General features: G+C 72.2%; 98 protein-coding genes, 5 tRNA genes and 1 pseudogene (1 of these 104 only partly in view). 75 read left to right on the plus strand and 29 right to left on the minus strand.

Features of this window, described 5'->3' with window-relative positions; translation table 11 throughout:
* From ACIQ9G_RS30695 to ACIQ9G_RS30715, 5 genes are all read left to right on the plus strand, one after another.
* Positions 1–410, plus strand: partial view of a TIGR00730 family Rossman fold protein gene (locus ACIQ9G_RS30695; RefSeq protein WP_403616049.1) — the 3' portion only. Its footprint begins 148 nt before the window's first position; only the last 410 of its 558 coding nucleotides appear in the window; the start codon falls outside the window, past its left edge; the stop codon is at positions 408–410.
* A gap of 15 nt (positions 411–425) precedes the next feature.
* On the plus strand, positions 426–1,124 hold the full coding sequence (locus ACIQ9G_RS30700) for an SDR family oxidoreductase (RefSeq protein ID WP_403616052.1): 699 nt from the start codon (positions 426–428) through the stop codon (positions 1,122–1,124).
* Between the two features lie 48 nt (positions 1,125–1,172).
* Positions 1,173–2,180, plus strand: a complete 1,008-nt coding sequence (locus tag ACIQ9G_RS30705; protein WP_403616056.1) for a methionine synthase — start codon at positions 1,173–1,175, stop codon at positions 2,178–2,180.
* Positions 2,181–2,195: 15 nt separating this feature from the next.
* On the plus strand, positions 2,196–4,388 hold the full coding sequence (gene ligA / locus ACIQ9G_RS30710; protein ID WP_403616058.1) for an NAD-dependent DNA ligase LigA: 2,193 nt from the start codon (positions 2,196–2,198) through the stop codon (positions 4,386–4,388).
* A 261-nt stretch (positions 4,389–4,649) separates the two neighbouring features.
* Positions 4,650–6,887: a putative bifunctional diguanylate cyclase/phosphodiesterase gene (locus tag ACIQ9G_RS30715; RefSeq protein ID WP_403616061.1), complete on the plus strand. Its 2,238-nt coding sequence runs from the start codon at positions 4,650–4,652 to the stop codon at positions 6,885–6,887.
* A 97-nt stretch (positions 6,888–6,984) separates the two neighbouring features.
* Here the strand turns inward: ACIQ9G_RS30715 and ACIQ9G_RS30720 are convergent, their stop codons facing one another.
* Positions 6,985–7,572, minus strand: coding sequence for a TetR/AcrR family transcriptional regulator (locus ACIQ9G_RS30720; protein ID WP_403616062.1), 588 nt, complete (start codon positions 7,570–7,572; stop codon positions 6,985–6,987).
* Positions 7,573–7,671: 99 nt separating this feature from the next.
* Between ACIQ9G_RS30720 and ACIQ9G_RS30725 the strand changes: the two genes are divergently transcribed.
* The 13 genes from ACIQ9G_RS30725 (at position 7,672) to ACIQ9G_RS30785 (ending at position 20,520) form a co-directional block, all read left to right on the plus strand.
* On the plus strand, positions 7,672–8,043 hold the full coding sequence (locus ACIQ9G_RS30725) for a DUF4267 domain-containing protein (RefSeq protein ID WP_403616065.1): 372 nt from the start codon (positions 7,672–7,674) through the stop codon (positions 8,041–8,043).
* Positions 8,044–8,094: 51 nt separating this feature from the next.
* Positions 8,095–8,589: a cupin domain-containing protein gene (locus ACIQ9G_RS30730; RefSeq protein ID WP_403616068.1), complete on the plus strand. Its 495-nt coding sequence runs from the start codon at positions 8,095–8,097 to the stop codon at positions 8,587–8,589.
* A 143-nt stretch (positions 8,590–8,732) separates the two neighbouring features.
* Positions 8,733–9,029 carry an Asp-tRNA(Asn)/Glu-tRNA(Gln) amidotransferase subunit GatC gene (gene gatC / locus ACIQ9G_RS30735; RefSeq protein ID WP_392194447.1) on the plus strand — a complete coding sequence of 99 codons (297 nt, stop codon included), beginning with the start codon at positions 8,733–8,735 and terminating at the stop codon, positions 9,027–9,029.
* Positions 9,030–9,035: 6 nt separating this feature from the next.
* On the plus strand, positions 9,036–10,535 hold the full coding sequence (gatA, locus tag ACIQ9G_RS30740; RefSeq protein WP_403616071.1) for an Asp-tRNA(Asn)/Glu-tRNA(Gln) amidotransferase subunit GatA: 1,500 nt from the start codon (positions 9,036–9,038) through the stop codon (positions 10,533–10,535).
* Positions 10,532–10,774, plus strand: coding sequence for a hypothetical protein (locus ACIQ9G_RS30745; RefSeq protein WP_356187873.1), 243 nt, complete (start codon positions 10,532–10,534; stop codon positions 10,772–10,774). The genes gatA and ACIQ9G_RS30745 overlap by 4 nt, the downstream gene beginning before the upstream one ends.
* A 16-nt stretch (positions 10,775–10,790) precedes the next feature.
* Entirely contained in the window at positions 10,791–12,302 is a 1,512-nt protein-coding gene (gene gatB, locus ACIQ9G_RS30750; RefSeq protein ID WP_403616074.1) for an Asp-tRNA(Asn)/Glu-tRNA(Gln) amidotransferase subunit GatB, read from the plus strand.
* A 128-nt stretch (positions 12,303–12,430) separates the two neighbouring features.
* Positions 12,431–12,811: a hypothetical protein gene (locus ACIQ9G_RS30755; RefSeq protein WP_403616076.1), complete on the plus strand. Its 381-nt coding sequence runs from the start codon at positions 12,431–12,433 to the stop codon at positions 12,809–12,811.
* Positions 12,812–13,051: 240 nt separating this feature from the next.
* Positions 13,052–15,280 (plus strand): MMPL family transporter, encoded by a 2,229-nt coding sequence (locus tag ACIQ9G_RS30760; protein ID WP_403616078.1) that lies wholly within the window; start codon positions 13,052–13,054, stop codon positions 15,278–15,280.
* A complete protein-coding gene (locus tag ACIQ9G_RS30765; protein ID WP_403616081.1) occupies positions 15,258–15,821 on the plus strand; it encodes a GNAT family N-acetyltransferase in 564 nt (187 codons plus the stop codon). Before ACIQ9G_RS30760 ends, ACIQ9G_RS30765 begins: the two co-directional genes overlap by 23 nt.
* Positions 15,822–15,914: 93 nt before the next feature.
* Complete coding sequence (locus tag ACIQ9G_RS30770; RefSeq protein ID WP_403616083.1) at positions 15,915–16,574, plus strand: hypothetical protein; 660 nt, start codon at positions 15,915–15,917, stop codon at positions 16,572–16,574.
* Positions 16,575–16,809: 235 nt separating this feature from the next.
* Positions 16,810–16,995, plus strand: a complete 186-nt coding sequence (locus ACIQ9G_RS30775; protein ID WP_403616085.1) for a hypothetical protein — start codon at positions 16,810–16,812, stop codon at positions 16,993–16,995.
* A 176-nt stretch (positions 16,996–17,171) separates the two neighbouring features.
* Complete coding sequence (locus ACIQ9G_RS30780) at positions 17,172–20,255, plus strand: AAA family ATPase (protein WP_403616087.1); 3,084 nt, start codon at positions 17,172–17,174, stop codon at positions 20,253–20,255.
* Between the two features lie 37 nt (positions 20,256–20,292).
* Entirely contained in the window at positions 20,293–20,520 is a 228-nt protein-coding gene (locus tag ACIQ9G_RS30785) for a DUF6191 domain-containing protein (RefSeq protein WP_403616089.1), read from the plus strand.
* Here the strand turns inward: ACIQ9G_RS30785 and ACIQ9G_RS30790 are convergent.
* Both ACIQ9G_RS30790 and ACIQ9G_RS30795 read right to left on the minus strand, forming a co-directional pair.
* A complete protein-coding gene (locus ACIQ9G_RS30790) occupies positions 20,517–21,686 on the minus strand; it encodes a PQQ-dependent sugar dehydrogenase (protein ID WP_403616091.1) in 1,170 nt (389 codons plus the stop codon). The two genes, ACIQ9G_RS30785 and ACIQ9G_RS30790, sit on opposite strands and share 4 nt — an antisense overlap.
* Positions 21,687–21,893: 207 nt before the next feature.
* Positions 21,894–22,892: an aldo/keto reductase gene (locus tag ACIQ9G_RS30795; protein WP_403616093.1), complete on the minus strand. Its 999-nt coding sequence runs from the start codon at positions 22,890–22,892 to the stop codon at positions 21,894–21,896.
* 78 nt (positions 22,893–22,970) lie between these two features.
* Between ACIQ9G_RS30795 and ACIQ9G_RS30800 the strand changes: the two genes are divergently transcribed.
* From ACIQ9G_RS30800 to serA, 6 genes are all read left to right on the plus strand, one after another.
* Positions 22,971–23,921 carry a 2-hydroxyacid dehydrogenase gene (locus tag ACIQ9G_RS30800; protein WP_403616095.1) on the plus strand — a complete coding sequence of 317 codons (951 nt, stop codon included), beginning with the start codon at positions 22,971–22,973 and terminating at the stop codon, positions 23,919–23,921.
* Positions 23,922–24,293: 372 nt separating this feature from the next.
* Positions 24,294–27,659, plus strand: a complete 3,366-nt coding sequence (locus ACIQ9G_RS30805) for an EAL domain-containing protein (RefSeq protein ID WP_403616097.1) — start codon at positions 24,294–24,296, stop codon at positions 27,657–27,659.
* Positions 27,660–27,903: 244 nt separating this feature from the next.
* Entirely contained in the window at positions 27,904–29,754 is a 1,851-nt protein-coding gene (locus ACIQ9G_RS30810; protein ID WP_403616100.1) for an acetolactate synthase large subunit, read from the plus strand.
* 33 nt (positions 29,755–29,787) lie between these two features.
* Positions 29,788–30,312, plus strand: coding sequence for an acetolactate synthase small subunit (gene ilvN, locus ACIQ9G_RS30815; RefSeq protein WP_114255472.1), 525 nt, complete (start codon positions 29,788–29,790; stop codon positions 30,310–30,312).
* Positions 30,313–30,429: 117 nt separating this feature from the next.
* Positions 30,430–31,428, plus strand: a complete 999-nt coding sequence (gene ilvC, locus ACIQ9G_RS30820) for a ketol-acid reductoisomerase (protein ID WP_403616103.1) — start codon at positions 30,430–30,432, stop codon at positions 31,426–31,428.
* 281 nt (positions 31,429–31,709) lie between these two features.
* Positions 31,710–33,299 (plus strand): phosphoglycerate dehydrogenase, encoded by a 1,590-nt coding sequence (gene serA / locus ACIQ9G_RS30825; protein WP_403616105.1) that lies wholly within the window; start codon positions 31,710–31,712, stop codon positions 33,297–33,299.
* Positions 33,300–33,387: 88 nt separating this feature from the next.
* Here the strand turns inward: serA and ACIQ9G_RS30830 are convergent, their stop codons facing one another.
* The gene (locus ACIQ9G_RS30830; RefSeq protein WP_403616108.1) at positions 33,388–34,953 is read right to left on the minus strand and encodes an MFS transporter; all 1,566 of its coding nucleotides are present in this window, start codon (positions 34,951–34,953) and stop codon (positions 33,388–33,390) included.
* A gap of 96 nt (positions 34,954–35,049) precedes the next feature.
* Here ACIQ9G_RS30830 and ACIQ9G_RS30835 point away from each other — a divergent pair, with 96 nt between their 5' ends.
* Both ACIQ9G_RS30835 and ACIQ9G_RS30840 read left to right on the plus strand, forming a co-directional pair.
* Positions 35,050–35,661 (plus strand): TetR/AcrR family transcriptional regulator, encoded by a 612-nt coding sequence (locus tag ACIQ9G_RS30835; protein WP_403616110.1) that lies wholly within the window; start codon positions 35,050–35,052, stop codon positions 35,659–35,661.
* Positions 35,662–35,766: 105 nt separating this feature from the next.
* Positions 35,767–36,873: a YbhN family protein gene (locus tag ACIQ9G_RS30840; protein ID WP_403616112.1), complete on the plus strand. Its 1,107-nt coding sequence runs from the start codon at positions 35,767–35,769 to the stop codon at positions 36,871–36,873.
* A 30-nt stretch (positions 36,874–36,903) separates the two neighbouring features.
* Here ACIQ9G_RS30840 and ACIQ9G_RS30845 read toward each other — a convergent pair whose 3' ends face one another.
* Entirely contained in the window at positions 36,904–38,193 is a 1,290-nt protein-coding gene (locus ACIQ9G_RS30845; RefSeq protein ID WP_403616115.1) for a PucR family transcriptional regulator, read from the minus strand.
* A gap of 160 nt (positions 38,194–38,353) precedes the next feature.
* Here ACIQ9G_RS30845 and ACIQ9G_RS30850 point away from each other — a divergent pair, with 160 nt between their 5' ends.
* The 11 genes from ACIQ9G_RS30850 (at position 38,354) to cimA (ending at position 51,495) form a co-directional block, all read left to right on the plus strand.
* A complete protein-coding gene (locus ACIQ9G_RS30850; protein WP_403616117.1) occupies positions 38,354–39,280 on the plus strand; it encodes a proline dehydrogenase family protein in 927 nt (308 codons plus the stop codon).
* A 49-nt stretch (positions 39,281–39,329) separates the two neighbouring features.
* Positions 39,330–40,961: an L-glutamate gamma-semialdehyde dehydrogenase gene (gene pruA, locus ACIQ9G_RS30855; protein WP_403616119.1), complete on the plus strand. Its 1,632-nt coding sequence runs from the start codon at positions 39,330–39,332 to the stop codon at positions 40,959–40,961.
* 328 nt (positions 40,962–41,289) lie between these two features.
* Entirely contained in the window at positions 41,290–41,421 is a 132-nt protein-coding gene (locus ACIQ9G_RS30860; RefSeq protein ID WP_356187910.1) for a hypothetical protein, read from the plus strand.
* Positions 41,422–41,570: 149 nt separating this feature from the next.
* Complete coding sequence (locus ACIQ9G_RS30865; protein ID WP_356187912.1) at positions 41,571–42,614, plus strand: 3-isopropylmalate dehydrogenase; 1,044 nt, start codon at positions 41,571–41,573, stop codon at positions 42,612–42,614.
* A gap of 284 nt (positions 42,615–42,898) precedes the next feature.
* Positions 42,899–43,987, plus strand: coding sequence for a branched-chain amino acid aminotransferase (locus ACIQ9G_RS30870; protein ID WP_403616122.1), 1,089 nt, complete (start codon positions 42,899–42,901; stop codon positions 43,985–43,987).
* Positions 43,988–44,210: 223 nt separating this feature from the next.
* Complete coding sequence (gene ureA / locus ACIQ9G_RS30875) at positions 44,211–44,891, plus strand: urease subunit gamma (RefSeq protein WP_403616124.1); 681 nt, start codon at positions 44,211–44,213, stop codon at positions 44,889–44,891.
* A complete protein-coding gene (locus ACIQ9G_RS30880; protein WP_403616126.1) occupies positions 44,888–46,570 on the plus strand; it encodes an urease subunit alpha in 1,683 nt (560 codons plus the stop codon). Before ureA ends, ACIQ9G_RS30880 begins: the two co-directional genes overlap by 4 nt.
* A 24-nt stretch (positions 46,571–46,594) precedes the next feature.
* Positions 46,595–47,635 carry an agmatine/peptidylarginine deiminase gene (locus ACIQ9G_RS30885; protein ID WP_403616129.1) on the plus strand — a complete coding sequence of 347 codons (1,041 nt, stop codon included), beginning with the start codon at positions 46,595–46,597 and terminating at the stop codon, positions 47,633–47,635.
* A gap of 9 nt (positions 47,636–47,644) precedes the next feature.
* Positions 47,645–48,250 carry a TetR family transcriptional regulator C-terminal domain-containing protein gene (locus ACIQ9G_RS30890; protein WP_403616131.1) on the plus strand — a complete coding sequence of 202 codons (606 nt, stop codon included), beginning with the start codon at positions 47,645–47,647 and terminating at the stop codon, positions 48,248–48,250.
* A 58-nt stretch (positions 48,251–48,308) separates the two neighbouring features.
* Complete coding sequence (locus ACIQ9G_RS30895) at positions 48,309–49,610, plus strand: MFS transporter (RefSeq protein WP_403616134.1); 1,302 nt, start codon at positions 48,309–48,311, stop codon at positions 49,608–49,610.
* A 280-nt stretch (positions 49,611–49,890) separates the two neighbouring features.
* On the plus strand, positions 49,891–51,495 hold the full coding sequence (cimA, locus tag ACIQ9G_RS30900) for a citramalate synthase (protein WP_403616136.1): 1,605 nt from the start codon (positions 49,891–49,893) through the stop codon (positions 51,493–51,495).
* A gap of 180 nt (positions 51,496–51,675) precedes the next feature.
* Here cimA and ACIQ9G_RS30905 read toward each other — a convergent pair whose 3' ends face one another.
* The gene (locus ACIQ9G_RS30905) at positions 51,676–52,359 is read right to left on the minus strand and encodes an SLATT domain-containing protein (protein WP_403616139.1); all 684 of its coding nucleotides are present in this window, start codon (positions 52,357–52,359) and stop codon (positions 51,676–51,678) included.
* 181 nt (positions 52,360–52,540) lie between these two features.
* Between ACIQ9G_RS30905 and ACIQ9G_RS30910 the strand changes: the two genes are divergently transcribed.
* On the plus strand, positions 52,541–53,944 hold the full coding sequence (locus tag ACIQ9G_RS30910) for a hypothetical protein (RefSeq protein WP_403616141.1): 1,404 nt from the start codon (positions 52,541–52,543) through the stop codon (positions 53,942–53,944).
* A gap of 168 nt (positions 53,945–54,112) precedes the next feature.
* On the opposite strand, the gene ACIQ9G_RS30915 is transcribed toward ACIQ9G_RS30910, so the two are convergent.
* The 3 genes from ACIQ9G_RS30915 to ACIQ9G_RS30925 all read right to left on the minus strand — a co-directional run bounded on the left by ACIQ9G_RS30915 (position 54,113) and on the right by ACIQ9G_RS30925 (position 58,281).
* Positions 54,113–55,645, minus strand: a complete 1,533-nt coding sequence (locus tag ACIQ9G_RS30915) for a DUF1254 domain-containing protein (RefSeq protein ID WP_403616143.1) — start codon at positions 55,643–55,645, stop codon at positions 54,113–54,115.
* 41 nt (positions 55,646–55,686) lie between these two features.
* Positions 55,687–57,222: a DUF1254 domain-containing protein gene (locus ACIQ9G_RS30920; RefSeq protein ID WP_403616146.1), complete on the minus strand. Its 1,536-nt coding sequence runs from the start codon at positions 57,220–57,222 to the stop codon at positions 55,687–55,689.
* Positions 57,223–57,672: 450 nt separating this feature from the next.
* Positions 57,673–58,281: a YceI family protein gene (locus ACIQ9G_RS30925; protein ID WP_403616149.1), complete on the minus strand. Its 609-nt coding sequence runs from the start codon at positions 58,279–58,281 to the stop codon at positions 57,673–57,675.
* 266 nt (positions 58,282–58,547) lie between these two features.
* On the opposite strand from ACIQ9G_RS30925, the gene ACIQ9G_RS30930 reads away from it, so the two are divergent.
* The 4 genes from ACIQ9G_RS30930 (at position 58,548) to ACIQ9G_RS30945 (ending at position 61,474) form a co-directional block, all read left to right on the plus strand.
* Positions 58,548–59,063 (plus strand): hypothetical protein, encoded by a 516-nt coding sequence (locus ACIQ9G_RS30930; protein WP_403616152.1) that lies wholly within the window; start codon positions 58,548–58,550, stop codon positions 59,061–59,063.
* 108 nt (positions 59,064–59,171) lie between these two features.
* A complete protein-coding gene (locus ACIQ9G_RS30935) occupies positions 59,172–59,387 on the plus strand; it encodes a hypothetical protein (RefSeq protein ID WP_403616460.1) in 216 nt (71 codons plus the stop codon).
* Between the two features lie 237 nt (positions 59,388–59,624).
* Positions 59,625–61,220: an acyl-CoA carboxylase subunit beta gene (locus tag ACIQ9G_RS30940; protein ID WP_403616155.1), complete on the plus strand. Its 1,596-nt coding sequence runs from the start codon at positions 59,625–59,627 to the stop codon at positions 61,218–61,220.
* A gap of 56 nt (positions 61,221–61,276) precedes the next feature.
* Complete coding sequence (locus ACIQ9G_RS30945) at positions 61,277–61,474, plus strand: acyl-CoA carboxylase epsilon subunit (protein ID WP_356194943.1); 198 nt, start codon at positions 61,277–61,279, stop codon at positions 61,472–61,474.
* A gap of 219 nt (positions 61,475–61,693) precedes the next feature.
* Here the strand turns inward: ACIQ9G_RS30945 and ACIQ9G_RS30950 are convergent, their stop codons facing one another.
* From ACIQ9G_RS30950 to ACIQ9G_RS30985, 8 genes are all read right to left on the minus strand, one after another.
* Entirely contained in the window at positions 61,694–62,275 is a 582-nt protein-coding gene (locus tag ACIQ9G_RS30950; protein WP_026248371.1) for an ATP/GTP-binding protein, read from the minus strand.
* Complete coding sequence (locus tag ACIQ9G_RS30955; protein WP_403616157.1) at positions 62,256–62,828, minus strand: DUF742 domain-containing protein; 573 nt, start codon at positions 62,826–62,828, stop codon at positions 62,256–62,258. Before ACIQ9G_RS30955 ends, ACIQ9G_RS30950 begins: the two co-directional genes overlap by 20 nt.
* Before the next feature lie 96 nt (positions 62,829–62,924).
* On the minus strand, positions 62,925–63,338 hold the full coding sequence (locus tag ACIQ9G_RS30960) for a roadblock/LC7 domain-containing protein (protein WP_030948713.1): 414 nt from the start codon (positions 63,336–63,338) through the stop codon (positions 62,925–62,927).
* A 10-nt stretch (positions 63,339–63,348) separates the two neighbouring features.
* Entirely contained in the window at positions 63,349–66,600 is a 3,252-nt protein-coding gene (locus tag ACIQ9G_RS30965) for a nitrate- and nitrite sensing domain-containing protein (protein WP_403616160.1), read from the minus strand.
* 400 nt (positions 66,601–67,000) lie between these two features.
* On the minus strand, positions 67,001–67,576 hold the full coding sequence (locus tag ACIQ9G_RS30970) for an ATP/GTP-binding protein (RefSeq protein WP_356194935.1): 576 nt from the start codon (positions 67,574–67,576) through the stop codon (positions 67,001–67,003).
* Positions 67,557–67,955 (minus strand): DUF742 domain-containing protein, encoded by a 399-nt coding sequence (locus ACIQ9G_RS30975; RefSeq protein WP_019058642.1) that lies wholly within the window; start codon positions 67,953–67,955, stop codon positions 67,557–67,559. Before ACIQ9G_RS30975 ends, ACIQ9G_RS30970 begins: the two co-directional genes overlap by 20 nt.
* 111 nt (positions 67,956–68,066) lie before the next feature.
* The gene (locus ACIQ9G_RS30980) at positions 68,067–68,480 is read right to left on the minus strand and encodes a roadblock/LC7 domain-containing protein (protein WP_003993189.1); all 414 of its coding nucleotides are present in this window, start codon (positions 68,478–68,480) and stop codon (positions 68,067–68,069) included.
* 9 nt (positions 68,481–68,489) lie between these two features.
* The gene (locus tag ACIQ9G_RS30985; RefSeq protein WP_403616163.1) at positions 68,490–72,215 is read right to left on the minus strand and encodes a nitrate- and nitrite sensing domain-containing protein; all 3,726 of its coding nucleotides are present in this window, start codon (positions 72,213–72,215) and stop codon (positions 68,490–68,492) included.
* A 599-nt stretch (positions 72,216–72,814) separates the two neighbouring features.
* Between ACIQ9G_RS30985 and ACIQ9G_RS30990 the strand changes: the two genes are divergently transcribed.
* The 9 genes from ACIQ9G_RS30990 (at position 72,815) to ACIQ9G_RS31030 (ending at position 76,923) form a co-directional block, all read left to right on the plus strand.
* Positions 72,815–73,003, plus strand: a complete 189-nt coding sequence (locus tag ACIQ9G_RS30990; RefSeq protein ID WP_392194409.1) for a hypothetical protein — start codon at positions 72,815–72,817, stop codon at positions 73,001–73,003.
* Between the two features lie 170 nt (positions 73,004–73,173).
* Positions 73,174–73,959 (plus strand): fumarylacetoacetate hydrolase family protein, encoded by a 786-nt coding sequence (locus tag ACIQ9G_RS30995; RefSeq protein WP_403616165.1) that lies wholly within the window; start codon positions 73,174–73,176, stop codon positions 73,957–73,959.
* A complete protein-coding gene (gene gltX, locus ACIQ9G_RS31000; RefSeq protein ID WP_403616167.1) occupies positions 73,952–75,475 on the plus strand; it encodes a glutamate--tRNA ligase in 1,524 nt (507 codons plus the stop codon). The genes ACIQ9G_RS30995 and gltX overlap by 8 nt, the downstream gene beginning before the upstream one ends.
* A 106-nt stretch (positions 75,476–75,581) precedes the next feature.
* Positions 75,582–76,319: an HAD family hydrolase gene (locus ACIQ9G_RS31005; protein WP_403616169.1), complete on the plus strand. Its 738-nt coding sequence runs from the start codon at positions 75,582–75,584 to the stop codon at positions 76,317–76,319.
* 91 nt (positions 76,320–76,410) lie between these two features.
* Positions 76,411–76,482: transfer RNA gene (locus ACIQ9G_RS31010), tRNA-Gln, on the plus strand.
* Between the two features lie 40 nt (positions 76,483–76,522).
* Positions 76,523–76,595: transfer RNA gene (locus tag ACIQ9G_RS31015), tRNA-Glu, on the plus strand.
* A 61-nt stretch (positions 76,596–76,656) separates the two neighbouring features.
* Positions 76,657–76,729: transfer RNA gene (locus ACIQ9G_RS31020), tRNA-Glu, on the plus strand.
* Positions 76,730–76,750: 21 nt separating this feature from the next.
* Positions 76,751–76,822: transfer RNA gene (locus ACIQ9G_RS31025), tRNA-Gln, on the plus strand.
* A gap of 28 nt (positions 76,823–76,850) precedes the next feature.
* Positions 76,851–76,923, plus strand: a tRNA-Glu gene (locus ACIQ9G_RS31030).
* A gap of 68 nt (positions 76,924–76,991) precedes the next feature.
* Here ACIQ9G_RS31030 and ACIQ9G_RS31035 read toward each other — a convergent pair.
* A complete protein-coding gene (locus tag ACIQ9G_RS31035; protein WP_403616171.1) occupies positions 76,992–77,642 on the minus strand; it encodes a MerR family transcriptional regulator in 651 nt (216 codons plus the stop codon).
* An 88-nt stretch (positions 77,643–77,730) separates the two neighbouring features.
* Here ACIQ9G_RS31035 and ACIQ9G_RS31040 point away from each other — a divergent pair.
* A pseudogene (locus ACIQ9G_RS31040) lies at positions 77,731–78,000 on the plus strand (monooxygenase family protein); the annotation flags it as partial.
* 163 nt (positions 78,001–78,163) lie between these two features.
* On the opposite strand, the gene ndgR reads toward ACIQ9G_RS31040, so the two are convergent.
* Complete coding sequence (gene ndgR / locus ACIQ9G_RS31045; RefSeq protein ID WP_189900496.1) at positions 78,164–78,880, minus strand: IclR family transcriptional regulator NdgR; 717 nt, start codon at positions 78,878–78,880, stop codon at positions 78,164–78,166.
* A 185-nt stretch (positions 78,881–79,065) separates the two neighbouring features.
* On the opposite strand from ndgR, the gene leuC reads away from it, so the two are divergent.
* From leuC to ACIQ9G_RS31065, 4 genes are all read left to right on the plus strand, one after another.
* On the plus strand, positions 79,066–80,499 hold the full coding sequence (leuC, locus tag ACIQ9G_RS31050; RefSeq protein WP_403616174.1) for a 3-isopropylmalate dehydratase large subunit: 1,434 nt from the start codon (positions 79,066–79,068) through the stop codon (positions 80,497–80,499).
* Positions 80,500–80,502: 3 nt separating this feature from the next.
* Positions 80,503–81,096 (plus strand): 3-isopropylmalate dehydratase small subunit, encoded by a 594-nt coding sequence (leuD, locus tag ACIQ9G_RS31055; RefSeq protein ID WP_403616176.1) that lies wholly within the window; start codon positions 80,503–80,505, stop codon positions 81,094–81,096.
* 307 nt (positions 81,097–81,403) lie between these two features.
* Positions 81,404–81,634: a hypothetical protein gene (locus ACIQ9G_RS31060; RefSeq protein WP_403616178.1), complete on the plus strand. Its 231-nt coding sequence runs from the start codon at positions 81,404–81,406 to the stop codon at positions 81,632–81,634.
* Between the two features lie 135 nt (positions 81,635–81,769).
* Entirely contained in the window at positions 81,770–82,423 is a 654-nt protein-coding gene (locus tag ACIQ9G_RS31065) for an HU family DNA-binding protein (protein WP_403616181.1), read from the plus strand.
* A 100-nt stretch (positions 82,424–82,523) separates the two neighbouring features.
* Here the strand turns inward: ACIQ9G_RS31065 and ACIQ9G_RS31070 are convergent, their stop codons facing one another.
* Both ACIQ9G_RS31070 and cofC read right to left on the minus strand, forming a co-directional pair.
* Positions 82,524–82,727 carry a hypothetical protein gene (locus tag ACIQ9G_RS31070; RefSeq protein WP_356191620.1) on the minus strand — a complete coding sequence of 68 codons (204 nt, stop codon included), beginning with the start codon at positions 82,725–82,727 and terminating at the stop codon, positions 82,524–82,526.
* A 9-nt stretch (positions 82,728–82,736) separates the two neighbouring features.
* The gene (gene cofC, locus ACIQ9G_RS31075) at positions 82,737–83,387 is read right to left on the minus strand and encodes a 2-phospho-L-lactate guanylyltransferase (protein ID WP_403616184.1); all 651 of its coding nucleotides are present in this window, start codon (positions 83,385–83,387) and stop codon (positions 82,737–82,739) included.
* Between the two features lie 190 nt (positions 83,388–83,577).
* Here cofC and ACIQ9G_RS31080 point away from each other — a divergent pair, with 190 nt between their 5' ends.
* The 3 genes from ACIQ9G_RS31080 to ACIQ9G_RS31090 are packed head-to-tail and all read left to right on the plus strand — an operon-like array spanning position 83,578 to position 86,608.
* Positions 83,578–84,384, plus strand: a complete 807-nt coding sequence (locus ACIQ9G_RS31080; protein WP_403616187.1) for a lysophospholipid acyltransferase family protein — start codon at positions 83,578–83,580, stop codon at positions 84,382–84,384.
* Positions 84,381–85,391 carry an NAD(P)H-dependent glycerol-3-phosphate dehydrogenase gene (locus tag ACIQ9G_RS31085; protein WP_403616190.1) on the plus strand — a complete coding sequence of 337 codons (1,011 nt, stop codon included), beginning with the start codon at positions 84,381–84,383 and terminating at the stop codon, positions 85,389–85,391. Before ACIQ9G_RS31080 ends, ACIQ9G_RS31085 begins: the two co-directional genes overlap by 4 nt.
* A 59-nt stretch (positions 85,392–85,450) precedes the next feature.
* Positions 85,451–86,608 carry a D-alanine--D-alanine ligase family protein gene (locus tag ACIQ9G_RS31090; RefSeq protein ID WP_403616193.1) on the plus strand — a complete coding sequence of 386 codons (1,158 nt, stop codon included), beginning with the start codon at positions 85,451–85,453 and terminating at the stop codon, positions 86,606–86,608.
* Positions 86,609–86,636: 28 nt separating this feature from the next.
* Here ACIQ9G_RS31090 and ACIQ9G_RS31095 read toward each other — a convergent pair whose 3' ends face one another.
* Positions 86,637–87,119 carry a DUF3515 domain-containing protein gene (locus ACIQ9G_RS31095; RefSeq protein WP_403616195.1) on the minus strand — a complete coding sequence of 161 codons (483 nt, stop codon included), beginning with the start codon at positions 87,117–87,119 and terminating at the stop codon, positions 86,637–86,639.
* A gap of 20 nt (positions 87,120–87,139) precedes the next feature.
* On the minus strand, positions 87,140–87,373 hold the full coding sequence (locus ACIQ9G_RS31100; RefSeq protein ID WP_403616197.1) for an Lrp/AsnC family transcriptional regulator: 234 nt from the start codon (positions 87,371–87,373) through the stop codon (positions 87,140–87,142).
* 206 nt (positions 87,374–87,579) lie between these two features.
* Here ACIQ9G_RS31100 and ACIQ9G_RS31105 point away from each other — a divergent pair, with 206 nt between their 5' ends.
* On the plus strand, positions 87,580–88,545 hold the full coding sequence (locus ACIQ9G_RS31105) for a thiamine-phosphate kinase (protein ID WP_356191636.1): 966 nt from the start codon (positions 87,580–87,582) through the stop codon (positions 88,543–88,545).
* Positions 88,545–89,348 (plus strand): bifunctional hydroxymethylpyrimidine kinase/phosphomethylpyrimidine kinase, encoded by an 804-nt coding sequence (gene thiD / locus ACIQ9G_RS31110; RefSeq protein ID WP_403616463.1) that lies wholly within the window; start codon positions 88,545–88,547, stop codon positions 89,346–89,348. The genes ACIQ9G_RS31105 and thiD overlap by 1 nt, the downstream gene beginning before the upstream one ends.
* A 208-nt stretch (positions 89,349–89,556) precedes the next feature.
* Here the strand turns inward: thiD and rpmB are convergent, their stop codons facing one another.
* A complete protein-coding gene (gene rpmB / locus ACIQ9G_RS31115) occupies positions 89,557–89,742 on the minus strand; it encodes a 50S ribosomal protein L28 (protein WP_003993230.1) in 186 nt (61 codons plus the stop codon).
* A gap of 266 nt (positions 89,743–90,008) precedes the next feature.
* On the opposite strand from rpmB, the gene ACIQ9G_RS31120 reads away from it, so the two are divergent.
* Complete coding sequence (locus ACIQ9G_RS31120; protein WP_403616199.1) at positions 90,009–91,880, plus strand: DAK2 domain-containing protein; 1,872 nt, start codon at positions 90,009–90,011, stop codon at positions 91,878–91,880.
* Positions 91,881–92,008: 128 nt separating this feature from the next.
* Here the strand turns inward: ACIQ9G_RS31120 and ACIQ9G_RS31125 are convergent, their stop codons facing one another.
* Together ACIQ9G_RS31125 and ACIQ9G_RS31130 are read right to left on the minus strand one after the other, a co-directional pair.
* On the minus strand, positions 92,009–95,074 hold the full coding sequence (locus tag ACIQ9G_RS31125) for a tetratricopeptide repeat protein (protein WP_403616201.1): 3,066 nt from the start codon (positions 95,072–95,074) through the stop codon (positions 92,009–92,011).
* Positions 95,071–96,915 (minus strand): HSP90 family protein, encoded by a 1,845-nt coding sequence (locus tag ACIQ9G_RS31130; RefSeq protein ID WP_403616203.1) that lies wholly within the window; start codon positions 96,913–96,915, stop codon positions 95,071–95,073. The genes ACIQ9G_RS31125 and ACIQ9G_RS31130 overlap by 4 nt, the downstream gene beginning before the upstream one ends.
* Positions 96,916–97,080: 165 nt before the next feature.
* Here ACIQ9G_RS31130 and recG point away from each other — a divergent pair, with 165 nt between their 5' ends.
* From recG to mutM, 8 genes are all read left to right on the plus strand, one after another.
* Entirely contained in the window at positions 97,081–99,297 is a 2,217-nt protein-coding gene (recG, locus tag ACIQ9G_RS31135) for an ATP-dependent DNA helicase RecG (RefSeq protein ID WP_403616205.1), read from the plus strand.
* A 132-nt stretch (positions 99,298–99,429) separates the two neighbouring features.
* Complete coding sequence (gene rsmD / locus ACIQ9G_RS31140; RefSeq protein WP_402438856.1) at positions 99,430–100,017, plus strand: 16S rRNA (guanine(966)-N(2))-methyltransferase RsmD; 588 nt, start codon at positions 99,430–99,432, stop codon at positions 100,015–100,017.
* A 26-nt stretch (positions 100,018–100,043) separates the two neighbouring features.
* A complete protein-coding gene (coaD, locus tag ACIQ9G_RS31145) occupies positions 100,044–100,523 on the plus strand; it encodes a pantetheine-phosphate adenylyltransferase (protein ID WP_392194500.1) in 480 nt (159 codons plus the stop codon).
* A gap of 109 nt (positions 100,524–100,632) precedes the next feature.
* On the plus strand, positions 100,633–101,718 hold the full coding sequence (locus ACIQ9G_RS31150) for an ATP synthase F0 subunit B (RefSeq protein WP_403616208.1): 1,086 nt from the start codon (positions 100,633–100,635) through the stop codon (positions 101,716–101,718).
* A gap of 218 nt (positions 101,719–101,936) precedes the next feature.
* Positions 101,937–102,590: a YceD family protein gene (locus ACIQ9G_RS31155; RefSeq protein ID WP_403616211.1), complete on the plus strand. Its 654-nt coding sequence runs from the start codon at positions 101,937–101,939 to the stop codon at positions 102,588–102,590.
* Between the two features lie 2 nt (positions 102,591–102,592).
* Positions 102,593–102,766, plus strand: coding sequence for a 50S ribosomal protein L32 (rpmF, locus tag ACIQ9G_RS31160; protein ID WP_003951102.1), 174 nt, complete (start codon positions 102,593–102,595; stop codon positions 102,764–102,766).
* 7 nt (positions 102,767–102,773) lie between these two features.
* The gene (gene rnc / locus ACIQ9G_RS31165; protein ID WP_403616215.1) at positions 102,774–103,613 is read left to right on the plus strand and encodes a ribonuclease III; all 840 of its coding nucleotides are present in this window, start codon (positions 102,774–102,776) and stop codon (positions 103,611–103,613) included.
* Between the two features lie 140 nt (positions 103,614–103,753).
* Positions 103,754–104,659 (plus strand): bifunctional DNA-formamidopyrimidine glycosylase/DNA-(apurinic or apyrimidinic site) lyase, encoded by a 906-nt coding sequence (mutM, locus tag ACIQ9G_RS31170; RefSeq protein WP_403616217.1) that lies wholly within the window; start codon positions 103,754–103,756, stop codon positions 104,657–104,659.
* Between the two features lie 23 nt (positions 104,660–104,682).
* On the opposite strand, the gene ACIQ9G_RS31175 is transcribed toward mutM, so the two are convergent.
* Positions 104,683–105,078 (minus strand): winged helix-turn-helix transcriptional regulator, encoded by a 396-nt coding sequence (locus ACIQ9G_RS31175; protein ID WP_403616219.1) that lies wholly within the window; start codon positions 105,076–105,078, stop codon positions 104,683–104,685.
* An 810-nt stretch (positions 105,079–105,888) separates the two neighbouring features.
* Positions 105,889–106,335: a hypothetical protein gene (locus tag ACIQ9G_RS31180; protein ID WP_403616222.1), complete on the minus strand. Its 447-nt coding sequence runs from the start codon at positions 106,333–106,335 to the stop codon at positions 105,889–105,891.
* A gap of 74 nt (positions 106,336–106,409) precedes the next feature.
* Here ACIQ9G_RS31180 and ACIQ9G_RS31185 point away from each other — a divergent pair, with 74 nt between their 5' ends.
* Positions 106,410–106,862: a tyrosine-type recombinase/integrase gene (locus tag ACIQ9G_RS31185; protein ID WP_403616225.1), complete on the plus strand. Its 453-nt coding sequence runs from the start codon at positions 106,410–106,412 to the stop codon at positions 106,860–106,862.
* A 12-nt stretch (positions 106,863–106,874) separates the two neighbouring features.
* On the opposite strand, the gene ACIQ9G_RS31190 is transcribed toward ACIQ9G_RS31185, so the two are convergent.
* Positions 106,875–108,164, minus strand: coding sequence for a CAP domain-containing protein (locus ACIQ9G_RS31190; RefSeq protein ID WP_403616227.1), 1,290 nt, complete (start codon positions 108,162–108,164; stop codon positions 106,875–106,877).
* A 169-nt stretch (positions 108,165–108,333) separates the two neighbouring features.
* Between ACIQ9G_RS31190 and ACIQ9G_RS31195 the strand changes: the two genes are divergently transcribed.
* The 4 genes from ACIQ9G_RS31195 to ACIQ9G_RS31210 all read left to right on the plus strand — a co-directional run bounded on the left by ACIQ9G_RS31195 (position 108,334) and on the right by ACIQ9G_RS31210 (position 114,665).
* Positions 108,334–108,615 (plus strand): acylphosphatase, encoded by a 282-nt coding sequence (locus tag ACIQ9G_RS31195; protein WP_402438843.1) that lies wholly within the window; start codon positions 108,334–108,336, stop codon positions 108,613–108,615.
* A 389-nt stretch (positions 108,616–109,004) separates the two neighbouring features.
* Positions 109,005–109,208: a hypothetical protein gene (locus ACIQ9G_RS31200; RefSeq protein ID WP_018567931.1), complete on the plus strand. Its 204-nt coding sequence runs from the start codon at positions 109,005–109,007 to the stop codon at positions 109,206–109,208.
* Positions 109,209–109,417: 209 nt separating this feature from the next.
* Positions 109,418–112,972, plus strand: coding sequence for a chromosome segregation protein SMC (smc, locus tag ACIQ9G_RS31205; protein ID WP_403616231.1), 3,555 nt, complete (start codon positions 109,418–109,420; stop codon positions 112,970–112,972).
* A gap of 274 nt (positions 112,973–113,246) precedes the next feature.
* A complete protein-coding gene (locus ACIQ9G_RS31210; protein WP_403616233.1) occupies positions 113,247–114,665 on the plus strand; it encodes a sugar porter family MFS transporter in 1,419 nt (472 codons plus the stop codon).
* Positions 114,666–114,678: the final 13 nt, after the last annotated feature.

A 114,678-nucleotide genomic window follows, 5' to 3' on the forward strand; every position in this document is an offset into this window, starting at 1 on the left:
GCGTGCACGAGGCGGGCGGCCGGCTGGTCGGTGTCTCGGTCGACTTCCTGTCGGCCAAGGCCCGGCCCGGGGTGGACGACATGGTGATCGCGCGGGACCTCGCCGAGCGCAAGAAGCTGCTCCTGGCGAGGGCCGACGCCGTGGTGATCATGGTGGGCGGCACCGGCACCCTCGACGAGGCCACCGAGATCCTGGAGCTGAAGAAACACGGCCGGACCGAGAAGCCGGTGGTGCTGCTGAACACCGCCGGCTTCTACGACGGCCTCCAGGAGCAGTTCCGCCGCATGGAGGAGGAGGGGTTCCTGCCCCGGCCGCTCGCCGAGCTCGTGCACTTCGCGCAGGAGCCCGCGGGCGCGATGGCCTACCTGGAGGCGTCCGCGGCCGGTGCCCCGGGGCCCGTCGGCCGCTGAGCCGGTGATGCGACCATGGCGGGCATGGCAACTCATGTGATCACCGGAGCCGGTTCCGGCATCGGCGCGGCCGTGGCCCGCCGCCTGCACGCGCGCGGGGACGAACTCGTGCTGCACGCGCGCGACGCGGGCCGGGCGAAGGAACTGGCGGCCGAGTTCCCCGGCGCCCGTACGCTGGTCGGCGACCTCGCGGACCCGGACCGGCTCAGCTGGGCCTTCTCCCATCAGAGCCTCCCGGACCGGGTGGACACCCTGCTCCACGTCGCGGGCGTCGTCGACCTCGGCCCGGTGGGCGAGCTGACCCCGAAGACCTGGCACCACCAGCTCGACGTCAACCTCGTCGCCCCGGCGGAGCTGACCCGTCACCTCCTGCCCCAGCTGCGCGCCTCCCGCGGCCACGTGGTGTTCGTCAACTCGGGCGCCGGCCTGAGCGCGCACGCGAACTGGGCCGCGTACGCCGCTTCCAAGCACGGCCTGAAGGCCCTGGCCGACTCCCTGCGCCAGGAGGAGCACGGCAACGGCGTCCGCGTCACCTCGGTCTACCCCGGCCGCACGGCGAGCCCCATGCAGGCCAAGGTCCACCAGCAGGAGGGCAAGGAGTACGACGCCGGGCAGTGGATCGACCCCGAGTCGGTCGCGACGACGATCCTGATGTCCGTGGACCTGCCGCGGGACGCCGAGGTGAACGACCTGACGGTGCGGCCGGGCCGCTGACCGCCCGGCCGGTGCCGACGGCCGCGGCGGATTCCGTAGGCTTCCCGGGTGAGCGAAAACAGCCAGTTCAGGTTCGGTGCCGCCACCGGGGTGGGGTCCCTGCCCGGTGGGGACGCCCGGGAAGCCGCCAAGACAGTGACCGGGACCTTCGAGGACTTCCCGTTCCTGCCCGAGCTGCCCGGGCGCGGACCCGGCGCCGACATGGTCGGACGCACCGCGGGGATGCTCGTCGAGCTGTACGCGCGCGTGGAGCCCAGCGGCTGGCGGATCGGGGACCGGCCGGGCCGCGACACCCAGCGGGCCCGGTCCTGGCTGCGGGAGGACCTCGACGCGCTGGAGGAGTTCACCCAGGGCCACGAGGGACCGCTGAAGGTGCAGGCCGTCGGCCCCTGGACGCTGGCCGCCGCCCTCGAACTCAGGAACGGAGAGGCCGCGCTCTCCGACCCCGGCGCCTGCCGGGACCTCGCCGCCTCGCTCGCCGAGGGACTGCGCCTGCACCTTGAGGACGTCCGGCGGCGCGTGCCCGGCGCCGGGATCGTCCTCCAGCTCGACGAGCCCTCCCTCACCGCCGTACTGCGCGGCCGGGTCAGGACCGCCAGCGGCTACCGCACCCACCGCGCCGTCGACCGGCAGGTCGTCGAGGCCACGCTCCGCGACGTCCTGGGGGTGCACACGCGGGGGCCCGTCGTGGTCCACTCGTGCGCACCGGACGTCCCGTTCGCCCTGCTGCGCCGGGCGGGCGCGGCGGGGATCTCCTTCGACTTCTCGCTCCTCACCGAGCGTGACGAAGAGGCGATCGGGGAGGCCGTGGAAGGGGGCACCCGGCTCCTCGCCGGTGTCGTCCCGGGCACGGACGGCCCGTTGTCAGACCCTGCCGGTAGCGTCATGGGTGTCAGGGCGCTGTGGCGCAGGCTGGGGCTGCGACCGGGGCTTCTCCCGGAGACGGTCACGGTCACCCCGGCGTGCGGCCTCGCGGGCGCTTCCCCCGCGTACGCGCGCCGGGCGCTCGCCCACTGCGTCCGGGCGGCGAGATCCCTCGCGGACAACCCAGAGTAACGGGAGGACCACACGGTGGCCGGCGACAAGCAAGCGGAGACGACGGTGCCCACGGAGGCACGGGAGAAGCACGCGCAGCTCGCGGAGCAGGTCGAGGAGCACCGCTTCCGGTACTACGTGAAGGACGCTCCCGTCATCAGCGACGCCGAGTTCGACCAGCTCCTGCGCTCCCTGGAAGTGCTGGAGGAGGAGTACCCGGAGCTGCGCACGCCCGACTCGCCGACCCAGAAGGTCGCGGTGGCGTACGAGACGGACCTCGCCGAGGTGGAGCACCGGCAGCGGATGCTCTCCCTGGACAACGTCTTCGACGACGCCGGGCTCGCCGCCTGGGCCGAGCGCGTCGCCAAGGACGTCGGCACCACGGACCACCACTTCCTGTGCGAGCTCAAGGTCGACGGCCTCGCGGTCAACCTGACCTACGAGGACGGCCGGCTCACCCGCGCTGCCACCCGCGGCGACGGCCGCGTCGGCGAGGACATCACCCCCAACGTCCTGACGATCGCGGAGATCCCGCACCGGCTGGACGGCGACCGCGTCCCGTCCCTGGTGGAGATCCGCGGTGAGGTCTACTTCCCGATGGAGGCCTTCCAGGACCTCAACGCCCGCCGGGTCGCGGCGGGGGAGAAGCCGTACGCCAACCCCCGCAACTCCGCCTCGGGTTCGCTGCGCCAGAAGGACCCGAAGGTCACGGCGACGCTGCCGCTGCACATGGTCGTCCACGGCATCGGAGCCCTGGAGGGCTACGAGGGCCTCACCCGCCTCTCCGAGGCCTACGATCTGCTGAAGTCCTGGGGCCTGCCCACCTCCCGGCACAACAAGGTGGTCGACGGCCTCGACGGCGTCCGCGAGTTCATCGCGTACTACGGCGAGAACCGGCACTCGGTGGAGCACGAGATCGACGGCGTGGTCGTCAAGCTCGACGAGATCCCCCTCCAGGGCCGCCTCGGCTCCACCTCCCGCGCCCCGCGCTGGGCGATCGCGTACAAGTACGCGCCGGAGGAGGTCAACACCAAGCTCGTCAACATCCGGGTGGGCGTGGGCCGGACCGGCCGGGTCACGCCGTACGCCCAGGTCGAGCCGGTCACGGTGGCCGGCTCGGAGGTCGAGTTCGCCACCCTGCACAACCAGGACGTGGTCAAGTCCAAGGGCGTGCTCATCGGTGACACGGTCGTGCTGCGCAAGGCCGGTGACGTCATCCCGGAGATCCTCGGCCCGGTCGTGGACCTGCGCGACGGCACCGAGCGCGAGTTCGTGATGCCCTCCGAGTGCCCGGAGTGCGGCACCCCGCTGCGGCCGATGAAGGAGGGCGACGTCGACCTGCGCTGCCCGAACGCCCGCACCTGCCCCGCCCAGTTGCGCGAGCGGCTGTTCTACCTCGCGGGCCGCAAGGCGCTGGACATCGAGCACTTCGGCTATGTGGCCGCGGCCGCGCTGACCAGGCCGCTGGAGCCCGAGCGGGCACCGCTGACGGACGAGGGCGACCTGTTCGACCTGACCGTCGAGCAGTTGCTGCCCATCAAGGCGTACGTCCTCGATCAGGACAGCGGTCTGCCCAAGCGCGACCCGAAGACCGGCGAGGAGAAGGTCGTCACGGTCTTCGCCAACCAGCAGGGCGAGCCGAAGAAGAACGCGCTTGCCATGCTGGAGAACATCGCGGCGGCCAAGCGGCGTCCGCTCGCCCGCATCCTCACCGGCCTGTCGATCCGTCATGTCGGGCCGGTCGCGGCCGAGGCGCTGGCCCGCGAGTTCCGGTCAATCGAGCGCATCGAACAGGCCACTGAGGAGGAGCTGGCGAACACCGAGGGCGTCGGCCCCATCATCGCCGCCTCGCTCAAGGAGTGGTTCGCCGAGGAGTGGCACCAGGACATCCTGCGCAAGTGGCGGGACGCGGGCGTGCGCAGGGAGGAGGAGAGCACCGGCGAGGACGAGGGGCCGCGCCCGCTGGAGGGGATGACCGTCGTGGTCACCGGCACGCTCGAGCACTTCACGCGCGACGGCGCCAAGGAGGCGCTGCAGAGTCGCGGGGCGAAAGTGACCGGTTCGGTGTCGAAGAAGACCTCTTTCGTTGTGGTGGGTGACAACCCGGGGTCGAAGTACGACAAGGCGATGCAGCTGAAGGTGCCGGTTCTGAACGAGGACGGTTTCGGCGTCCTTCTGGAACAGGGGCCCGACGCGGCGGCCGAAGTCGCCCTCCCGACCGGCGAGTAGGGGGTTGAAGACCACCCGTTCCGCGCATATCAGATGCATACGGGTGGTCGGGGCGCATTCGGGCAACCGTCGACGACCGCTGCCCGTGGAAGCCTTCTGCGGCCTACTGTTGAGGGGTGCGCCTGCCGTGCCCAGTTGCGGTCAGGGCATCCCCGTGCTCGCGAGGGAGTACGTGGAAGGGTTTTCCAGAGCGGTGCCGTTGAGGGTCGTCGGGCAGCGGGCCGCGTGGCGTGGGCACCGCCGGCTGTGAGAGGGACGGGAATGGAACCGACCGAGAGCGCCGCCCCGGACTCACGGCTGCGCCGTATCACCGGCGCGTGGCGGGGGTGGACGGGGCGGTCGCCGGAGCGCGCGGGCGCGGAGGGGCGTGCCGCCGGTCCGTGCGTCGTGACGGAGATCTGCCCCGTCGCGCAACCGGCCGCCGATCGCGCCTCCGCGCTCCCGGACGGCGACCCCGAACAGCCCCCGTACCGGCCCGCGCTGCCCGCCGCGGTCGTCGCCGTGGCCGCCCTCGTGCTCGGCGCCGGTTTCTACCGGTCCTTCGCCGGCCACCACGCGCTCTTCCCGTCCGGCAGGGTCGGCTGGTCGCTGGCCGTCCTCACCGGCATCATCGTCGGCCACCTCGTGATGCTCGGCCGGGCCCGCTGGTGGGGCGGCACCGGTTCGGGCGCGGCCCTCACCCTCGCCGTCCTGCTGCTCTACGGCTGGGTGTCCGCCGGCATGGTCAGCCTCACCGTCGTCGTCCTGGTCGGCATAGCCAGGCGCCACCGCTGGCGACAGGGCGTGCTGCACGGCGCGGTGGACATCCTCGGGATCGGCGCCGGCGCCCTGCTGCTGCGCGCCTTCGGCAGCGTGCCCACGGTCGAGCGGCCCTGGGACCCGGGCACCTGGACCGCGTACACCGCCCCCCAGGTGGTGCTGGCCGCCGTCGCCTACCTCGCGGTCTCCCGCGTCCTGCTGTGGTACCTGCACGCCCCGCGGGCCGGGGGCCTGCCCACCGTCGCCCGCACCGCACTGGTCCGGCAGGGCCTGGTCGCCGTCGCACTGCTCGGCATCGCCCCGCTGGTCTGCGTGGTCGCCGTCGCCAAGCCCGTACTGCTGCCGCTGTTCTCCATCCCGCTCATCGCCCTCGACTCCACGCTGTGGATCGCCCGCGCCCGCGCCGAGGAGCAGCTGCGCGACCCGCTGACCGGACTGCCCAACCGGCAGTGGCTGCTGGAGCGCACCTGGACCGCCCTCGACGACGCCGAACGCATCGGCGCCCGGGCCGCCCTGATGCTGATCGACATGGACCGCTTCCGATCGGTCAACGACACGCTCGGCCATCTCGCGGGTGACCGGCTGCTGCTCCAGATAGCCGACCGGCTGCGGCTGGCGCTGCCCCGCGGGGCGGAGGCCGCGCGGCTCGGCGGCGACGAGTTCGCCGTCTTACTGCCCGTGGCCGACTCCACGACGTCCGCGACCCGGGTCGCCCGCGGCCTGGTCGGCGCCCTCGGCTCCCCGCTCGACCTCGACGGGCTCACCCTCGTCCTGGAGGCCAGCGCGGGGGTCGCCGTCTTCCCCGACCACGCCCTGGACGCCGAGGGCCTGCTGCGCCGTGCCGACGTGGCGATGTATCAGGCCAAGCGGGACCGCACGGGCGTGGAGGTGTACGAGTCCAAGCGGGACTCCAACACCCCGGACCGGCTCGGGCTGCTCGGCGACCTGCGCCGCGCCCTCGACGCCCACGAGGTCGAGCTGCACTACCAGCCCAAGGTCCGCTTCGACGGGCAGGTCGCCGGGCTGGAGGCACTGGTGCGCTGGGTCCACCCCGAGCGCGGGAAGGTGCCGCCGGACGAGTTCATAGCGATCGCCGAGTCCTCGGGCCTGATGCCCCATCTGACGGAGTACGTGCTGGAGACCGCCCTCGGGCAGGTCGCCGCGTGGCGCGCCCAGGGGCTGTTCGTGCCGGTGGCGGTCAACGTCTCCCCGCGCGACGTGCACACCCCCGGCTTCGCGGGCTCGGTCGCGGCGCGGCTGGCCCGGCACGGCGTTCCGGCGGGAGCGCTCCAACTGGAGATCACCGAGCATGTGCTGCTGGAGGATCCGCAGCGCGCCGCGGACACGCTGGCCGGGCTGACCGGGCACGGCGTGAAGATGTCGCTGGACGACTTCGGCACCGGCTACTCCTCGCTGGTGCACCTGCGCCGGCTGCCGGTGAGCGAGCTGAAGATCGACCGTTCCTTCGTGGCCCGGCTGGCGGTGGACACGGAGGACGCCGAGATCGTGCGCTGCACCGTCGACCTCGCGCACTCCCTCGGGCTGCTCGTCGTCGCGGAGGGCGTCGAGGACGACGAGACCTGGGAGCGGCTGCGCGACCTCGGGTGCGACGCCGTGCAGGGGTGGCTGGTCGCCGCCGCGATGCCGCCCGAGGAGACCACCGCGTGGCTGCGGGCCCGGGGATCCCGGGGATGGCAGCGGCCCGCGGCGGCGCTGCCCGCGGCGGCGTCCGACGAGTGAACCGGCCACCGGTCCGCCGGTCCTGAGGGGCCCGCCTCGACGGCCGGTGGCGCGGCCACCCGTCCGCCGGTTCCGGGGCCGGGTCGGCCCCGCCCGGTCAGGCCGTGCCGGGCGGCGCGAAATGACCGATCAGCAGCGCGAGCCGGCGCTCGTGTGCCTCCTTGGGCAGCCGGCCGCTGCGCATCAGGGTCACCAGACCGTGCAGCGCGGCCCAGTAGGTCTCCGTGAGCAGTCCGGAATCGTCGCCCTCGAGCGCGACCGGTTCGACGGCCCGGAGCAGCTCGCCGAACGCCTCCTGCAGCGCGGCGGGGGCCTCGGGTGTCGCGAACGGCAGGTCCACCGGATGCGTGAACATGGCGTCGTAGAGCGCGGGCCGCCGCCGGGCGAAGGCGGTGTACGCCTCCCCGACCGCCGCCAGCGCCTCCCGTGCGCCCCCGGCCGCGGTGCGTGCCTCCCGCAACTCGGCCGCCAGCTCCGCGCACCCCTGCACCGCGACCGCCGCCATGATGGCGTCCTTGCCCTTGAAGTGGCTGTAGAGGACGGGCTGGCTGTACTCGATCTCGGCGGCCAGCCGCCGTGTGGTGACCGCGTCCCAGCCCTCGCTCTCGGCCAGCTCCCGCGCGGCCGTCACGATCAGCCGCTCGCGTTCCGCGCGCTCGCGCTCCCTGCGCTTCTGGATCGTCATGGGCAGAAATGCTAGCAGCGCTAGCACTTCTGTCGGCGCTCTGATAGCGTCGCTCTCATTCCTAGCAGTGCTAGAAAACGGGCGATGAGGAGAAGCGAGATGACCGTCACCGCGTACACCCTGGCTGTTCTGCTCGACCTGTTCTGCGTGTTCCTCGGCTACCGGTTCCTGTTCCGACCCGGCCCGGCCGCGGCCGGGTACGGCGTCCCGGCCGACCCTGGCGGCGACGCCGGCGCCTTCCTGTCGGTCAAGGGCCTCAGAGACGGCACCTTCGGACTGCTGGGCCTGGTCCTGCTGGCCTTCGCCGGTGCCCGTGCCGAGGCCTGGTTCATGGTCTGCGTGGCACTCGTCCCGCTCGTCGACACGCTGATAGTCCTGCGCCACGGCGGGACGAAAGCGGTCGCCTTCGGGATCCATTTCGCCACGGCGGTCGTTGTGCTGATCAGTGCCGGACTGCTCTTCGCGGTCTGACCGGCTTCCCCGGTCCGGCCGGCGTCCCAACCGTCACCAGGGGGTTCCGCCATGTCTCTGTTCGTGCCGAAGTTCGACGAGTCCGTGATCGTCCGTGACGCCGGGGCCGAGGTCGTCGGCCGGGCGCCCACCACGGTGAAGCTGCTGGCCGACAGCAGCGCGACCGGGGGTGCCCTGTCCACCGTCCGGGTCACCCTCACCGACGGCGCCGACGGCGCCCGCCCGCACCTGCACAACAACTCGGCCGAGATGTTCTTCGTCCTCGACGGCGCCGCCGAGCTCCTCTCCGGCGACGACGTCGTCACCGCCGGGCGCGGCGACCTCGTGGTCGTCCCGCCGGGCCGGCCGCACGCGTTCGCCGCCGTGCCCGGCTCCGACGCCGACCTCCTCGTCGTCATCACGCCGGGCGTCGAGCGCTTCGCGTACTTCCGCCACCTCCAGCGCATCCACCTCGGCGAGGTCACCCCGGAGAGCCTGCTGGAGGTGCAGGAGCTCTACGACAACCACTTCCTGCACAGCGAGCCCTGGGACGGGCGCCGCCGCTGAGCACGGGGACTGGGACAGCGCGGCCGGGGTCACGGGGCCCCGGCCGCGAAACCGTTTAACGAGCACGGCACCCCGCCCCATAGGATTGGGGTTTGTAGTCACCTAGGCCCAAACCGCACACACTCACCCCAGAGGATCGCTGCATGCCTGGCATCACGCGCGAGGAGGTCGCCCACCTCGCCCGGCTGGCGCGTCTGGAGCTGAAGCCCGAAGAGCTCGACCACTTCGCCGGCCAGCTCGACGACATCATCGGCGCGGTGGCCCGCGTCAGTGAGGTCGCCGACCGAGACGTACCGCCGACCTCCCACCCGCTGCCGCTGACGAACGTCATGCGCGCGGACGAGGTCCGTCCGTCGCTCACCCCCGAGCAGGCGCTCTCCAGCGCCCCCGCCCAGGAGCAGCAGCGTTTCAAGGTGCCGCAGATCCTGGGGGAGGAGTAACCAGCCATGACGGACAGCACCATCATCAAGCTCACGGCCGCCGAGACCGCCGAGAAGATCGCCTCCGGCGAGCTCACGGCCGTCGAGGTCACCGAGGCCCACCTCGCCCGGATCGAGGCCGTGGACGAGAAGGTCCACGCCTTCCTGCACGTCGACCGCGAGGGCGCCCTCGCGCAGGCCCGCGCCGTCGACGAGAAGCGGGCGCGCGGCGAGAAGCTCGGCCCGCTGGCCGGCGTCCCGCTCGCGCTGAAGGACATCTTCACCACCGAGGGCGTGCCGACCACCGTCGGCTCCAAGATCCTCGAGGGCTGGATCCCGCCGTTCGACGCGACGCTCACCCAGCGGCTGAAGGCCGCCGACATCGTGATCCTCGGCAAGACCAACATGGACGAGTTCGCCATGGGCTCGTCGACGGAGAACAGCGCCTACGGCCCGACCGGCAACCCGTGGGACCTCACCCGCGTCCCCGGCGGCTCGGGCGGCGGGTCGAGCGCCGCCCTCGCCTCCTTCCAGGCCCCGCTCGCCATCGGCACCGACACCGGCGGCTCCATCCGCCAGCCGGCCTCCGTCACCGGCACGGTCGGCGTGAAGCCGACCTACGGCGCGGTGTCCCGCTACGGCATGGTCGCGTTCTCCTCCTCCCTCGACCAGGGCGGCCCCTGCGCCCGTACGGTCCTGGACGCGGCGCTGCTGCACGAGGTGATCGCCGGGCACGACCCGCTGGACTCCACCTCCATCGACGCCCCGGTCCCGCCGGTCGTCGAGGCCGCCCGCAACGGCAGCGTCGCGGGGATGCGCGTCGGCGTCGTCAAGCAGTTCCGCGGTGAGGGCTACCAGGCCGGTGTCATCCAGCGGTTCGACGAGTCCGTCGCGCTGCTCAAGGAACTGGGCGCCGAGATCGTCGAGCTGGACTGCCCGTCCTTCGACCTGGCCCTCTCGGCGTACTACCTGATCGCGCCGTCCGAGTGCTCCTCCAACCTCGCCCGCTTCGACGGCCTGCGCTACGGCCTGCGGGTCGGCGACGACGGCTCGCGCTCGGCCGAGGACGTCACCTCGCTCACCCGCGAGGAGGGCTTCGGCCCGGAGGTCAAGCGCCGCATCATGCTCGGCACCTACGCGCTGAGCTCCGGCTACTACGACGCCTACTACGGCAGCGCCCAGAAGGTCCGCACGCTGATCAAGCAGGACTTCGACGCGGCGTTCGAGCAGGTCGACGTCATCGTCTCCCCGACGACCCCGACCACCGCCTTCGCGATCGGCGAGCGCGCCGACGACCCGATGGCGATGTACCTCGCCGACCTGTGCACCATCCCGACCAACCTGGCGGGCAACGCGGCCATGTCGCTGCCCTGCGGCCTCGCGCCGGAGGACAACCTCCCGGTCGGGCTCCAGATCATCGCCCCCGTGATGAAGGACGACCGGCTCTACAAGGTCGGCGCGGCCGTCGAGGCCGCCTTCGTGGAAAAGTGGGGCCACCCGCTGCTCGAGGAGGCTCCGTCGCTGTGACCAAGGCACTGTCCAAGGCCAAGGGCTTCAAGAAGTCCAAGTCCGGTACGTACCTGTCGATGGCCACCACCGCGTTCGGCGCGGTGAGTGTGGTCAAGCAGGCCAGGAAGGCCCGGAAGGAGAGCGACACGCTGCGCCTGCTCGACGCGGCCGTGTCCGCCGCGGCCATCGTGACCGGCCTCGCCATCCTCTACCGCGAGCTGAAGCGGCTGGGCGACGACGACGTCCTGCTGGGCTGAGAGGGAAGTTTTCACCGTGACCACCACGACCGATCTGGTGTCGTACGAGGACGCGCTGGCGACCTACGACCCCGTCATGGGCCTCGAGGTCCATGTCGAACTCGGCACCAAGACCAAGATGTTCTGCGGCTGTTCCACCGCGCTCGGCGCGGAACCGAACACGCAGACCTGCCCCACCTGCCTCGGCCTGCCCGGCTCGCTCCCGGTCGTCAACGCGACCGGCGTCGAGTCCGCCGTCAAGATCGGTCTCGCCCTGAACTGCGAGATCGCCGAGTGGTGCCGCTTCGCCCGGAAGAACTACTTCTATCCGGACATGCCGAAGAACTTCCAGACCTCCCAGTACGACGAGCCGATCGCCTTCGACGGCTACCTCGACGTGCAGCTGGAGGACGGTACGACCTTCCGCGTGGATATCGAGCGCGCCCACATGGAGGAGGACACCGGAAAGTCCACCCACGTGGGCGGTGCCACCGGCCGTATCCACGGCGCCGACTACTCGCTGCTGGACTACAACCGGGCCGGCATCCCGCTCATCGAGATCGTCACCAAGCCGATCGTCGGCGCCGGTGACCGCGCCCCCGAGGTCGCCAAGGCGTACGTCCGCGAGCTGCGCGAGGTCATCCGGGCGCTCGGTGTCTCCGAGGCCCGTATGGAGATGGGCCAGATGCGCTGCGACGTGAACCTGTCGCTGATGCCCAAGGGCAGCGACACGTTCGGCACGCGCTCCGAGACGAAGAACGTCAACTCGCTGCGGTCCGTGGAGCGCGCGGCCCGCTACGAGATCATGCGCCACGCCGCCGTGCTCGGCGCGGGCGGCACGATCGTCCAGGAGACGCGCCACTTCCACGAGGACACCGGCTCCACCACCTCGGGCCGGGTGAAGGAGGAGGCCGAGGACTACCGGTACTTCCCGGAGCCCGACCTCGTCCCGGTGGCCCCCACCCGCGAATGGGTCGAGGAGATCCGCGGCGCGCTGCCGGAGCTGCCGCTGGTGCGCCGCAACCGGCTCCGCGAGGAGTGGGGCGTGTCGGGGACCGACATGCAGGCGATCCTCAACGCCGGTGCCCTCGACCCGATCGTCGCCACGATCGGGGCCGGTGCCGACGCCGCCTCCGCCCGCAAGTGGTGGATGGGTGAACTGGCGCGCCAGGCCAACGAGTCGGGCAGGTCCCTGGACGAGCTGGCGATCACGCCGGAGCAGGTCGCCCGGGTGGCCGGACTCGTCGCCTCCGGCGAACTCAACGACAAGCTGGCCCGCCAGGTCATCGAGGGCGTCCTCGCCGGTGAGGGCACCCCGGACGAGGTCGTCGAGAAGCGCGGTCTGAAGGTCGTCTCCGACGAGGGCGCGCTGACCGCCGCCGTCGACGAGGCCATCGCCGGCAACCCCGCCGTCGCGGACAAGATCCGCGGCGGCAAGGTGGCCGCGGCCGGCGCCCTGGTCGGCGCGGTCATGAAGGCCACGCGCGGTCAGGCGGACGCGGCCCGCGTCAAGGAGCTGATCCTGGAGAAGCTGGGCGTCGAGGGCTGATCCCGGGCCGGTACGGTCGAGCACGCCCCTGGGGGGACGCGTCGGATGCGATGCGTCCCCCCAGGTGTGTCACCGGCCGCGACCCCCCCGCCTCGGGTTTCCGGACCGACGCGCTACGCTCGCCCGGCATGAATGGACGCGCCGATTCCGAAACGCCCCCCGGCATAGCCGGAGAGGGTCACTTCGAGGCTGCCGGCGTACCTGACGACGACGAGGGCGCCGAGACCGCCCGCGCGATCGACGACGACGGTGAGGATCCGGCGGAGGTGGCGCGCCGCGCCCGCTGGACGGCGTCCGGGTCGGGCGCCCTGCTGACGCTCGCCGGGCTCGCCGCGTCGCTGCTGCGCCTCACCGGCTCGTCCCCGGCCCTCGTTCCCGCCGCCTACGCCCTCGGCGCCGCCGTCTGCGCGCTCGCCGCCGCACTGGGGGCCCGGGGCCACACCCGGAGGGCGCTGTGGCTGCTGATCGCCGGGGTAATGGTGATGGCGCTCGGCGACCAGTTCGACTGAAGTTGCCGATTGCGAACGCTTTGACCCCTCTGGGTCGGGCGGCCACGGCCCGGCGGACCGCACCGGATCGTCCTGTGAATTGGGTCCCACTCATGTGAATCAGCCCACGATCCCCATAAAGGATCATATGGGCCTGCAAGAGTGGCATCACCTTGCTCATGCGTTCTTTGCGGGCTGTTCCGTTCATCGACGAATGTTCCCGGTCAAAGATCCACACATAGTCCCCTCGGGAGCACGTCCGTGGCAGCCCTCGCGCGCTGGTGTGTCCGGCACCGCCTCCTCGTCGTCCTGCTGTGGCTCCTCGCCTTCGCCGGAGCCACCGGGGCCGCCGCTGCCGCCGGTTCGGCGTACTCGAACGACTACGAGGTCCCCGGCACCGAGTCGGGCCGTGCGACCCAGTTGCTGCAGGAGGGCTTCCCCGGTCTCGGCGGGGACGGCGACACCGTCGTCTGGCACACCTCGCCCGGCACCGTGCGCGACCCGGACGTCGAGCAGACGATGGCCCACACCCTGGACCGGATCGCGGCCCTGCCCCCGGTCGCCTCCGTGACCGGCCCGTACACGGCACAGGGCGCGGACCGGATCAGCGCCGACGGGCACACCGCGTACGCGACCGTCACCTTCCGCCACCCGGCCCGGGAGGTCACCCGAACCGAGGCGCAGGCCGTGGTCGAGGCCGCCGGGTCCGCCCGGACCGACGGCCTCCAGGTGGAACTCGGCGGTACCGCCGTCGGCCTGACCGAGTCCTCCGGCGGGCACCTGGCCGAGGCCGTCGGCGTGGTCGTGGCCGCCGCGGTGCTCTTCCTCGCCTTCGGTTCGCTCGCCGCCTCCCTGGTGCCGATCGCCACCGCACTGGTCGGCGTCGGCACCGCCTACGCGGCCGTCGGACTCCTCGGCCACGCCATGACGGTGGCCGACTTCGCGCCCATGCTCGGCCTGCTGATCGGGCTCGGCGTAGGCATCGACTACGCGCTGTTCATCGTCACCCGGCACCGGCGCGGACTGAAACGCGGACTGAGCACCACCGAGGCGGCCACGAACGCCGTCGCCACCACGGGCCGCGCCGTCGTCTTCGCGGGCGCCACCGTGTGCATCGCCCTGCTGGGCATGCTGATCCTGCGGCTCGGCTTCCTCAACGGGGTCGCGGTCGCCGCCTCGGCGACCGTCCTGCTCACCGTCGCGGCCTCGGTGACCCTGCTGCCCGCCCTGCTGTCCTGGATCGGCCCGCGCGCCCTGAGCCGGCGGGAGCGGCGCCGGCTGGCCGAGCACGGGCCCGAGCCCGAACTGCCCACCGGGTTCGCCGCCCGCTGGTCCGCCTTCGTCGAGCGCCACCCCAAACTGCTCGGCGCGCTCGCCCTGGCCGTCATCACGGTGCTCGCCCTGCCCACCCTCTCCCTCCGCCTCGGCAGCTCGGACCAGGGCAACGACCCGGCGTCGACGACCACACGCCGGGCCTACGACCTCGTCGCCGAGGGCTTCGGCCCCGGCGTCAACGGCCCGCTCACCCTGGTCACCCGGGTGGACGGCGCCGAGGACCGGCTCGCCCTGGACAACCTCGACGCCACCCTGCGCTCGACCGAGGGCGTCGCCGCGGTGACCCCGGTGACCTACAACACCGGCGGCGGCACCGCCTACCTGACCGTCGTCCCCGACTCCGCGCCCCAGTCGCAGCGCACCAGCGACCTCGTCGGCCGGCTGCGCACCGAGGTGCTGCCGCGGGCCGAGACCGGCACCTCGCTCGACGTGCACGTCGGCGGCGTCACCGCCGGGTACGACGACTTCGCCGGGATCATCGTGGGCCGGCTGCCGCTGTTCGTCGGCGTGGTCGTCGGCCTCGGCTGCGTCCTGCTGCTGCTCGCGTTCCGGTCGCTGGGCATCCCCCTGAAGGCCGCAGTGATGAACGTCGCCGCCGTCGCCGCCGCCTTCGGTGTCGTCGTCGCGGTCTTCCAGTGGGGCTGGGGCAGCGAACTGCTCGGCCTCGGCCGGGCCGGCCCGATCGAGCCGTTCCTCCCCGTGATCATGGTCTCCGTCCTCTTCGGGCTCTCCATGGACTACCAGGTCTTCCTGGTCAGCCGGATGTACGAGGAGTGGCTGGAGACCGGCGACAACCGGCGCGCCGTCCGCGTCGGCCTCGCCGAGACCAGCCGGGTGATCAACTCGGCCGCGGTCATCATGATCTCCGTCTTCCTCGCCTTCGTGCTCAGCGGCGACCGGGTGATCGCCATGTTCGGCATCGCGCTGGCCTCCGCCGTCGCCCTCGACGCCTTCGTGCTGCGCACCCTGCTGGTGCCCGCGCTGATGCACCTGCTCGGCGGCGCCAACTGGTGGCTGCCGCGCCGGCTGGACCGCGTCCTGCCCCGGATCAGCATCGAGCCGCCCGAGTGCCGCGCCGCCCATGAGAGGCTCACGGACGTCGACGGCGAACCGGCGAAGGAGTGGCAGCGGAATGTACGCGACATTGCTGGGTGACGACGGGGCCGAGCTGAGGCCGCTGGAGCCCTGGCACGCCGAGCAGTTCCTCGCGCACCTCGACCGGGGACGGGACTTCATCACCCGGCACATCCCGTTCGGCGCGAACGCCACGGACGTGGACTCCGCCCGCGCGGTCCTCCAGGCGTACGCCGACAAGCGCGCCGCCGACAGCGGCTTCCTGCACGGGCTGTGGCTGGACGGGAAACTGGTCGGCGGCCTGCTGTTCCGCGTCTTCGACGCCGCCACCGGCAACTGCGAGATCGGCTGCTGGCTGGAGCCGGCCGGGACCGGGCGCGGGCTGGTCACCCGCGGCGCACGGGTGCTGATCGACTGGGCGTTTGACGAGCGCGGCATGCACCGTGTGGAGTGGTACGTGTCGTCGGCCAACGAACCGAGCATCGGGGTGGCGCGGCGGCTGGGGCTGACCCGCGAGGGTGTGCTCCGCGAGAGCTACCCCTACCGGGGCACACGCCAGGACACCGAGATCTGGGCGGTGCTGGCCCCGGAGTGGCGTGCCGCACGCACGCGTGCGCACTGAGGCGCCGGACGGCGCGCGCCGCTCACCACGATCGGCAAGAGACCGCGACGACCATTAAGAGACCTCTCAGACAGCGTCCGTACGGTGCGAGGCATGGGAACCAAGACTGCAGACGAGGCCGGAGCCGCCAACGGGGCCGAGGCGAAGAACGACCAGGAGACGGTGAACGTGACCAAGTCCGACCGACCCGACGCCACCACGCCGGGCCAGGCCGAGGAAACGACGGGGACCGACGAGAAGGGCACCGTCCAGGGCACCCGCGCGGGCGCCGGTGACGCCGGCGCGGCTGCCGACGCCGAGCGGTCCGGGACCGCCGCCGTCGCTGAAGCCGAGGAAGGCGCCGGAACCGAGGCGGGCGGCCCCTCCGGGGTCGGCCAGGGCGCCGGCGCCGTCGTCGCCGCCGCGCTGGGCCTCGTCTCACTGACCGGGAGCTGGCTCGGCACCGTCGCCGGGGCGCGGGCACAGCTCATCGGCCAGCTTCAGACGGCCTCCTCGGCGACCGTGGCCAAGCAGATCAAGGCGGTGTACGGCGACTCCTGGCAGGCCACCGCGCTGTGGGGCGGGCTGTTCGCGCTCCTCGCGCTGATCGTCGGCGTCGTGGTCCTGGCCCGGCCCGCGTTCGGCGCCCCGGGCAGGCCGCAGGCGGTCTGGATCAAGTCGGTCGCCTGGGCCGGCGTCGCGCTGGGCGTCCTCGGGCTGCTGCTGGCCGTCCTGAAGTACACCGGCGTCCTGCTCGGCCTGCCGACGACCTGACCCACCGCCCGGGCAGCGCGCCCCGGGCGGGCGGGGGGCCTTAGGGCTGCCGTGGACACCTCACGGCCGTCCTGAGGCCCCCCGCGCACGTCTTACGTACGCCACTGGCCCGTCTAAGGACCCGAGCGCCGCGCAAGATGCGGAACTCTCCCGATGTGGCCGGCCCCCCTGGGAGACGAAGGTGGAGGAGTCGCGGAAAGCGGCACCGGAAACCACCTCTCACCAGGGAGACCTCATGTTCGACTACGAGCTTCACCAGCTGCGTTCCGCCGACCTGCGCCGCCGGGCCGAGCACGAGCGCCTGGTCCGGGCGGCGCTCCGTGACGGCCGCGCCGCGCGCCGCCCGGCCGGCCCGGAGACCCCGGAGGCGGAATCCCATACCGGACGCTCCCGTCGCCACCGCTTCACCCGCGCCGCATGACCGCCCCGCCGGAAAGCCCCGCCCCTCCGGGCCGGGGCTTTTCGCCCGGGAGCGTCCGGGACCGCGGGGCCGCCGGTCCCGGGCAGGCCGGGGCCGGTCCCGGCCAGGGTGCCGGTGTGGGTGCGGCGGAGGGCGGGCGGTCGAAAAACGGTGCCGCGCTGTCGGACCCGCGTGCGATGCTCGGGGCTGTGGAGACCAGGTCCGTCAGTCCGGTGTTCGTCGGTCGCGGCGACGAGTTGGAGACGCTGCACGACGCGCTCGCCCGCGCCGACGCGGGGGAGCCGCAGGCCCTGCTGGTCGGCGGCGAGGCAGGCGTGGGCAAGACGCGCCTGACCGAGGAGTTCGCCACCGCCGCCTGCCGCCGCGGTGCCGTCGTCGCGCTCGGCGGCTGTGTGGAGATCGGCGCCGACGGACTGCCGTTCGCCCCCTTCTCCACCGCCCTGCGCGCCCTGCGCCGCGAACTGCCCGGCGAACTGGCCGCGGCCGCCGCCGGCCAGGAGGAGGAACTGGCCCGGCTGCTGCCCGAGCTGGCCGAGACCACCACCGCCCGCGGAGCGGGCAGGCACGACGAGGAGGGCATGGCCCGCCTCTTCGAGCTCACCGCACGGCTGCTGGAGCGCGTGGCCGGCGACCGCACGGTCGTCGTCGTCCTGGAGGACCTGCACTGGGCCGACGCCTCCACCCGGCACCTACTGTCCTACCTCTTCCGCACCCTGCGCACCGGCCGCCTGGTCGTCCTGGCCACCTACCGCTCCGACGACATCCACCGCCGCCATCCGCTGCGCCCGCTGCTCGCGGAGCTGGACCGGCTGCGCACCGTCCGCCGCCTCGAACTCGCCCGCTTCAACCGCCAGGAGGTGGGCCGCCAGATCGCCGGCATCATCGCCACCGAGCCGGACCCCGTCCAGGTCGACGAGATCTTCGACCGCTCCGACGGCAACGCATTCTTCGTCGAGGAACTCGCCGTCGCCGCCCACGAGGGCCGCGCCTGCCTCAGCGAGTCCCTGCGCGACCTGCTCCTGGTCCGGGTGGAGGCGCTGCCCGAGCCCGCCCAGCGGGTCGCCCGGATCGCCGCCGAGGGCGGCTCCACCGTCGAGTACCGGCTGCTCGCCGCCGTGGCCCGGCTCGCCGAGGACGACCTGATCGAGGCGCTGCGGGCCGCCGTGAACGCCAACATCCTCCTCGCCGCCCCCACCGGTGACGGCTACCGGTTCCGGCACTCCCTGGTGCGCGAGGCGGTCAGCGACGACCTGCTGCCCGGCGAGCGCTCCCGCCTCAACCGCCGCTACGCCGAGGCACTGGAGAACGACCCGGCCCTCGTCCCCGCCGGCGAACGGGTCATGCGGCTGGCCAGCTACTGGTACCACGCCCACGACCCGGCCAAGGCCCTGCCCGCCGTCCTCGACGCCTCCGTCGCGGCCCGCGCCCGGCACGCCTACAGCGAGCAACTGCGGCTCCTGGAGCGGGCGATGGAGCTGTGGGACGCCGCCCCCGAGGACGTACGGGCACGGCTGCGCCCGGCGGACTACGCCGAGGCCTACCGGCCCTCACCGCCCGAGGGGCGTGCGGACACCCCCGGCGGCCCCGACCCGGCCACCGCCCCCCTGCGCTACCTCGACCTGATGGCGGAGGCCGTCGTCGCGGGCCGCCTCAGTGGCGAGCGCGACCTCGCCATGAAGATCACCAAGCGGGCGCTGCGCCTCCTGGAGGACGAGCGCGACCCCCTGCGCGCCGCCTGGTTCTGGATCCAGCGCTCCCGGCTGGTGCAGTCCAAGGCCCACGGCGACGGCTGGCAGGAACTGGCCACCGCACAGGAACTGGTGCGCGGCCTGCCGCCGTCGGAGGTGCACGCCGAGGTGCTGGCCCACGTCGCCAACTGGTCCATGGTCCACGCGCCGGGCCCCGAGGCCTTCACCTCCGCCGAACGGGCCGTGGAGTACGCGCGCATGGTCGGCGCCCGCGAGATCGAGATGAACGCCCGCCTCACCCTGAACAACCTCAGGGTCGACGCCGGGGACGTCGAGGCCGGACTCGCCGAGATGTACGAGGTCAAACGGCGCACGGTCGAGGACGGGATCCCCGGTGTGGCGGGCCGCTGCTACGTGAACCTGCCGTCCGAGCTGGAGTCCGTCGGACGCTCCCGCGAGGCCGTGCCCCTCATGGAGGAGGGGATCGCGTTCGCCCGGCGCTTCCGGCAACTGGACACCGAGGCCTGGGTGTGGGGCAACCTCGCCGAGTCCCTGTTCACCCTGGGCCGCTGGGACGAGGCCGCCGAGGCCGCGACCCGCTCGGGGCGCGTCGGGCAGAGCGCCAAGCCACGCGGTTTCCGCGCCCGGATCCGCGCCGAACTCGCCCTGGCCCGCGGCGACCTGGACGAGGCGGCCCGCCAACTGACCGCCGCCCGCGACCACTTCGGCTCCCACGACTACGCCCCCCAGCACGCGCTGCCGCTGGCCCGCATCGCGCTCGCGGTCGCCGCCGGCGAGGGCCGCCTGCTGGACGCCCGCGCCCAGCTCGAACAGGTCCTGGAAACCGGCTTCCCACCCGGCACCCAGCGGTACTGCTGGCCGCTGCTGCTCACCGCCGCCACCGTGGAGACCCGCGCCGCCGCCCTGCCCGCGGCCGCCCCGGGACGCGCCGAGATCCTCGACCGCATCCGGGGGGCCGCCAGGGCGCTGGCCACCAACGTGCCCGTCTGGCAGGCCTACGAGCGCTGGGTGCGCGCCGAGCTGCTGCGCGCCGAGGGCCGCGACAGCGCCGAGGACTGGGCCGGTCTCGTCGAGGACTTCGAGTCCCTGGAGCGCCCCTACGACCTGGCCCGGGTGCGCCACCGGCTGGCCGAGGCCCTGCTCGCGGCCGGAGAGGACGACGAGCGGGAGCGCGCCACCGAACTGCTGCGGCTGGCCCATGCCGTCGCCGGGCACCTCGGCGCCCGCCCCCTCGCCGACTCCGTCGCCCTGCTCGCCCAGCGCGCCCGCCTCACCCTGACCCGCGGCCCGCGCCGGGCGACCGCCGACGCCGATCCCGCCGGGTCCCTCGGCCTCACCAGCCGGGAGCGTGACGTACTGCGCCTGGTGTCCGCCGGCCGCACCAACCGTCAGATAGCCGAGGAGCTGTTCATCTCCCCGAAGACGGCCAGCGTCCACGTGTCGAACATCCTGGGCAAGCTCGGCGTCTCCGGGCGCGGCGAGGCGGCGGCGGTGGCGCACCGGCTGGGCCTCTTCCCGGCCGACGCGCTCACCGTCCCGGCGCCGGGCTGAGCCGTACGCTGGAGGAGACCGGCAAGGGAGAGGTGCCGTGTTCAACGTCTTCGAGGAACTGTTCGCGCCCGGCCGCAAGCACACCCGGGACGAGCAGAACCGGCTGGAGCTGAACCGGGAGGACGTCGGGGACGGCGACGCGGGGCGGGGGCCGATCGACCTCGCGTCCGGGAAGGTCGTCGTCCGCCACCCCCCGCCGCAGGCCCGGGAGGACACCGGCGAGGAGCAGGCACCGGGCGCCGCGGCTGATCCGAAAAGACCCTAGGTCACCCGGAGTTCCAGAATGCGGTCGTCGCCCTTCTTCGGGGTGCCCCGGCCGTCGGTGTTGCTGGTCACCAGCCACAGCCTGTCCCCGCCCGCCGCGACCACCGTGCGCAGCCGGCCGTACTCGCCCTTCAGGAAGGCCTGCGGGGGCGCCGACGCCCGTGTGCCCCGCAGCGGGACGCGCCACAGACGCTCCCCCTTCAGCGCGGCCGTCCAGAGGGAGCCCGCGGCGTACGCGATACCGCTCGGGGACGCGTCGTCCGTGTGCCACTGCGTCACCGGATTCACGTACTTGGGATTGCCGGACCTGCCCTCGGCGTCCGGCCAGCCGTAGTTGCCGCCCGGTTCGATCGCGTTCACCTCGTCCCAGGTGTCCTGGCCGAACTCCGAGGCGAACAGGCGCTGTTCGTCGTCCCAGGCGAGCCCCTGCACATTGCGGTGGCCGTACGAGTACACCGGGGACCCCGGGAACGGGTTGCCCGGGGCCGGTTCGCCCTCCGGCGTCATCCGCAGGATCTTGCCGCCCAGTGACCCGGTGTCCTGGGCCAGGCCGCGGTCGCCGGTCTCGCCGGTGCCCGCGTACAGCATCCGGTCCGGGCCGAAGGCGATCCGGCCGCCGTTGTGGATGAGCCACTTGGGGATGCCCTTGAAGACCGTGTCCGGCGCGCCGAGCTGCTCACCGGCGGGCCTCTTCTCGTCGTACAGCACGCGCACGATGCGGTTGTCCGAGGCCGAGGTGAAGTACGCGTAGATCATGTGGTCGGAGGCGAAGGCGGGGGAGAGGGCGATGCCGAGCAGACCGCCCTCGCCCTCCGGGGCCACCCCGGACACCGTGCCGAGCTCGGTCTTTCGCCCGGTCCTCTCGTCGACCCGGGTGATCGTCGCCCGGTCGCGGGAGGAGACGAGCAGGCCGCCGCCGGGCAGCGGCGCCAGGCCCCAGGGCGTGTCGAGGCCCTCCGCGACCGTGCGCAGCACCTTCACCGAGCCCTTGGCCGGCGGCGCGGTCTCCCCGGCCGCCGGCCCGGAGGGCGAGGCCGTCGCGGCCGTACGGCTCGGCGCCTCGGTGCCGGCGCCCGACGGGCCGCCCCCGTTGCCGGAGCAGCCGGCCGTCCACAGCAGCGCGCCGGCGGCCAGGGCGGCCGTCACAGCTCGACGTCGCACGATCATGTCCCTTCGACGCGGCGGGTCCTCCTGTCTTACTCCGCCCACGCCTCCCAGGTTCCCGGTTCGCCGCAATCCGACGCTCCGTGCCAGGGCAGTCCGCCGCGCCCGGGCAGTCCGCCGCGCTCGGCCGGTCGTCGTGTCCGGCCCGGTCGCCGGGACCGGGCACCCCGCCGGGACCGACCGGGCACTCCGCCGGGACCGGGCCGTCTCTCAGTCCCAGGACCCCTGCGCGGCGGGCAGTTGCTCCACCTCGGCCAGGTCCCGTGCGGTCAGGCGCAGCCCCGCCGCCCCGGCGTTGTCCGTCACCCAGCGCTCCCGCTTGGTGCCCGGCAGCGCGACGACGTGGCGGCCCTGGGCCAGCACCCAGGCCAGCGCAACCTGCGCCGGGGTGACGTCCGCGCCGTGCCGAGCGGCCACCCGGCGCAGGCCCGCGACGATCGGCTGGTTCGCGGCCATCATCTCGGCGGTGAAACGGGGGTGGCGGGCGCGGACGTCGTCCCGTTCGAAGCCCCCGCCGGGGGTGAGCGTGCCGGTGAGGAAGCCGCTGCCCAGCGGCATCGCGGCGAGGAAGCCGACGCCGCGCGCCTCGCACCACGGCAGCAGGCCGTCCAGCGCGTCCGGCGACCACACCGACAGCTCGGCCTGCACCGCGCTCACCGGGAAGACCTGCTGCACCCGCTCCAGCTGCCGGATCGTTCCGTCGTGCAGCCGCGCCCCGGGCCGCCGCCCCCTGCGCGCCCCCACGGCGCACAGGCCGAGCGTCCGCACCTTCCCGGCCCGTACGAGCTCCGCCATCGCCCCCCAGGTCTCCTCCACCGGCACCTCGGGGTCGGCGCGGTGCAACTGGTACAGGTCGATGACGTCCGTCTGCAGCCGCCGCAGCGAGGCGTCGCAGGCGCGCCGTACATAGCCGGGGCGCCCGTTGGCCACGATGTGCTGCTCGCCCACCAGCAGCCCGACCTTGGTCGACACGAACGCGTCCGCGCGCCGCTCCTTCAACGCCCGCCCCAGCAGCAGCTCGTTGGTGAACGGGCCGTACATGTCGGCCGTGTCCAGCAGCGTCGAGCCCAGGTCCAGTGCCCGGTGCACCGCCCTGAGCGACTCCTCGCCCCGCTGCCGCGACGCGCTGTACGCCCAGCTCATCGGCATGCACCCGAGTCCGACGGCCCCCACCGCGAGCGCCGCCGCGCCGATCGTCCTGCGCTCCACCTGGCCGTAACCCTCCCTGTCCTGGGATCAACCAACCTAACCTCTGCGATCTCGCGCCCCTCACATAGCCTCGGGACCATGACTGCTGACGTGTGGCTGCCCATACCGCCGGATGAGATCGAGGGCCTTCCCGAGGGGCTCGCCTACCGCTTCTGGGACGGCGCCGAGGAGTTCCCCGCGGACCCCGCCGACTGCGCCTTCTACGTCGTGCCGTACATGAAGCCCGGCGGCGTCGGTGTGCGCCCGCTGCCCCGGATGAGCGCGGTGCGGGTCGTGCAGACGCTGTCCGCCGGCACCGACCACGTGGAGCCCGGCCTCAGGCACCTGCGGCCCGGCGTGCAGCTGTGCAACGCGCGCGGGGTGCACGAGGCGAGCACGGCCGAACTGACCCTCGCCCTGGTCCTCGCCTCGCTGCGCGGCATCCCCGACTTCGTCCGGGCCCAGGACCGGGGGGAGTGGCGGGGAGGCTTCCGTCCGGCGCTGGCCGACAAGAACGTCCTCATCGTGGGGTACGGCTCCATCGGCGCCGCCATCGAGGACCGGCTCGCGCCGTTCGAGCTCGCGCGGGTGGCGCGCGTGGCGCGCTCCGCGCGCACCACGGCGCGCGGTCCGGTGCACCCGCTCACCGATCTGCCCTCCCTGCTCCCGGACGCCGATGTCGTCATCCTGTCCACGCCCCTGACCGAGGCCACGCGCGGCCTGGCGGGAGCGGACTTCCTCGCCCGGATGAAGGACGGCGCGCTGCTGGTGAACGTCGCCCGCGGCCCCGTCGTCGACACGAAGGCGCTGCTGGCGGAGCTGGAGAGCGGCCGGATCACCGCCGCCCTCGACGTGACCGACCCCGAGCCGCTGCCGCCGGGCCACCCCCTGTGGCACGCGCCGGGCTTGCTCATCAGCCCGCACGTCGGCGGCCCCACGTCCGCCTTCCTGCCGCGGGCCGAACATCTGCTCGTCAACCAGCTGCGCCGCTTTGTGAACCACGAGCCGCTCGCCAACGTGATCCTGACGACGGGAGCGGCAGGCGTGTAATCCGCTTCGGGTACCGTCCGCAACCTCCTGGACGCGGTGCGTACCCACATCCCCGCTGGTCGTCACGGAGCGTAGAGGAACTATGTCCCTGAGTGACGATCCTGGTGTATCGTCCCGACAGGGGCTGCGCCGCGCACCGTTCGGCGCCGGGGATGGACATTTCAGACTGCGAGGGGGGCGACGGGCGATGCACGGCCTATGGACGAACGATCCGACGCGGCGGAGCCGCCGGCGGCGGCCCTGGCGCACCGCCGCGAGCAGACGCGACCACCACGGCAGCCACCACCACCGCAGGCACAGCGGCCGCAGGAGGCACGCGCACCCGGCGCACCGGGACCCGCGGGACCCGGCGGCGCGGACCGGGAGGGCCCGGTGAGCCCGCCCCCCACCTCGGCCCCGCTCCGCGGAGCCTCGCGGCCGCGGCTCGCGCCGCGCGCCCTCCTGCCCCGCCCACCGCTCCCGCGCGGCGCGGGCGGCCTGTTCCCCCAGCTCGTCCTGGCCCTGGTCTGCGCGGGATACGCCGTCGGTTCCGCACTCGGCTGGGGCTCGGACGAAGTGGCGCTGATCATGGGTGACTTCGGGCTGAGTGCCGCGGCCGGCACCGCCGCCGTGTCGTGCGCGGTCTACGCCCGCGGCCCGCGGGTCCGCTTCCGGCCCGCCTGGCTGCTGTTCGCCCTCTCCTCGGCGATGGCGTCGCTGGGCAACCTGGTCTGGGGGTGGTACGAGGTCGTCCTGGACGAGCCGGTGCCCAGCCCCAGTTACGCCGACCTGTTCTTCCTGTGCTTCGCGCCGCCCGCGATCGTCGGCCTGCTGGTGCTCGCCAAGCGGCCGGCGAACAAGGCGGGCTGGGTCTGCCTCGCGCTGGACGCCTGGCTGATCGGCGGCTCGCTGCTCACGCTGTCCTGGAGCCTGGCGCTCGCCCAGGCGGCCAAGTTCGACGGGCCGAGCGTGGCGCACACCGCGCTCTCGCTGGCGTATCCGCTGATGGACATCGCCCTGGTGAGCATGGTGCTCGCGCTGCACTTCCGGCGCTCCGCCGTCAACCGCACCGCCGTGAACACGGCGATCGGCGCCCTCGCCCTGACCGTCATGTGCGACGCGCTGTTCACCTCGCCGCTGCTGCACAACAACTACCACTCCGGCCAGTTGCTCGACGCGGGCTGGTTCGCCGGCTCCCTGCTCCTGGCGTACGCCCCTTGGGCCGCGCCCCGCCCCGACCCGAACCGCCCCGACCCGAACCGCCCCGACCCGAACCGCCCCGACCCGAACCGCGTGGACGCGGACCGGCGGGACATGGGCGGACCGGGCGCCGACCGTCCCGAGGCGGCGGCCGGCCACGGCGTGGGCCGTCCCGAGGCGGGCCACCGCGTGTCGGGTCACCACGCCACGGACCACCGCGACACGGACCGCCGCGACACGGACCCCCCCGGCACCGTCCGCACCGCCGGCCACGCCGGCACCGACCATGCCGACACGGACCACGGCGAGGCGGACCACCGTCGGACGGACGGCCACACGCGGGCGGCCGACGGGCTCCCGCGCCAAGCCGAAGGGCTCCCGCGCCAAGCAGACGGACTTCCGCGCCACGCCGACGGGTTCCCGCGCCCGGCGGACCGGCCAGCGCGCGTGGCGCACGTGCACGTGCCCGGACCGCGCCGGAGCGCCCGCAGCCCCCACGTCCCGCCGCCCGCGCCGGGTGCCGACCACGAGCGGTACCAGGCCGGCCGGCCCCTGACCGGCTCGCTCGCCGCGCTCACGCCGTACCTCGCGGCCGCCGTCTGCACCCTGGGCGTCCTCTACAACGTGCTCAACGGGCACAGCGTCGACCGCGTGGTGCTGATCACCGCGGGCGCCGTGGTGCTGGCCCTCGTGGTGCGCCAGGGCATCATGCTGCTCGACAACATCACCCTCACCCAGGAACTGGCCCACAAGGAGAACCACTTCCGCTCCCTGGTGCAGGGCTCCAGCGACGTCATCATGATCGCCGCGACCGACGGCGTCCTCCGGTACGTCTCCCCGGCCGCCGCCGGGGTCTACGGACGGTCCGCGGAGGAGCTGGTGGGCAGGGAACTGGCCGGCCTCATCCACCCCGAGGACCTCGGCTGCGTGGTGCACGAGGTGCGCCGTTTCCTCGCCGCCAGCCCGCAGGACGAACCCACGACCCGTATCGAGTGCCGCTTCCGCTCCGGCGGCGGCGGATGGCTCAACGTCGAGTCGACCATCAACCGCCACCACGGCGGCCTGATCTTCAACAGCCGGGACGTGACCGAACGGGTGCGCCTGCAGGCACAGCTCCAGCACAACGCGGAGCACGACCCGCTCACCGACCTGCCCAACCGCGCGCTGTTCACCCGGCGCGTGCAGCAGGCGCTGTCCGGCCGGCGCTCCACCGACCACGGCACGGCGGTGCTCTTCATCGACCTCGACGGCTTCAAGGCGGTCAACGACACCATCGGCCACCAGGCCGGGGACGAACTCCTCGTCCAGGCCGCCCGCAGACTCCAGCAGGCGGTCCGCCACGGGGACACCGCCTCCCGGCTCGGCGGCGACGAGTTCGCGGCCCTGATCGTCGGGGACGGCACCCGCGACCGCACCGCCCGCGAAGGGCACATCCTGGAGCTCGCCGACCGCCTCAGGGTGACGCTGTCCCAGCCCTACCTCATCGACGGCAACGATGTCCGGGTCGCCGCGTCCATCGGCGTGGCCTTCGCGGAGCCGGGCCTCGGCGCCGGGGAGCTGCTCCGCAACGCCGACCTCGCGATGTACCGGGCGAAGGCGGCCGGCAAGGGCCGCGTCGAGCTCTACAAGCCGCAGATGCAGCAGGACGTCGTCCGCAAGGCGGAGCTGGCCACCCGTCTGCGGGCCGCCCTGCACGACGGCGAGTTCGCCCTGCTCCACCAGCCGGTGGTGTGCCTGGAGAACGGCCGGATCACCTCGGTGGCCGCCCAGGCGCGCTGGCGCTCCTCGCAGGGGGTGCTCTTCACCCCCGCCGAGTTCCTGCGGGTGGCCGAGGACAGCGACAAGACCGCCGAACTGGGCCGGTGGGTGCTGGAGGAGGCGGTCGAGCAGGCCGCCGAGCGCGCCGCGAGCGGCCTGGCCAAGCCCGTGGTGGTCCGGATGGGCGCCCGCAGGCTGCTGGACCGGTCGCTGCCGCCCGGTTCCGTGGAAGCCCTGCTGACCCGGCACGGGCTGCCGTCCGGGGCGCTGGTGATCGAGCTGTCCGACATCGACCCGCGGGTCTCGCTGGACGAGCTGGAGCGGCGGCTGAGCGCCCTGAGACGGCTCGGCGTCCGGATCGCGCTGGACGGCTTCGGCGGCGGCTACGCGGCCGTCACGGCCCTCAGGCGCCTGCCCGTGGACGTCCTGAAACTCGACCGCGGCCTGGTCGAGGGCGTGGTCGAGTCCGCCCGTATGCACAAGATCACCAGTGGGCTGCTGCGTATCGCCATCGACCTCGGGCTCCAGTCCGTGGCCGACGGCGTGGACCTGCCGGAGCAGGTCGTCGCGCTGCGCGCGATGGGCTGCACCCACGGGCAGGGCATGGCGTTCTCCGGTCCGCTGGACGAGTACCGGCTGCGCCGGGCGCTGACCTCCGGCCACTTTCCGGTGCCGCACGGCCCGGTCGAACCGGCGTTCGCCGGTGGTGTCGCGGGGCTGTACTCCGGTGGAGTGGCGGCCGTCTTCGGAGGCGGGACGGCCCTTCGCTCACATAATGAGACTCCCGTCCCACCTACTTGACACCGGGTGCGTGCCGGGGGGAGGGTCAGTGCCATGCGCACCCGAATTCTCGTACTTGGACAGCGCGTCGGCTGAGCTGGGACCCACCGGAGGACGATCCGGAATCCCCAGCGACCCTCACCGGCGCGCTCCCCTCGCTTGCCTTGCGGCACGAGGGGTTTTTTGTTGCACAGGCACCCCTCGTGCAGCAGCCGAAATCCGCTCACACCTCGCAAAAACCCTCAGCATCGAGAAGAGAATGACGATGACCGAGCAGGCCACCGGGGCCCATCACCCGCAGCCGCGGCCCCGATCCGGAGGACAACAGTCCGCTCCCGAGCACGTCACGGGTGCGCAGTCCCTCATCCGCTCTCTCGAGGAGGTCGGCGCCGACACGGTATTCGGCATTCCCGGCGGTGCGATCCTTCCCGCGTACGACCCGCTGATGGACTCCACCCGGGTGCGCCACGTCCTGGTCCGGCACGAGCAGGGCGCCGGTCACGCGGCCACCGGCTACGCGCAGGCCACCGGCAAGGTCGGCGTCTGCATGGCGACCTCCGGCCCCGGCGCCACCAACCTGGTCACCCCGATCGCCGACGCCCACATGGACTCCGTGCCGCTGGTCGCGATCACCGGCCAGGTCGCCTCCAAGGCGATCGGCACGGACGCCTTCCAGGAGGCGGACATCGTCGGCATCACCATGCCGATCACCAAGCACAACTTCCTGGTCACCAAGGCCGAGGACATCCCGCGGATCATCGCGCAGGCGTTCCACATCGCCTCCACCGGCCGCCCCGGCCCGGTCCTGGTCGACATCGCCAAGGACGCCCTCCAAGCGAAGACCACCTTCTCCTGGCCGCCGGTGATGGACCTTCCGGGCTACCGGCCCGTCACCAAGCCGCACGCCAAGCAGATCCGCGAGGCGGCCAAGCTCATCACCTCCGCGAAGCGCCCCGTCCTCTACGTCGGCGGCGGCGTCCTCAAGGCCCGCGCCACCGCCGAGCTCAAGGTCCTCGCGGAACTCACCGGAGCGCCCGTCACCACCACCCTGATGGCGCTCGGCGCATTCCCCGACAGCCACCCGCTGCACGTGGGAATGCCGGGCATGCACGGTTCGGTCACCGCCGTCACCGCGCTGCAGAAGGCCGACCTGATCGTCGCCCTCGGAGCCCGCTTCGACGACCGCGTCACGGGCAAGCTGGACAGCTTCGCCCCGTTCGCCAAGATCGTCCACGCCGACGTCGACCCGGCCGAGATCGGCAAGAACCGCGCCGCCGACGTGCCGATCGTCGGCGACGCCCGCGAGGTCATCGCCGACCTGATCCAGGCCGTCCAGAAGGAGCACGCCGAAGGCCACCGGGGCGACTACACCGCCTGGTGGAACGACCTCGGGCGCTGGCGCGAGACCTACCCGCTCGGCTACGACCAGCCCGCGGACGGCTCGCTCTCCCCGCAGCAGGTCATCGAGCGGATCGGGCAGCTCGCCCCCGAGGGCACGATCTTCGCGGCGGGCGTCGGCCAGCACCAGATGTGGTCCGCGCACTTCATCCAGTACGAGAAGCCCGCCACCTGGCTGAACTCCGGCGGCGCCGGAACCATGGGCTACGCGGTCCCGGCCGCCATGGGCGCCAAGGCCGGCCGCCCGGAGCGCGCCGTCTGGGCGATCGACGGCGACGGCTGCTTCCAGATGACCAACCAGGAACTCACCACCTGCGCCCTGAACAACATCCCGATCAAGGTCGCCATCATCAACAACGGCGCCCTCGGGATGGTCCGCCAGTGGCAGACCCTCTTCTACAACCAGCGGTACTCCAACACGGTGCTGCACTCCGGGCCGGGCGCCGAGCCCAAGGGCCCGAGCGCCGGCACCCGGGTCCCCGACTTCGTGAAGCTGTCGGAGGCCATGGGCTGCCACGCGATCCGCTGCGAGTCCCCCGACGACCTCGACAAGGTCATCGAGGAGGCGAACGCGATCAACGACCGCCCCGTCGTCGTCGACTTCATCGTCCACGAGGACGCGATGGTCTGGCCGATGGTCGCGGCCGGCACCTCCAACGACGAGATCATGGCCGCCCGGGACGTCCGCCCGGACTTCGGCGACAACGAAGACGACTGAGCCGGGAAGAGCGAAGAGGAAGAGCAACCAGACATGTCCAAGCACACGCTCTCCGTCCTGGTGGAGAACACGCCGGGCATCCTCGCCCGGATCGCCGCCCTGTTCTCCCGGCGCGGCTTCAACATCGACTCGCTCGCGGTCGGTGTCACCGAGCACCCCGACATCTCCCGCATCACCATCGTGGTGGGCGTGGAGGACCTGCCGCTGGAGCAGGTGACCAAGCAGCTCAACAAGCTCGTCAACGTGCTGAAGATCGTCGAGCTGGAGCCGTCGCAGGCCGTGCAGCGCGAACTCGTCCTGGTGAAGGTGCGCGCCGACAACGAGACGCGCTCCCAGATCGTGGAGATCGTCCAGCTGTTCCGCGCCAAGACCGTCGACGTCTCCCCGGAGGCCGTGACGATCGAGGCCACCGGGTCCGGCGAGAAGCTGTCGGCGATGCTCAAGATGCTGGAGCCGTTCGGCATCAAGGAGCTGGTCCAGTCCGGCACCATCGCGATCGGCCGCGGCGCCCGCTCGATCACGGACCGGTCGCTGCGCGCGCTCGACCGGTCGGCGTAACGACGCGTCCGGGCGGCCGGGGAAATCCGGCCGCCCGCATGCCGAGACCCCCAGACTTCCCTTCCCCCCACCGTCATACGGTGGGAGCACACCTGCACACCAAGGAGAGAACCCAAAGTGGCCGAGCTGTTCTACGACGCTGACGCCGACCTGTCCATCATCCAGGGCCGCAAGGTCGCGGTCATCGGCTACGGCAGCCAGGGCCACGCCCACGCCCTGTCGCTGCGCGACTCGGGTGTCGACGTGCGGGTCGGTCTGCCCGAAGGCTCCAAGTCGAAGGCCAAGGCCGAGGAGCAGGGCCTGCGCGTGGTGACGCCCGCCGAGGCCGCCGCCGAGGCCGACGTCATCATGATCCTGGTCCCGGACCCGATCCAGGCCCAGGTGTACGAGGAGTCCATCGCCCCGAACCTGAACGACGGCGACGCGCTGTTCTTCGGACACGGCTTCAACATCCGCTTCGGCTTCATCAAGCCCCCGGCCGGCGTCGACGTCTGCATGGTCGCCCCGAAGGGCCCGGGCCACCTGGTGCGCCGCCAGTACGAGGAGGGCCGCGGCGTCCCCTGCATCGCCGCCGTCGAGCAGGACGCCACCGGCAACGCCTTCGCGCTCGCCCTCTCCTACGCCAAGGGCATCGGCGGCACCCGCGCCGGCGTCATCAAGACCACCTTCACCGAGGAGACCGAGACCGACCTGTTCGGCGAGCAGGCCGTCCTCTGCGGTGGCACGGCCGCGCTGGTCAAGGCGGGCTTCGAGACGCTGACCGAGGCGGGCTACCAGCCGGAGATCGCCTACTTCGAGTGCCTGCACGAGCTGAAGCTGATCGTCGACCTCATGTACGAGGGCGGCCTGGAGAAGATGCGCTGGTCGATCTCCGAGACCGCCGAGTGGGGCGACTACGTCACCGGCCCGCGCATCATCACCGACGCCACCAAGGCGGAGATGAAGAAGGTCCTCGCCGAGATCCAGGACGGCACCTTCGCCCGCAACTGGATGGACGAGTACCACGGCGGTCTGAAGAAGTACAACGAGTACAAGCAGCAGGACTCCGAGCACCTGCTGGAGACCACCGGCAAGGAGCTGCGCAAGCTCATGAGCTGGGTGAACGAGGAGGCGTAGGCCTCCCGGCCGAGGGGCCGGAGCGAGCCGCTCCGGCCCTTTCGCCGAACCCGGGGTAACGTCGGTGTTCACGGGGGGACGCGCGTCGTTGTCCACCCCGTCCAGCCACGGACGGGTGATCCTTCCGCGGTGGCGTAATGCGGCGCATCCGGCGCCACTACACTGCTGCACTAACAAACGCGTCAGGCCCACAGCGTCGTGCGTCTCTTACGCGGTAGCCCCTCCTCCGCCTGCGGCCGTCGGGACGGCCGTCCGCATGCTTTGGACTTGTGAGGACTCACGTGAGCTCGAAACCTGTCGTACTCATCGCTGAAGAGCTGTCGCCCGCGACCGTCGACGCACTCGGTCCGGACTTCGAGATCCGGCACTGCAACGGCGCGGACCGAGCCGAACTGCTCCCCGCCATCGCCGAGGTGGACGCGATCCTGATCCGCTCCGCCACCAAGGTGGACGCCGAGGCGGTCGCCGCCGCGCGCAGGCTCAAGGTCGTCGCACGAGCCGGCGTCGGCCTGGACAACGTCGACGTCTCCGCCGCCACCAAGGCCGGCGTGATGGTCGTCAACGCCCCGACCTCCAACATCGTGACCGCCGCCGAGCTGGCCTGCGGTCTGATCCTCGCCACCGCCCGCAACATCCCGCAGGCCAACGCCGCGCTGAAGAACGGCGAGTGGAAGCGCAGCAAGTACACGGGCGTCGAGCTGGCCGAGAAGACCCTCGGCGTCGTCGGCCTCGGCCGCATCGGCGCCCTGGTCGCCCAGCGCATGTCCGCCTTCGGCATGAAGGTCGTCGCCTACGACCCCTACGTGCAGCCCGCGCGGGCCGCGCAGATGGGCGTCAAGGTGCTGACCCTGGACGAGCTGCTGGAGGTCTCCGACTTCATCACCGTCCACCTGCCCAAGACCCCCGAGACCCTCGGCCTGATCGGCGAGGAGGCGCTGCGCAAGGTCAAGCCGGGCGTGCGCGTGGTCAACGCGGCGCGCGGCGGCATCGTCGACGAGGAGGCGCTGTACTCGGCGCTCAAGGAGGGCCGCGTCGCCGGCGCCGGCCTGGACGTGTACGCCAAGGAGCCGTGCACCGACTCGCCGCTGTTCGAGTTCGACCAGGTCGTCGCCACCCCGCACCTCGGCGCGTCCACGGACGAGGCGCAGGAGAAGGCCGGCATCGCGGTCGCCCGGTCGGTCCGCCTCGCCCTCGCCGGTGAGCTCGTGCCGGACGCGGTGAACGTGCAGGGTGGTGTCATCGCCGAGGACGTCAAGCCGGGTCTGCCGCTCGCCGAGCGCCTCGGCCGGATCTTCACCGCCCTCGCGGGCGAGGTCGCGGTCCGCCTCGACGTCGAGGTCTACGGCGAGATCACCCAGCACGACGTGAAGGTGCTGGAGCTCTCCGCGCTCAAGGGCGTCTTCGAGGACGTCGTCGACGAGACCGTGTCGTACGTCAACGCGCCGCTGTTCGCCCAGGAGCGGGGTGTGGAGGTGCGCCTGACCACCAGCTCCGAGTCGGCGGACCACCGCAACGTGGTCACCGTGCGCGGCACCCTCGCGGGCGGCGAGGAGGTGTCGGTCTCCGGCACCCTGGCCGGCCCGAAGCACGTCCAGAAGATCGTCGCGGTCGGCGACTACGACGTCGACCTCGCCCTCGCCGAGCACATGGTCGTCCTGCGCTACGAGGACCGTCCGGGTGTCGTCGGCACCGTCGGCCGCATCATCGGCGAGGCGGGCGTCAACATCGCCGGGATGCAGGTCGCCCGCGCGGCGGCGGGCGGCGAGGCGCTGGCGGTGCTCACCGTGGACGACACGGTGCCGACCGGAGTGCTGACCGAGGTCGCCGAGGAGATCGGCGCGACCTTCGCCCGCGCGGTGAACCTGGTCTGAGGCAACCGTTCCGAAGCGCCGGGCGGGCTGGTGATCCAGCCCGCCCGGCGCTTTCGCGTGCCGCGGCGTCCCGGGCGAGCCCGGTGGCTCAGGCGAGGTGGGCCTCCGGCCCGGCCTCCGCGAGCGGCGCCGGGCGCACGTGGATCCGGCGCAGGGTGCCCGCCGCCGCGAGGGCGGCGAGGGCCAGCAGGACCGCCCCCGCGAGCGCGGCCCCCCGCATCCCGTGGGTGAAGGCCTCGCGTGCCGTGGCCGCCAGGGCGTCTCCCGCGCGCCCCGGCAACCGCCCGGCGACGGCGAGGGCGCCGCCCAGGGTCTCGTGGGCCGCCGCCGGGGCCGAGGACGGGATGTCGTGGCGGTAGACGGCGGTGCCGATGGAGCCGAGGACCGCCATGCCCAGCGCGCCGCCGAACTCCTGGCCCGTCTCCAGCAGGGAGGACGCGGCGCCCGCCTGCTCGGCCGGGGCCGTGCCCAGCGCCAGGTCCGTCATCTGGGACATGACCATCACGATGCCGGAGGCGAGGACCCCGCACGCGGCCAGGACCAGCCAGAGGGAGTCCGGGCCGGTCAGGGCCAGCATCCCGTAGCCCGTCGCGGCGATCGCGAAGCCCGCGGTGACCACGTGGGCGCGGTGGACGCCCTTCTGGACCAGGGTGGTCGCCAGGGGAGCCGCCATGCCGATCGGCACCGAGGGCAGCAGCGCCCACAGGGCCGCCTCCAGCGCGCTCTTGCCGAGCACCGACTGAAGGTACTGCGTGCTGAAGAACGCCGAGCCCATCATCCCGAACGCCGAGAGCAGGTTCAGCACGACGGCGGGAGCGAAGCCCCGGCCGCGGAACAGGGCCGGCGAGATCATCGGCGAGGCCGCCGTGCGCTGGCGGTGCACGAACAGGGTGGCGAAGAGCAGGCCGACGGTGATCGAGACGACGTACCGCACGTGCCAGCCGTGGGACGGGATCTCCTTCAGGCCGTAGATCACCGGCAGGACCGCGGCCATGGACAGCGGCACGCCGAGGAGGTCGAAGCGGCCGGACGCGGGGTTTCGCGACTCGGGCAGCAGGACCGGGCCGAGCACCAGCAGCAGGGCCATCGCGGGCAGGTTGACCAGGAAGACCGAGCCCCACCAGAAGAACTGCACCAGGACGCCGCTGAGCACCGAGCCGAGGGCGATGCCCGCCGTCATCACACCGGACCAGACGCCGATCGCCTTCGCCCGCTGCCCGGGGTCGGTGAACACCGTGCGCAGCAGCGCCATCGTCGTCGGCATCAGGGTCGCGCCGCCGACGCCGAGGACCGCGCGGGCCGCGATCAGGGTCTCGGCGCTGTCCGCGTACGCGGCCACCAGCGAGGCGGCGCCGAAGGCCGCCGCGCCGATCAGCAGCAGCCTGCGGCGGCCGATGCGGTCGGCCAGTGAGCCCATCGTCATCAGCAGGCCGGCCAGGACGAAGGCGTAGATGTCGAAGATCCACAGCTGCTGGGTGCCGCTCGGCTCCAGGTCGGCGCTGATCGCCGGGATGGCGAAGTAGAGGACCGACACGTCCATCGAGACCAGCAGCAGCGGAAGCATCAGGACGCACAGGGCGGTCCATTCGCGGCGGCCGGCGCGGGCGGGGGCGCCGCCGGGCGGAGGGGCGGGGTGGCTCGTCGAGTTCGTCATGGCAGGGACTGTACGAGCGTCTTAAACGATTGTCTAGTACGACCGTATAAATCAGCCGTATAGGACGGGTGTATGAATCGTGGGTAGGGTGGGCGCATGGGACACCGTGAGGATCTGCTGGACGGCGCCAAGCGCTGCCTGCTCGCCAAGGGGTTCGTACGCACCACGGCGCGCGACATCGTCAAGGAGTCCGGGACGAACCTGGCCTCCATCGGCTACCACTACGGCTCGAAGGACGCCCTGCTGGTGCAGGCGTACGTCTCGCTGATCGAGGAGATGGGCGACCGCTTCGCCACCGGACCCGGCTGGGGAGCGGGCGGGACCAACCAGGCTCCCCCCGGCTCACTGGAGCGCTTCCAGGAGGTGTGGGGGAACATCATCCGCTCGCTGCCCGAGTCACGGGCGGTCTGGCTGATCAGCTTCGAGCTCATCCTCCAGGGAGACCGGGTGCCGGAGGTGCGCAAGCTGCTGATCGAGGCGCAGGAGGAAGGCCGATCCGGACTGATTCCTCTGTTCAGCGGGGTGCCGGAGGCCGACCTCGACAGGGGGACCATCGACACCGAGGGCCGCTTCTACCAGACCCTGCTGCAAGGGCTCATGGTGCAGTGGCTCTTCGACCCGGGCTCCGCGACCGACGCCGACCAGCTCACGGAGGGGCTGCGCCGGGTGATCGAGGCGGCGCGGCCCCCGCAGTCGTCCGCCGACTGAGACGTACCGGACGGAACGGCGGGCGTGCCTGCCGCGCCGCCGGCCGCTGCCGATGATGTGCTGACCGGGACAAGGGACGCGCGGGCGGGAGGGGTGTCGTGGACGGTGTCTGAGCGGCCGGAGTCCGCGGCCGCCGACCGCGGGAGCCGGGGGGAAGGGCGCACCGTGCGTCCCGGCCGGGTGTGGTGGCTGGGCGCCGGCCTGCTCATGGCCGCCGCCGTCGTGGTGGCGGTCTGGCGGCGGCACGAGCTGGTCCAGGCGCTGGGCCTCATCTCCCGGGTGCGGGTGCCTCAACTGCTGCTCGCTGTGGCGCTGGAGGCCCTGTCGGTGGTGTCGCTCGCCGCCATGCAGCGACGGCTGCTGCAGGCGGGCGGCGTGCGGTGGAGGCTGCGGCGGATGACCGCCGTCGCGGTGGCCGCCAACGCTGTTGCCGGTGCCCTGCCCGGCGGGGCGGCCTTCGCCACCGCATGGGTCCTCAGGCTGCTGAGCCGCCGTGGCGTGGAGCCCGTCCTCGCCGCCGCGGTGCTGGTCGTCTCCGGCGCGCTCTCGGTGCTCGGCCTGGCCGTGTTGATCGTCGCCGGGATGTTCACGGTCGGCGCGGCCGGGGCCGCCGCCGTGGTGCGCCCGCTCGCCGGCGTCCTGCTGCTGGCCCTGACGGTCGCTCTGGTCGTCTTCAGCCTGTCCCGCTTCGCCGGCTTCCGCGCGGCGGTGCGGCGCCGCTGGGAGGACGCGGGCCGCCGCTCCGGCCGGGTACGCCGGCTGCAGGGGCTGCTGGCCCGGGTGCTGGACCAGGCGCGCGGCCTGCAGTCCGGCTGGCGGCCGTGGGTGCGGCCGGCGACGCTGGCGCTGATGAACTGGGTCTTCGACGCCGCCTGCCTGGCCGCGTGTCTGTGGGCGCTGGGCATCACCGTCCCCTGGCGCGGATTGCTGCTCGCGTACACGCTCACGCAGATCCCCGGCAGCCTGCGTCTGACGCCCGGCAGCATCGGTGTCGTCGAGGCGAGCCTGTCCGCGCTGCTCGTGCTGTACGGCCTGGGCCCCGGTCCGGCGATCGCCGCCACGCTGCTGTACCGGGCCATCAGCTACTGGGCGCTCCAGCCGGTCGGCTGGGCGAGCTGGATCGCCCTGACCCTCCGCGCCGAGCGGCCCCCGCGCGATCCGGGGGACGGGACGGGCGGTGGCCCGCACGGGACGGACGGCCGGGCCGTCTGAGGCCGGTCCGGGAACCGTGACCGCGCCCGCTCAGAGCCGGTGCGCCTTGAGGGCCATGTGCAGCAGCAGGCGGTCCTCGCCGTCGTCCAGGTCGAGGCCGGTCAGCTGCTCCACCCGGGACAGGCGGTAGTAGAGGGTCTGGCGGTGGATCCCCAGCTCGGCGGCGGTGCGGCCGGCCTGGCCGGCGCAGTCCAGGAACACCTCGGCGGTACGGGCGAGCTCCTGGTGGGCGGGGGAGAGCAGGGCGCGTACGGCCACGTCCTCGGCGGTCTGCGGCGGCAGTGCCGTGAGCAGGCGGAACGGGCCGATCGAGGCCCACCGCGCGACCGGACCCAGCCGCGGCTCCGCCAGCGCGGCCCTGGCCGCCCCCGACGCCTCCGCCCAGGCGGTCCCCAGTTCCGCCAGCCCGGACCGGGCGGCGGCGACCCCGGCGGCGACTTCGGCACCGCCCGTACGGCCCCCCGCGCCCGGGCCCGTGCCGGTAGTCCCTGTTCCGCCGGCTCGCGCCCCGGCCCGTTCCAGCAGCCGGGCCGCCGCCGCCTCCGCCGGGGCCAGCGCGTCCGCCGACCGCAGCCGGACCAGGAGCGCCAGGCATTGCGCGGTGCCGGTGCCCCCCACCGCCGCGGGGGCCTGCGCGGTCCCCCCTTCCCAGGGCACGGTGCACAGTGCCGTCGCGCCCGGCAGGGTGCGCACCGACGGAGCGTCGCCGGGGTCGGCCGAGGGCCACGGGGCCACGCACACCACCGTGTGCGGACCGTCCGCGCGCGCACCGAGGGCCGTCCGCAGCTCCGCCACCGCCATGTCCCGCGGCCAGCCGGGCTCGGCGGTGAGCACCGCCCGCAGCTCCCGGGTGAGGTCCGCGCCGTGCTGCGCCTCGTCCGCGAGCAGCGCGCCGATCCGCGCGGTCACCCGCATGGCCGCCGCGAGCTGCGGTTCGCCGGGGCCGGGCTCGTCGTCCAGCAGCCAGACGTAGCCGAGGACGACACCCCGATGGCGTACGGGGAGACAGATCCGCCCCCGGTACACCCCCGCCTCCGGGGTCGGCGGGATGCGCACCGGGCCGGTGGCGCGGGTGATGCCGAAGCCCTCGAACCAGGTGCGCACCGCCGCCGTGGAGCGGCGGGTGAGGATCGAGCGGGTGCGCACCGGGTCCAGGTCCGACGGATCGAGGTCGCCCTCGCTGTCGTAGGCGCCGAAGGCGATCAGCTCGAAGTGCCGGTTCTCCAGCGTCGCCGGTGCGCCGAGCAGCTCGGAGATCTCGTCGACCAGCTCCTGGTAGTCACCTCTGCGTTCCGGTGTCACCCGGGTAGTCTCCCGCATTTTCCAGGAGTCTCATACATCTGTCTGAGATCCCGGGCACGGATGCGTGACAGCTGTCGATGGTCGACGATCGGAGGGATCCTTAACTTTCACGGTGGTTCTCCGTGCCGTTGCCCGAGGGCGGGTGGCGGCTTTCTGTTCCTCGTTGTGGAGGTGCCCCGTGCTGGGTCCCGTGATTCTCGCCGCGTCGCGCAGCGACCGGATGCGACGCCTGATCTCGGCGGCCCCGGTGACCAAGCAGGTCGTCGACCGCTTCATCCCCGGCGAGACCGTGGACGACATCGTCCCGATCATCACGGACCTGACCGGCAAGGGCCTGGAGCTGACCATGGACGTGGTCGGCGAGGACATCACCACGCCCGAGCAGGCCGCCGCCGCCCGCGACGCCTACCTCCTGCTGATCGACCGGATCAAGGACCTGGAGCTCGGCACCAGGGTCGAGGTGTCCGTCAAACTGTCCATGTTCGGCCAAGCGCTCCCCGGCGGCCACGAGCTGGCCCTCGCCAACGTCCGCCCGGTCGTCGAGGCCGCCGCGGCGATCGGCACCACGGTCACCCTGGACGCGGAGGACCACACCACCCTCGACTCGATGTTCGCCATCCACGAGGAGCTGCGGAAGGACTTCCCGCAGACCGGCTGTGTCATCCAGGCCTACCTCTTCCGCACCGAGGCCGACGCCCGCCGTCTCGCCGCGAGTGGCAGCCGGGTGCGCCTGGTCAAGGGCGCCTACAAGGAGCCCGCCGAGGTCGCGTACCAGAACAGGCAGGAGATCGACAAGGCGTACGTGCGGATCCTGCGCACGCTGATGGAGGGCGAGGGGTACCCGATGATCGGGTCCCACGACCCGCGGCTCATCTCCATCGGGCAGGAACTCGCCCGGCGCGCCGGGCGCAAGCCCGCCGAGTACGAGTTCCAGATGCTGTACGGCATCCGGAGCGACGAGCACCTGCGGCTGGCCGCCGAGGGCCACCGCATGCGCGTCTACACCGCCTACGGCACCGACTGGTACGGCTACTTCATGCGCCGTCTGGCGGAGAAGCCGGCCAACCTGCGCTTCTTCGCCCGCTCGATGGTCAGCAAGGGCTGAGCCCGCTCCCCGCTCGCAACACCGCTCAAGTCAAGGAGTTACGGAACCCATGGACGCTGTGACCCAGGTCCCCACCCCCGTCAACGAGCCGGTGCACGGCTACGCCCCCGGCTCGCCCGAGCGGGCCCGCCTGGAGGCCAAGCTCAAGGAGCTCGCCGGCAACCCGGTCGACCTGCCCTGCACCATCGGCGGCGAGAAGCGCATGGGCGGCGGCGAGGCCTTCCAGGTCGTCCAGCCGCACAACCACAAGGCCGTCCTCGGTACCTACCGCAACGCCACGCGGGCGGACGCCCGGGACGCCATCGACGCGGCCCTCGCCGCCGCGCCCGCCTGGCGCGCGATGTCCTTCGACGACCGCGCGGCGATCATCCTGCGCGCCGCCGAGCTGCTGGCCGGCCCCTGGCGCGAGACCATCGCCGCCTCCACCATGCTCGGCCAGTCGAAGACCGCCCAGCAGGCGGAGATCGACAGCCCGTGCGAGCTGGTCGACTTCTGGCGCTTCAACGTCCACTACGCCCGCCAGATCCTGGCCGAGCAGCCCCCGGCGAACTCGCCGGGCGTGTGGAACCGCCTCGACCACCGCCCGCTGGAGGGCTTCGTCTACGCGATCACGCCGTTCAACTTCTCGGCGATCGCGGCCAACCTGCCGACCGCGCCCGCGCTGATGGGCAACGTCGTGGTCTGGAAGCCCTCCCCGACGCAGACCCACGCCGCCGTGCTGCTCATGCGGCTGCTGGAGGAGGCGGGCCTGCCCAAGGGCGTCATCAACCTCGTCACCGGCGACGGCATCGAGGTGTCCGAGGTCGCCCTGGCCCACCGCGACCTGGCGGGCATCCACTTCACCGGCTCGACCAGGACCTTCCAGTACCTGTGGAAGACGGTCGGCGCCAACATCGAGAAGTACCGCTCCTACCCGCGTCTGGTCGGCGAGACCGGCGGCAAGGACTTCCTGGTCGCGCACCCGTCCGCCGACCGCGCGGTGCTCAAGACCGCGCTGACCCGCGGCGCCTTCGAGTACCAGGGCCAGAAGTGCAGCGCCACCTCCCGCGCCTACATCCCGGCGTCGATCTGGAACTCCGGCTTCAAGGAGGAGTTCGCCGCCGAGGTCGACGGCCTGACCATGGGTGACGTCACCGACCTGTCGCACTTCATCGGCGCGGTCATCGACGAGCGCTCCTTCGCGAAGAACAAGGCGGCGATCGACCGGGCCAGGGAGGACGCGGCCTGCACGATCGTCGCGGGCGGCACCTACGACGACTCGGTCGGCTACTTCGTCCGCCCGACCGTCATCGAGTGCACCGACCCGGAGAACGACGTCTTCCGCACCGAGTACTTCGGCCCGATCCTCGCCGTGCACGTCTACGAGGACGAGAAGTACGACGAGATGCTCACCCAGATGGAGTCGGTGTCGGACTACGCGCTGACCGGGTCCGTCGTCTCCAACGACCGCGCGGCGGCGGCGTACACGATGGAGCGGCTGCGCTACGCGGCCGGCAACTTCTACATCAACGACAAGTCGACCGGCGCCGTCGTCGGCCAGCAGCCCTTCGGCGGCGGCCGCGCCTCCGGCACCAACGACAAGGCCGGCGCCCCGCAGAACCTGATGCGCTGGACCCTGACCCGCGCCATCAAGGAGACGCTGGTCCCGCCGACCGACTACGGCTACCCGCACATGGGCTGACACACCGGCAGGTACGCGGGGCCGGGTCCCGTCCACACGGACGGGGCCCGGCCCATCTGCGTTTCCGTGCCCGCCGGGAGGCCGTCGTCTCAGATAGTAGGAAGTCCGAGTAATTGTGGAGACAGAGAAGCCGTCCTCGCTTAGCTTTGTAGGAGCCGAACGTCTCGCTCGATCCAGCGAACGGCGGGCGTGAGCCGGGCCCCGAGCAGGTAACCCCTGCGGCGCCGCTCCCCGCCACTGAGTCGGCATCACCCACGCCCGTCAGGCCGTGGGGGAGTCTCAAAACTTCCTTTCCGCGCTCCCTGCTTGTCGAAGGAGTCGATTTCCCATGGCCGAGACGACCGTCCGCCGCCGAGTCCGCCACCACTCCCGTACGAGCGAGTCCGACCGCAAGAACGCCGCCGCCGCGCTCCAGCGCGCCCTCGACCGCCGCGACAACGGCGGCCAGACGGGCCACTGAGCCGCCGCGTCCACCAGTCGGGAGCCGCGCCCGCACGGGGGCGCGGGCGCGGCCTTCGTGTGCCCCGCCCGCGCCCCCCGTGGCCGCTCCCATCGTCCGAATGATGGACGTCCCGTGTCATCTCATGGGACGCGGAGTAGGGTGCCGACATGTCTCGCAGCATCGATCTCGCAGTGATCCCCGGTGACGGCATCGGCCAGGAAGTGGTGGCCGAGGGCCTGAAGGTCCTGACCGCCGTCCTCCCGCAGGACGTGAAGCTCGAGACCGAGGAGTACGACTTCGGGGCCCGGCGCTACCACGCCACCGGTGAGACCCTCACCGACGCCGACCTGGAGCGGCTCGAGCGGCACGACGCCATCCTGCTCGGCGCGATCGGCGATCCGTCGGTGCCGTCCGGAGTCCTGGAGCGCGGCTTCCTGCTCAAGCTCCGCTTCGCCTTCGACCACCACGTCAACCTGCGCCCCTCGAAGCTGCTGCCCGGTGTCGCCACCCCGCTCGCGGGCGACCCGCGGATCGACTTCGTCGTCGTCCGCGAGGGCACCGAGGGCCCCTACACGGGCAACGGCGGCACCATCCGCAAGGGCACCGAGCACGAGGTCGCCACCGAGGTGTCCGTCAACACGGCCTACGGTGTCGAGCGCGTGGTGCGCGACGCCTTCGCCCGCGCCCAGGCCCGCCCGCGCAAGAAGCTCACGCTGGTCCACAAGAACAACGTGCTGACCTTCGCCGGGCACCTGTGGACGAACGTCTTCAACCGGGTGGCCGAGGAGTTCCCCGAGGTCACCACCGAGTACATCCACGTCGACGCGGCGACGATCTACCTCGTCACCCAGCCCGAGCGCTTCGACGTGATCGTCACCGACAACCTCTTCGGCGACATCATCACCGACCTCGCCGCGGCCGTCTCCGGCGGCATCGGCGTCGCCGCCTCCGGCAACATCAACCCGAGCGGCGCGTTCCCGTCGATGTTCGAGCCGGTCCACGGCTCGGCCCCGGACATCGCCGGCCAGGGCAAGGCCGACCCCACCGCCACGGTCCTCTCCGTCGCCCTGCTGCTGCGCCACCTCGGCTACGAGGACGAGGCGACCCGGATCGAGGAGGCGGTCTCCGCGGACCTCGCGGAGCGCGGCGGGCTGCCCGCCCGCAGCACCGCCGAGATCGGCGACGCGCTCGCCGTACGAGTAGCCGGCTGACCTGGCCGCGCCACTCGAAAACTCCCCAGGCTCCGAGGAGTAGGGGAATCCCATTCGAAGCCGCCGGGTCGCATCCGCACCCGGTGGCTTTCCGTATGCGGCGCCGGGTGCCACCATCAACCCCTGGGCCCGCATTCACCCCGTTTTCTTCCGCTGCCGGCTCCGCGCGATAATCGAACGCGGAGCCGCGGTATGAGGGAATGTTCGGACGTCCTAGCACCGGCCACTGGCCGTACGGGCGTGAGCGCGGCCCGTCACGACAACCGGTGAAGGACAAACCACTGATGACGACGCCCACGATCGAGCTCAAGCCCTCGGCCAACCCGCTCTCCGACGCGGAGCGGGAGGCGATCCTGGCCAACCCCGGGTTCGGCCGCCACTTCACCGATCACATGGTGACGATCAGGTGGACGGAGGGCCGGGGCTGGCACGACGGACAGCTCGTCCCGTACGCGCCGATCTCCCTGGACCCCGCCACCCACGTCCTGCACTACGCGCAGGAGATCTTCGAGGGGCTGAAGGCCTACCGCCAGCCCGACGGCACCGTCGCCACCTTCCGCCCCGACAAGAACGCCCAGCGCTTCCAGGCCTCCGCCCGCCGCCTGGCCATGCCCGAGCTGCCCGTCGAGACCTTCGTCGAGGCCTGCGACGCCCTGGTCCAGCAGGACCAGGCCTGGGTGCCGCCGCACGGCGGCGAGGAGTCGCTCTACCTGCGCCCGTTCATGATCGCCACCGAGGTCGGACTGGGCGTCAAGCCCGCCAACGAGTACCTCTTCCTGGTCATCGCCTCCCCGGCCGGCGCCTACTTCCCGGGCGGCGTGAAGCCGGTCTCCATCTGGGTCTCCGAGGACCGTGTCCGCGCCGTCCCCGGCGGCATGGGCGACGCCAAGACCGGCGGCAACTACGCGGCCTCCCTGCTCGCCCAGGCCGAGGCCGCCGCCAAGGGCTGCGCCCAGGTCTGCTACCTCGACGCCGTGGAGCACCAGTGGGTCGAGGAGCTGGGCGGCATGAACCTGTACTTCGTGTACGGCGACAGGATCGTCACCCCGACGCTCACCGGCTCCATCCTGGAGGGCGTCACCCGTGACTCGCTGCTGGCCGTCGCCCGCGACCTCGGCTACGAGTCCGAGGAGGCCCGCGTCTCCATCGACCAGTGGCAGCGCGACTCCGAGAACGGCACCCTCACCGAGGTCTTCGCCTGCGGCACGGCCGCCGTCATCACCCCGGTCGGCACCGTCAAGCGCGCGTCCGCCGAGTGGCGGCAGTCGGACGGCGAGCCCGGCGAGGTCACGCTGAAGCTCCGCCGGGCCCTCCTGGACCTCCAGCGCGGCACCGCCGAGGACAAGCACGGCTGGATGCACCGCATCGGCTGAGCCCCGCCCCGGTTCTCCCTCGGGCCGTCCCCCGGCCGCTCCCACGAGCGGCCGGGGGACGGCCTTTTCCGTCTCCGCGACACTCTTTGAGTGACGCTCAAGACAGTCGTCGGCGCCGTGGTCCTTTGCTGGCCTTCTTCCCTTCCTTTTCGGCAGGTTCCGGGTTTAGAGTGTCGCTCTAAAGTCTGGATGCAGAAGAGTATGGGCAATGAGGTGCCACGACGTGAGACTCACCCCCACCGAGCGTGACCGGCTGCTGCTGTTCTCCGCCGCCGAGCTGGCCCGGTCCCGCAAGGCGCGCGGCCTGAGACTCAACGTCCCGGAGGCCACCGCCCTGATCGCCGACACCGTCTGCGAGGCGGCCCGGGACGGCGCCCGGCTCGCCGAGGCGGTCGAGCGGGCCCGCGCGGTGCTCGGTCCGGACGACGTGCTGCCCGGCGTGGCGGACGTCGTCACGGAGGTGCACGTCGAGGCCGTCTTCGACGACGGCTCGCGGCTCGCGGTGGTCTGCGACCCCATCGGCGGCGGACTGGGGGAGCGGGGGCCGGGCGCTCTGCTGCCGGGTCCGGAGCACGCCGAGCCCGAGGCGGCGGTCCGCCTCGCGGTCACCAACACCGCGACCGTGCCGGTCTCCGTCACCTCCCACTTCCACTTCTTCGAGGCCAACCCGCGGCTCGACTTCGACCGGGCCGCCGCCTACGGGATGCGGCTCGCGGTGCCCGCGGGCTCCTCCGTCCGCTTCGGCCCCGGCGAGCGCGTCGAGGTCGGGCTGCTGCCGATCGGGGGCGACCGCCTCGCCATCGGGTTCGCCGGGCTGGTCGACGGGCCGCTGGACGCGCCGGGGGCGAAGGAGGAGGCCCTGCGCAGGGCCGCCGCCTGCGGATATCTGGGAGTCGCGCGATGAACCCGTACGAGTACGCCGCCACCCACGGTCCCCGCGCCGGCGACCGCGTCCGACTCGGCGACTCCGGGCTGGTGATCCGCGTCGAGTCCGACGCCCAGCGCCCGGGCGACGAGTTCCTGGCCGGGTTCGGCAAGACGGCCCGCGACGGACTGCACCTGAAGGCGGCCGCCGTCCGCGAGACCTGCGACGTCGTGATCAGCAACGTCGTCGTGATCGACGCCGTGCAGGGGATCCGGAAGGTCTCCATCGGGATCCGCGAGGGCCGGATCCACTCCATCGGGCGGGCCGGAAACCCCGACACCCTCGACGGGGTCGACGTGGTCGTGGGCACCGGCACGTCGATCGTGTCCGGTGAGGGGCTGATCGCCACCGCCGGGGCCGTCGACACCCATGTGCACCTGCTCTCACCGCGCGTCATGGAGGCCTCGCTCGCCTCCGGCGTGACCACGATCATCGGCCAGGAGTTCGGCCCGGTGTGGGGCGTGGGCGTCAACTCCCCCTGGGCGCTCCGGCAGGCGTTCGGCGCCTTCGACGCCTGGCCGGTCAACATCGGCTTCCTCGGCCGGGGTTCGTCCTCCCACTCCGCCCCGCTGGTGGAGGCCCTCGCCGAGGGCGGCGCCTCCGGTTTCAAGGTGCACGAGGACATGGGTGCCCACACCCGCGCCCTGGACACCGCCCTCCGGGTCGCCGAGGAGCACGACGTGCAGGTCGCCCTGCACAGCGACGGGCTGAACGAGTGCCTGTCGGTCGAGGACACCCTGCGGGTCCTGGAGGGGCGCACCGTCCACGCCTTCCACATCGAGGGCTGCGGCGGCGGCCATGTGCCGAACGTCCTGAAGATGGCCGGAGTCCCGAACGTCATCGGCTCCTCCACCAACCCCACCCTCCCCTTCGGCCGGGACGCGGTCGCCGAGCACTACGGCATGATCGTGTCCGTCCACGACCTCAAGACCGACCTGCCGGGCGACGCCGCCATGGCCCGCGACCGCATCCGCGCCGGGACCATGGGCGCCGAGGACGTGCTGCACGACCTGGGCGCGATCGGCATCACCTCCTCCGACGCGCAGGGCATGGGCCGCGCGGGCGAGACCGTGCGGCGCACCTTCGCGATGGCCGGGAAGATGAAGGCCGAGCTGGGCCCCCTTGACGGGGACGGCCCGGACGACGACAACGCCCGCGTGCTGCGCTACATCGCCAAGCTGACCGTCAACCCGGCCGTCGCGCACGGCCTCGCGCACGAGGTCGGCTCCATCGAGCCGGGCAAGCTGGCCGACATCGTGCTGTGGCGCCCGGAGTACTTCGGGGCCAAGCCGCAGCTCGTGCTCAAGGCGGGCTTCCCGGCGTACGGCGTGACCGGCGACCCGAACGCGGCCACCGACACCTGCGAACCCCTCGTGCTGGGGCCGCAGTTCGGCGCGCACGGGGCCACCCCCGCCGAGATCTCGGTCGCGTTCGTCGCCCGGGCCGCCCTGGACCAGGGCCACGACCGGATGCCGACCCGCAGAAGAAGGGTCGCCGTCCGCGGCACCCGCGGCATCGGCCCCGCCGACCTGCGCCTGAACTCCCGTACCGGATCGGTCGACGTCGATCAGCGGACCGGCCTGGTCACCCTGGACGGCGAGCCGGTCCGCTCCGAGCCGGCCGACTCGGTGTCCCTCAACCGCCTGTATTTCCTTTGAGGTTCAAGGAGCCGAGGACCGCGTATGAACACCCCCGCCGCCGACGGCTTCCACATGCCCGCCGAGTGGGCGCCGCACGAGCGCACCTGGATGGCGTGGCCCGGCCCCAACCCGACCTTCGACGACCCCGACGACCTCGTCCTCGCCCGCACGGCCTGGGCGTCGGTGGCCCGTGCCGTCCTCCGCTTCGAACCGGTGACGGTCGTCTGCCGCCCCGGCCAGTCGGCGTCCGCGCAGGCACTGCTCGGCCCCGGCGTCGACACCGTCGAGCGCGACCTGGACGACGCCTGGATGCGGGACATCGGCCCCACCTTCCTCACCGGCGGCCGGGGCCGGCTCGCCGCCGTCGACTGGACGTTCAACGGCTGGGGCGCCCAGGCGTGGGCCCGCTGGGAGCACGACGCGAAGGTCGCCGCACAGGTCGCGGACCTCGCGGGCGCGCGGACGTACGCCTCGGAGCTGGTCAACGAGGGCGGCGCGATCCACGTCGACGGCGAGGGCACCGTCCTGCTCACCGAGACCGTGCAGCTCGGCCCCGAACGCAACCCGCACTGGACCAGGGAGCGGGTCGAGGCGGAGGTCCACGCCCACCTCGGCACCCGGAAGGCGATCTGGCTGCCCCGCGGTCTGACCGGCGACTACCCCCCGCACGGCTTCGGCACCCTCGGCCATGTGGACATCGTCGCCGCCTTCGCCCGCCCCGGCGTCGTCGTCGCCCACCACCAGCCGGACCCGGCGCACCCCGACCACGAGGTGACGAAGGAGGTCATCGGCATCCTGAGATCCGCCACCGACGCGCGCGGCCGCCGCCTGGAGGTCGTGGAGGTCCCCGCCCCCACCGTGCTGGAGGCGGACGGCCACTGGGCCGACTACTCGTACATCAACCACTACCTCTGCAACGGCGGCGTCGTGCTGTGCGGCTTCGACGACCCGCGCGACGAACTCGCGGCCGGCGTCTTCCGGCGGCTCTTCCCGGAGCGGAGGGTGACGCTGGTGGACGCCCGTACGATCTTCTCCGGCGGTGGCGGCATCCACTGCATCACCCAGCAGCAGCCGAGGAGCTAGGAGCAGCGGATGGCCGGTGGGCGCAGGCAGGCGGCCCCGCCGCGCGAGGAGGTCCTCGCCGCCGCCATGGAGATGATCGCCGAACGCGGTCTGGAGAAGCTCACCATGGCGGCGCTCGGCCGTGCGGTCGGCATGAGCAGCGGCCACCTGCTGTACTACTTCCACTCCAAGGACGAACTGCTGCTGCGGACCCTGGAGTGGAGCGAGGGGCGCCTGGGCGCCGAACGCGGCCGGCTGCTCGCCCGCACCGCCGCCGCCCGCGCACGCCTGGACGCCTACGTCGACCTGTACGTCCCCGACGGCCACCGCGACCCGCACTGGACGCTGTGGCTGGAGGTCTGGAACCGCTCGCAGAACGCCGACGACGGCGCCCGCGACCGGCAGGCCGCCATCGAGGGCGCCTGGCACCGCGACCTGGTCGCCCTGATCGCTGAGGGCGTCTCGCGCGGCGAGTTCCGCCCCGTGGACGCCGACCGGTTCGCCACCCGGCTGCGCGCCCTGCTCGACGGCTTCTCCATCCACGTGGCGATCGGGCTGCGCGGCACCGGGCGGGAGCAGGTCCTCGGTCACGTAAGGGAGTTCCTGGACGAATCGCTGGCCCGCCCCGCCAAGTGACGCCGCCGAACGGCCCATTGGGCGGGTCACCCGTGCCCGGCCGGGGCAGGTACGCCTCATGGGACAACAGCACTGGAAGAGGATCTGGATCGGCTCGGCCGGGAACATGGTGGAGTGGTACGACTGGTTCGTCTACGCCAGTTTCGCCACCTACTTCGCCGGGGCGTTCTTCCCCCACGGCAACCCGACCGCCCAACTCATGAACACCGCGGGCATCTTCGCGGTCGGCTTCTTCATGCGCCCGGTCGGCGGCTGGCTGCTCGGCCGGGTCGGCGACAGAAGAGGCCGCAAGGCCGCGCTGACCCTCACCGTGAGCCTGATGTCCGCGTCCGCGGTCCTCATCGCGGTCGCGCCGACGTACGCGGTCGCCGGGTACGGCGGGGCGCTGGTGCTGCTCCTCGCCCGCCTGCTCCAGGGCCTGTCGGTGGGCGGCGAGTACGCGGCCAGCGCCACCTACCTCACCGAGGCCGCCGACCCGCGCCGGCGCGGCTTCGCCTCCAGCTTCCAGTACGTGTCCATGACCGCCGGACAGATCGTCGGCCTGGGCCTGCAGATCGTCCTGCAGCGCACCATGTCGGACGACGCGCTGCACAGCTACGGCTGGCGCATCCCGTTCGTCGTCGGCGCGCTCGGCGCGGCCGTGGTCTTCTACCTGCGGCGCAGCATGCTGGAGACCGAGGTCTACGAGGCCGACGCCACCGGCGGCGAGGAGCGCGGCACGCTGCGCGCGCTGTGGCGGCACAGGCGGGAGGCGCTGCTGGTGATGGCCCTGACCATGGGCGGCACGGTCGCCTACTACACGTACACCACGTATCTCACGAAGTACCTGTCGAACTCCGCGGGCCTGTCCAAGCAGACCGCCACGCTGGTCTCCTTCACCGCGCTGATCGTCTTCGCCTGCCTCCAGCCGCTGGCCGGCCGGCTGTCCGACCGGATCGGCCGCCGCCCGCTGCTGATCACCTTCGCCGTCGGCTCCACCCTGCTGACCGTGCCGGTCATGACCCTGCTCGGGCACGCCGGGAGCTTCTGGCCTGCCCTCGGTCTGTCCCTGCTGGCGCTGGTGATCGTGACCGGCTACACCTCGATCAACGCCTGCGTGAAGGCGGAGCTGTTCCCGACCGGCGTCCGCGCGCTCGGCGTGGCCCTCCCGTACGCCCTGGCCAACGCGCTGTTCGGTGGCACCGCGGAGTACGTCGCCCTCTGGTTCAAGAACGCCGGCGCCGAGTCCGGCTTCTTCTGGTACGTGGCGGCCTGCGCGGCCGTCTCCCTCGTCGTCTACCTCACCATGCGGGAGACGAAGGACCTCGACCTCACCCGGGTGCGGGCCGCCGAGGCGTCTCGGCTGACGCCCGCATCCTGAGACGGCGGTGAGCGCGGGGGCGGATTGTGCCAGACTGCCCCCGTGCTCTCGTTCGCCATGATTATGGGCAGCAGGCGCGCCGGTCCGCAGTGACCGTCTCGTACGACCAGGTACGGGCGGCCATCGTGTCCTCGACCCGCGCGCAGACCTCTCGCACCCGCGAGAGGTTTTTCGTTTTCTGGCCCACCTTCAGCCGGGAGCGGAGCGCGAGGGATGATGGGGGGACGGTGGAGCCGGTCATTCCGGTAAGACCGAGATCCAAAACAGGAGCCTTGAGACCATGACCGCAACCAGCCAGCCGGCCGATGCGTTCCACGTGTTCGACACCACCCTGCGCGACGGCGCCCAGCGGGAGGGCATCAACCTCACCGTCGCCGACAAGCTGGCCATCGCGCGGCACCTGGACGACTTCGGCGTGGGCTTCATCGAGGGCGGCTGGCCCGGAGCCAACCCGCGGGACACCGAGTTCTTCGCCCGCGCCCGGCAGGAGATCGAGTTCCGGCACGCCCGGCTGGTCGCCTTCGGCGCCACCCGCCGCGCGGGCGCGAAGGCGGCGGACGACCCGCAGGTCAGGGCGCTCCTGGAGTCCGGTGCCGAGGTGATCACCCTGGTGGCGAAGGCGCACGACCGGCATGTGGAACTGGCACTGCGCACCACGCTGGAGGAGAACCTGGACATGGTCCGGGACACGGTCTCCCACCTGCGCTCCGAAGGCCGCCGCGTCTTCGTCGACTGCGAGCACTTCTTCGACGGCTACCGCGCCAACCCCGCCTACGCCAAGGCCGTCGTCCGGGCCGCCTCGGAGGCGGGCGCGGACGTGGTGGTGCTGTGCGACACCAACGGCGGAATGCTCCCCGCCCAGGTCCAGGCGGTCGTCTCCACCGTCCTGGCGGACACCGGCGCCCGCCTCGGCATCCACGCCCAGGACGACACCGGCTGCGCGGTCGCCAACACGCTGGCCGCGGTCGACGCCGGCGCCACCCACGTGCAGTGCACGGCGAACGGCTACGGCGAACGGGTCGGCAACGCCAACCTGTTCCCGGTCGTGGCGGCCCTGGAACTGAAGTACGGCAAGCAGGTGCTGCCCGAGGGCCGGCTGCGCGAGATGACGCGCATCTCGCACGCCATCGCCGAGGTCGTCAACCTAACGCCCTCGACGCACCAGCCCTATGTGGGTGTATCCGCCTTCGCGCACAAGGCCGGGCTGCACGCCTCCGCGATCAAGGTCGACCCGGACCTTTACCAGCACATCGACCCCGAGCAGGTCGGCAACACCATGCGGATGCTGGTCTCCGACATGGCGGGCCGGGCGTCGGTGGAGCTGAAGGGCAAGGAACTCGGCGTCGACCTCGGCGGCGACCGCGAGCTGGTCGGCCGGGTGGTCGAGCGGGTCAAGGAGCGCGAGCTCAAGGGCTACACCTACGAGGCGGCGGACGCCAGCTTCGAACTGCTGCTGCGCGCCGAGGCCGAGGGCAGGCCGCTGAAGTACTTCGAGGTGGAGTCCTGGCGGGCGATCGTCGAGGACCGCCCCGACGGCACCCACGCCAACGAGGCCACGGTCAAGCTGTGGGCCAAGAGCGAGCGCATCGTCGCCACGGCCGAGGGCAACGGCCCGGTCAACGCCCTCGACCGCGCCCTGCGGGTGGCCCTGGAGAAGATCTACCCCGAGCTGGCCGCCTTCGAGTTGGTCGACTACAAGGTCCGCATCCTGGAGGGCAAGCACGGCACCCAGTCCACGACCCGCGTGCTGATCTCCACCTCGGACGGCTGCGGCGAGTGGTCCACCGTGGGCGTGGCGGACAACGTCATCGCCGCGTCCTGGCAGGCGCTGGAGGACGCGTACACCTACGGCCTGCTGCGCGCGGGCGTGGAGCCGGCCGCGTAGGCCTCGGGCCGGCGGGAGCGGCAACGGCCGGGCGGGCGTGCGTGCGTGCGCGGTTCGGGCCGCCCGGCGGGCCGTGGGCCGACCCGATCGGCGGGCGGTGCGCCGACCCCGCCCGGAGGACCGTGGGCGGCTCGTGTGCCGACCCCGCCCGGTCGACCGTGGGTCGGCCCGCCCTGCGCCTTACAGCGCCGCGTCGCGGGCGCGGGGCAGGTGGTCGCCGGGCCGGTCGCGCCCGCCGGACCGGTCCAGCCGCAGCAGCCCGGAGGACGGCGCCCGGTGGCCGGCGGCCTGCGTCGTGGACCGGGTCAGCTCCTCCACGCCCTCGGCGAGATAGCCGACCCAGGCGGCCGCCTCCTCCTCCATCAGCCGGTGGGCGTCCATGCGCAGCCGCTCGACGATCCCGAGCAGCGCGGCCTGCTCCTTGTCGCTGGGCGCGTCGGTGATGCGCAGAAACCCCTGCGTCCACTCCGTCTGCGCCCGCTTCAGCACCTGCTGGAGGGCGAGCTGGGTCCTGATGTAGCGGGTCCAGGTCGCGGAGAAGCCGAAGACCCGGTCGAACAGCACGCACCCGGCGCCGGCGGCCAGGAACACGAAACCCCATTCGGGCCCTATGGCCGCCGGGCTCGCCGCGTGCACCAGCGGCGTGAGCGTGCCCGCGATGCCCAGCAGCCCGGCGAGGGCGCGCAGCGAGCGGGACCACAGCGACGGGCCGCGCCGCCGTGCCAGGTACCAGCCGATCGCCGAGTGCACCTCGCTCTCCGCGTGCCGGAACAGCTCCGCCAGCGCCTCCGCGCGCGTGCGCGAGCGGTCCAGCCCGGTGAGCTCGGACACCTGCATGTCCGAGTCCTTCTGTCTGTTGAACACGCCCCTCCGCCTTCCCCAGCGCCGGTGCCGGCCGCGGGCCCGCCGCCGGCAGCACCGCATGGTAGCGAGGGCGCGCGCGGGGCGGCCCCTGTCGGCCGCCACTACCGGTGCGCCGTTCCCCGTGCCCGGCCCCGAGAGCCGTCGATGACCGGATGCGACCGGATTCCGGTAGTTTCGCATCATGAAGGCCGTCGTCCTGACCCGAGTCCTTCCCCGGTGGCTGGTCGCGCTCGCGGTCGCCGTACCGGTCGCGCTGGCCGTCCCGCAGCCCGGCACCGCGCGGGCCGCCGCGGCCACCGGCGCCACGGCCGCGGTCTCGGCGACCACCCACACCAGCGTCTCCGCGGTCGCCGAGGCCCTGCGCAGGAATCCCGTCTACGTCGATCCGGCCGCCTCCGGACAGCTGTCCGCCGTGGACGCCGGCGCGCTCGCCCGGAAGATCAGGGACGCGGACAAGCCCCTCTTCGTCGCCGTCCTGCCCGCCGGTTACCCGACCAGGAACCTCTTCGCCGACCTGCGCACCGCCACCGGCATCACCGGCCTGTACGCCGTCCGCCTCGGCGACCGTTTCGACGCCCGCGCCGACTCCTCCGTCCTGCCGCGCAACGCCGTGCGCAACCTCGTCACCAGCGTGCGGGGCGAGGACGCCAGGACGCAGCTCACCGACTTCGCCGACCGCGCCCTGCCCACCCTGCGCGGCTCCGCACCCGCCACCTGGAGCGGCGGCACCTCCGGCCAGGGCAGCGGGATGTCGACCGGCGCGCTCATCACCGCCGGAGCCGTCCTGGTCGCGGGCGGCGCCGGCGCCTACGCCCTCGTCCGCCGCAACCGGCGCCGCCGGGAGGCCGAGCAGCGGGCCGCACTGGAGCGGCTGCGGATCGTCGTCGACGAGGACATCACCGCCTTCGGCGAGGAACTGGACCGCCTCGACTTCCACCCCGCCGAGGCGGGCGCGGACGACGCCATGCGGGCGGACTACGAGCGGGCGCTGGACGCCTACGAGCAGGCCAAGCAGTACATGGCCGACGCCCGCCGGCCGGAGGACGTCAAGGCGGTCACCGAGGCACTGGAGGACGGGCGTTTCTCCCTCGCGCAACTCGCCGCCCGCCGGGAGGGACGGCCCCTGCCCGAGCGCCGGCCGCCCTGCTTCTTCGACCCGCGGCACGGCCCCTCGGTCGCCGACGCCGTCTGGACGCCCCCGGGCGGCGCTCCCCGCGAGGTCCCGGTCTGCGCCGCCGACCAGGTCCGCCTCGCGGAGGGACGCGACCCGCACATCCGCGAGGTCGACACCGACTACGGCCGCCGCCCCTACTGGGACGCGGGCCCGGCCTACGGCCCCTGGGCGGGCGGCTACTTCGGCGGCGGCATCCTGCCCGGCCTGCTGGTCGGGACCCTGCTCGGCAGCGCGATGGCGACCCCGGCGTACGCGGCCGACTACGGCACCGGTTACGGCGACTTCGGCGGTTACGAGGGCGGGGACGTCTCCGGCGCCGACTTCGACCCCGGCGACTTCTCGGGCGGTTTCGGCGACGGCGGCGGAGGCGACTTCGGGGGCGGTGGCGGGGACTTCGGCGGAGGCTTCTGAACCCGCCGGGGCCTCGCGCGCACCACAGCGGCCCCGGCGGGGTGCGCCTCGCGGGCGCGCCCGCCGGGGCCGAGCACGGGCGAGGCCTGATGCCGGTCGCCGCGTCGGCGGGCCGGTGGGGCGTGGGGGAGCGGAGCCCCGGGAAGGTGGTCCGGTCCGATCTCGCCGTCAGGTGACGCGGTTGATCGGCGGGCACTCCCATCGCCCGTCCAGGACTTCCGGCCGGGGGAGGTACATGCGCAGACCGATGTACCAGTTCCCCCGTTCCGGGGTGGGCAGCCAGTTGGACACCCGGTCCGGTCCCGGCGACTTCGGCCGCAGGTGGATGGTCAGGCTCCCGTCGGGTCCGGTGACCAGGCCGGGGGTGCGGTCGCCGATGGAGTAGCGGTCGATCGGGTTGGGCACGAGGTTGCGGTCCATCCCGTAGACGACCAGGGACCAGAAGGCGTCGACGGGGGGCAGGTCCCCCGGTTCGAAGCGCAGTTCGTAGTGACCGGTGGTCAGCTCGTCGCCGTCGGCGTCGTCGACGGCGAACAGGTACACCGACTCCACGGGATCGTTGGCGGCGACCCCGATCAGCGCCTGCTCGGCGGCCCGGCGCAGGAACTGGTCGCCGAACCGGCCGAGCCCCGGGGCCGGGTAGCGCCAGCCGTTGACGACGGGGGCCCACTCGCCGCCGAGCAGTTCCTGTTCGAGCAGGTCGACTCCGGTGGCCGCGGCCCGGATCAGGCTCTGCCTGACGGCCTCGGGCTGGGCCTCGACGTCGAGTCCGGGTCCGATGCCGATCTCCGCGAACTGCTTGAGCAGGACCTCGTGGTGGGCGGGCGGTGGGTTCTCGGCGAGCATCGCGTTCAGCGTCTTCCACGGCCCGAGCGGATCCTCGTCCTCGTCGACCGGTTCCAGTACGTCACGGCTCTCGGGGGCGGCCCGCTCCGTGCCGTACAGGCTGAGCGGGGTCAGCCGGTACTGGTCCTGCAACGCGTGGACGTCCGTGAGATCGTCCTCGCCCGCGACCAGCGTGCGGCCGATGACCAGGACCCAGGGGGTGGGCGCGGTGGCCGTGCGGCGCACGACTTCCGTGAGGTCTCCCGTCCAGTCCGGCCCGACGAGGGCGAAGTGGCCGGACCGCGAGCCGGTGGCGCGCTGTCCCACGTAGTCGTAGTTGTCGGAGGTGATGCCGACGAGTTCGAAGGTGAAGTAGCGGTCGTCCATGTCCGGGTGGGAGAGGACGACGGGCTCTGCGCTCAGGTCGACCCAGGCGAACGAGTACAGCGTGTCGTTGTTGGGAGTCAGCCCCTCCCGATTGGACGCGTCGTAGAGCGTGCGCCCGTGCCAGAAGTGGTTGACGGCGGCGTACGGCGTCGTCGCACTCTCCGGTTCCTGGGTCACCCAGCGGTGCCGGATCCCGGCGTAGTAGATGTACGGGAAGCCGTAGAGGAAGGCCTGTTCGCCCAGGGTGTAGGCGTACTCGCGGCGCCAGTCGCTCAGGCGTCCGGTGAGGACGGGTTTCACGGACTGCCACATGAGGGGCAGTGCCTGGGTGGTTCTGCGGGCGTGGCCGACCAGGGCGCCGGGGTGGCGGACGGCGTCCGCAGTGGCTCTTCCGGTCGCCGTCGCCGCGTGGCCGATGGCCGAGGTCATTTCTGTGAGCTGGTCGCGCACGCGCTGTGCGGGACTCCTGGTGGCGGTGGCGGTGGTCATCGCCGCGCTCCTCCCCACGGTCGGTGGTGCCACGTGCGCCCTCAGGTGAGGCGGGTGATCGGCGGGCACTCCCAGTGGGCGTCGACGACCTCCGGCCGGGGGAGGTACATGCGCAGGCTGATGTACCAGATGCCCCGCTCCGGGGTCGGCAGCCAGTTGGCCTCGCGGTCGGGGCGGGGCGCCTCGGGCTGCAGGTGGATGGTCACGCTTCCGTCGCGGTTGGTGACCAGGCCGGGGGTGCGGTCGCCGATGGAGTAGCGGTCGATCGGGTTGGGCACCAGGTTGCGGTCCTCCCCGTAGACGGTCAGTGACCAGAAGGCGTCGACGGGAGGCAGGTTCCCCGGTTCGAAGCGCAGTTCGTAGCGGCCCGTGGACAGCTTCTCGCCCTGGCCGTCGTGGAAGGCGACCAGGTAGACCGCTTCCGCCGGGTCGTTGGCGGCGATACCGACCAGGGCCTGCTCACCGGCCCGGCGCAGGAAGTCGTCGCCGAACCGGCCCACCTGCGGGGGCGGGTAGCGCCAGCCGTTGACGACGCGGGCCCACTCGCCGCTGAGCAGTTGCTGTTCGAGCAGGTCGACGCCGGTGGCCGCGGCCCGGATCAGGCTCTGCCTGACGGCCTCGGGCTGGGCCTCGACGTCGAGTCCGGGGCCGACGCCGATCTCCGCGAACTGCTTGAGCAGCAGCTCGTGGTGGGCGGGCGGCGGGTTCTCGGCGAGCATCGCGTTCAGCGTCTTCCACGGCCCGAGCGGATCCTGGTCCGCTTCGACCGGTTCCAGCACGTCGCGGCGCTCCGGCAGGAGGGTGTCCTTGTGGCCCAGCCGGCTGAGCGGGGTCAGCCGGTACTGGTCCTGCAGCGCGTGCACGGCCGGGAGGTCCTGCGCCCCCTCGACGAGGGTGCGGCCGATGATCAGGACCCAGGGGGTGGGCGCGGTCGCCGTGCGGCGCAGCCCCTCGGGCAGGTCTCCCGTCCAGCCGGGCCCGACCAGGGCGAAGTGGCCGGCCTGTGAACCGGTGGCGCGCTGTCCCACGTAGTCGTAGTTGTCGGAGGTGATGCCGACCAGTTCGAAGGTGAAGTAGCGGTCGCCCATGTCCGGGTGGGAGAGGACGACGGGTTCCTCGCTCAGGTCGACCCAGGCGAAGGAGTACAGCGTGTCGTTGTTGGGCGACAGGCCCTCGCGGTCGGACGCGTCGTAGAGCGTGCGCCCGTGCCAGAACTGGTTGACCGCGGCGTACGGCGTCATCTCGTTCTCCGGCTCCTGGGTCACCCAGCGGTGCCGGATCCGGGCGTAGTAGATGTACGGGAAGCCGTAGACGAAGGCCTGTTCCCCGAGCGTGTAGGCGTATTCGCGGCGCCAGTCGGTCACGTGCCCGGTCAGGACGGGCTTCACCGACTGCCACATGAGCGGCAGCGCCTGTGAGGTCCTGCGGGCGCGGTCCACGACGGCGCCGGGGTGGCGCACGGCGTCCGCCGTGGCTCTGCCGGTCGCCGTCGCCGCGTGGCCGATGGTCGACGACACGCCCGTGAGCTGGTCGCGCAGTCGCTGTGCGGGGTTCTTGTTCGCGGCTGCAGAGGTCATCGCCGCGCTCCTCTCCCTCTCCCTGTCGCTGGCAGCACGGCACGCACGCCGGGTCCACCCCCGCCGGCCTGGGAGCCACACCGGCGACCGTCACGGACGCGTCCCCGGGTTCTCCCCGTGACTGTCTCTCCTGTGGGCCGAGTGGACCGACGGGGCGCTGCGTTCGCCGTGCTTCGTCGCATCCGGCGGGGGCTGCAAGTGCGGCCTGGCCTACTAACGAGTAGATCACCGGCCCCGGGACCCGGCAACCGGCCCAGGGGCCGGGCGATCGGCCCGGTGATCCGGCGATCGGCTCCGCGAGGAGCCGGGACGACCGGCCCGGGGAGGGAGCCGGAAAGCCGAAGCGCCCGCCCTCCCCGTTGCGGGGGAGTGGCGGGCGGGCGCTTCGGAGGTGGGCGGGTGGCCGGGACTTCTTCACCGGCCACGGTGCCGGGGCCGGAGGCCGGGGGTTCACGCGTTCTTGATCGCCGAGATGTCGAAGTTCAGCTTGATCTTGTCGGAGACCAGTACGCCGCCCGTCTCCAGCGCCGCGTTCCAGGTCAGGCCCCACTCGGAGCGCAGGATCTCGGCCTTGCCCTCGAAGCCGACGCGCTCGTTGCCGAACGGGTCCTTGGCCGCGCCGTTGAACTCCAGGTCGATGGTGAGCGGCTTGGTGACGCCGAGGATGGTCAGCTCGCCGGTGATGCGGTAGTCGTCGCCGCCCAGGGCCTCCGCCTCGGTGGAGCGGAAGGTCATGGCCGGGAACTCCCCGGTCTTGAAGAAGTCCGAGCTCTTCAGGTGCCCGTCGCGGTCGGCGGAACCGGTGTCGATGCTGTCCATGGTGACGTCGAGGGAGGCGGTGGACTTGGCGGGGTCGGAACCGTCCAGGTGCAGGGTGCCGGAGAAGTCGTTGAACTTGCCCTTGACGTTGGTGACCATGGCGTGCCGGGCGACGAAGCCGAGCGTGGAGTGGGCCGGGTCGATGGTGTAGTCACCGGTCAGCGCGGCGAGGTCCGGGCTCACCGCGGCGGGGGTGCCGGTGGGGACGGTGGTGTCGCTCTTGCGGCCGAAGATGCCCATGACGTGCTCCTTGGGGAAGGGATGGCCCCGGCGCGGTGCGAGGCCGAGGATGTTGAATGTTCAATGATCTGAACACTCACGACCGTAGACCTATTCCGTTCGACTTTCAACTTAATCGGCGAGGCGTTTCCCAGGACGTGCGGAGCGGTGCGCGAGCGTCCGGTTCGTCCTCTGGCGGACGCGCGTAGACCTCGGGCACCATCTCCCTGCACCACCTGCACAGCCGCCCCGCAGCACGCACGGCCAATCGCAGGAAGGGTTCCCCCATGAAGACAGCCAAGACCGGCCGCGCCCGCGCCGTCCTGACCGCTCTCGCCCTCGTCGTCGCCCCGGGCGTCGCCGTCCTCGGCACCGCCACCGACGCCTTCGCCGTCACCAAGATCAGCCATGCCACCGCCACCCAGATGTTCCGAGACGTCGGCATCACCTGGTCCTCCTCCGGCAACTGCTCCGACCGGTACAACTCCACCTGTACCTCCTTCGAGCAGCTCAACCTCGCCACCGCCCAGGGCGCTCAGACCCTGAAGCGGGCCGGCGGCTGCGCGCTGAACATCACCGGCGGGACGGAGACCGGACACGCCTCCGGCACCTACTCCCACTGGAACGGCTACAAGCTCGACTACGGCAAGAACACCTGCGTCACCAGCTACATCAAGAACAACTTCACCTACATCGGCCTGCGCGGCGACGGCGCCCCGCAGTACAAGTCCGGCTCCGGCAACATCTACGCCGACGAGGGCACGCACTGGGACGTCCTGTACTACAACTGCGGCGGCTGCTGACCGGCCGGCCGCCGGCCGGTCAGCAGCCGCCGCCGGGTCGCCGTCCGCGCCGCCGGCCGGCACTGGATGTCCGTGCTAGCCGACGACCCCGGCCGCCAGGCGGTGGCCATGCCCTCCCTCGGCCTGCTCGCCGCCTCCTTCGGGCGAGCAGGTACGGTGGGACCGCCGACCGTGCCGGCCGGCGCCTGCGTGCCGGCCCGCCGCCGGGGCCGCACCCTCCGTCCGCGGGTGAGCGAGCCGCCCCGCACCGGGGAGCCGCTGTGGAGATCGTCCACGGCCGTCCCGCGGGCCGGGTGGCGCGGACGGACGACTCCGTCGAGGTGACCCCGGCAGGCCGCCGTCCGGGTCTGCGTGTCACTCCGGTGATGGCATCCGTCACCCATGAATGTGACTCGACTCTCGCCCCATGACTTTGTACGACCCCGACAACGGCGAGGGCCTCTGAGCAGTCGGAAAGGCTGCAAGCACCGGAGGTTCTGTTCACTCGTACCAGGAAAACGGGCCGGAGACTGTACGGAGTCAACGGCTCGCTTTCCTTGGTGCGCTTCGTAAGGTCACTACATGACCGTTTTGGATGAGACGACGGGTGAGCCGACCGGCGAGCCGACGGACGCGCGCGGACGGGTCGCCGAACTGCACGACATCCGTGCGCAGGCGGTGGCGGGTCCCAGCGAGAAGGCGACCGCGGCGCAGTACGCCAAGGGGAAGCTGACCGCTCGGGAGCGGATCGAGCTGCTCCTGGACCCGGGGTCCTTCCAGGAGGTCGAGCAGTTGCGCCGGCACCGGGCGACCGGTTTCGGTCTTGAGGCGAAGAAGCCGTACACGGACGGTGTGGTCACCGGCTGGGGCACGGTGGAGGGCCGTACGGTCTTCGTGTACGCGCACGACTTCCGGGTCTTCGGCGGTGCGCTGGGCGAGGCCCACGCCACGAAGATCCACAAGATCATGGACATGGCGATCGCGGCGGGTGCGCCGCTGGTGTCGCTGAACGACGGTGCGGGTGCCCGGATCCAGGAGGGTGTGAGCGCGCTCGCCGGGTACGGCGGGATCTTCCAGCGCAACACGAGGGCCTCCGGGGTGATCCCGCAGATCTCGGTGATGCTGGGCCCGTGCGCCGGTGGTGCGGCCTACAGTCCGGCGCTGACGGACTTCGTGTTCATGGTCCGTGAGACCTCGCAGATGTTCATCACCGGTCCGGACGTGGTCAAGGCGGTCACCGGCGAGGAGATCACGCAGAACGGTCTGGGCGGCGCGGACGTGCACGCCGAGACGAGCGGGGTGTGCCACTTCGCCTACGACGACGAGGAGACGTGCATCGCCGAGGTGCGCTACCTCCTCTCCCTCCTCCCGCAGAACAACCGCGAGAACCCGCCCCGGACGGAGTGCTCCGACCCCGCCGACCGCCGCTCCGACGTACTGCTCGACCTGGTCCCGGCCGACGGCAACCGCCCGTACGACATGACCAAGGTCATCGAGGAGATCGTCGACGACGGCGAGTACCTGGAGGTCCACGAGCGCTGGGCGCGGAACATCATCTGCGCGCTGGCCCGGATGGACGGCCAGGTCGTCGGCATCATCGCCAACCAGCCGCAGGTGCTGGCGGGCGTGCTGGACATCGAGGCGAGTGAGAAGGCCGCGCGCTTCGTCCAGATGTGCGACGCCTTCAACATCCCGATCGTCACCCTCCTCGACGTGCCCGGCTTCCTCCCGGGCGTCGACCAGGAGCACGGCGGCATCATCCGGCACGGCGCCAAGCTGCTCTACGCCTACTGCAACGCCACCGTGCCGCGGATCTCGCTGATCCTGCGCAAGGCGTACGGCGGTGCCTACATCGTCATGGACTCCCAGTCGATCGGTGCCGACCTCACCTACGCGTGGCCGACGAACGAGATCGCCGTGATGGGCGCGGAGGGTGCGGCCAACGTCATCTTCCGCCGTCAGATCGCCGAGGCCGAGGACCCCGAGGCGATGCGTCAGAAGATGGTCAAGGAGTACAAGGCCGAACTGATGCACCCGTACTACGCGGCCGAGCGCGGCCTGGTGGACGACGTGATCGACCCGGCCGGCACCCGCGAGACGCTCATCCGGTCCCTGGCGATGCTGCACAGCAAGCACGCCGACCTGCCCTCCCGCAAGCACGGCAACCCGCCCCAGTAACCGGGCGGACGCACCGCGGCAATGCCGCGGACCTCTCATCCACGGAGACTGAACCCATGGACAACGCCGACATCCGCGTCGAGAAGGGCCACGCCGAGCCCGAGGAGGTCGCCGCCATCACGGCGCTCCTCCTGGCCCGTGCCGCGGCCCGCCCCGCCGAGACGACCTCCGCCCACCGCCGCCGCCCCAAGGCCGGCTGGCGCCGCCTGGAGCGCGAGAACGGCTTCCGCGCCCCGCACAGCTGGCACGGGTGAGCCGCGGCCGGCATCACGACCGGCCGCCCCCGCACGCACGCGGAAAGGGCCCCTCTTCCGGGAGGGGCCCTTTCGCCGTGCCTGCCTCGCGATCGCTCGCGATCTCGCGCGCCACGTGCGGCTGTGCCGTAGTGCCGGCGTGCCGTCGTGCCGGCGTGGAAAAGGCGGGCGGCCCGCCCCGAGCCGGGGAGGGCCGCCCGCCCTGTCCGTCGCGCGGACCTACCGCAGCCGCGCCATCAGGGCGTGCTCGACCAGGGTGATCAGCGCCGACTTGGCGTCCGCGCGGTGGCGGGCGTCGGTCGTGATGATCGGGGTGTCCGGGCCGATCTGCAGCGCCTCGCGCACCTCGTCCGGGTTGTACGGCTGGTTGCCGTCGAAGCCGTTGAGCGCGATGACGAAGGGCAGGCCGCTGTTCTCGAAGTAGTCGACGGCGGGGAAGCAGTCGGCGAGCCGCCGCGTGTCGACCAGCACGATCGCGCCGATCGCGCCGCGGACCAGGTCGTCCCACATGAACCAGAAGCGGTCCTGGCCCGGTGTACCGAACAGGTACAGGATCAGGTCCTGGTCCAGGGTGATACGGCCGAAGTCCATGGCGACCGTCGTGGTCGTCTTGTCCCCGGTGTGGGTCAGGTCGTCGATGCCTGCCGAAGCAGACGTCATGACGGCCTCCGTGCGCAGCGGGTTGATCTCCGAGACGGCACCCACGAACGTGGTCTTGCCCACGCCGAAGCCGCCCGCCACCACGATCTTCGCGGAGGTGGTGGAGCGGGAAGGACCGCCGCTAGAGCTTGCGAAGTCCACTGAGCACCCTTTCGAGCAGTGTCACGTCTGGCTGTCCACCGGCGTTCTCGTCGCCGCCGGGCTGATGGATGGCGACCAGGCCCGCCTCCGCCAAGTCGGCGACGAGGATCCTGGCCACGCCGAGCGGGATCGTCAGCAGGGCCGAGACCTCGGCCACCGACTTGATCTCGCGGCACAGATTGCAGATCCGCTGATGCTCGGGCAGTTGGCCCTGCATCTGGTGCGGCTGCGCTGTGGTGTGGACCAGCGCCTCGATGGCGAGCTGGTACCGCGGCCGGGTCCGGCCGCCCGTCATGGCGTACGGGCGCACCAGGGGATTGTTCGACGCCCCGGCGGGCGTCGGCTCAGGGGTACGTCGTTGCGGCTCCACCGGCTGGATGCGCGGCGCCGGCGGCTGATCGTACGGCGAAGGGCCGGGGCCCTGGGGCGCGTACGGCTGCCGGTGGCTCGGGGCGGAGGGGAAGTTGTACGGGTTCGCCGGACCGTCGCCCTGGCCCTGGGCAGGGCCGTACGACCAGTTGCCCGAAGGCGAACCGCTTGGGGGTGTTGCCACTCTCTCTCCTCCTCCGACTGCGCCGGGCTCCAACCCTGTGGAAGCCGCGTCCCGAAACCTTACGGCCCCGGGACGCCAAAACGCACCGTTCGACTGTTAGTTGAGAAGGCTCCCCTGGAGCTCCGCACGGAGATCCGGGGTGAGAACCGTGCCCGCACGGTCCACCAGAAGAGCCATCTCGTACCCAATGAGGCCGATGTCCGCCTCGGGGTGTGCAAGAACCGCGAGCGACGAACCGTCGGAGATGGACATGAGGAAGAGGAATCCCCGCTCCATCTCCACAACTGTCTGGTTCACGCTGCCGCCCTCGAAGATGCGCGAAGCACCGGCGGTCAGCGAGGTCAGACCGGAGGCGACGGCCGCGAGCTGGTCGGCGCGGTCGCGGGGGAAGCCTTCGGACATCGCCAGAAGGAGTCCGTCGGCGGAGACCACCACGGTGTGGGACACCCCGGGGGTGTTGTCCACGAAGTTGGTGATCAACCAGTTCAGGTTCTGTGCCGCCTGGCTCATCGGGCTCACACTAACGCTCCTGGTTGTAGGTGCTGTCAGGACCGAAGCCCTGGCCGTTCTTTTCACTTCCTGCGCTGCGTCCCCGCTGCACGCCCCGGCGCAGGTTGCTCAGCCTGCCCCTGACGTCCTCGGGGGCGCGGGAGACCTGTGGGCCGCCCTGCGGGGTCGATTCCGCGGTCCCCTCGACCAGATTGGCCTTGGGCACCCGCCTCGGCAGACCGGAGGAGGTCACCCCGCCTGCCTTGGGCTTCCGGAGCTGCGAGGCCTGCTGCCAGCGTTCGTCGTTCGCCGAACGCCAGTCGCCGTCGCCCTTGCTCTCCGGGGTGCGGGCCGGCGCCTCCTGGTTCACGCGCCGCGCGCCGTTCGAACCGCTCGGGGTGGATCCGCGGCGGGGCAGCCCGGCGTCGGTCAGCTCGTGAGCGGCGGAGGGGGCCGTTCCCGGACGGTCGAAGCCTACGCGGTCCGGCTCGCTCACGTCAGCGGCCTGCGTGGATTCCGCTTCCGGAGCGTACTGGTCCGGGTAGCCGTTGCGGTAGCCGTTGCCCTGGGGCCAGTCGTCCTGGTAGGGCTGCTCGGCGAAGGCGCCGTACGTGTCCGACGCGGCGCCGTGCGCCCGCGCCTGCTCGTCCTGCGCCGGCTCCGCATACGCGGGCTCCGGGTATCCGCCGTTCGTGGCGTAGCCGTTGTTCTGCGGCAGGCCGCCGTTCGGCGCGAAGTACTGGTCGTCGTAGGACGGCCGGCCCGGCTCCTCGTACGCGCTCCGCTGCTCCTCGTACGCCGTCTGCCCCTGGTCGCCGTACGCCGTCTGCGCGTCGTACCCGCCCTGCTGCTCGGGGTAGGGCAGCTGACCTGTGTCGTAGGCCTGACCGCCGGTGGGCCCGTCGGTGTACGCGGGTGTCTCGGAGGTCTCCTGCCCGGACTGCTCCCCGTGCGTCTGGGCCTCCAGGGCGGCGCGGCGCTCCTCGCGCATCAGCGAGCGGCCGACGGGGTCCAGGTCGCGGATGTCGTCCGGGACCTCGTAGCGGCTGTCGTCGAAGCCGAGCTCCGCGGCCGTCCGCATCGGCGGCTGCATCCGGCTGAAGTCCTCACCCTGGAACTGCTGCTCCGGGATGATCTGCGAGACCGTGAACTCGTCGCGGTTCAGCGCCTGCTCGCCGCCACCGCCGTGGGTGATCGCGTCCGGCAGCATGACCAGCGAGGTCGTGCCGGCCTGCTCGCCGGAGGGGCGCAGCTGGACGCGGATGCCGTGCCGGTCGGCGAGGCGGCCGACCACGAACAGGCCCATGCGCTGGGAGATCGCCACGTCCACGGTCGGCGGGTTGGCCAGCTTGTGGTTGATGTCGGCGAAGTCCTCGGGGGTCAGGCCGATGCCCTTGTCGTGGATCTCGATCATGACGCGGCCGTCGGGGAGACGGGTCGCGGTGACGCGGACCTTGGTCTGCGGCGAGGAGAACGTGGTGGCGTTCTCCAGGAGCTCGGCGAGCAGGTGCACGAGGTCGGTCACGGCGCGGCCGTGGATCTCGGCCTCCGGGACGCCGGAGAGCTCGATGCGCTCGTACTGCTCCACCTCGGAGGAGGCGGCGCGCAGCACGTCGACCAGCGGGACCGGCTGGTCCCAGCGGCGGCCGGGCTCCTCGCCCGCGAGGACGAGGAGGTTCTCGCCGTTGCGGCGCATACGGGTCGCCAGGTGGTCCAGGCGGAAGAGGTTCTCCAGCTGGTCCGGGTCGGCCTCGTTGTTCTCCAGGTCGGTGATCAGGGTCAGCTGGCCCTCGATCAGCGACTGGTTGCGGCGCGAGAGGTTGGTGAAGATCGCGTTGATGTTGCCCCGCAGCAGGGCCTGCTCGGCGGCGAGCCGGACGGCCTCGCGGTGGACCTGGTCGAAGGCGCGGGCGACTTCGCCGATCTCGTCGGTCGAGGTGATCGGGATCGGCGCCACCCGGGTGTCGACCCGGCCGGGGTCGGTGCGCGAGAGCTGGTCGACCAGCATCGGCAGGCGCTGCTCGGCGATGCCGAAGGCGGCGTTGCGCAGCTGGCGCATGGAGCGGCTCATCTGGCGGGCCACCATGCCGGCCAGGATGAACGCGGCGAGCAGGGCGACCAGGACGATCGCGCCGGTGATGAACGTCGACTGCTGGGCGTCGTCGGCGATGTTGGAGGCCTCGTTCACCGCCTTGTCGGCCATGTCCGACTCGATCTTCTCGTAGGCGTCGAACCTGAGGGTGTTGGCCGCCCACCAGTTCTGCGGGGTGATCCCCCTGCGGGCGAGCGCGAGGCGCTCGGTCGCGCTCGTGCTCTGCAGCGACGCGACGGCCCCGACCATCTTCTGCGGGTCGGCCGGCGGCGCGACGTAGTTCGGGTCCTTGGCCTTGGCCTGCTGGACCATCGCCGCGCCCTGGACCTGCGCCTGCTTCAGGGCCGCGTCGAGCTTGTCGGAGTCGCCCTGGGTGCCGCCGCCGCGGTACTCCTCGGAGGCGATGCCCTCCAGGTAGGCGTACGAGGCGAGGGCGGTGCGCTGGCTGGCCATGTTGGGGGCGTCGGGGCCCGGCTTGACCAGCAGGTGCATGCCGATGGACCGCTCCAGCGACAGGGCGGCCTTGGTCAGCGAGATGGCGTAGACGGTACGGCCGTAGGAGGTGATGTTGCCGGTGCCCAGACCGAGCTCGTTGGCGAACTCCATCAGGGGGTGGGCGATCCGGACGTAGCCCTCCTCGGTCTGCACGCCGGTGAGCTTGGGGCTGTAGGCGGCGGCGCGCAGCTGCGTCAGTCCGGGCTCCGTCTCGCGGAACAGCTTCAGCCGGCGTTCGACGCCGGGCGTCTGCGGCGCGCCCTGCGCGGCCTGGTCGAAGGCGTCGGCGGCCTTGTCGGTGAGCCGGCGGGCCTCGGTGACGGTCGCGTTGTCCTGGCCCTTGCCCTGCAGGAGGGGAGTGGCGGTGATGTCGCGCTCGTTGTAGAGGGCGTTGGCGTAGGTCAGCGAGGCCTGCACCAGGCGCGCGGTCTTCTCCGCGTCCTGGGCTTCCTGCCAGGTGTCGATCGAGCTCTTGACCTGGAAGCCGCCCATGACGAGGCCGACCAGCACGGGTATGAGCAGGATCGCGTTCAGCCGGGTCGGCACCCGCCAGTTGCGGGGGGAGAGACGGCCACCGCTCGGAGCGGGAGCGGCCGTCGGTTCCGACCCGGGCACGGGTGCGGGCGCCGCACCGCGCGGCGGCGGGGTGAAGTTGCCCCGGGCCGACGGCTCGGGGCCGTTCTTGCTTCGCCTCACTCGACCAACAACCTCTCGGCGGTCGGCACCAACGTTGTGCCGCAGTGTCTCAGAGCCCAGTTACGACTCGACTGATGAGTACGTCTTTGACTATTGGGCAGTTCAGGCATTCCAGCACGTCAGCCAGCGCTCTTCCAAACAGTGGAAACGTGCGGAGCGAGCCGTTGTAAACCCCAGATAAATCGGTCATAAAGAGCGAGCCCCGCCAAAAGGCGGGGCGATCGTGCGCACAGCGACACCGGATGTGCGCGACGCGTGGCCACACCACCGGATTCCTCTGCCGAAACGTTATGAACACCGGGGCCGACCGTGTCAAAGGACACAGCCGGCTCCGGTGCTGCTACGACAACTTCCGTATGGATCTTTCGACTTGGGTGCTACCTGAAACGACTTCCGGGCGTTACCGCAGCCGGGCCATCAGGGCGTGCTCGACCAGGGTGATCAGCGCCGACTTGGCGTCCGCGCGGTGGCGGGCGTCGGTCGTGATGATCGGGGCGTCCGGACCGATCTGCAGCGCCTCGCGCACTTCCTCCGGGTTGTACGGCTGGTGCCCGTCGAAGCCGTTGAGCGCGACCACGAAGGGCAGGCCGCTGTTCTCGAAGTAGTCGACGGCGGGGAAGCAGTCGGCGAGCCGCCGCGTGTCCACCAGGACGACCGCGCCGATCGCGCCGCGGACCAGGTCGTCCCACATGAACCAGAAGCGGTCCTGGCCCGGTGTACCGAACAGGTACAGGATCAGGTCCTGGTCCAGGGTGATACGGCCGAAGTCCATGGCGACCGTCGTGGTCGTCTTGTCCCCGGTGTGGGTCAGGTCGTCGATGCCTGCCGAAGCAGACGTCATGACGGCCTCCGTGCGCAGCGGGTTGATCTCCGAGACGGCACCCACGAACGTGGTCTTGCCCACGCCGAAGCCACCCGCCACCACGATCTTCGCGGAGGTGGTCGCCCGGCCTCCGTCAGAGCTTGCGAAGTCCACTGAGCACCCTTTCGAGCAGCGTCACATCCGGTGCGCCGCCGTTGTTCTCGTCGCCGCCCGGCTGGTGGATGGCCACCAGCCCGGCCTCGGCCAGGTCCGCGACGAGGATCCGGGCCACACCGAGCGGCATGGCCAGCAGTGCCGAAACCTCGGCGACCGACTTCACCTCGCGGCACAGATGGCAGATCCGCTGGTGCTCCGGGAGCAGTCCCATCAGCGCTGCCGGGTCGGCCGTCGTGCTGATCAGCGCCTCTATGGCGAGCTGATAGCGCGGCCGGGTCCGGCCGCCGGTCATCGCATAGGGACGTACCAGCGGCTGGTCGCCCTCGTCCCCGTACGGCTCGGCGTACGGATCATGAGAGGCGGTGGGCGGGGTCATGAATCCTCCGGGCGGGACAGCAAGTCGGTCAGTCAAGCCGTCGGACGGGGCCGGTGGGGGGATTGTGGCGGCCGGACGGTGATTTGGTGAGGTGGGTGGTACCGGGACCGGTCAGTGGAGCAGACTGCCCTGTAGTTCGGCACGCAGGTCGGGCGTCAGTACCGCCCCGGCGCGGTCGACGAGCAGCGCCATCTCGTAGCCGACGAGGCCGATGTCGCACTCGGGGTGCGCGAGAACGGCCAGGGACGACCCGTCCGAGACGGACATGAGGAAGAGGAAGCCGCGCTCCATCTCCACGACCGTCTGCGCGACACTGCCTCCCTCGAAGATCCGGGAGGCCCCGGCGGTCAGCGAGGTGAGGCCGGACGCGACGGCCGCGAGCTGGTCGGCGCGGTCGCGCGGGAACCCTTCGGACATCGCCAGAAGGAGTCCGTCCGCGGAAACCACGACGGTGTGGGACACCCCGGGGGTGTTGTCCACGAAGTTGGTGATCAACCAGTTGAGGTTCTGTGCCGCCTGGCTCATCGGGCTCAACTAACGCTCCTGCTGGTGAGTGGGGCTGGGATAGCTGCCCGTCTGACCGGAGTTGGCCTGACGACCCTGTGCGATGCCCCGACGGAGATTGGTCAGCCGGCCGCGTACGTCGTCAGGCGCACGCGAGACCTGCGGACCGCTCTGGTGCTGTTGCTGCTGAGCCGTGCCCGGGACGAGGTTCGCCCGGGGCACCCGGCGCGGCAGGCCGGATGTGGTGACGCCGCCCGCCGCCGGCTGCCGTACGCGCTCTGCCTGCCGGACGAGATCGTCGTTCGGCGAGCTGCGCCACGGCGCTGAGGCGGGACGCTGGGGGGCCGAGGAGGCCTGCGGCTGCTGCGGGGCCGGGGCCGCGGCGGAGCCGTTGCCCTGCTGCTGGCGGTCGCCGCCGCGGAACCAGTTGGTCTCCAGGGTGTCGTACAGCGGTGTCCGTCCGTCGCCGGGACCCGCGGCCGGCGGAAGGGCCTCGGGCTCGCGACGGGCGGGATGCTGCGGGGCCGACGGACGCTGGGCGCCGAGGTCGGCACCCGAGCCGCCGGACTGGGGCCGCTCGAACTGGCCGGTGGACGACGGGTCCTGACGGCCAGGCAGGGAGTGCCGGCCGGTGGAGCCGCTGTCGTACCCCGGCTGGGCGTACTGGCCGGTGGAGCCGCTGCCGTAGGCCTGTGGGGCGGCGTACTGGCCGGTGGAACCGCTGTCGTAGGCCTGCGGAGCCGCGAACTGACCGGTGGAGGAGGGGTTGTTCTGCGGCGCCGACTGGCCGTAGACGTCCTGGCGCACGAACGAACCGGTGCCCTGCCCGGAGTCGGCGCCGAACTGACCGGTGTTCTGCGCGCCGCCCGGACGTGGGGCGTCGAAGTCGGGACGCGGGAACTCGGACGTGGAGCCGGGACCCTGCAGGTCGTTGTGGCGCGGGACCACCGGCAGCTCCGCGGTCGCGCCCGGGCCCTGCCGGTCGTCGACCCGCGGCATCCGGGAGGTGTGCGCCGGACCCTGCTCGTCGTGGCCGCGCGGCGCGTCGAGCGCGGCGCGGTCGTCGCCCCAGCCCGTGGACCGGGACGGCGGGTTGCCGCCGGGCAGCTCCGCACGCGGACCGCCGCGCGGGGACAGCTGCTGCTGCCGGCCCTGTTCGGCGCCGTTCGACCGCTGCGGGGGCACGGCGCCGCGGCCGCCGCCGAAGACGTCCTGGCGCTGCTGCCCGTCGCCGAAGCCCTGGGACCCGGCGGGAGCCTGGCCACCGAAGCCGGCACCCGCGCCCGGCGCCGGGGACATCCCCTGGTCGAACGAGGAGGGGGACGTGGCGGACGGACGGCCCTGCTGCTGTGCCGGACCCTGCGGCCCGCGCGGACCGCCAGGCCCGCCGGGACGGCCGCCCGTGCCGGGCAGCGCCGCGCGCGAGCCCTGGCCGGCGCCCACCTGACCGCGCGGACCGGCACCGGCGCCGAGCCGGCCGGCACCGCCGCCCGAGGCGCCGCCGCCCTGCTGACCGCCCTGGCGACGCGCCGCGGCGACACCGGCCGAAGCCTGCGCGGCCGCCGGACCGCCGGCGGAGGGAGAGCCGGGCTTGCCCGGAGCGGGCTTCTTGCCGCCCTGGGCGACGTCCACGGGCAGCATGACCAGCGCGGTCGTGCCACCGGAGTCGGACGGGCGCAGCTGGATGCGGATGCCGTGGCGCTGCGAGAGACGGCCGACCACGAACAGACCCATGCGGCGGGAGACGGAGACGTCCACGGTGGGCGGCGAGGCGAGCCGCTCGTTGATCGCCGCGAGGTCCTCGGGGGAGAGGCCGATGCCGGTGTCGTGGATCTCGATCAGGACGCGGCCGTCGGGCAGCGCGTGACCGGTGACCTTGACCTTGGTCTGCGGCGAGGAGAAGGAGGTCGCGTTCTCGAGCAGCTCGGCGAGCAGGTGCACGAGGTCGTTGACCACGCGGCCGGCGACCTCGGTCGTCGGCACGGCGGCCAGCTCGATGCGCTCGTACTGCTCCACCTCGGACGCGGCGGCGCGGAGCACGTCGACCAGCGGGACCGGGCGGGTCCAGCGGCGGCCGGGCTCCTCACCCGCGAGGACGAGGAGGTTCTCACCGTTACGGCGCATGCGCGTCGCGAGGTGGTCGAGCTTGAACAGCGAGGAGAGCTGGTCCGGGTCGGCCTCGCGGGACTCCAGTTCGGAGATGAGCGACAGCTGACGCTGGATGAGGCCCTGGGAGCGGCGCGAGAGGTTGGTGAACATCGCGTTGACGTTGCCCCGCAGCAGGGCCTGCTCGGCGGCGAGGCGGACCGCCTCGCGGTGCACGTCGTCGAAGGCCGCGGCCACCTGGCCGATCTCGTCCCGGGAGTGCACACCGACCGACTCCACGGACGTGTCGACGTCCTGCGGGTCGGACTCGGACAGCTGCTTGACCAGCTCGGGCAGACGGTCCTGGGCGACCTTGGTGGCGGTCTCCTGGAGCCGGCGCAGCGAGCGGATCATGGAGCGGGCCACGACGAAGGCGCCGACCAGCGACACGCCGAGGACGAGGAGGATCAGCGCACCGGAGATGATCGCGTCGCGCTCGGTGGCGCTGCGCAGCTCGCGGGCCTTCTGCTCCATGTCCTCGAGCAGCGTGTGCTCGATCTTCTTCATCTGCTCGATCTTGGTCGAGCTGTCGTCCACCCAGTCGCGGTAGGAGCGCTTCTGCAGACCGCCCAGGCCGTCCGCCGAGCCGAGGGCGCGGCGGGCGTAGATGTCGGCGGCCTCGATCGTCGGGTTGCCCTCGTCGATGGGCTTGACGATTTCCTCGGCGCCGTCGCCGTAGATGTTGCGGAAGCTGCTGAGTTCGGACTTCTGGCTCTCCAGGGCCGACTCGGCGTAGAGCCGGTCGTTCTCGGAGAGGCTGCCCGTGGTGGTGTTGGTCGAGGGCAGGGCCGCCGCGATGACGGCGCGCTGCACGGACGCGTACTCCTTGGCGGAGGAGAAGGCCGACAGGGCACGCGTGCGCTGGATCATCTCCGGGTTGCTGGTCGCCTCGGCCATGTCCTGGGAGAGGCCGAGCAGTTCGGTGATGAGGCGGTGGTAGGCCTCCACCGTCTGGGTGGAGTTGTCCTTGGCCTGGTAGGCGTCCTGGCGGATCTTGCCCAGGCTGTTGAGCTCGCTGGCGAGGCCGACGAGGCTGTCGCGGACGCCGAGGAGGTTGCCGTCCTTGCTCGCGGCGTCGATCTCCTCGGAGGCGCTGAGGAAGTTCGCCTTGGCGCGGTCCGTCTTGTCCCGGTAGCCCTTGACCGTGTAGTCGGTCGCCTTCAGGCCGTGCGCCATGGGGCCGGCGGACTGGTCGCGCTCCTCCTGGAGCGCGGCGGCCAGCTCGGTGGCCTGCTTGGTCATGTCCGTCAGCAGCTTCATGTTGTCGAGCTGCTGGATGTCGTCCATGGACTGGTTGATGCGCAGCGCGCCGAGCGAGGTGGCCGCGACCACCGGAAGCGCGAGCAGCGACACCAGGCGCGTGGAGATGCGCCAGTTGCGCAGGGCCACTCGCGAACCGGGGCCCGACGGGCCCTTGGGGGGCTTCACCGGCGGAGTGGGGCTCTCCGACGGTGACACGGAGACACTGGATCGCCCGGCGCGCTCTCCGCCGTCACCGGACGGGGCCGAGCCCGGGTTCTGGGCGTGCTGGGGCGAGGAACCACGGTCGGTCCCGCCGTGCGGCTCCGGCTCCGCCGAAGCGCTGCCATCCCTCTTGAAACGTCCCTGCACTAGCGTCGCAACCTCTGGACCAGGCGCCCCTCCGCGCGAACGGAAGGACGGTGTCGGCGTTGTGGGGAGCGTCCTGAACACGCGCCCCAGGGTGGTCGTGAGTGACCGGCGCTGGCTCCCCCAATCTCGCCGCCACTCGGCGCTGCGTTGCGCCCCCTGCGCGCCGGCTCGATCCCGCGGCGGTCCGTGGCATTCCAGCACAGTGCCGGATCTCCAACAAGGCTCGCGTACCTAGCTGTGACCTCTGTGACACCCCGTGAGTGCAGCGTTACCCGTGGTGGAAAGTGATCTCGAACATTGCGGACATATCGCTACGATCCCGCGAGTCGCGGATGGTGTCCCAGTCGCCATGATCAGGAGCGGAATGAAGGCTTCAGGGGTGCAATGTCCTTTTTGTTAAGACGGAAAGCGCGTCGGAATTGCCCCGAATGTCGGCGGGCTAGTGAGCAAACTCACAGGCAGATCACGGGCTCTTCACGTCTTCGGCCGGGAATTGCATGTTTAGCCTGGCGCTTTACAGAGATGGCAAATCCGACAACCCGCGCCCGCGGGGGTCCCGCGACCTCCCGGCGCCGTACACGACAGGGCCTCCCACAACCGTGAAGACGACGCTGATGTTCCGCACCATAGCCAACCCGCGGCGCACGACTCTGGTGCACCTCGAGGACGCCGACGCACTGCAGACGCCGGAACAGCCGGAGCACTCCGTCACCCTCCCCGAGCAGACCGCCAACCCGCGGCGCACCGTCCTCATGGAGGTCCCCGTCGCCGCGTCCGTCGCCCAGTAGTACGCACGCCGGCCGGCGGATGCTCAAACGGCCGGCACGACGACAGGGGCGTCCCGGGGCCGGGGCGCCCCTTCCTGCTGCGGGGGTGATGCGCGAGGTGGCGGGGGTCCTGCCGCGTTAGCCTGGATCGTCAGACTCCAGCCAGTTCAGGTAAGGGGCGCAAGGATCCCGTGCGCATCGCCAGATTCTCCATCGACGGGAACGTCGCCTTCGGCGCGGTCGAGGGCGACAAGCCGGACGAGCTCGTCCTCGACATCATCAAGGGCATCCCGTTCGCGGACTTCGCGCTCTCCGGCACGAAGGTGCCGCTGAGCAAGGTCCGGCTATTGCCGCCGGTGCTGCCCAACAAGGTCGTGGCCTTCGGCCGCAACTACGCCGAACACGCCCGCGAGCTGGGGAACGAGGTGCCGGACGCCCCGTTCGCCTTCTTCAAGCCGTCCACCTCGGTGATCGGCTCCGGCGACGAGATCCAGTACCCGCCCTTCTCCCAGGAACTGCACCATGAGGCGGAACTGGCCGTCGTCATCGGCCGCATGTGCCGCGAGGTCCCCCGCGAGCGCGTCAAGGACGTGATCTTCGGCTACACCTGCGCCAACGACGTCACCGCCCGCGACGTGCAACGGCGCGAGAAGCAGTGGGCCAGGGCCAAGGGCTTCGACACCTCCTGCCCGCTCGGCCCCTGGGTGGAGACGGACCTCGACCTCGCCGCCGCGTCCGACCTGACCGTGCAGCTCACCGTCAACGGCGAACAGCGCCAGCTCGGGCGCACCAGCGAGATGATCCACTCCGTCGAGGATCTGATCGTCAACATCTCCGAGGCCATGACGCTGCTGCCCGGCGACGTGATCCTCACGGGCACCCCGGCAGGGGTCGGCCCCCTCAACGTCGGCGACGAGGTCGCCGTCACCATCGAAGGCATCGGCACTCTCACCAACAAGGTTGTCAAGCGTGGCTAGCGCACCCTCCCCCAAGCTCTCGGCTTCGCTCGAGCAGGGGGTACCCCCATCCTCCGTACGCGTCCGTTTCTGCCCGTCGCCCACCGGTAACCCCCATGTGGGCCTGGTGCGCACCGCCCTGTTCAACTGGGCGTTCGCCCGGCACCACCAGGGCACCCTGGTCTTCCGCATCGAGGACACCGACTCGGCCCGCGACTCCGAGGAGTCCTACAACCAGCTCCTCGACGCGATGCGCTGGCTCGGCTTCGACTGGGACGAGGGCCCCGAGGTCGGCGGCCCGCACGCCCCGTACCGCCAGTCGCAGCGGATGGACCTCTACCGGGACGTCGCCCGGAAGCTGCTGGACGCCGGCCACGCCTACCACTGCTACTGCTCGCAGGAGGAGCTGGACAGCCGCCGCGAGGCCGCCCGCGCCGCCGGCAGGCCCTCCGGCTACGACGGCCACTGCCGCGACCTCACGGACGGACAGGTCGAGCAGTACAAGGCCCAGGGCCGGGCGCCCATCGTCCGCTTCCGGATGCCCGACGAGACGATCACCTTCAACGACCTGGTCCGCGGCGAGCTGACCTTCACCCCGGAGAACGTGCCGGACTACGGCATCGTCCGGGCCAACGGCGCCCCCCTGTACACCCTGGTCAACCCGGTCGACGACGCCCTGATGGAGATCACCCACGTCCTGCGCGGCGAGGACCTGCTCTCCTCCACCCCGCGGCAGATCGCCCTCTACAAGGCGCTGATCGAGCTCGGCGTCGCCAAGGGCACCCCCGAGTTCGGCCACCTGCCCTACGTGATGGGCGAGGGCAACAAGAAGCTCTCCAAGCGCGACCCGCAGTCGAGCCTCAACCTCTACCGGGAGCGCGGCTTCCTGCCCGAGGGCCTGCTCAACTACCTCTCCCTGCTCGGCTGGTCGCTCTCGGCCGACCAGGACATCTTCTCCGTCGAGGAGATGGTCGCGGCCTTCGAGATCGGGGACGTGAACCCCAACCCGGCCCGCTTCGACCTGAAGAAGTGCGAGGCGATCAACGCCGACCACATCCGGATGCTGGACGTGAAGGACTTCACGGAGCGCTGCCGCCCGTGGCTGCAGGCCCCGGCCGCCCCCTGGGCCGCGGAGGACTTCGACGAGGCGCGGTGGCAGGCGATCGCCCCGCACGCCCAGACCCGTCTGAAGGTCCTGTCCGAGATCACCGACAACGTCGACTTCCTGTTCCTGCCGGAGCCGGTCTTCGACGAGGCCTCCTGGACCAAGGCGATGAAGGAGGGCTCGGACGCCCTGCTGCGCACCGCCCGGGAGAAGCTGGAGTCGGCGGACTGGACCTCGGCGGAGTCCCTCAAGGAGGCCGTCCTGGCCGCCGGCGAGGCCCACGGCCTCAAGCTCGGCAAGGCGCAGGCCCCGGTCCGTGTCGCGGTCACCGGCCGCACCGTCGGCCTGCCCCTCTTCGAGTCGCTGGAGATCCTCGGCAAGGAGAGGACGCTGGCCCGCGTCGACGCGGCGCTGGCCAGGCTCGCCGCGTAGGCGGGACCACCACCGGACACCGGGCCCGGTTCGCGGCAGCCCGCCGCGAACCGGGCCCGCCGCCGTTCCCGCCGACGGCGGGGGCGCCTTCGCCTACGGTGGGGGCATGAGCGTCAAGGCCGTCGTCTGGGACGTCGACGACACCCTCTTCGACTACACGACCGCGGACCGCGCCGGGATGCGCGACCACCTGGCGGCCGAGGGGCTGCTGGACGGATACGAGTCCGCGGACCACGCCCTCGCCCACTGGCGGCGGATCACCGACGCGCAGTGGGCGCGGTTCTCGGCGGGGGAGGTGACCTTCGAGGGGCAGCGCCGGGACCGCGTGCGGGTCTTCCTCGGCCGCCCCGAGCTGTCCGACGGCGAGGCCGACGACTGGTTCCGGCGTTATCTCGGTCACTACGAGGCCGCCTGGGCCCTCTTCCCGGACGTGCTGCCCGCCCTGGACGCGCTCGCCGCCAGCCACCGGCACGCGGTGCTGTCCAACTCCAGCCTGCACGTCCAGGAGCACAAGCTGCGCACCCTGGGCCTCCGGGACCGGTTCGAGGCCGTCCTGTGCGCCGCCGAGCTCGGCGTGTCCAAGCCGGAGGCCCGCGCCTTCCTCGCCGTCTGCGAGGCGCTGAGGCTGCGCCCGCACGAGGTCGCCTACGTCGGGGACCACCCGGAGATCGACGGGCGCGGCGCCGCCGAGGCCGGCCTGGTGTCGGTGTGGATCGACCGTGGTGGCGTGTACACGGCCGGGGCCGGCGCACCCACGCGGCGGCACCGGATCGCGTCCCTCGCCGAACTCCCCGCGATCGTCACCGCGGATACCCGTTTTGGAGCCCCGTCCACCTTCGGGTAATGTTCTTCCTGCGCCGCCGGGGAGCGGGCCGAAAGGCCGGAACCGGAGGCGCAACGCTAGAACAAGATCCCCTCCGGGGCTTGCGTTCCAGTGGCCTATGGTGTAATTGGCAGCACGACTGATTCTGGTTCAGTTAGTCTTGGTTCGAGTCCAGGTAGGCCAGCTCGCAGAGCTCATCTGCACCACGCGGATCATGTCCGCGAGCCCCCGTTGTGTAGCGGCCTAGCACGCTGCCCTCTCAAGGCAGTAGCGCCGGTTCGAATCCGGTCGGGGGTACAGATCCTTCCCGCGAAGGCAACCGGGTCGCTCCCGTTGCCTCCGATGCAGGATCGCTAGGGCCCCCGTTGTGTAGCGGCCTAGCACGCCGCCCTCTCAAGGCGGTAGCGCCGGTTCGAATCCGGTCGGGGGTACTGACTGGTCTAAACCAACATTGGTCTATGGTGTAATTGGCAGCACGACTGATTCTGGTTCAGTTAGTCTTGGTTCGAGTCCAGGTAGACCAGCTCGGACCTGCGGAAACGCAGTGTCCATGCCCCCGTTGTGTAGCGGCCTAGCACGCCGCCCTCTCAAGGCGGTAGCGCCGGTTCGAATCCGGTCGGGGGTACGCAGTCGGAAGGGCCCTCCCTCGGGAGGGCCCTTCCGCGTTCTCCGCGTCCCTCACCGCGCGATTCCTCACCGCGCGCCGAACCGGCGGCCCGACTCCTCGGCCTCCGCCAGCCGGCGCAGGCTGAGCAGCACCGGCTCGTACAGCACGGTCAGCGCCACCGCGGCCTCCACCTGCTCGTCCGGTGTCTCGTAGCGGTCCACCAGGTCCAGGTCGGTGACGGCGATCCGCTCCATCGCGCGGGCGTAGGGCTCCAAGTCGTCGACGGCGCACGGGTAGCCGAGCCGGGACAGCGCGGCGATCGCGGGCACCAGCATTCCGTACGCCGGCGCGGTCACCGGCTCGCCGGGGGAGCGGCCGCAGGACCAGCCGAGGCGGTCCAGGAGCGCGTCGGCTCCGCGCCGGGCGGCCTCGGTGGCCGGGTGGGTCTCGTCGGGCGCCGGACCGTGCGGCAGGGCCCATACGGCGGTGCCCAGACGCCGGTTGCGGTCCAGATCCTCGTCCTGGAGGGCGGCCAGCACCTCACGGGCCGAGTTCACCGGGATCCGCCCCACCTGGATCAGCGCCCGCACCAGCCGCAGCCGCCGCAGGTGCTCCTCGTCGTACTCGGCCTGGGTGGCGGTGATCAGGCGGCCCGGGTGCAGCAGGCCCTCGCGCAGGTAGTACTTGATCGTCGCCGTCGACACCCCGCTGCGCGCGCTCAGCTCCGCCAGTCGCATTCCGTCCCGCACCCGCTTCCTTGCCGCTTTCACTTTCTCGCGCGCTCTCCTCCTGCGCCGCCCATGGGAGAGTGTCACTGTCCAAGTTCTCGTGCAGTACTGGGAGTCCGAGGGGAAGCTCCTCGCCTATGCCTCCGCGCCGGACCGCGGCCACCGGCCGGCCTGGGCCGCCTTCAACCGGCGGCTGCGCGAGGGCAGGGGCAGGGTCGGCTTCTGGCACGAGACCTGTGTCGTGCCCGCCGGGTCCCATGAGTCGATCTACATGAACATGCCGGAGTACGGCCTGGGCCGGGCCACGGGCGTGGTCCCGGTCGGCCGCCGCGGTGACCGGGCCGCGGAGCGGCTGCGGATGTCGTGAGGCGTGCGGCGCCGCCCCCGCACACGCGGCCGGCCGGCTCCTGGTCCCGAGGGGGTCCGGAGCCGGCCGGCCGCGCCATGTGTGTCGGTGGGGCGGGGTCCCTGCCGGGTGGGCCTGCCGCGGCGTTGAGGCCGGCCCGTCCCGGTGGCGATGTGCCCGGTGGTCAGCCGGAGCGGCGCAGTGCCTCGGAGAGGCGGCCGGCCGCGTCGATGACGGCCTGGGCGTGCATCCGGCCCGGGTGGCGGGTCAGGCGCTCGATGGGGCCGGAGACCGAGACGGCGGCCACCACGCGGTTGGAGGGGCCGCGTACGGGCGCGGAGACGGACGCGACGCCCGGCTCGCGCTCGCCGATGGACTGGGCCCAGCCACGGCGCCGTACGCCCGACAGGGCCGTCGCCGTGAAGCGGGCCCCTTGCAGGCCCCGGTGCAGCCGCTCGGGCTCCTCCCAGGCCATCAGCACCTGCGCCGAGGAACCGGCCTTCATCGTCAGCGTCGAGCCGACCGGGACCGTGTCCCGCAGGCCGGACAGGCGCTCCGCCGCGGCGACGCAGATGCGCATGTCGCCCTGGCGCCGGTAGAGCTGCGCGCTCTCGCCCGTGACGTCCCGGAGATGGGTGAGCACCGGGCCCGCGGTGGCGAGGAGGCGGTCCTCGCCGGCCGCCGCGGCCAGTTCCGCGAGGCGCGGGCCGAGGATGAACCGGCCCTGCATGTCGCGCGCCACCATGCGGTGGTGTTCCAGGGCCACGGCCAGCCGGTGGGCCGTGGGTCGTGCCAGTCCGGTCGCCGCGACCAGACCCGCGAGGGTGGCCGGACCGGACTCCAGGGCGCTCAGGACGAGGGCTGCCTTGTCCAGAACGCCGACGCCGCTACTGTTGTCCATGCAACGATACTTGCGTCTCACTCTGTGAAACGCAAGTTCAATTTTCCGTGGAACACGCCACTCTGGAAGTCACAGCGGCCCGTGGACCGACGGGCCCGGCTGCGGACACCCGAGGGGGGCGCGGGTGCCGTTCCTCAAGATCTCTAGTTGGGCCGGCGCGTTCGCGTCCGGCCGGAGGGAAAGCGATGGGTAGGACACTCGCTGAGAAGGTCTGGGACGACCACGTCGTCCGGCGCGCCGAGGGCGAGCCCGATCTCCTCTTCATCGATCTGCACCTGCTGCACGAGGTGACCAGCCCCCAGGCCTTCGACGGCCTCCGCAAGAGCGGGCGCGACGTGCGCCGCCTCGACCTCACCATCGCGACCGAGGATCACAACACCCCGACCCTCGACATCGACAAGCCCATCGCCGACCCGGTCTCCCGCGCCCAGCTGGAGACGCTGCGCAAGAACTGCGCCGAGTTCGGTGTCCGGTTGCACCCGCTGGGCGACGTCGAGCAGGGCGTCGTGCACGTCGTCGGCCCGCAGCTCGGGCTGACCCAGCCGGGCACGACCGTCGTCTGCGGCGACTCGCACACCTCGACGCACGGCGCCTTCGGCGCGCTGGCGTTCGGCATCGGCACCTCGCAGGTCGAGCACGTGCTGGCCACCCAGACGCTGCCGCTGGCCCGCCCGAAGACCATGGCGATCACGGTCGAGGGCGAACTGCCCGAGGGCGTCACGGCCAAGGACCTGATCCTGGCGATCATCGCCAAGATCGGTACGGGCGGTGGCCAGGGCTACATCCTGGAGTACCGCGGCTCCGCCATCGAGAAGCTCTCGATGGAGGCCCGCATGACCATCTGCAACATGTCGATCGAGGCCGGCGCCCGCGCGGGCATGATCGCCCCCGACGAGACCACCTTCGACTACCTCAAGGGCCGTCCGCACGCCCCCGAGGGCGAGGACTGGGACGCCGCGGTGGCGTACTGGAGGACGCTGCGCACGGACGACGACGCGGTCTTCGACGCCGAGGTCGTCATCGACGCCGCCGAGCTGTCGCCGTTCGTCACCTGGGGCACCAACCCCGGCCAGGGCGCGCCGCTTTCGGCCGCCGTCCCCGACCCGGCTTCGTACGAAGACGCATCGGAGCGCCTGGCCGCCGAAAAGGCCCTGGAATACATGGGGTTGGAGGCCGGGCAGCCGCTGCGCTCCATCAAGGTGGACACCGTCTTCGTAGGCTCCTGCACCAACGGCCGCATCGAGGACCTGCGGGCCGCCGCCGCCATCCTGCGGAGCCGCAAAGTCGCCGACGGCGTACGGATGCTGGTCGTCCCGGGCTCCGCGCGGGTGGGGCTGCAGGCCGTCTCCGAGGGCCTGGACGTGGTCTTCAAGGAGGCCGGCGCCGAATGGCGGCACGCGGGCTGCTCGATGTGCCTCGGGATGAACCCCGACCAGCTCGCCCCCGGTGAGCGCTCCGCCTCCACCTCCAACCGCAACTTCGAGGGCCGGCAGGGCAAGGGCGGCCGCACCCACCTGGTGTCGCCGCAGGTCGCGGCCGCCACGGCGGTCCTGGGCCACCTGTCCTCCCCGGCCGACCTGACCGACGTCGACGCCGCCGCAACGCCCGCTGGAGTCTGAATCATGGAAGCCTTCACCACCCACACCGGCCGGGCCGTCCCGCTGCGCCGCGGCAACGTCGACACCGACCAGATCATCCCCGCCCACTGGCTCAAGAAGGTCACGCGCGACGGGTTCGAGGACGGGCTGTTCGAGGCCTGGCGCAAGGACCCCGAGTTCGTGCTCAACCGCCCCGAGCGGCAGGGCGCCACGGTCCTGGTCGCCGGCCCCGACTTCGGCACCGGCTCCTCCCGCGAGCACGCCGTCTGGGCGCTGCAGAACTACGGCTTCAAGACCGTGATCTCCTCCCGCTTCGCGGACATCTTCCGGGGCAACTCGCTGAAGAACGGCCTGCTCACGGTGGTCCTGGAGCAGAAGATCGTGGACGCGCTGTGGGAGCTCACCGAGAAGGACCCCACGGCTGAGGTCACTGTGGACCTTGAGGCGCGTGAGGCGCGGGCCGAAGGCATCACCGCCTCCTTCGAACTGGACGAGAACTCCCGCTGGCGGCTGCTGAACGGGCTGGACGACATCTCCCTCACCCTCCGGAACGAGGCCGACATCGCCACGTACGAGGCGAAGCGCCCGTCGTTCAAGCCGCGGACCCTGCCGGTCTGAAACGGCACCGCCCCAGGCCGGTGATCCACTGCTGCGACAGCGCCGATCACCCCCGGGCAAGTCGAGTTTCGGCCATCGCGAGACCCCCCGCCGTGCCCCCGATCACCCCGATCGGGGGTACGGCCTTTTTCGGCTCCCGCGCCGCGGCGCGCCGCCGTGCCGGGTGCCAACGTCCCACGTTATGCAGGGTGTTGCCGGGGTAATCGACTTCCCAGGTCCCGACCGACGCAGGCGCTCGTGAGGCCGTTTGAGGCGGCAGTTGCCCCCTGGGCAGGCGACAACTCGCCCCAGATGGCACAATCTGTGCATGGACAACGACGGCCAACTCGAGCTCTATACGGCGGTCGCGGCCCAGCTGAAGGAAGCGCACGGAAGAGTGCGCGCACTGCAAGTCCCGGAGGGCGTACGGATGGCGCTGACCCGGAAGCTGCTGGTCATTACGGCCGCGGCCAAGCACGATCTCGCCGACGCGGCAAGGCGTCTGGACCGGTTCACGGCAGACCTCGACGAGGGTCGACTCCCCGAAGAGGAACGCTGAACCAGCCGAGACCGTCGAGTCCGTTGCGGCACAAGGGTGATTAGCCCGTTTCGTGTTTGATTTGCGGTATATATCTGCCTAACGTGCGAAAAGCTTGAACACTTTCGTTCTGGCGAGGTCTCCGAAGGGGAAGACGTGAACAAGGCGCAGCTCGTAGAAGCGATTGCCGACAAGATGGGCGGCCGGCAGCAGGCCGCCGACGCCGTCGACGCGGTGCTGGACGCCATCGTCCGCGCGGTGGTCGGGGGAGACCGGGTCTCGGTCACCGGCTTCGGGTCCTTCGAGAAGGTGGACCGCCCCGCCCGCTACGCCCGCAACCCGCAGACGGGTGAGCGGGTCCGGGTCAAGAAGACCTCCGTTCCCCGCTTCCGGGCCGGCCAGGGCTTCAAGGACCTGGTGGGCGGCTCCAAGAAGCTCCCGAAGCACGACATCGCCGTGAAGAAGGCGCCCAAGGGCAGCCTCACCGGCCCCACGGCCACCATCGCCAAGGCCGCCGGCAAGAAGGCCGCCGCCAAGAAGGCGGCGGGTGCGGCGAAGACGGCCGCCGCGAAGAAGGCCGCGGCCAAGAAGACGACCGCCGCGGCCAAGAAGACCGCGGCGAAGAAGACGACCGCCAAGAAGACCACGGCGGCCGCCGCGAAGAAGACCGCGGCGAAGAAGACCACGGCCAAGAAGACGACGACGGCCAAGAAGGCCCCGGCCAAGAAGGCGACGGCCAAGAAGGCCCCCGCCAAGAAGTCGACGGCCCGCAAGACCACCGCCAAGAAGACCACGGCCCGCGGCAAGTAGGGCACACGGGTGCACACGGGTCCTCACGCGCCGGGCCGGACTCCTCGGGGAGCCCGGCCCGCGGCGCGTCCGGTGGCCCTGACGTGCCCGCTCGGTCCGCTCAGAAGGTCTGCAGGGTCACCAGCGTGATCCGCGGGGCGCCGTCGGCGCCCTCCGTCTCGATCCGCACCCGCTGCCCGGGGCGCAGCAGCCGCAGACCCCCCGCGTCGAACGCCGGAGCGTCGAAGGGCACCGGCGTCCCGTCGTCCAGGAGCACCTGCCCGCTGCGGGTTTCGGGGTCGTACGTGTATGCGGTCGCCTGCATGACGGCAGCCTACTGCCCGGTGACCCGCACCCGCTCCGGCAGCCGCGCGGCCGCGGCCGCCGTCCGCGGTCCCACCCCGAGCGCGAGCGCCACCCGCAGGTCCGCGCCGGTGTCCACGTCCTGACGTACGGAGTCCACCGCCTCCAGCGCCAGTTCCACCGCGCCGGACGCCCGGTGGCGGGCCCGTGAGGCCGGGCCGAAGGCCGGGAGCAGGGCCTGCCCGGGGCCGGCCGCCAGCAAGGTCGTGCCGAGGTCCGCGGCGTCCGGGAGAAAAGCGCGCGGGAATCGGGCGGCGGCCTCCAGCACCATGGCCAATTCCGCCGGACGCAGCGCCGGGAGATCGGCGTTCAGGGCCGCCACGGCAGTTTCGGGCCGCGATGCGCGCACCACCGCGGCCCCGTGCGCCAGCGCCGGGTTCAGCCCCCCGCGCGGCTCGTCCGGGACGATCCCGGCGCCCAGCCGCGCCAGCTCCGGTCCGGCGACGGCGTCGTCCGTGACCACCACCACACCCCCGACCGCCGGGCAGGCCAGGGCGGCCGCCACGGTGTCCTGGGCGAAGGCCAACGCCAGGGCCGGCCGCACCCCGTCGCCCGCGGCGTCCGCCAGCCTGCTCTTCGCCCGGGTCAGGGGCTTCAGCGGGATGACCAAGGTCCACTGCACGAACGTTCGTCCCTCTCTTGTCGCGGACATTGTCCCCTGGCACACCCGAGTGGGCGGGAGTCGGGGGTGGGGGGGCGAAGCTCCTCCAAGGGCGGTGGTGGGTGACGGGCGGGCGTACGGTGTTCTCGACAGACCGGCGGCCCGGGGTGACACTTGTGCGGCTCCCCAGGCCCTAGAGGAAGGTGTCCGCGTGCCCCGCCGCAGAATCGGCTTCTGGTACCGCTTCGCAGCGGTGATCTGCAAACCGCCACTGGTGGTTCTGATCAAGCGGGACTGGCGAGGAATGGAGAACATTCCGGCCGAGGGCGGATTTATCACCACGGTGAACCACAATTCGCACATCGATCCCTTCGCCTACGCCCACTTTCAGTACAACACCGGGCGAGTGCCGCGATTCCTCGCGAAGAGCGGCCTTTTCAGGAAGGGATTCGTCGGCGCCGCGATGCGCGGCACCGGGCAGATCCCCGTCTACCGCGAGAGCACGGACGCGCTGAGCGCCTTCCGCGCCGCGATCGACGCCGTGGAACGCGGCGAGTGCGTCGCCTTCTACCCCGAGGGCACCCTGACCCGCGACCCCGACCTCTGGCCGATGACCGGCAAGACGGGTGCCGCCCGTGTCGCCCTCCAGACCAAGTGCCCGGTGATTCCGGTCGCCCAGTGGGGCGCCAACGAGATCCTGCCGCCCTACACCAAGAAGCCGCACTTCCTCCCGCGCAAGACCCACCACGTGCTGGCCGGCCCGCCGGTGGACCTGTCGCGCTTCTACGACCAGGAGATGACCCCCGAGCTGCTGAAGGACGCCACCGAGGCGATCATGGCGGCCATCACCCGGCTCCTGGAGGAGATCCGCGGCGAGCGGGCACCCGAGGTCCCGTACGACCCGCGCCGGGAGCGGCTGGAACAGCGCCGCATGACCGAGGCGCAGACCCACGGCAGAGCCGCCGTGGCCGGACGGGAAGCGCGGGAAGCCGTACAGGAAGAGGGGCAGGGCACGTGAGCAAGCCGGTCAAGGCGGCCGTCTTCGGTACCGGATCGTGGGGGACCGCCTTCGGCATGGTCCTCGCCGACGCGGGCTGCGAGGTGGTCCTCTGGGCCCGCCGCGCCGAACTCGCCGAGGCGGTCAACTCCACGCGGACCAACCCCGACTACCTGCCCGGCGTCGAACTCCCGGAGAACCTGCGGGCCACGACGGACGCCGCCGAGGCCGCCCGGGACGCCGACTTCACCGTCCTCGCGATCCCCTCGCAGACCCTGCGCGCCAACCTCGCCGAGTGGGCGCCGCTGCTCGCCCCCGGCACGGTCCTCGTCTCCCTGATGAAGGGCGTCGAACTGGGCTCCGCCATGCGGATGAGCGAGGTGATCGAGGACGTCGCCAAGGTCGGCCCGGAGCGCATCGCCGTGGTCACCGGCCCGAACCTGGCCCGGGAGATCGCCGCCCGGATGCCGGCCGCCGCCGTGGTGGCCTGCACCGACGAGGCGGTCGCCCGGCGGCTCCAGGCCGCCTGCCACACCCCGTACTTCCGCCCGTACACCAACACCGACGTCGTCGGCTGCGAACTCGGCGGCGCGGTGAAGAACGTGATCGGGCTGGCCGTCGGCATCGCGGACGGCATGGGCCTCGGCGACAACGCCAAGGGCTCGCTCATCACCCGCGGCCTCGCCGAGACCACCCGGCTGGGCGTGGCCCTGGGCGCCGACCCGCTCACCTTCTCCGGACTCGCGGGCCTGGGCGACCTGGTGGCGACCTGCTCCTCGCCGCTGTCGCGCAACCACACCTTCGGCACCAACCTCGGCAAGGGCATGACCCTGCAGGAGACCATCGCGGTCACCAAGCAGACCGCCGAGGGCGTCAAGTCCTGTGAGTCGGTGCTGGATCTGGCCCGCCGGCACGGCGTCGACATGCCTCTCACCGAGACCGTCGTCGGCATCGTCCACGAGGGCAAGCCGCCGGTGGTCGCCCTCAAGGAGCTGATGTCGCGCAGCGCCAAGCCGGAACGACGCTGAGCGACCCCGCCGGTCCAACGCTGTCTCCCGGCCCTACCAACGGGTACTCTCATCGCGATATGAGCACCGAGAACCTCCCCCAGAGCCCTGAGCAGCCGTCCCGCAAGCCGCGCGTGGCCGTCGTGTGCGGCGGGCGCAGCTCCGAACACGGAATCTCCGTGGTCACCGCCGGAGCGGTGCTGCGTGCCATCGACCGGACCAAGTACGAGGTTCTGCCGATCGGCATCACGCGCGACGGCCGTTGGGCACTGACCGCGGACGACCCGGAGCGCATGGCGATCACCGACCGCCGCACGCCCAGCGTCGAGGAGCTCGCCGAGTCGACCGAGGGCGGCGTGATCCTCCCCGTCGACCCCGCCAACCGCGAAGTCGTCTACAGCGAGCCGGGCTCGGTGCCCAAGGCGCTCGGCGAGGTCGACGTGGTCTTCCCCGTGCTGCACGGCCCGTACGGCGAGGACGGCACCCTCCAGGGCCTCCTGGAACTGTCCGGTGTGCCGTACGTGGGCTCGGGTGTGCTCGCCTCGGCCGTCGGCCAGGACAAGGAGTACATGAAGCGGGTGTTCACCTCGTTCGGGCTCAAGATCGGCCCGTACGTGGTGATCCGGCCGCGCGAGTGGGCCCAGGACCGGCCGGCGGCCCGCAAGAAGATCGTCGACTTCGCCGGCGAGCACGGCTGGCCGCTGTTCGTGAAGCCCGCGCGCGCGGGCTCGTCGATCGGCATCACCAAGGTCGAGGACCTCTCCGGTCTCGACGAGGCGATCGAGGAGGCCCAGCGGCACGACCCGAAGGTGATCGTGGAGGCGGCCCTGCGCGGCCGCGAGATCGAGTGCGGTGTCCTGGAGTTCGAGGACGGCCCGCGGGCCTCCGTCCCGGCCGAGATCCCGCCGCCCGAGGCGCACGCGTACTACGACTTCGAGGCGAAGTACATCGACTCCACGCCCGGCCTGGTGCCCGCCCCGCTGACGCCCGAGGAGACCGCCGAGGTGCAGCGGCTCGCGGTGGAGGCGTTCGAGGCGGCCTCCTGCGAGGGCCTGGTCCGCGCGGACTTCTTCCTCACCGAGGACGGCGAGTTCGTGATCAACGAGATCAACACCATGCCCGGCTTCACGCCGATCTCGATGTACCCGCAGATGTGGCAGGCCAGCGGCGTCGCCTACGAGGAGCTGGTGGACCGGCTGATCCAGGCGGCCCTGCGCCGGTCGACCGGCCTGCGCTGAGCGGCGCCGACTTCATTGCCGACTTCACTCAGGAGGCGATCCCCTCGGGGATCGCCTTCTTGACGGCCGGGGCCAGGCCGACGAGCGGGGCCACGCCGTGGCCGGTCCGCTCCTTCGGGATCGTCACCTCGACGTACGCCTTGCGCAGGGTGGTGGTGAAGCGGAACGACCCGTCGCCCCGCTTCTCCAGCAGCCAGCCCACGCCGTTCACCTCGGCGCCGTCCGCGTCCGGGTCCGTCATCCGGCCGGGCCGCTCGACACCGCAGCGCAGTATGATCGCCGGGCTTCCCCAACCCGCGGTCAGCGCGGAGGCGGGCGCGGGGTCCCGGCGTTCCAGTCCGTCCACCGTTCCCGGCAGCGCCCTGTCCAGGTTCCGGCACAGCTTCGTGACCGCCGGGCCCGGGCTGGGAACCGCCGCGGTGGCGCTGTCGTCGCTTGAGGAACAGCCCGCGGCGGTGATCAGCACGGCGAGGACGGGCAGACCGATGAGCCGGTGACGCGAAGAGTTCACCGGCCAAGGGTAGACGGGGGCTACAGATGCACGACCGGGCAGGTCAGGGTGCGGGTGATGCCGTCCACTTGCTGGACCTTGGCGACCACCAGGCGGCCGAGGTCGTCCACGGTGTCGGCCTGGGCGCGCACGATGACGTCGTAGGGTCCGGTGACGTCCTCGGCCTGGATGACTCCTTGGATCTTGCTGATCGTCTCGGCGACGGTCGACGCCTTGCCGACCTCCGTCTGGATCAGGATGTACGCCTGTACCACGGAACCTCCAGGGCGGCCACGAGGATCATGTGGGGAAAAGGAACGCCACGGTATCGCGTAGCCGCACGCCACGGGGAGACCCGCGAGAGCCGCGGCCCGCGCGCCCGGGTGCGGGTACGACAGAAGTTGACGGTCATCTCGACCGTAGCGAGGACCGTGATGACGCGCGAGTGGGAACGGACAGGCACAGAAGGGGCGGAAGGGCAATGAAGGGCACTGTGGGTGAGCTGGGGGAGTTCGGGCTCATCAGGGAGCTCACCTCCCGTCTCACCACCACCCCGGCGGTCCGGGTCGGCCCCGGCGACGACGCCGCCGTGGTCGCCGCACCCGACCGCAGGGTCGTGGCGAGCACCGACATCCTCCTGGAGGGCCGGCACTTCCGCCGCGACTGGTCCACGGCCTACGACGTGGGCCGCAAGGCGGCCGCGCAGAACCTCGCGGACATCGCCGCCATGGGCGCGGTGCCGACCGCGCTGCTGCTCGGCCTGGTCGTCCCGGCCGAGCTGCCGGTCACCTGGCCCACCGAGCTGATGGACGGACTGCGCGACGAGTGCCAGGTCGCGGGCGCCTCCGTGGTCGGCGGTGACGTGGTGCGCGGCGACACGATCATGGTGTCGATCACCGCCCTCGGTGATCTGCGCAACCACGAGCCGGTGACGCGCGGGGGCGCACAACCCGGCGACCTCGTCGCGGTGACCGGCTGGCTGGGCTGGTCCGCGGCCGGGTACGCCGTCCTCTCCCGCGGCTTCCGCTCGCCGCGCGCCTTCGTCGAGGCGCACCGCCGCCCCGAGCCGCCCTACCACGCGGGCCCCGCGGCCGCAGGGCTCGGCGCGACCGCGATGTGCGACGTCAGCGACGGGCTGATCGCGGACCTCGGGCACATCGCGGAGGCCAGCAAGGTCCGCATCGACATCCGCTCCGGCGCCATCGACATCCCCTCCCAGATGAACGACATCGGGCAGGCCGTCGGCGTCGATCCGCTGCAGTGGGTGCTGACCGGGGGAGAGGACCACGCGATCGTGGCGACCTTCCCGCCGGACGTGAAGCTGCCCGCCCGCTGGAAGGTGATCGGCGAGGTGCTCAACCCCTCGGCGCTGCCCCAGGTCACGGTCGACGGGGCGCCGTGGACCCGGCAGGGCGGCTGGGACCACTTCGGGGACGTGGAGCAGTGATCCCGCCCCGGGTGCTCACCGTGGCCGGCTCGGACTCCGGCGGCGGGGCCGGCGTCCAGGCCGACCTGAAGACGATGCTCGCCCTCGGCGTGCACGGCATGAGCGTGATCACCGCGGTGACCGCGCAGAACTCCCGCGGTGTGCAGGGCGTCTGGGAGCTGCCGGTGGAGGCGGTCCGGGCGCAGTACCGCAGCGTCGTGGACGACATCGGCGTCCAGGCCGTGAAGACCGGGATGCTCGCCTCGGCGGAACTGGTCGAGGCGGTGGCGGAGTTGATCAACGGCACGGACGCCCCCGCGGTCGTCGACCCGGTCGGCGTCTCCAAGCACGGGGACCCGCTGCTGACCGCCTCCGCGCTGGACTCCGTACGGACCCTGCTGCTCCCGGCGGCGACCGTCGCCACGCCGAACCTCGACGAGGTGGCGCAACTGACCGGAGTGCGGGTCGAGTCCGAGGAGGAGCTGCGCGAGGCGGCCCGGGCCGTGCTGGAGTACGGGCCGCGCTGGGTCCTGATCAAGGGCGGTCACCTCGCGGGCGACGCCGTGGACCTGCTCAGCGACGGCTCCGAGGAGCACTGGCTGCGCGCCCCCCGGTACGACAACCGGCACACGCACGGCACCGGCTGCACCCTCGCGTCGGCGATCGCCGCGCAGCTGGCGAAGGGACGGGCCGTGCCCGAGGCGGTGACGGCGGCCAAGGAGTACGTCACCGGCGCGATCGCGGCCGGATTCCCCCTCGGCGGCGGCATCGGCCCCGTGGACCACGGCTGGGCGCTCGGCACGCGGAACGCGGGCTCCTCGTAGGGACGCCGGGGCCCGGACGGCGTGAGTCCGCCGGGACGCCCGGGCCCGGACGGCGTGAGGTCGCCGGGGCGGGGGAGACCGGCCGGCGTGGCCCCCCGGGACGACGGAGGGGCGAGGGACGGAAGCCCGGGCACGGCAAAAAGCCGGTCCACCGAGGTGGACCGGCTCTGTGCGGCGAACCGGCGTGGGCCGCGCGCTCAGCTGAGCGTCAGCGCGAGACCTTGCCGGCCTTGATGCACGAGGTGCAGGCGTTCACGCGCTTCGGCGTCCCGCCGACCACGGTACGCACACGCTGGATGTTCGGGTTCCAGCGACGGGACGTACGGCGGTGCGAGTGCGAGATGTTGTTGCCGAAGCCCGGCCCCTTGCCGCAGACGTCGCAGTTGGCAGCCACGGGTCACTCCAAAGACTTCAGATCCACTTACGGTTGATCCCGGCATGCCGGGATCGAGATCCTAGGCTCCAGTACGGGCTCAGAGATCTGAAGGGCGCTGCCAGGGGAAAAGCCCGACCAGGATCGGGCAACCGGAGCAGCATACAACGACTGCGTCCGTACAGCGAAACTACCATGGCGGCTCCCGGGCCCGCTGCCGCCCTCTTCCGTCCGGCACCACCCCGGGGTCTACGCTGCGTCCAGTCCAGCAGCTCAGGGAGGCGCAGGTGGCGCAGGTGCCGCAGACGTTCGATGCGCTCGCGGTGCGCACCTGGTGCGGCCTGGCGCTGCGTGCGCTGGGCCGGGCGCGCGAGGAGATCGACGCGATCAACGTCTACCCCGTGGCCGACGGGGACACCGGCACCAATCTGTATCTGACCGTCGAGTCCGCCGTGGCCGCGGTGGAGGCCGTCTTCTCGGCCCACGAGGTGCACGGCCGGAAGGCCGGGGCCGGAGGAACCGGGGACGCTGCGTCCTGCCGGGGGCGGGGGGCCGCCGCCGGGCCGTCGCTGGCCGACGCCGTGCGGGCCATGGCGCACGGGGCGCTCATCGGGGCGCGGGGCAACTCCGGCACGATCCTGGCGCAGCTGCTGCGCGGCATGGCGCAGGTACTCGCCGCCGACGGTGAGAGCGCTCACACCGACGAGCGGGGCCTGCGGCTCGCCCTGCGGCAGGCCGCCGACTCCGCCCGGCGGGCCGTGGCGCACCCGGTCGAGGGCACGGTCCTCTCGGTCGCCTCGGCCGCCGCCGAGGCGGCCACCGGCGCCGAGGGCGACTGCGGCACGGTCGCGCGGGCCGCCTACGAGGGGGCGCGCGCGGCCCTCGCGGCGACCCCGCGCCAGCTGGCGGTCCTGGAGCGCGCCGGAGTGGTCGACGCCGGCGGGCGGGGCCTGGTGACGGTGCTGGCGGCCCTGGTGGAGACGCTCACCGGGGAGACACCGGCGGCGGGGGCCGTATGGACGGCGGGCGCGCAGGCGACCGTGCCGCACGCGCGCGTGGACGACGAGGTGACCGACCGTTCCGCCGGGGCGCATCCGTACGCCGATCACGCGGAGGCACCGGGCGGGCCGAGCACGGAGGCCGGCCGCACCGAGGGCGCGGCCGAGGCGCACGCGCGCGTGGCCGCGTCCGGCCGGGAGGCCCCCGGCGCGTGCGGCCCGGACGACCGGGGGCCCGCCTTCGAGGTGATCTACCTCCTGGAGGCCGAGGACGCCGCCGTGGACCGGCTGCGCGCACGGCTCGACGCGCTCGGGGACTCCCTGGTCGTGGTCGGCGGCGACGGGCTGTGGAACGTCCATGTGCACGTCGACGACGCGGGCGCTGCCGTGGAGGCGGGGGTGGAGGCCGGCCGGCCGTACCGCATCCGGATCACCCACTTCGCGGTCGGCGACGTGCACACCACCGGCGCCGAACGGCCGCCCCGTGAGCGCGCCCAGCGCGCCGTGGTGGCCGTCGTGCCCGGCGAGGGCCTGGCCGGGCTGTACGCCGAGGCGGGGGCGATCACCGTCCCGGCCCGGCCAGGGGAGCCGCCCGCGAGCGGGGAGCTGGTCGAGGCCGTGCGCCGGGCCCACGCGCGCGAGGTGGTGCTGCTGCCCAACGACGCCGAGCTGCGGCACACCGCGGCCGCCGCGGCCGAGCAGGCCCGCGGCGAGGGCGTCCGCGTCGCGCTCATCCCCACCCGCTCCGCGGTCCAGGGCATCGCCGCCCTCGCCGTGCACGAGCCCGAGCGCCGCTTCGACGAGGACGTCGTCGCCATGACCTCGGCGGCCGGTGCCACCCGCTACGCCGAGGTCACCGTCGCCGAGCGCCAGTCCTGGACCACGGCCGGCATCTGCCAGGCCGGTGACGTCCTCGGTCTGATCGACGGCGACGTGGCCGTGATCGGCTCGGAGGTCACGGCGACTGCCTGGACCGTCCTCGACCGGATGCTCGCGGCGGGCGGCGAGCTGGTCACCCTGGTCCTCGGCGACGAGGCCCCCGCCGCCGAGTCGCTCGCGGTGGCCCTGGAGACCCGGGTGCGCGAGTCGTTCCTGGCGGTGGACACGGTGGTGTACCGGGGCGGACGGCAGGGGTCCCTGCTGCTCATCGGGGTGGAGTGAGCCAGCCGGGGCGGCCGGGCCGCGCGGCCTAGATCCGCAGGGGCCGATCCGTGGGGGCCGGTCCGCGGGAGCCCGGTGGTGTGCCGCGCCACCTTCGGGACGGCACACCACCCGGCACCCGGGCGGGGTCATCGCGCGTCCTCGGCCTCCGACAGCCTCAGCAGCCGTTCCGCCTCGGCGATCCGCGCCCGTACGATCCCGTCCCCGCCGTCCCCGCCGTCCCCGTCATCGGCACTCCCGGCATCCTCGGCGCCGTCGTACGCGTCGAGCACGGTTCGCGCGTGTGCCGCCGCGGCGGCCGGACGGCCCAGGTCGACCGCCAGCCGGCCGGCGGCGAGTTCGGCGTCGGTCCGCTCGTGCAGCGCGACCCCGCCCAGCGAGGCGAACACCTCCCTGGCCCGGACCATGGCGGACAGGGCCTCCTCCAAGGTGCCCCGCATCGCGTCGTCCGCCACGCCCCCGGTGACGGAACGGGTGAGCAGATCGCCGAACTGCCGGTGCGTCCCGGCGAGTTCGCCCAGCAGCCGCTGCCGCGCCCCGTCGTCGTCGCCCACGGCGTCCAGCGCGGTCTCGCATTCCCGGACGGCGGCGGTCATCAGCTCGCGCGCCCGGTCCGTGCCGCCACCCGGCCCGTCCACCGCGTCCACGCCGTCCGGCCCCGCGCCGGGCTCACGCCCGGGGTCCGCCTCGGGCCGGGGCGCACCGTCCCCCTCCCCCTTCGCGCGCAGGGCCAGCCAGGCGCGGGCGCGCAGGGAGCGTACGAGGCCGTGGACGTCGCCGAGCGAGCCCCACAGCTCGCCCGCGCGCGCGTAGGCCTGGTCCGCCTCGGCGAGGAGCCCCGCGTGGCCGAGCGACTCGGCGGCCAGGTGGGCGAGCGTGGCGTGGTCCTGCTGCTCGGGCCAGTGCCGGGCGATCTCCGCTGCCCGCAGCCGGCGTTCGGCGGCCGCGCGGTGCTCCCCGAGCTCGCTCAGGCAGTCCCCGAGCCACCACTGGGTCTGCACCACCGCCCCGTCGCCGTGCGTCTCGACGGACAGGTCGAGCAGCGCGGACTCCAGCACCTCCGCGGCCTCCGCCCACCGCCCCAGCCGCAGCAGCAGCCCGCCGAGCTGCTGCCGGGCCCAGGCGCCGAGCCCGGGCCCCTCACCGGCCTCGTCGGCCCAGTGCGCCGCCTCGAGGGCGTGGTCCGCGGCCTCCTCGGCCCGCCCGCGCCCACCGAGCACCTCGGCGAGCTGGAGGTGCAGCTGGGCCCGCCCGGCCGGCTCCAGGTGCGGCCCGCCGTGCTCCAGGGCCGCCCGCAGCGCCCGTTCGGCCTGGGCCGGGTCGCCCAGGTGGTACGACAGCCCGGCCAGCCGGGCCTCGTACTCCGCCGCCAGCCACGGCAGCCCCGCGTCCACGTACTCCGCCGCGGCCCGCGCGAACAGCTCCGCGGCCGAACGGATGTCCTCGGCGTGCACGGCGACCTCCGCCAGCATCGCCCGCGCCTCGGCCGTCCGCGACGCCAGCCGCACGTCGTCCCCGGCGCGCCCCTCGACCAGCGCCAGCACCTCCCGGGCGGCGGCCGCCGCGGCGGCCAGTTCCTCCGGCGCCACCGGCCCGCCGGCCCCGTGCACCCGCCGCATCAGGATCCGCGCCCGCCCGATCAGCACGGACGCCGCCTGCCGCAGGCCGGTGCCGTCCTCGGCGTACAGCGCGAGGACACGGTCGTACGGGTCGGCGACCGCGGCGAGCGCCTCGTCCACCGCACCCGTCAGCGCCCGGACGTACGCCGCCCGCGAGCGCGCGGCCAGCGCCTCCCCGGGGTCGCCCGCCTCCGCGTACAACTCGGCGGCCCGCTCGAACAGCCCGGCACCCTCCGGCCCCCGGTCCATCGCCTCGTGGTCGGCGATCTCGGCGCGGTCGCGGGCGTCCAGTTCGGCGTCCCGGGCGGCCCGCGCGACGGCCGCCCACGCCTCCACGGCCTCCGGCCGCAGCGTGTCCGACAGCCGCCGCGCCTCGGCGAGCAGCGCGGGCAGGCCGGCCGCCTCCGGCTCCGCGGCGGCCGCGCGCTCCACCCGGGGGACCACCGCGTCCCTGGCCGGCCGCGCCGTGCGCACGCCCAGGGGCAGCCGGTCCACCAGCGGGCGCTGCGCCATGCGCGCGCGTGTCTGCCCGCTCACGTACGCGGTGCCGTTGCGCCGGTCGAAGCGGGCGGCCAGCGCCTCGGCCTCGGCGCGCGCGTGCCCGGCGAGCTCACCGGCCGTCCAGGTCCGCCCGGCCGGACCGGGCACCGGCTGCCCCGCCATGCCCAGCTCGGTCACCCGGTCCATCAGCAGGGCCACCACCGCCAGGAAGTCCAGCTTGCTGCGCGGATGCCCGGAGTCGGTGAAGTACGCCGGCCGCTCCGCCAGCAGCTCCAGACCGCGCGCCTCGTTGCCGGTCAGGGCGCAGAACTCCACGTGGTCGGCGTACGCGCCGCGCATGCTCTCCATCGGCCGCACCAGCCGCAGGCCCCGCAGATGGTGGGCGCGGGCCTCGTCGAGGCGGCCCAGCCGCAGCAGCGGTGTCAGGGAGGAGGCCAGAGCGGTGTGCGGCTCGTGCGCGCAGGTGAACTCGCCCTCCAGGACCGGCCGCCACAGCTCGATCGCCTCCGCGTCCCGGCCGCGCTCCGCCTGCCACCAGCCCTGCGCGTGCAGCTCGCACGCGTGGCAGTCGGCCATCCGGTCCCGGTCGGCCGCCAGCCACGCCGCGTACGCCCGCTCGGCCCGCGCCAGGTCGCCGACGTGCGCGGCGACGCTGAACTCGGCGCTGCGCACGGCCCGTTCGGAGTACCCGGCGAGCCGGTAGCGGTGCTCCATCTCGCCGAGCCACTTCTCGATCGAGGCCAGCGGGACGTGCGGCTGGTCCAGCATTCCGGCCGACATCCACTTGAAGAACCAGTGCAGCCCGTGGGCCTCGTACTCGTCGAAGTCCTCGGGGTGTTCGTCCCACATGCGCAGCAGCCGCGCGAACGGGACGAACATCTTGTCCTTCTCGGAGCTGTAGTTGTAGACCTGCAACTGGTGCCCGAGCGCCTCGATCACGGCGAGCGGGATGCCCAGCCGCTCGGCCTCGGCGAGCAGGTACTCCGCGCGCGCGTTGCGCGCCGGCCCCTCCGGCTGCCCGGAGTTGTCCGCCATCGCCCGGCGCAGCGCGTCGAAGTCGGTGATCGAGCTCATCGGGCCCCGCCCTCCGCCGAGTCGCCGTCGCTGTGGGTGGCCCACTCCAGCAGGCCGAGGAACGCGCGGTTCAGCAGCGCCGAGTCGGCCGGGCGCAGCGGGCGCTGCGCCATCAGCAGCGCCTGCCCGTAAAGGGACTCCGCGGCCGTGCCGACGAGGTCCGCGTCGCCCAGGGAACTGATCCGCCGGATCAGCGGGTTGAGGTGGTTGAGCACCAGACGCGCGCGCGGGGCGCCCCCGCGCAGCGAGCCGAGGATGCCCGCCCACAGGTCGTCCGCCTCCGCCTCGGCGTCCGCGCGGGCCTGCTCGTGCCGGGCCGCCCGGTCGTCCAGGTGCAGCGCGGGCACCGACAGCGGATGGAAGGCGCGCAGCACCACGTCACAGCCCAGCGGGTCGAGCCTGGCCCGCGCGGCCGCCAGGAAACCCGACAGGGCCAGCTCCTCGGCCGGGTCGACCGCGTCCAGATGAGCGGTCACGGTGTCCGCGTCCAGTTCGGCGACCACCGTCCCCGGGCGCACCGACGGCAGCGCCTCGACCAGCTCGCCGTCGTACGTGTAGCCGCCGTTGACCACGCCGATGCCCTGCGCGGAGGCGATCGGCGCGACCTGCCGGTACTCCTCCACCGTCCGCGTGAAGTGCACGACGGGGTGCCGCTGCGCGAACTCCTCCAGGGACAGCCGCCCGTCGGTCGTCTCGAACGGCAGCCACGGCAGCATCGTGCGCAGCATCTCCGTGTCGTGCCGGGCGAGGGACTTCACGCCCAGGTGGTGCACGGCGAGGAACGCGGCCAGCCGCTCCGGGTCGCCCGCCGCCAGGCCGGTGAGCCAGGAGCGGATCCTCTCGCCCAGCGCCTCCCGCACGGCGGCCAGCGTCTCGTCCTCGTACAGCGACTCGCGCGAGGCGGTGGGCCGCAGACTGTCCGTGTCGAGCACACAGCGTACGAAGAACGCCCAGTCGGGCAGCAGCTGTTCGCCCCGCTCGGTGAGCAGCATGCCCTTCAGGTGCACCCGGTGGCCCGCCCGCTGCGCCGGACTGACCGCCGACGGCAGCACGTACGCCACCCCGCGGATCCCGGCGAGCGGCACGTCCAGGCCGATCGAGTCCAGCGGCGTGAAGCCGAACAGGTCGTTGCAGTGCCGGGCCAGTGCCACCCGGCGGGCGGCGGGGGAGGCGTACGACCGGTCCCAGGGGGCGGGCAGGTCCGTCACCGGGGTGTCGCCGACCCGGACGTCGTACGGCAGCAGCGACCCGAAGTCCCGTGCCAGCTCCAGCACCCGCTCCGGAGCGAGCCACTCGGCAGCTCCGGCCCGCGCCTGGAGGTGCACGGTGGTGCCGGGTTCGCGGCGGGCCTCGTCCGGCAGGGTCCGCACGGTGTACGAGCCGTCGTCGCGCGCCGTCCACTCCACGGGCGGCGCGCCGGGCACACGGGCGCTGCGGCTGACGACCCGGATCCGCTCGGCGACCACGAAGCAGGCCAGCAGGCCGATGCCGAACTGCCCGAGGAAGTCCGAGCGGGCCTCCTGCAGCCCCTCGGCCCGCTTGGAGCTTCGGCCGATGGTCGCCAGCAGGTCGTGCAGGTCGGACTCGGTGAGACCGACGCCGGTGTCCTCCACCCGCAGCGTGCCGCCGTCCGCGGACAGCCGTACGCGGGCCGGAGCACCGGGATCGCCGGCGCGCCGGGCGGTGACGGCGTCCACCGCGTTCTGCAGCAGCTCGCGCAGATAGACCCGGGGGCTGGAGTACAGATGGTGCGAGAGCAGGTCCACCAGGCCGCGCAGATCGACCTGGAAGGTGTGGGCCGGCTGAGGTTCCTGGGATGACTGTGAGATCTGGGAGTCCATCGTCACAGCGCCGGTGGGGGGACTTCGGGACGGCGCGGGGTAGGGCGGCCCCTGGTGGGGAGGTGACCGCGAGAGGGCCGGAGCGCGTCATCCTAGAGCGCCGACGACCCGTCTGACCAGGGGTTTCCCAAGACGTATACGGCAATGTCAGTGCGGTGGTGTGCAATGGATCTCGTGCCCGCACTGGAAGAACCACTGAAGAAGGTGCTCGGCCCCGCCACCGCGAAGGTGATGGCCGAGCACCTCGGCCTGCACACCGTCGGCGACCTCCTCCACCACTACCCGCGCAGATACGAGGAGCGCGGCCAGCTCACGCACCTCGCCGACCTGCCCATGGACGAGCACGTCACCGTGGTCGCCCAGGTCGCCGACGCCCGCCTGCACACCTTCGCCTCGGCCAGGGCCCCCCGCGGCAAGGGCCAGCGCCTGGAGGTGACGATCACCGACGGGAGCGGCCGCCTCCAGCTCGTCTTCTTCGGCAACGGCGTGCACAAGCCCCACAAGGAACTCCTGCCGGGCACCCGCGCGATGTTCTCGGGCAAGGTCTCCGTCTTCAACCGGCGCCTCCAACTCGCCCACCCTGCCTACGAGCTGCTGCGCGCGGACGGCGACGGCGCGGAGGAGACGGCCGAGACCTGGGCCGGCGCCCTCATCCCCATCTACCCGGCCACGGCCAAGCTGGAGTCCTGGAAGATCGGCAAGGCGATCCAGACCGTGCTGCCCGGCGCGCAGGAGGCGCTCGACCCGCTGCCCGAATCGCTGCGCGCCGGACGCGGCCTGGTCACCCTCCCCGAGGCCCTGCTCAAGATCCACCGCCCCGGCACCAAGGCGGACGTCGCCGACGCCCGCGCCCGGCTGAAGTGGGACGAGGCCTTCGTCCTCCAGGTCGCCCTGGCCCGCCGCCGGTACGCCGACGCCCAGCTCCCGGCCGTACCCCGCGAACCGAGGAGCGACGGCCTGCTCACCGCCTTCGACGACCGCCTCCCCTTCACCCTCACCGATGGCCAGCGCAAGGTCAGCAAGGAGATCTTCGACGACCTGGCGACCGAGCACCCGATGCACCGGCTGCTCCAGGGGGAGGTCGGTTCCGGCAAGACGATGGTCGCGCTGCGCGCCATGCTCGCCGTCGTCGACGCGGGCGGCCAGGCCGCGATGCTCGCGCCCACCGAGGTGCTGGCCCAGCAGCACCACCGGTCGGTCACCGAGATGATGGGCGAGCTGGCCGAGGGCGGAATGCTGGGCGGCGCCGAGCACGCCACCAAGGTGGTGCTGCTCACCGGTTCGATGGGCGCGGCCGCCCGCCGTCAGGCGCTGCTCGACCTGGCCACCGGCGAGGCCGGCATCGTGATCGGCACGCACGCTCTGATCGAGGACAAGGTGCAGTTCCACGACCTCGGGCTGGTCGTCGTCGACGAGCAGCACCGGTTCGGCGTCGAGCAGCGCGACGCCCTGCGCGGCAAGGGCAAGCAGCCGCCGCACCTGCTCGTCATGACCGCCACGCCGATTCCGCGCACGGTCGCCATGACGGTCTTCGGCGACCTGGAGACCTCCGTCCTGGACCAGCTCCCGGCCGGGCGCTCACCGATCGCCAGCCATGTCGTCCCCGCCGCCGACAAGCCGCACTTCCTGGCGCGGGCCTGGGAGCGGGTGCGCGAGGAGGTGGCGGGCGGCCACCAGGCCTACGTGGTCTGCCCGCGCATCGGCGACGAGGAGGACGACCCGAAGAAGGGCGCCCGGAAGGAGTCCCCCGAGGACGAGGCCGAGAAGCGCCCGCCGCTGGCCGTCCTGGACGTCGCCGAGCAGCTCGCCCGGGGACCGCTGAAGGACCTCACGGTCGAGGTGCTGCACGGCAGGATGCAGCCCGACGACAAGGACGCGGTCATGCGCCGCTTCGCGGCCGGCGAGACCCACGTCCTGGTCGCCACCACGGTCGTCGAGGTCGGCGTCAACGTGCCCAACGCCACCGCGATGGTGATCATGGACGCGGACCGCTTCGGAGTCTCCCAGCTGCACCAGTTGCGCGGCCGCGTCGGCCGCGGCTCGGCGCCCGGCCTGTGCCTGCTGGTCACGGAGATGCCGGAGGCGAGCGCCGCCCGCCAGCGGCTTAACGCGGTCGCCTCCACCCTCGACGGCTTCGAGCTTTCCCGCCTCGACCTCGAGCAGCGGCGCGAGGGCGACGTCCTCGGCCAGGCCCAGTCCGGCGCCCGCTCCAGCCTGCGTGTGCTCGCCGTCATCGAGGACGAGGAGATCATCGCCGAGGCCCGCGAGGAGGCCGCCGCGCTCGTCGCCGCCGACCCCGGCCTGGAGCGGCTCCCCGGCCTGCGGACCGCGCTGGACGCCCTGCTGGACGACGAGAGGGAGCAGTACCTGGAGAAGGGGTGAGCGGCCTTGCCCGGGGGCGCGCGCCGACCGCGCGGGCGCACGGCGGTCCCGCGGCCGCCGCGGGACGCGCGGCACCCCCCACATCCGCCTGCCAGACTGGATCTGTCACCAGCCCACGACCTAGGACCCGAAATGACCCGCGTGATCGCCGGCGCAGCCGGCGGACGCCGCCTGGCCGTCCCGCCGGGAACCGGCACCCGCCCGACCTCCGACCGCGCACGCGAGGGCCTCTTCTCCACCTGGCAGTCCCTGCTCGGCGGCCCGCTGCGCGGCGAGCGAGTCCTCGACCTGTACGCGGGCTCCGGCGCGGTGGGCCTGGAGGCCCTGTCGCGGGGAGCCGGGCACACCCTCCTCGTCGAGGCCGACGCCCGCGCCGCCCGTACCGTCCGGGAGAACGTGAAGTCCCTCGGCCTGCCCGGCGCCGAGGTGCGGGCGGGCAAAGCGGAACAGATCGTCCAGTCGCCGCCTCCGGCCGAGCCGTACGACATCGTCTTCCTCGACCCGCCGTACGCCGTCTCCGACGACGATCTTCGCGAGATTCTGCTCACACTCCGCACCCAGGGGTGGCTCGCGGAGGAAGCCCTCGTCACCGTGGAGCGCAGCACCAGAGGCGGCGAATTCCGGTGGCCGGACGGCTTCGAGGCGATCCGGGCCCGTCGCTACGGCGAGGGAACGTTTTGGTACGGTCGCGCCGCCTCTACGTGCGAAGACGCACGATGACCGGACCGGAGAGCGAGGGATCACTAGTGCGCCGCGCCGTCTGTCCCGGGTCGTTCGACCCGATCACCAACGGACACCTCGACATCATCGCCCGCGCGTCCAGGCTGTATGACGAGGTCTACGTCGCCGTGATGATCAACAAGTCCAAGAAGGGCCTGTTCGAGATCGACGAGCGGATGGACCTCATCCGCCAGGTCACCGCCGAGTTCGGGAACGTCCGGGTCGAGGCCTTCCACGGCCTCCTCGTCGACTTCTGCAAGCAGCGCGACATCCCCGCCATCGTCAAGGGCCTGCGCGCGGTCAGCGACTTCGACTACGAGCTGCAGATGGCCCAGATGAACATCGGCCTCACGGGCGTCGAGACCCTCTTCGTGCCCACCAACCCCACCTACAGCTTCCTGTCGTCCTCCCTGGTCAAGGAGGTCGCGGCCTGGGGCGGCGACGTCTCCCACCTGGTGCCGCCGCAGGTCTTCGCCGCGCTCGGCGAACGCCTGAAGCAGGACTGAGGGCCCGGCGGGGGCTGACGGGCCGTCACTCGGTGTCCCGCGGCCGCGCCATGGCCGTACAGTCGTCCCGTCCGTCTCCAACACATCGGTAGAGAGTGGCGAGCACACGGTGGACGTGCAGAAGAAGCTCGACGAGATCGTCTCAGCGGTCTCCAGCGCCCGGTCCATGCCCATGTCGGCCTCGTGCGTGGTCAACCGCGCCGATCTGCTCGCGATGCTCGAAGAGGTGCGCGCGGCCCTGCCCGGCTCGCTCGCGCAGGCCCAGGAGCTCATCGGCGGCCGCGAGCAGATGGTGGAGGAGGCCCGGCGCGAGGCCGAGCGGATCATCGACGGCGCGCACGCCGAGCGCGGTTCGCTGATCTCGGACACCGAGATCGCCCGCCGCTCCCAGGCCGAGGCCGACCGGATCCTCACCGAGGCCCGCACCGAAGCCGAGGAGATCCGCGCCGAGGCCGACGACTACGTCGACTCCAAGCTCGCCAACTTCGAGGTCGTCCTCACCAAGACCCTCGGCTCGGTCGGCCGCGGCCGCGAGAAGCTGCTCGGCACCGGCCCCGGCCTCGACGAGCAGGGCTACGAGGACGAGGACGCCCCCGAGCGCAGCCACGACCCGGACACCCTGCGCCGCGACGCCGACGCGTACGTCGACGCCAAGCTGGGCGCCTTCGAGGCCGTCCTCGCCAAGACCCTGGACGCGGTCGGCCGCGGCCGGCAGAAGCTGCACGGCCGGATCGCCACCGACGACCTCGGCGCCCTCGCCGACGACACCACGACGTTCCAGCACTCCAGCGACGCCGACTACCTGGCCGACCTCGCGGCCCTCGCCGAGCAGGACACCCCGGCCGAGCAGCCCTCCGTACCGCAGCAGCCGGCCGTGCCCCCGCAGCCCGCGGTGGCGCAGCAGTACGACCAGCAGCCCGCGTACGGCTACCAGCAGCAGGACGTGTACGGCGGCTACCAGCAGGAGTACGCCCAGCCGGACCCGTACGGCTACCAGCAGGCCGACCCCTACGCCTATCAGGGCTACGACGCTGGGCAGGGGGCGTACGACCAGCACCAGGCCCAGGACCAGGCCCAGCAGCCGCACCAGGCCCAGCAGGGGCAGGGCTACGCCCTCGACGAGACCAGTCTCTTCGACACCAGCATGATCACGCCCGAGCAGATGCGGGCCTACGAGCGGGAACGCGGCCTCTAGGCACCCAGGGACCGCCCGGGGACCGTCCGGCGACCGCCCACGAGCCGCCCGCGGACCGCGGCGCGAAGCCTGTACGGGCCGGGAGCGCCCACCCGAATTGGGCCGACAGCGAAAGGTCCAGTATCCTGGCTCTTCGGTCGCGCATAAGCCCGCGATCAGCGCTGCCCGGCGACACCGTAGGGCAGTGTCCCTCTGAGCCCAGAAGATCGAAAGCAGGAATGGCCTCCAACGCCCGCCTCGACCACCGCAACCCCCTCGTGTTCGACACGCACGAGCTGGGACGGCGTCCCGGTGCGCTGCAGCGGCTCACCCGCTCGATCCCGGCCCCCAAGGACTTCGGCGTCCAGGGAGTCGTTGGAGTGCCGGAAGGCGCCCCGGTGGAGCTCGAACTCCGACTCGAGTCGGTCATGGAAGGTGTGCTCGTCACCGGCACCGCCCGTGCACAGGCCGAGGGGGAGTGCGTAAGGTGTCTGGAGCCGGTCGAGCTGGAGCTCGACGCGGACTTCCAGGAGATGTTCTCGTACCCTGACGCCGACGACCGGGGCCGCGTGATCGCGGAACCGGGCGACGACGCCGAGGACGACGAGGACAGGCTCTTCCTCGAGGACGGCCTGTTCGACCTCGAACCCGTGCTGCGTGACGCGGTGGTGCTCGCACTGCCGATGCAGCCGGTGTGCCGGGAAGACTGCCCGGGACTGTGCTCCGAGTGCGGAGCGCGGCTCGCGGACGACCCGGACCACCACCATGACGCCGTCGACATCCGTTGGGCGGCACTGCAGGGACTCGCCGGTTCACTCGAAGACGGCGAGAAGGACGAGATGAGCGGCGGCGTGCCTCGATCAGCGCCCGCCGACGAGAAGCAGGAGAAGTAGCCGTGGCTGTTCCGAAGCGGAAGATGTCGCGCAGCAACACGCGCCACCGCCGGTCGCAGTGGAAGGCTGCGGTCCCCACCCTGGTTGCGTGCGAGCGCTGCCACGAGCCCAAGCAGCAGCACATCGCGTGCCCGTCGTGCGGCACCTACAACAAGCGCCAGGTCCTCGAGGTCTGAGCGGCTGGTGAGAGGCACCGTGTCCACTGCCAAGAAGGCGGATGACGCCAAGGCGGACCCAACCGCCCGGAAAAAGTCGGACAACACGGCCTCGTCCCACACGCTTCTGGAAGGGCGGCTCGGCTACCAGCTCGAGTCCGCCCTTCTGGTGCGTGCGCTGACCCACCGCTCGTACGCGTACGAGAACGGCGGTCTGCCGACGAACGAGCGCCTGGAGTTCCTCGGGGACTCCGTCCTCGGTCTCGTCGTCACCGACACGCTGTACCGCACCCACCCCGACCTGCCCGAGGGCCAGCTGGCCAAGCTGCGGGCCGCGGTGGTCAACTCGCGTGCGCTGGCGGAGGTCGGTCGCGGCCTCGACCTGGGTTCCTTCATCCGGCTCGGCCGTGGTGAAGAGGGCACGGGCGGCCGGGACAAGGCGTCCATTCTCGCCGACACCCTGGAAGCGGTGATCGGCGCGGTCTATCTCGATCAGGGCCTCGACGCGGCCTCCGAACTGGTGCACCGCCTGTTCGACCCGCTGATCGAGAAGTCCTCGAACCTCGGAGCCGGCCTGGACTGGAAGACCAGCCTCCAGGAGCTCACCGCGACCGAGGGGCTCGGCGTGCCCGAGTACCTGGTCACGGAGACCGGCCCCGACCACGAGAAGACCTTCACTGCTGCCGCCCGCGTCGGAGGCGTCTCGTACGGCACCGGCACCGGCCGCAGCAAGAAGGAGGCGGAGCAGCAGGCCGCCGAGTCCGCCTGGCGGTCCATCCGGGCCGCGGCGGACGAGCGCGCCAAGGCGGCGGCCGAGGCCGTCGCGCCCGCCGGGGACAGCGCGGACGCCGAGTCGGCCTCAGCCTGACCCGGCGCGCGCCGCATCCCCAGCACAGCGCACCGAGCGCCCGCCCCAGCCCGGGGCCGGGCGCTCGGTCGTACAGGAGGGCCGACGGCCCCGCGGTCGAGCGCCGCGCGGCCGCGGACCCGCGGAAAACGGGGGAGTCCATGCCCGAGTTGCCCGAGGTCGAGGTCGTACGGCGTGGCCTGGAGCGGTGGGTCGCCCACCGGACCGTCGCCGACGTCGAGGTGCTGCACCCGCGCGCGGTCCGGCGGCATCTCGCCGGCCCGGACGACTTCGCCCACCGCCTCAAGGGCCACCGCGTCGGCACGCCCCACCGTCGCGGCAAGTACCTGTGGCTCCCCCTGGAGGGCTCCGGTCAGGCGATCCTGGCCCACCTCGGTATGAGCGGCCAGCTGCTGGTCCAGCCGCGTGAGGCGCCCGCCGAGAAGCACCTGCGCATCCGCATCCGGTTCGCGGACAGCCTCGGCACCGAGCTGCGCTTCGTCGACCAGCGCACCTTCGGCGGGCTCTCGCTGCACGACACCACCCCCGACGGGCTGCCCGACGTCATCGCCCACATCGCCCGGGACCCCCTCGACCCGCTGTTCGACGACGAGGCCTTCCACCGGGCGCTGCGCCGCAAGCGCACCACCATCAAGCGGGCACTGCTGGACCAGTCGCTGATCAGCGGGGTCGGCAACATCTACGCGGACGAGGCGCTGTGGCGGGCCCGCATCCACTTCGAGCACCCCACCGCGACCCTCACCCGAGGGCGCACGGCCGAACTCCTCTGCCACGTCAGGGACGTCATGAACCAGGCCCTGGCCCTGGGCGGCACCAGCTTCGACAGCCTGTACGTCAACGTCAACGGCGAGTCCGGGTACTTCGACCGCTCCCTGGACGCCTACGGCCGCGAGGGCCTGCCCTGCCGCCGCTGCGCGACCCCGATGCGCCGCCGCCCATGGATGAACCGCTCCAGCTACTTCTGCCCGAAGTGCCAGCGGGCACCGCGCGAACGCCTCCGGCCCGTCCGCGTCCCACCCGGGCCCTACGGGCCCGCCGCGGGCTAGACGGGACCGGCCGGACTGCCCCTCTAGTCCCGGCGGGCGTCGTACGCCTCGCGCGCGGCCAGCACGTCGTCCATACGGCCCTCCACGCAGTGGATGAGGGCCAGCAGCCGCCCGGCGACCTCGTGGCCGAGGGGGGTCAGTTCGTAGTCCACGCGGGGCGGGTTCGTCGGCTGGGCCTCACGGTGCACCAGCCCGTCGCGCTCCAGCGCGTGCAGTGTCTGGGACAGCATCTTCTCGCTCACGCCGTCCACGCGGCGGCGCAGCTCGTTGAAGCGCAGGGACCCCTCGTGCAGCGCGCCGAGGGTGAGCGAACCCCAGCGGCCGGTGACGTGCTCCAGCGTGCCGCGCGAGGGACAGGCCTTGGCGAACACGTTGTAAGGGAGGTTCTGATCCTCCGTGCACTCCTGCGCGATGGTCATACCCCAAGCGTACGCGAACACAGCGCTGCCCCGCAGTTTGCGCTAACCATGAGTAAGTCCATGCCGGACAGGGTTGTCAGTGTCCGGTACTAACGTGCCCGCAGCGCCCCGTCGATCTCCGTACGCCTGGACTCAGCCCGCCGACCGGCCGGACTGCGCGTGCGGCCACCGGTTGTCAGCATTGGCCGTCGTTGTGCGCCCTCGGACGGCCCAGCGACGGCCCGGGGTGACCGACTTCGTTACTCGCCGGCTGACGCTGAGCGCGTACGGGCCTGCTTTCTTGATCGACAGTAGCGGTGCCATCGTGGGGACAGCTCCCCAACAACAAGCGCGAACAGGGCGAAGGCTGCGGATGCCATCCAACCCGCTGGTTCGTCGGTCAGCTTCCCCATCAACCAGAACATCAATGTGGCGATGGCCCATGCAGCGAGCCAAGAACCACCACGTGTCATCCAGGGAGCCTTCACGAGCGAAACCATATGTCTTGCGGCGCGCGCTGTTGCACAGGTGGTGAAGCTCCGGCCGGAGCACCAGTTCGGAAGAGTGCGTATGCGGATCTGTGGTGACCTGGCGAGGTGCTGACCTGCGCGTTTCTGAACTGGGTGCCGTGACTCCCCGCTGTTCCCCGTGCGGCAACCCGTTGGTGTCCGTGCTTGTTGGTGTCAGCCGCCGCATGCGGTCTTGACAAGCGCGGCTGACAGTCCCGTGGAGGCACCGGCTCAGTTCGGGCCCGCAGGAGATGACCTCGCGCATCTCCGTCTCATCGGCCTCGTAGACCGTCTCGCGCATGCGAGGGTCTCGTGCGGCCGACTACCTCATCTCGGCCACCAGCCAGCTTCCATGGCTTTCAGACAGAAGCAACTCCGTGATCTGGAGCGGGTTGTCGCGGACATTGACATGCCCGAAACTTCCCTCTTTGGCAAAGAATGCGGAGTCATAGGAGGTCGCCAGCCGGTGTCGCTCGGCGCTGCTGAGAGGGGCGACGAGGGCGTTGACTGCCTGTGCGCAGTTCTTCTGGTGCTGATCCGCCACGAGTTCGGTCTGCGCGGTCCGGGTCATGTGGGCACATGCGCGCTCGCCGTTGTCTGAACCGAGGGCTCCCAGGAACGTATGACCGGCGTCTCTCACGGCGTGGAGGCGGGAGTTGGTGTCACGAATGGCGTGTGCGATTCCCAGGCCTCCGACCACTACGAGAAGCCCTGCCGCGCACAAGATCGGCAGGCGTCCCTTGCCCTGTCCGTCTTCCGTGCCGACCACTGCGCCTCCGAGTAGACCCCGCGGATCCGATCAGAGTACGAGACCGGCGTCGCGCACGTCACTGCCCGTGTGATGTGCCCCTGCCGGAGTCCGTCGCCTTCGCGCTGGCCAGTCACCTCGAGCGCTACCCGGTCACGAGGATCACGCTGCCGTGGAAGACCCTCGACGGACCGCCGGTGACGGCGTCGCTGATCTTCACCGGCTCCATGGGGCTGTCACTGGACCGGAACCGCTTCAACCATCGCGTCTGGCGGCCGGCACTTCGGGCCGCGGGCGTCGAGTCCGGGCGGGAGAACGATATGCACGCGCTGCGGCACTTCTACGCCTCGGTGCTGCTGGACGCGGGGGAGAGCATCAAGGCTCTCAGTGAGTACCTGGGGCACCATGACCCCGGCTTCACGCTGCGGACGTACACGCACCTGATGCCGTCGAGCGGGACCCGGACCCGGGCCGCCGTGGATCGCGTCTTCGCGGACGAAGAGCCTACGGCTCCCGGACACGGCCCAGGAGGGCGCTCAGGCCCCTGACCTGCGGCTGTCTCAATAGCCGAAATCCTGTGTCCACCAGGGGCCGCCGGAGCCGAAGTGGACGCCCACGCCCAGGGTCTTGAAGTCGCAGTTCAGTATGTTGGCGCGGTGGCCGGCGCTGTTCATCCAGGCCTCCATCACCGCCGCCGCGTCCGCCTGGCCGCGGGCTATGTTCTCGCCGCCGAGGCCGGTGATGCCGAGCTTCGCGGCCCGGTCCCACGGCGAGGCGCCGCTGGGGTCGGTGTGGTCGAAGAAGTCCTGGTCGGCCATGGCCTTGCTGAACTTTTCCGCCAGCTCGGTCAGCGCGCTGTTCGCCGTCACCGGGCTGCAGCCCACCTTCGCCCGCTCCTCGTTGACGAGCTTGAGCACCTGCGCCTCGGCGGCCGCCTGCTGGGAGATCGCCGCCGGGGCCTGGTTCCTGCCCTCCGCCTTCGGGGGCTTGTGGGCCGGCGTGCTGGGCTTGGGCTGCTTGGTCCGGCTCGGCGCGGCCGTGGTCGGCTTCACCGACGGCGACCCGGTGGGCGTGGCCGACGGCGCGGCGGAGGTCGACGCCGAGGCCGAGCCCGAACCCGAGGCGGCCTGCCCCGGTGCGGCCGACCGGTCCGCGCCACGGCTGGTCGACGAGTCGCCGGTCCGGTCCTGGGCGCTGCCCGAGGTGCCGCCCTGCTCCGAGGCCGAGTTCGTCGGCGCTCCCGCGGCCTGCACCGCGTCGGCGCCGCTGCTGCTCCCGCCGCCCAGCTTGTAGTTGTCCAGACCCGGCACGGCTCCGGTCGCCACGGCCACCGTGCCGATGGCGACGGCGGCCGAGACTCCGAGCAGGCCAGAGCGCACGGGCGTGGCGGCGGCCTTCTTCCGGCGGCGGTGCCCGCCGCCCCGGCGCGGACCCTCCCCGGGGAAGAAGCCCTCGGCCGGGAAGGTCACGGTGTCGGCGGAGCGGGCGTGGGGCTCGTCCGGTGTGAAGAGGTACTCCTGGGCCTTGGCGTAGGCGTCGGCGTACAGGTCCGGGTTGAGGTAGGGGGCGATGCCCATGCGGTCGTCGTCCGCGTACACGTCCCGGAGGCCGCTTCCGTGCTGGTACGGGTCCCGAAGGTCGTGGCCGGGTGAGTACGGGTCCCGGAAGTCGTGGCCGGGTGAGTACGGGTCCCGGAAGTCGTGGCCGGGCGAGTACGAATCCCGGAAGTCGTGGCCCTGCGGGTACGCGTCCCAGAGGTCGTCGTGGCCCTGCGGGTACGCGCCGTATGTCTCCGTGGTCCCCGTGGCGGCGCGGCCGGCGTCCGAGTCCGAGCGTCGGTGGCGTCCCATGTCCTGGCCTTCCTCGTCCCCAGCGGTCGACCCCGACGCAGAGCCGTCATGGTCAACCCAACTCACTCGATCGAGTGAGTTTCATATGAGATTCATTGGGTGGGGACGGTACCGCATGGGGAGAGGGGAGGAAGTGCCCCCGGAGACATTGGCCCGTTAGGTTGCACCCATGAGCGAGGATGTACGGATGACCGCGTGGGTGCGCGGACGCGTCCAGGGTGTGGGTTTCCGCTGGTTCACCCGGGCCAGGGCCCTGGAGATCGGCGGCCTGCGTGGTTTTGCTCTCAATCTCGGCGACGGACGGGTGCAGGTGGTCGCCGAGGGCCCGCGCGACGGCTGCGAGCGGCTGCTCGCCTGGCTCCAGGGCGGCGACACGCCCGGACGCGTCGACGGAGTCACCGAGATCTGGGACACACCCCGCGGCGGCTACGAGGGGTTCGTCGAGCGCTGAGCCCGAACCGCACGGAGCGCCCCGGAAACGGAGTCGCGTGCCGGGGGCATCTGCCGGAAGCAGCCCCGGAGCGGAAAAGGGCAGGTCGTTGCCGAGAAGGGCTTGCCGTGGCGCGCTCCGCACGGCAGGATGATCGCCACGCCCCAAGGGGCCCGCAGGAGCAGCCGCGCCGCCTTCTTCCGGCCGCGCGCCCCCGGGACGCCCGTCGATACGGGGCGTGATCGTGTTGACCGTCAAACTTTTTGGTGAGACGCTGAAAACCCGCGCACCTTAGCTGTTTGGCATGGATGAACGGCAGCACGAACTCAACAGTGCCAAGCACTCCGGGTGCGAATCCCTCACGACCCACACCGGCTCGGTCGGTCACTCAGTGTGGAGGACCATCCATCATGGCAAAGGCGCTTCTCGGTTACGTCGGCGGCTCCGACCCTCGACTCCTCGCCGAGATGCGACGGCTCCAGCAGCGCGTCCAGGACCTGGAATCCGAACTCGTACGCATCCAGGCGGAGAACGACGCGCTGGCGGCTGCCGCTTCTCACGACAGGATCATGGAGCGCGTCGACGCACACCAGGCGGAGCCTGCGCTCACCTGATCACTGCATCGCACCCCGACACAGTGGTTGGGCTGCCCGTATCAACCGCTCAGTTGTCAGAGTTGCAAGGGACGCTTCGGCGTCCCTTCTTTCTTTCTTGCCCCCGTGCATCCTTTCACCGTCTTTAACGTTTGGTGTGCCCTGCACGTTCAGCGGTGAAACCGCGGGTTCATGGAGCGGGACATCGGCGGCGGGTAGAGTCCGGCGGCGTGCACCTCAAGGCCCTGACCCTCCGCGGCTTCAAGTCGTTCGCCTCGGCGACCACGCTCCGGTTCGAGCCGGGCATCACGTGCGTCGTCGGACCGAACGGCTCGGGCAAGTCCAACGTCGTGGACGCGCTCAGCTGGGTCATGGGCGAACAGGGCGCCAAGTCGCTGCGCGGCGGCAAGATGGAGGACGTCATCTTCGCCGGCACCACCGGGCGCCCCCCGCTCGGCCGCGCCGAGGTGTCCCTGACCATCGACAACTCCGACGGGGCCCTGCCCATCGAGTACGCCGAGGTCACCATCACGCGGATCATGTTCCGCAACGGCGGCAGCGAGTACCAGATCAACGGCGACACCTGCCGGCTCCTCGACATCCAGGAACTGCTGTCCGACTCCGGCATCGGCCGCGAGATGCACGTCATCGTCGGCCAGGGCCAGCTCGACTCCGTCCTGCACGCCGACCCGACGGGCCGCCGCGCCTTCATCGAGGAGGCCGCGGGCGTCCTCAAGCACCGCAAGCGCAAGGAGAAGGCGCTGCGGAAGCTGGACGCGATGCAGGCCAACCTCGCCCGCGTGCAGGACCTCACCGACGAACTGCGCCGCCAGCTCAAGCCGCTCGGCCGCCAGGCCGCGGTGGCCCGCCGCGCGGCCGTGATCCAGGCCGACCTCCGCGACGCCCGGCTGCGCCTGCTCGCCGACGACCTCGTACGGCTGCGGGAGGCGCTCCAGACCGAGGTCGCCGACGAGGCCGCGCTCAAGGAACGCAAGGAAGCCGCCGAGCGGGACCTGCGCGGGGCCCTCCAGCGCGAGGCCCGGCTCGAGGACGAGGTGCGGCGGCTCACCCCGCGCCTCCAGCGCGCCCAGCAGACCTGGTACGAGCTGTCCCAGCTCGCCGAACGCGTCCGCGGCACCGTCTCCCTGGCCGACGCCCGGGTCAAGAGCGCCACCTCCGCGCCTCCCGAGGAGCGGCGCGGACGCGACCCGGAGGACATGGAACGCGAGGCCGCCCGCATCCGCGAGCAGGAGGCCGAGCTGGAGGCGGCCCTGGAGGCGGCCCAGCGCGCCCTGGACGACACGGTCGCCCACCGCGCCGAGCTGGAGCGCGAACTCGCCCTCGAGGAGCGGCGCCTGAAGGACGCCGCCCGCGCCATCGCCGACCGCCGCGAGGGGCTAGCCCGGCTCAGCGGCCAGGTCAACGCGGCTCGTTCGCGCGCCGCCTCCGCCCAGGCCGAGATCGACCGGCTCGCCGCCGCACGGGACGAGGCGCGCGACCGCGCCGGCTCGGCGCAGGAGGAGTACGAGGCGCTCAAGGCCGAGGTCGACGGACTCGACGCCGGAGACGAGGAGCTCGCCGCACGGCACGAGGCCGCCAAGGAGCGGCTCGCCGCAGCGGAGGCCGGCCTCACGGCGGCCCGCGAGGCGGTCACCGCAGCCGAGCGCAGCCGGGCGGCGACCCAGGCCCGGCACGACGCCCTGGCCATGGGACTGCGCCGCAAGGACGGCACGGGCGCCCTGCTCGGCGCCCGGGACCGGCTCACCGGACTGCTGGGCCCGGCGGCTGAGCTGCTGACGGTCACCCCGGGCCACGAGGTCGCGCTGGCTGCGGCCTTCGGCGCGGCCGCGGACGCCCTCGCCGTGCGGACCCCCTCCGCGGCGGCGGACGCGATCCGCCTGCTGCGCAAGCAGGACGCCGGACGCGCGGCGCTGCTCGTCGCCGGCGCCCCCGACGACGTACCGGAGCAGGAGCGTCCCGACGGCCCGCCCCGCGCCGCCGACCTGGTCCGCGGCCCCGCCGAACTGATGCCCGCGGTACGGCGGCTGCTGCGTGGGACCGTCGTCGTCGGCACCCTGGAGGACGCCGAGGAGCTGGTCTTCGCCCGGCCCGGTGTGACCGCCGTGACGGCCGAGGGCGATGTGCTCGGGGCGCATTTCGCGCAGGGCGGCTCGGCCGGGGCGCCCAGCCTGCTGGAGGTGCAGGCCTCCGTCGACGAGGCCGCCGCCGAACTGGCGGAACTGGCCGTGCGGTGCGAGGAGCTGACCGCCGCCCAGGCCCGGACCGCCGAGCAGCGCACCGAGTGCGCGGCGCTGGTCGAGGAGCTCGGCGAGCGGCGCCGGGCCGCCGACCGGGAGAAGTCCGCCGTCGCGCAGCAGCTCGGGCGGCTCGCCGGCCAGGCCCGCGGCGCGGCCGGCGAGGCCGAGCGGTCGGCGGCGGCGGCCGCCCGGGCCCAGGACGCGCTCGACAAGGCCCGCGCGGAGGTGGAGGAACTCGCCGAACGGCTCGCCGTCGCCGAGGAGATGCCGATCGAGGAGGAGCCCGACACCTCCGTACGGGACCGGCTCGCCGCCGACGGCGCCAACGCCCGCCAGACCGAGATGGAGGCCCGCCTCCAGGCCCGTACCCACGAGGAGCGGGTCAAGGGGCTGGCCGGCCGGGCCGACTCCCTGGACCGGGCCGCCCGCGCCGAACGCGAGGCACGCGCGCGCGCCGAGCAGCGGCGCGCCCGCCTGCGCCACGAGGCGGCCGTGGCCGAGGCCGTCGCCTCCGGCGCCCGGCAGCTCCTCGCGCACGTCGAGGTGTCGCTGGGCCGCGCGGAGCGGGAGCGGGCCGCCGCCGAGGCCGCCAAGGCCCGCCGAGAGCAGGAGCTCGCCCGGGCGCGCACCGAGGGACGCGACCTCAAGGCCGAACTCGACAAGCTGACGGACTCGGTGCACCGGGGCGAGGTGCTCGGTGCCGAGAAGCGGCTGCGGATCGAGCAGCTGGAGACGAAGGCGCTGGAGGAGCTCGGTGTCGAACCGGCCGGGCTGATGGCCGAGTACGGCCCCCACCAGATGGTGCCGCCCTCGCCGCCCGCCGAGGGGGAGCAGCTGCCGGACGACCCGGAGCACCCGCGCAACCGGCCCCGGCCGTACGCGCGCGCCGAGCAGGAGAAGCGGCTCAAGGCGGCCGAGCGCGCCTACCAGCAGCTCGGCAAGGTCAACCCGCTGGCCCTGGAGGAGTTCGCCGCGCTGGAGGAACGCCACAAGTTCCTCAGCGAGCAGCTCGAGGACCTGAAGAAGACCCGTGCCGACCTGCTCCAGGTCGTCAGGGAGGTCGACGAGCGCGTCGAGCAGGTCTTCACCGAGGCCTACCGGGACACCGCCCGCGAGTTCGAAGGCGTCTTCAGCCGCCTCTTCCCGGGCGGTGAGGGGCGGCTGGTGCTGACCGACCCCGACAACATGCTCACCACCGGCGTGGACGTCGAGGCCCGTCCGCCGGGCAAGAAGGTCAAGCGGCTGTCCCTGCTCTCCGGCGGTGAGCGGTCGCTGACGGCGGTCGCGCTGCTGGTGTCGATCTTCAAGGCCAGGCCGAGCCCGTTCTACGTCATGGACGAGGTCGAGGCCGCCCTCGACGACACCAACCTGCAGCGGCTGATCCGCATCATGCAGGAGCTGCAGGAGGCCTCGCAGCTCATCGTGATCACACACCAGAAGCGCACGATGGAGGTCGCCGACGCGCTGTACGGCGTCTCCATGCAGGGCGACGGTGTGTCGAAGGTCATCTCCCAGCGTCTGCGCTGACCACGGCCCCGCTTCGGGTGCGCCCGCCCCCGCGGTCGCGGAGCCCCCGTGTGCCCCTGGGACTTCCGGGTAGACGGGCCGAGAGTCCTATTTGGGTTCACTACTTGAACACAAGGCCGACACGCCGTCCGGGGAAAGCTCACAACGGTTGCCCTATTGACTTCGAAACTTGAAGGAATAGTCTCTGCAACGTTGCTTTTACCTTCAGGTCTCACGAACCCGAAGGGCAGACCCCCCACCCCCGGCAGCGTTGCCGGTGGCCCGAGGAGTACACGTGACCAGCACAGCGCAGGCCCCCAAGTCAGGAGCCAGGACGGCTCAACCCGAGAATCTCGGGCACGTCATCTTCATCGCGGCGGCGGCCGCGATGGGCGGTTTCCTCTTCGGCTACGACAGTTCCGTGATCAACGGCGCGGTCGAGGCCATCCGGGACCGCTACGACGTCGGCTCCGCGGCGCTGGCCCAGGTCATCGCCATCGCCCTCATCGGCTGCGCCGTCGGCGCCGCGACCGCCGGCCGCATAGCCGACCGCATCGGCCGCATCCGGTGCATGCAGATCGCCGCCGTCCTCTTCACGGTCAGCGCCGTCGGTTCCGCGCTGCCCTTCTCGCTGTGGGACCTCGCCTTCTGGCGGGTCGTCGGCGGATTCGCCATCGGCATGGCCTCGGTCATCGGCCCCGCCTACATCGCCGAGGTCGCCCCGCCCGCGTACCGCGGCCGTCTCGGCTCCTTCCAGCAGGCCGCGATCGTCGTCGGCATCGCCATCTCGCAGCTGGTCAACTGGGGCCTGCTCAACGCCGCCGGCGGCGACCAGCGCGGCACCCTGTGGGGCCTGGAGGCCTGGCAGGTCATGCTCGGCGTGATGGTCGTCCCGGCCGTCCTGTACGGGCTGCTCTCCTTCGCCATCCCCGAGTCCCCGCGCTTCCTGATCTCCGTCGGCCGGCGCGACCGCGCCCGGGAGATCCTCGCCGAGGTCGAGGGCAAGGACGCCGACCTGAACGCCCGCGTGGCCGAGATCGAGACCGCCATGAAGCGCGAGGAGAAGTCGAGCTTCAAGGACCTGCTCGGCGGCGGCTTCTTCTTCAAGCCGATCGTCTGGGTCGGCATCGGCCTGTCGGTCTTCCAGCAGTTCGTCGGCATCAACGTCGCGTTCTACTACTCCTCGACGCTGTGGCAGTCGGTCGGCGTCGACCCGACGGACTCGTTCTTCTACTCGTTCACCACGTCGATCATCAACATCGTCGGCACCGTGATCGCGATGATCTTCGTGGACCGCGTCGGCCGCAGGCCGCTCGCGCTCATCGGCTCGGTCGGTATGGCCCTCGGCCTGGCGCTGGAGGCCTGGGCCTTCTCCCACGACCTGGTCGGTGGCAAGCTGCCCGCCACCCAGGGCTGGATCGCCCTGATCGCCGCCCACCTGTTCGTCCTCTTCTTCGCCCTCTCCTGGGGTGTGGTCGTCTGGGTCATGCTCGGCGAGATGTTCCCGAACAAGATCCGTGCCGCCGCCCTGGGCGTGGCCGCCGCCGCGCAGTGGATCGCCAACTGGGCAATCACCGCGAGCTTCCCGTCGCTGGCCGACTGGAACCTGTCCGGCACCTACGTGATCTACACGGTCTTCGCCGCGCTCTCCATCCCGTTCGTCCTGAAGTTCGTCAAGGAGACGAAGGGCAAGTCGCTGGAGGAGATGGGCTGAGCCTCGCCAGAGG

Source organism: Streptomyces sp. NPDC096152, assembly GCF_044763235.1.
Classification (GTDB): Bacteria; Actinomycetota; Actinomycetes; order Streptomycetales; family Streptomycetaceae; genus Streptomyces.

What these genes read in the sequence shown, in the direction of transcription:
- ACIQ9G_RS30700 (WP_403616052.1), top strand. Translation starts at nt 426, where the DNA reads ATGGCGGGCATGGCAACTCATGTGATCACCGGAGCCGGTTCCGGCATC.
- ACIQ9G_RS30715 (WP_403616061.1), top strand. Translation starts at nt 4,650, where the DNA reads ATGGAACCGACCGAGAGCGCCGCCCCGGACTCACGGCTGCGCCGTATC.
- ACIQ9G_RS30720 (WP_403616062.1), bottom strand. Translation starts at nt 7,572, where the DNA reads ATGACGATCCAGAAGCGCAGGGAGCGCGAGCGCGCGGAACGCGAGCGG.
- ACIQ9G_RS30725 (WP_403616065.1), top strand. Translation starts at nt 7,672, where the DNA reads ATGACCGTCACCGCGTACACCCTGGCTGTTCTGCTCGACCTGTTCTGC.
- ACIQ9G_RS30730 (WP_403616068.1), top strand. Translation starts at nt 8,095, where the DNA reads ATGTCTCTGTTCGTGCCGAAGTTCGACGAGTCCGTGATCGTCCGTGAC.
- gatC (WP_392194447.1), top strand. Translation starts at nt 8,733, where the DNA reads ATGCCTGGCATCACGCGCGAGGAGGTCGCCCACCTCGCCCGGCTGGCG.
- gatA (WP_403616071.1), top strand. Translation starts at nt 9,036, where the DNA reads ATGACGGACAGCACCATCATCAAGCTCACGGCCGCCGAGACCGCCGAG.
- ACIQ9G_RS30755 (WP_403616076.1), top strand. Translation starts at nt 12,431, where the DNA reads ATGAATGGACGCGCCGATTCCGAAACGCCCCCCGGCATAGCCGGAGAG.
- ACIQ9G_RS30765 (WP_403616081.1), top strand. Translation starts at nt 15,258, where the DNA reads ATGTACGCGACATTGCTGGGTGACGACGGGGCCGAGCTGAGGCCGCTG.
- ACIQ9G_RS30770 (WP_403616083.1), top strand. Translation starts at nt 15,915, where the DNA reads ATGGGAACCAAGACTGCAGACGAGGCCGGAGCCGCCAACGGGGCCGAG.
- ACIQ9G_RS30775 (WP_403616085.1), top strand. Translation starts at nt 16,810, where the DNA reads ATGTTCGACTACGAGCTTCACCAGCTGCGTTCCGCCGACCTGCGCCGC.
- ACIQ9G_RS30780 (WP_403616087.1), top strand. Translation starts at nt 17,172, where the DNA reads ATGCTCGGGGCTGTGGAGACCAGGTCCGTCAGTCCGGTGTTCGTCGGT.
- ACIQ9G_RS30790 (WP_403616091.1), bottom strand. Translation starts at nt 21,686, where the DNA reads ATGATCGTGCGACGTCGAGCTGTGACGGCCGCCCTGGCCGCCGGCGCG.
- ACIQ9G_RS30800 (WP_403616095.1), top strand. Translation starts at nt 22,971, where the DNA reads ATGACTGCTGACGTGTGGCTGCCCATACCGCCGGATGAGATCGAGGGC.
- ACIQ9G_RS30810 (WP_403616100.1), top strand. Translation starts at nt 27,904, where the DNA reads ATGACCGAGCAGGCCACCGGGGCCCATCACCCGCAGCCGCGGCCCCGA.
- ilvN (WP_114255472.1), top strand. Translation starts at nt 29,788, where the DNA reads ATGTCCAAGCACACGCTCTCCGTCCTGGTGGAGAACACGCCGGGCATC.
- ACIQ9G_RS30830 (WP_403616108.1), bottom strand. Translation starts at nt 34,953, where the DNA reads ATGACGAACTCGACGAGCCACCCCGCCCCTCCGCCCGGCGGCGCCCCC.
- ACIQ9G_RS30835 (WP_403616110.1), top strand. Translation starts at nt 35,050, where the DNA reads ATGGGACACCGTGAGGATCTGCTGGACGGCGCCAAGCGCTGCCTGCTC.
- ACIQ9G_RS30845 (WP_403616115.1), bottom strand. Translation starts at nt 38,193, where the DNA reads ATGCGGGAGACTACCCGGGTGACACCGGAACGCAGAGGTGACTACCAG.
- pruA (WP_403616119.1), top strand. Translation starts at nt 39,330, where the DNA reads ATGGACGCTGTGACCCAGGTCCCCACCCCCGTCAACGAGCCGGTGCAC.
- ACIQ9G_RS30860 (WP_356187910.1), top strand. Translation starts at nt 41,290, where the DNA reads ATGGCCGAGACGACCGTCCGCCGCCGAGTCCGCCACCACTCCCGTACG.
- ACIQ9G_RS30865 (WP_356187912.1), top strand. Translation starts at nt 41,571, where the DNA reads ATGTCTCGCAGCATCGATCTCGCAGTGATCCCCGGTGACGGCATCGGC.
- ACIQ9G_RS30870 (WP_403616122.1), top strand. Translation starts at nt 42,899, where the DNA reads ATGACGACGCCCACGATCGAGCTCAAGCCCTCGGCCAACCCGCTCTCC.
- ACIQ9G_RS30880 (WP_403616126.1), top strand. Translation starts at nt 44,888, where the DNA reads ATGAACCCGTACGAGTACGCCGCCACCCACGGTCCCCGCGCCGGCGAC.
- ACIQ9G_RS30885 (WP_403616129.1), top strand. Translation starts at nt 46,595, where the DNA reads ATGAACACCCCCGCCGCCGACGGCTTCCACATGCCCGCCGAGTGGGCG.
- ACIQ9G_RS30890 (WP_403616131.1), top strand. Translation starts at nt 47,645, where the DNA reads ATGGCCGGTGGGCGCAGGCAGGCGGCCCCGCCGCGCGAGGAGGTCCTC.
- ACIQ9G_RS30895 (WP_403616134.1), top strand. Translation starts at nt 48,309, where the DNA reads ATGGGACAACAGCACTGGAAGAGGATCTGGATCGGCTCGGCCGGGAAC.
- cimA (WP_403616136.1), top strand. Translation starts at nt 49,891, where the DNA reads ATGACCGCAACCAGCCAGCCGGCCGATGCGTTCCACGTGTTCGACACC.
- ACIQ9G_RS30910 (WP_403616141.1), top strand. Translation starts at nt 52,541, where the DNA reads ATGAAGGCCGTCGTCCTGACCCGAGTCCTTCCCCGGTGGCTGGTCGCG.
- ACIQ9G_RS30915 (WP_403616143.1), bottom strand. Translation starts at nt 55,645, where the DNA reads ATGACCACCGCCACCGCCACCAGGAGTCCCGCACAGCGCGTGCGCGAC.
- ACIQ9G_RS30920 (WP_403616146.1), bottom strand. Translation starts at nt 57,222, where the DNA reads ATGACCTCTGCAGCCGCGAACAAGAACCCCGCACAGCGACTGCGCGAC.
- ACIQ9G_RS30925 (WP_403616149.1), bottom strand. Translation starts at nt 58,281, where the DNA reads ATGGGCATCTTCGGCCGCAAGAGCGACACCACCGTCCCCACCGGCACC.
- ACIQ9G_RS30930 (WP_403616152.1), top strand. Translation starts at nt 58,548, where the DNA reads ATGAAGACAGCCAAGACCGGCCGCGCCCGCGCCGTCCTGACCGCTCTC.
- ACIQ9G_RS30935 (WP_403616460.1), top strand. Translation starts at nt 59,172, where the DNA reads ATGCCCTCCCTCGGCCTGCTCGCCGCCTCCTTCGGGCGAGCAGGTACG.
- ACIQ9G_RS30940 (WP_403616155.1), top strand. Translation starts at nt 59,625, where the DNA reads ATGACCGTTTTGGATGAGACGACGGGTGAGCCGACCGGCGAGCCGACG.
- ACIQ9G_RS30945 (WP_356194943.1), top strand. Translation starts at nt 61,277, where the DNA reads ATGGACAACGCCGACATCCGCGTCGAGAAGGGCCACGCCGAGCCCGAG.
- ACIQ9G_RS30960 (WP_030948713.1), bottom strand. Translation starts at nt 63,338, where the DNA reads ATGAGCCAGGCGGCACAGAACCTGAACTGGTTGATCACCAACTTCGTG.
- ACIQ9G_RS30975 (WP_019058642.1), bottom strand. Translation starts at nt 67,955, where the DNA reads ATGACCCCGCCCACCGCCTCTCATGATCCGTACGCCGAGCCGTACGGG.
- ACIQ9G_RS30980 (WP_003993189.1), bottom strand. Translation starts at nt 68,480, where the DNA reads ATGAGCCAGGCGGCACAGAACCTCAACTGGTTGATCACCAACTTCGTG.
- ACIQ9G_RS31005 (WP_403616169.1), top strand. Translation starts at nt 75,582, where the DNA reads ATGAGCGTCAAGGCCGTCGTCTGGGACGTCGACGACACCCTCTTCGAC.
- ACIQ9G_RS31035 (WP_403616171.1), bottom strand. Translation starts at nt 77,642, where the DNA reads ATGCGACTGGCGGAGCTGAGCGCGCGCAGCGGGGTGTCGACGGCGACG.
- ndgR (WP_189900496.1), bottom strand. Translation starts at nt 78,880, where the DNA reads ATGGACAACAGTAGCGGCGTCGGCGTTCTGGACAAGGCAGCCCTCGTC.
- leuC (WP_403616174.1), top strand. Translation starts at nt 79,066, where the DNA reads ATGGGTAGGACACTCGCTGAGAAGGTCTGGGACGACCACGTCGTCCGG.
- leuD (WP_403616176.1), top strand. Translation starts at nt 80,503, where the DNA reads ATGGAAGCCTTCACCACCCACACCGGCCGGGCCGTCCCGCTGCGCCGC.
- ACIQ9G_RS31060 (WP_403616178.1), top strand. Translation starts at nt 81,404, where the DNA reads ATGGACAACGACGGCCAACTCGAGCTCTATACGGCGGTCGCGGCCCAG.
- ACIQ9G_RS31070 (WP_356191620.1), bottom strand. Translation starts at nt 82,727, where the DNA reads ATGCAGGCGACCGCATACACGTACGACCCCGAAACCCGCAGCGGGCAG.
- ACIQ9G_RS31090 (WP_403616193.1), top strand. Translation starts at nt 85,451, where the DNA reads ATGAGCACCGAGAACCTCCCCCAGAGCCCTGAGCAGCCGTCCCGCAAG.
- ACIQ9G_RS31105 (WP_356191636.1), top strand. Translation starts at nt 87,580, where the DNA reads ATGAAGGGCACTGTGGGTGAGCTGGGGGAGTTCGGGCTCATCAGGGAG.
- ACIQ9G_RS31125 (WP_403616201.1), bottom strand. Translation starts at nt 95,074, where the DNA reads ATGAGCTCGATCACCGACTTCGACGCGCTGCGCCGGGCGATGGCGGAC.
- ACIQ9G_RS31130 (WP_403616203.1), bottom strand. Translation starts at nt 96,915, where the DNA reads ATGGACTCCCAGATCTCACAGTCATCCCAGGAACCTCAGCCGGCCCAC.
- recG (WP_403616205.1), top strand. Translation starts at nt 97,081, where the DNA reads ATGGATCTCGTGCCCGCACTGGAAGAACCACTGAAGAAGGTGCTCGGC.
- rsmD (WP_402438856.1), top strand. Translation starts at nt 99,430, where the DNA reads ATGACCCGCGTGATCGCCGGCGCAGCCGGCGGACGCCGCCTGGCCGTC.
- ACIQ9G_RS31155 (WP_403616211.1), top strand. Translation starts at nt 101,937, where the DNA reads ATGGCCTCCAACGCCCGCCTCGACCACCGCAACCCCCTCGTGTTCGAC.
- mutM (WP_403616217.1), top strand. Translation starts at nt 103,754, where the DNA reads ATGCCCGAGTTGCCCGAGGTCGAGGTCGTACGGCGTGGCCTGGAGCGG.
- ACIQ9G_RS31175 (WP_403616219.1), bottom strand. Translation starts at nt 105,078, where the DNA reads ATGACCATCGCGCAGGAGTGCACGGAGGATCAGAACCTCCCTTACAAC.
- ACIQ9G_RS31190 (WP_403616227.1), bottom strand. Translation starts at nt 108,164, where the DNA reads ATGGGACGCCACCGACGCTCGGACTCGGACGCCGGCCGCGCCGCCACG.
- ACIQ9G_RS31195 (WP_402438843.1), top strand. Translation starts at nt 108,334, where the DNA reads ATGAGCGAGGATGTACGGATGACCGCGTGGGTGCGCGGACGCGTCCAG.
- ACIQ9G_RS31200 (WP_018567931.1), top strand. Translation starts at nt 109,005, where the DNA reads ATGGCAAAGGCGCTTCTCGGTTACGTCGGCGGCTCCGACCCTCGACTC.